112 protein-coding genes (2 of these 112 running past the window's edge) are annotated in these 111,390 nt (G+C 59.7%); 60 read left to right on the forward strand and 52 right to left on the reverse strand.

Annotated features, from left to right (window positions below; translation table 11 throughout):
• The 4 genes in view from AC2FFD_RS14265 to AC2FFD_RS14280 are tightly spaced (each overlapping or abutting the next) and all read right to left on the reverse strand, a layout consistent with a single transcriptional unit that may run on beyond the window.
• Positions 1–358, reverse strand: the 5' portion of a protein-coding gene (locus tag AC2FFD_RS14265) for a DUF3833 domain-containing protein (RefSeq protein ID WP_496873400.1). Its footprint begins 260 nt before the window's first position; only the first 358 of its 618 coding nucleotides appear in the window; it begins with the start codon at positions 356–358; its stop codon lies off the left edge, out of view.
• The gene (locus AC2FFD_RS14270) at positions 355–1,578 is read right to left on the reverse strand and encodes an MFS transporter (RefSeq protein ID WP_496873478.1); all 1,224 of its coding nucleotides are present in this window, start codon (positions 1,576–1,578) and stop codon (positions 355–357) included. Before AC2FFD_RS14270 ends, AC2FFD_RS14265 begins: the two co-directional genes overlap by 4 nt.
• Positions 1,578–2,123, reverse strand: coding sequence for a hypothetical protein (locus tag AC2FFD_RS14275; protein ID WP_496873401.1), 546 nt, complete (start codon positions 2,121–2,123; stop codon positions 1,578–1,580). The genes AC2FFD_RS14270 and AC2FFD_RS14275 overlap by 1 nt, the downstream gene beginning before the upstream one ends.
• The gene (locus AC2FFD_RS14280; protein ID WP_496873402.1) at positions 2,077–3,408 is read right to left on the reverse strand and encodes an NAD(P)/FAD-dependent oxidoreductase; all 1,332 of its coding nucleotides are present in this window, start codon (positions 3,406–3,408) and stop codon (positions 2,077–2,079) included. The genes AC2FFD_RS14275 and AC2FFD_RS14280 overlap by 47 nt, the downstream gene beginning before the upstream one ends.
• A gap of 193 nt (positions 3,409–3,601) precedes the next feature.
• On the opposite strand from AC2FFD_RS14280, the gene AC2FFD_RS14285 reads away from it, so the two are divergent.
• A complete protein-coding gene (locus tag AC2FFD_RS14285; RefSeq protein WP_496873403.1) occupies positions 3,602–4,327 on the forward strand; it encodes an SDR family NAD(P)-dependent oxidoreductase in 726 nt (241 codons plus the stop codon).
• Between the two features lie 3 nt (positions 4,328–4,330).
• Here AC2FFD_RS14285 and AC2FFD_RS14290 read toward each other — a convergent pair whose 3' ends face one another.
• Both AC2FFD_RS14290 and AC2FFD_RS14295 read right to left on the reverse strand, forming a co-directional pair.
• On the reverse strand, positions 4,331–5,983 hold the full coding sequence (locus AC2FFD_RS14290) for a Y-family DNA polymerase (protein WP_496873404.1): 1,653 nt from the start codon (positions 5,981–5,983) through the stop codon (positions 4,331–4,333).
• Between the two features lie 62 nt (positions 5,984–6,045).
• A complete protein-coding gene (locus AC2FFD_RS14295; protein WP_257599580.1) occupies positions 6,046–6,333 on the reverse strand; it encodes an I78 family peptidase inhibitor in 288 nt (95 codons plus the stop codon).
• A gap of 130 nt (positions 6,334–6,463) precedes the next feature.
• On the opposite strand from AC2FFD_RS14295, the gene AC2FFD_RS14300 reads away from it, so the two are divergent.
• Together AC2FFD_RS14300 and AC2FFD_RS14305 are read left to right on the forward strand one after the other, a co-directional pair.
• The gene (locus AC2FFD_RS14300) at positions 6,464–7,576 is read left to right on the forward strand and encodes an S-(hydroxymethyl)glutathione dehydrogenase/class III alcohol dehydrogenase (RefSeq protein ID WP_496873405.1); all 1,113 of its coding nucleotides are present in this window, start codon (positions 6,464–6,466) and stop codon (positions 7,574–7,576) included.
• Positions 7,577–7,758: 182 nt separating this feature from the next.
• Positions 7,759–8,154, forward strand: a complete 396-nt coding sequence (locus tag AC2FFD_RS14305; protein WP_496873406.1) for a hypothetical protein — start codon at positions 7,759–7,761, stop codon at positions 8,152–8,154.
• Here AC2FFD_RS14305 and AC2FFD_RS14310 read toward each other — a convergent pair.
• The 3 genes from AC2FFD_RS14310 to AC2FFD_RS14320 form a co-directional block, all read right to left on the reverse strand.
• Positions 8,149–9,087 carry a DMT family transporter gene (locus tag AC2FFD_RS14310; protein WP_496873407.1) on the reverse strand — a complete coding sequence of 313 codons (939 nt, stop codon included), beginning with the start codon at positions 9,085–9,087 and terminating at the stop codon, positions 8,149–8,151. The genes AC2FFD_RS14305 and AC2FFD_RS14310 overlap by 6 nt on opposite strands.
• Before the next feature lie 135 nt (positions 9,088–9,222).
• Complete coding sequence (locus AC2FFD_RS14315; protein ID WP_496873408.1) at positions 9,223–9,636, reverse strand: group III truncated hemoglobin; 414 nt, start codon at positions 9,634–9,636, stop codon at positions 9,223–9,225.
• A 48-nt stretch (positions 9,637–9,684) separates the two neighbouring features.
• Complete coding sequence (locus tag AC2FFD_RS14320) at positions 9,685–12,603, reverse strand: error-prone DNA polymerase (RefSeq protein ID WP_496873409.1); 2,919 nt, start codon at positions 12,601–12,603, stop codon at positions 9,685–9,687.
• A gap of 110 nt (positions 12,604–12,713) precedes the next feature.
• Here AC2FFD_RS14320 and AC2FFD_RS14325 point away from each other — a divergent pair, with 110 nt between their 5' ends.
• Positions 12,714–13,178 carry a DUF1203 domain-containing protein gene (locus tag AC2FFD_RS14325; protein WP_170346780.1) on the forward strand — a complete coding sequence of 155 codons (465 nt, stop codon included), beginning with the start codon at positions 12,714–12,716 and terminating at the stop codon, positions 13,176–13,178.
• Here AC2FFD_RS14325 and AC2FFD_RS14330 read toward each other — a convergent pair.
• Positions 13,175–14,167 (reverse strand): ABC transporter ATP-binding protein, encoded by a 993-nt coding sequence (locus AC2FFD_RS14330; protein WP_496873479.1) that lies wholly within the window; start codon positions 14,165–14,167, stop codon positions 13,175–13,177. The two genes, AC2FFD_RS14325 and AC2FFD_RS14330, sit on opposite strands and share 4 nt — an antisense overlap.
• 87 nt (positions 14,168–14,254) lie before the next feature.
• Between AC2FFD_RS14330 and AC2FFD_RS14335 the strand changes: the two genes are divergently transcribed.
• The 3 genes from AC2FFD_RS14335 (at position 14,255) to polA (ending at position 17,853) form a co-directional block, all read left to right on the forward strand.
• Positions 14,255–14,431 carry a zinc-finger domain-containing protein gene (locus AC2FFD_RS14335; RefSeq protein WP_170346779.1) on the forward strand — a complete coding sequence of 59 codons (177 nt, stop codon included), beginning with the start codon at positions 14,255–14,257 and terminating at the stop codon, positions 14,429–14,431.
• 82 nt (positions 14,432–14,513) lie between these two features.
• Complete coding sequence (locus AC2FFD_RS14340) at positions 14,514–14,984, forward strand: hypothetical protein (RefSeq protein WP_496873410.1); 471 nt, start codon at positions 14,514–14,516, stop codon at positions 14,982–14,984.
• Positions 14,985–15,054: 70 nt separating this feature from the next.
• Entirely contained in the window at positions 15,055–17,853 is a 2,799-nt protein-coding gene (polA, locus tag AC2FFD_RS14345) for a DNA polymerase I (RefSeq protein ID WP_496873411.1), read from the forward strand.
• Between the two features lie 48 nt (positions 17,854–17,901).
• On the opposite strand, the gene AC2FFD_RS14350 is transcribed toward polA, so the two are convergent.
• Both AC2FFD_RS14350 and AC2FFD_RS14355 read right to left on the reverse strand, forming a co-directional pair.
• Positions 17,902–18,132, reverse strand: coding sequence for a DUF2798 domain-containing protein (locus AC2FFD_RS14350; protein ID WP_496873412.1), 231 nt, complete (start codon positions 18,130–18,132; stop codon positions 17,902–17,904).
• Positions 18,133–18,208: 76 nt separating this feature from the next.
• Positions 18,209–18,961 (reverse strand): hydroxypyruvate isomerase family protein, encoded by a 753-nt coding sequence (locus tag AC2FFD_RS14355; RefSeq protein WP_480685799.1) that lies wholly within the window; start codon positions 18,959–18,961, stop codon positions 18,209–18,211.
• 175 nt (positions 18,962–19,136) lie between these two features.
• Here AC2FFD_RS14355 and AC2FFD_RS14360 point away from each other — a divergent pair, with 175 nt between their 5' ends.
• Positions 19,137–20,087 (forward strand): DMT family transporter, encoded by a 951-nt coding sequence (locus tag AC2FFD_RS14360; protein ID WP_496873413.1) that lies wholly within the window; start codon positions 19,137–19,139, stop codon positions 20,085–20,087.
• Here AC2FFD_RS14360 and AC2FFD_RS14365 read toward each other — a convergent pair.
• Positions 20,070–20,645: a DUF1285 domain-containing protein gene (locus AC2FFD_RS14365; RefSeq protein WP_170346774.1), complete on the reverse strand. Its 576-nt coding sequence runs from the start codon at positions 20,643–20,645 to the stop codon at positions 20,070–20,072. The two genes, AC2FFD_RS14360 and AC2FFD_RS14365, sit on opposite strands and share 18 nt — an antisense overlap.
• Before the next feature lie 64 nt (positions 20,646–20,709).
• Between AC2FFD_RS14365 and AC2FFD_RS14370 the strand changes: the two genes are divergently transcribed.
• From AC2FFD_RS14370 to AC2FFD_RS14385, 4 genes are read left to right on the forward strand one after another with little or no spacing between them, the layout of a single operon-like run.
• Positions 20,710–21,717, forward strand: coding sequence for an AAA family ATPase (locus AC2FFD_RS14370; RefSeq protein WP_425079929.1), 1,008 nt, complete (start codon positions 20,710–20,712; stop codon positions 21,715–21,717).
• A complete protein-coding gene (locus AC2FFD_RS14375) occupies positions 21,714–22,589 on the forward strand; it encodes a DUF58 domain-containing protein (protein WP_170346772.1) in 876 nt (291 codons plus the stop codon). The genes AC2FFD_RS14370 and AC2FFD_RS14375 overlap by 4 nt, the downstream gene beginning before the upstream one ends.
• Positions 22,586–25,348: a DUF4159 domain-containing protein gene (locus AC2FFD_RS14380; protein WP_496873414.1), complete on the forward strand. Its 2,763-nt coding sequence runs from the start codon at positions 22,586–22,588 to the stop codon at positions 25,346–25,348. The genes AC2FFD_RS14375 and AC2FFD_RS14380 overlap by 4 nt, the downstream gene beginning before the upstream one ends.
• Positions 25,345–27,387, forward strand: coding sequence for a hypothetical protein (locus AC2FFD_RS14385; protein WP_496873415.1), 2,043 nt, complete (start codon positions 25,345–25,347; stop codon positions 27,385–27,387). The genes AC2FFD_RS14380 and AC2FFD_RS14385 overlap by 4 nt, the downstream gene beginning before the upstream one ends.
• On the opposite strand, the gene pbpC is transcribed toward AC2FFD_RS14385, so the two are convergent.
• On the reverse strand, positions 27,384–29,420 hold the full coding sequence (gene pbpC / locus AC2FFD_RS14390; RefSeq protein ID WP_496873416.1) for a penicillin-binding protein 1C: 2,037 nt from the start codon (positions 29,418–29,420) through the stop codon (positions 27,384–27,386). The two genes, AC2FFD_RS14385 and pbpC, sit on opposite strands and share 4 nt — an antisense overlap.
• Before the next feature lie 36 nt (positions 29,421–29,456).
• Complete coding sequence (locus AC2FFD_RS14395; RefSeq protein WP_496873417.1) at positions 29,457–34,883, reverse strand: alpha-2-macroglobulin family protein; 5,427 nt, start codon at positions 34,881–34,883, stop codon at positions 29,457–29,459.
• A gap of 116 nt (positions 34,884–34,999) precedes the next feature.
• Here AC2FFD_RS14395 and AC2FFD_RS14400 point away from each other — a divergent pair, with 116 nt between their 5' ends.
• Positions 35,000–37,258, forward strand: coding sequence for a response regulator (locus AC2FFD_RS14400; RefSeq protein ID WP_496873418.1), 2,259 nt, complete (start codon positions 35,000–35,002; stop codon positions 37,256–37,258).
• A gap of 90 nt (positions 37,259–37,348) precedes the next feature.
• On the opposite strand, the gene yaaA is transcribed toward AC2FFD_RS14400, so the two are convergent.
• From yaaA to AC2FFD_RS14415, 3 genes are all read right to left on the reverse strand, one after another.
• On the reverse strand, positions 37,349–38,119 hold the full coding sequence (yaaA, locus tag AC2FFD_RS14405; protein ID WP_496873419.1) for a peroxide stress protein YaaA: 771 nt from the start codon (positions 38,117–38,119) through the stop codon (positions 37,349–37,351).
• A 33-nt stretch (positions 38,120–38,152) separates the two neighbouring features.
• Positions 38,153–40,192 carry a DNA helicase RecQ gene (recQ, locus tag AC2FFD_RS14410; protein ID WP_496873420.1) on the reverse strand — a complete coding sequence of 680 codons (2,040 nt, stop codon included), beginning with the start codon at positions 40,190–40,192 and terminating at the stop codon, positions 38,153–38,155.
• 76 nt (positions 40,193–40,268) lie between these two features.
• Positions 40,269–40,556 (reverse strand): YggT family protein, encoded by a 288-nt coding sequence (locus AC2FFD_RS14415; protein ID WP_005980077.1) that lies wholly within the window; start codon positions 40,554–40,556, stop codon positions 40,269–40,271.
• A gap of 128 nt (positions 40,557–40,684) precedes the next feature.
• Between AC2FFD_RS14415 and AC2FFD_RS14420 the strand changes: the two genes are divergently transcribed.
• From AC2FFD_RS14420 to smpB, 10 genes are all read left to right on the forward strand, one after another.
• A complete protein-coding gene (locus tag AC2FFD_RS14420; RefSeq protein ID WP_496873421.1) occupies positions 40,685–42,052 on the forward strand; it encodes an MFS transporter in 1,368 nt (455 codons plus the stop codon).
• Positions 42,049–42,912, forward strand: coding sequence for a penicillin-insensitive murein endopeptidase (gene mepA / locus AC2FFD_RS14425; RefSeq protein ID WP_170346763.1), 864 nt, complete (start codon positions 42,049–42,051; stop codon positions 42,910–42,912). The genes AC2FFD_RS14420 and mepA overlap by 4 nt, the downstream gene beginning before the upstream one ends.
• Entirely contained in the window at positions 42,885–43,769 is an 885-nt protein-coding gene (locus tag AC2FFD_RS14430; protein ID WP_496873422.1) for an esterase-like activity of phytase family protein, read from the forward strand. Before mepA ends, AC2FFD_RS14430 begins: the two co-directional genes overlap by 28 nt.
• Positions 43,770–43,860: 91 nt before the next feature.
• Positions 43,861–44,508 (forward strand): queuosine precursor transporter, encoded by a 648-nt coding sequence (locus AC2FFD_RS14435; RefSeq protein ID WP_496873423.1) that lies wholly within the window; start codon positions 43,861–43,863, stop codon positions 44,506–44,508.
• Between the two features lie 263 nt (positions 44,509–44,771).
• Positions 44,772–45,191 carry an alternative ribosome rescue aminoacyl-tRNA hydrolase ArfB gene (arfB, locus tag AC2FFD_RS14440; RefSeq protein WP_425079939.1) on the forward strand — a complete coding sequence of 140 codons (420 nt, stop codon included), beginning with the start codon at positions 44,772–44,774 and terminating at the stop codon, positions 45,189–45,191.
• 60 nt (positions 45,192–45,251) lie between these two features.
• Positions 45,252–45,998 carry an SDR family oxidoreductase gene (locus tag AC2FFD_RS14445; protein WP_170346759.1) on the forward strand — a complete coding sequence of 249 codons (747 nt, stop codon included), beginning with the start codon at positions 45,252–45,254 and terminating at the stop codon, positions 45,996–45,998.
• A gap of 82 nt (positions 45,999–46,080) precedes the next feature.
• Complete coding sequence (locus tag AC2FFD_RS14450; protein WP_480685817.1) at positions 46,081–47,097, forward strand: P1 family peptidase; 1,017 nt, start codon at positions 46,081–46,083, stop codon at positions 47,095–47,097.
• A 113-nt stretch (positions 47,098–47,210) separates the two neighbouring features.
• Positions 47,211–47,624 carry a c-type cytochrome gene (locus AC2FFD_RS14455; RefSeq protein WP_170346757.1) on the forward strand — a complete coding sequence of 138 codons (414 nt, stop codon included), beginning with the start codon at positions 47,211–47,213 and terminating at the stop codon, positions 47,622–47,624.
• A gap of 201 nt (positions 47,625–47,825) precedes the next feature.
• The gene (gene idi / locus AC2FFD_RS14460; protein WP_170346756.1) at positions 47,826–48,368 is read left to right on the forward strand and encodes an isopentenyl-diphosphate Delta-isomerase; all 543 of its coding nucleotides are present in this window, start codon (positions 47,826–47,828) and stop codon (positions 48,366–48,368) included.
• Between the two features lie 58 nt (positions 48,369–48,426).
• Entirely contained in the window at positions 48,427–48,903 is a 477-nt protein-coding gene (smpB, locus tag AC2FFD_RS14465; protein ID WP_170346755.1) for an SsrA-binding protein SmpB, read from the forward strand.
• Here smpB and glpK read toward each other — a convergent pair.
• From glpK to panB, 3 genes are all read right to left on the reverse strand, one after another.
• A complete protein-coding gene (gene glpK, locus AC2FFD_RS14470; protein WP_170346754.1) occupies positions 48,900–50,378 on the reverse strand; it encodes a glycerol kinase GlpK in 1,479 nt (492 codons plus the stop codon). The two genes, smpB and glpK, sit on opposite strands and share 4 nt — an antisense overlap.
• A 69-nt stretch (positions 50,379–50,447) precedes the next feature.
• Positions 50,448–51,299: a pantoate--beta-alanine ligase gene (panC, locus tag AC2FFD_RS14475; protein WP_170346753.1), complete on the reverse strand. Its 852-nt coding sequence runs from the start codon at positions 51,297–51,299 to the stop codon at positions 50,448–50,450.
• Complete coding sequence (gene panB, locus AC2FFD_RS14480) at positions 51,296–52,135, reverse strand: 3-methyl-2-oxobutanoate hydroxymethyltransferase (RefSeq protein ID WP_496873424.1); 840 nt, start codon at positions 52,133–52,135, stop codon at positions 51,296–51,298. Before panB ends, panC begins: the two co-directional genes overlap by 4 nt.
• Positions 52,136–52,304: 169 nt before the next feature.
• Here panB and AC2FFD_RS14485 point away from each other — a divergent pair, with 169 nt between their 5' ends.
• From AC2FFD_RS14485 to AC2FFD_RS14510, 6 genes are all read left to right on the forward strand, one after another.
• A complete protein-coding gene (locus AC2FFD_RS14485; RefSeq protein WP_496873425.1) occupies positions 52,305–53,792 on the forward strand; it encodes an ABC transporter substrate-binding protein in 1,488 nt (495 codons plus the stop codon).
• Positions 53,793–53,854: 62 nt separating this feature from the next.
• Complete coding sequence (locus AC2FFD_RS14490) at positions 53,855–54,925, forward strand: ligand-gated ion channel (protein WP_496873426.1); 1,071 nt, start codon at positions 53,855–53,857, stop codon at positions 54,923–54,925.
• A 40-nt stretch (positions 54,926–54,965) separates the two neighbouring features.
• On the forward strand, positions 54,966–55,913 hold the full coding sequence (locus AC2FFD_RS14495; protein ID WP_496873427.1) for an ABC transporter permease: 948 nt from the start codon (positions 54,966–54,968) through the stop codon (positions 55,911–55,913).
• The gene (locus AC2FFD_RS14500) at positions 55,910–56,725 is read left to right on the forward strand and encodes an ABC transporter permease (RefSeq protein WP_496873428.1); all 816 of its coding nucleotides are present in this window, start codon (positions 55,910–55,912) and stop codon (positions 56,723–56,725) included. Before AC2FFD_RS14495 ends, AC2FFD_RS14500 begins: the two co-directional genes overlap by 4 nt.
• Positions 56,722–58,320: an ABC transporter ATP-binding protein gene (locus AC2FFD_RS14505; protein WP_496873429.1), complete on the forward strand. Its 1,599-nt coding sequence runs from the start codon at positions 56,722–56,724 to the stop codon at positions 58,318–58,320. The genes AC2FFD_RS14500 and AC2FFD_RS14505 overlap by 4 nt, the downstream gene beginning before the upstream one ends.
• A 33-nt stretch (positions 58,321–58,353) precedes the next feature.
• Complete coding sequence (locus AC2FFD_RS14510; protein WP_496873430.1) at positions 58,354–59,805, forward strand: aldehyde dehydrogenase family protein; 1,452 nt, start codon at positions 58,354–58,356, stop codon at positions 59,803–59,805.
• A 14-nt stretch (positions 59,806–59,819) separates the two neighbouring features.
• Here AC2FFD_RS14510 and AC2FFD_RS14515 read toward each other — a convergent pair whose 3' ends face one another.
• The 3 genes from AC2FFD_RS14515 to pncB all read right to left on the reverse strand — a co-directional run bounded on the left by AC2FFD_RS14515 (position 59,820) and on the right by pncB (position 62,328).
• Positions 59,820–60,467, reverse strand: coding sequence for a hypothetical protein (locus AC2FFD_RS14515; RefSeq protein ID WP_496873431.1), 648 nt, complete (start codon positions 60,465–60,467; stop codon positions 59,820–59,822).
• Positions 60,464–60,958, reverse strand: a complete 495-nt coding sequence (locus AC2FFD_RS14520; RefSeq protein WP_496873432.1) for a hypothetical protein — start codon at positions 60,956–60,958, stop codon at positions 60,464–60,466. Before AC2FFD_RS14520 ends, AC2FFD_RS14515 begins: the two co-directional genes overlap by 4 nt.
• Before the next feature lie 77 nt (positions 60,959–61,035).
• Positions 61,036–62,328 carry a nicotinate phosphoribosyltransferase gene (pncB, locus tag AC2FFD_RS14525; protein ID WP_496873433.1) on the reverse strand — a complete coding sequence of 431 codons (1,293 nt, stop codon included), beginning with the start codon at positions 62,326–62,328 and terminating at the stop codon, positions 61,036–61,038.
• A gap of 164 nt (positions 62,329–62,492) precedes the next feature.
• On the opposite strand from pncB, the gene AC2FFD_RS14530 reads away from it, so the two are divergent.
• Positions 62,493–63,023 carry a hypothetical protein gene (locus tag AC2FFD_RS14530; protein WP_496873434.1) on the forward strand — a complete coding sequence of 177 codons (531 nt, stop codon included), beginning with the start codon at positions 62,493–62,495 and terminating at the stop codon, positions 63,021–63,023.
• Here the strand turns inward: AC2FFD_RS14530 and pncA are convergent.
• Positions 63,020–63,613, reverse strand: coding sequence for a bifunctional nicotinamidase/pyrazinamidase (gene pncA, locus AC2FFD_RS14535; protein WP_480685825.1), 594 nt, complete (start codon positions 63,611–63,613; stop codon positions 63,020–63,022). The two genes, AC2FFD_RS14530 and pncA, sit on opposite strands and share 4 nt — an antisense overlap.
• Before the next feature lie 96 nt (positions 63,614–63,709).
• Between pncA and trhO the strand changes: the two genes are divergently transcribed.
• A complete protein-coding gene (trhO, locus tag AC2FFD_RS14540; RefSeq protein WP_496873435.1) occupies positions 63,710–64,615 on the forward strand; it encodes an oxygen-dependent tRNA uridine(34) hydroxylase TrhO in 906 nt (301 codons plus the stop codon).
• A 65-nt stretch (positions 64,616–64,680) separates the two neighbouring features.
• Positions 64,681–65,190, forward strand: a complete 510-nt coding sequence (locus tag AC2FFD_RS14545) for a potassium channel family protein (protein ID WP_170346741.1) — start codon at positions 64,681–64,683, stop codon at positions 65,188–65,190.
• Positions 65,191–65,197: 7 nt separating this feature from the next.
• Here the strand turns inward: AC2FFD_RS14545 and AC2FFD_RS14550 are convergent, their stop codons facing one another.
• On the reverse strand, positions 65,198–65,527 hold the full coding sequence (locus AC2FFD_RS14550) for a hypothetical protein (RefSeq protein WP_496873436.1): 330 nt from the start codon (positions 65,525–65,527) through the stop codon (positions 65,198–65,200).
• 187 nt (positions 65,528–65,714) lie between these two features.
• Between AC2FFD_RS14550 and betB the strand changes: the two genes are divergently transcribed.
• Together betB and AC2FFD_RS14560 are read left to right on the forward strand one after the other, a co-directional pair.
• Complete coding sequence (betB, locus tag AC2FFD_RS14555; RefSeq protein WP_496873437.1) at positions 65,715–67,169, forward strand: betaine-aldehyde dehydrogenase; 1,455 nt, start codon at positions 65,715–65,717, stop codon at positions 67,167–67,169.
• A 107-nt stretch (positions 67,170–67,276) separates the two neighbouring features.
• Positions 67,277–67,591, forward strand: coding sequence for a hypothetical protein (locus tag AC2FFD_RS14560; protein ID WP_496873438.1), 315 nt, complete (start codon positions 67,277–67,279; stop codon positions 67,589–67,591).
• A gap of 166 nt (positions 67,592–67,757) precedes the next feature.
• On the opposite strand, the gene AC2FFD_RS14565 is transcribed toward AC2FFD_RS14560, so the two are convergent.
• The 5 genes from AC2FFD_RS14565 to AC2FFD_RS14585 are packed head-to-tail and all read right to left on the reverse strand — an operon-like array spanning position 67,758 to position 72,371.
• Entirely contained in the window at positions 67,758–69,893 is a 2,136-nt protein-coding gene (locus AC2FFD_RS14565) for a hypothetical protein (RefSeq protein ID WP_496873439.1), read from the reverse strand.
• Positions 69,890–70,759 carry a flagellar motor stator protein MotA gene (gene motA, locus AC2FFD_RS14570; RefSeq protein ID WP_170346736.1) on the reverse strand — a complete coding sequence of 290 codons (870 nt, stop codon included), beginning with the start codon at positions 70,757–70,759 and terminating at the stop codon, positions 69,890–69,892. The genes AC2FFD_RS14565 and motA overlap by 4 nt, the downstream gene beginning before the upstream one ends.
• 47 nt (positions 70,760–70,806) lie before the next feature.
• Entirely contained in the window at positions 70,807–71,391 is a 585-nt protein-coding gene (locus tag AC2FFD_RS14575) for a MotE family protein (protein WP_480685832.1), read from the reverse strand.
• Positions 71,388–71,864, reverse strand: a complete 477-nt coding sequence (locus tag AC2FFD_RS14580; RefSeq protein WP_425079959.1) for a hypothetical protein — start codon at positions 71,862–71,864, stop codon at positions 71,388–71,390. Before AC2FFD_RS14580 ends, AC2FFD_RS14575 begins: the two co-directional genes overlap by 4 nt.
• 9 nt (positions 71,865–71,873) lie before the next feature.
• Positions 71,874–72,371, reverse strand: a complete 498-nt coding sequence (locus AC2FFD_RS14585) for a flagellar basal body-associated FliL family protein (RefSeq protein ID WP_496873440.1) — start codon at positions 72,369–72,371, stop codon at positions 71,874–71,876.
• A 119-nt stretch (positions 72,372–72,490) separates the two neighbouring features.
• Between AC2FFD_RS14585 and fliF the strand changes: the two genes are divergently transcribed.
• From fliF to fliP, 4 genes are read left to right on the forward strand one after another with little or no spacing between them, the layout of a single operon-like run.
• Positions 72,491–74,074 (forward strand): flagellar basal-body MS-ring/collar protein FliF, encoded by a 1,584-nt coding sequence (gene fliF / locus AC2FFD_RS14590; RefSeq protein ID WP_496873441.1) that lies wholly within the window; start codon positions 72,491–72,493, stop codon positions 74,072–74,074.
• Positions 74,074–74,670: a FliH/SctL family protein gene (locus AC2FFD_RS14595; protein WP_496873442.1), complete on the forward strand. Its 597-nt coding sequence runs from the start codon at positions 74,074–74,076 to the stop codon at positions 74,668–74,670. Before fliF ends, AC2FFD_RS14595 begins: the two co-directional genes overlap by 1 nt.
• Positions 74,663–74,950 (forward strand): FliM/FliN family flagellar motor switch protein, encoded by a 288-nt coding sequence (locus AC2FFD_RS14600; RefSeq protein WP_170346730.1) that lies wholly within the window; start codon positions 74,663–74,665, stop codon positions 74,948–74,950. The genes AC2FFD_RS14595 and AC2FFD_RS14600 overlap by 8 nt, the downstream gene beginning before the upstream one ends.
• Entirely contained in the window at positions 74,950–75,678 is a 729-nt protein-coding gene (gene fliP / locus AC2FFD_RS14605; RefSeq protein WP_171117115.1) for a flagellar type III secretion system pore protein FliP, read from the forward strand. The genes AC2FFD_RS14600 and fliP overlap by 1 nt, the downstream gene beginning before the upstream one ends.
• 102 nt (positions 75,679–75,780) lie before the next feature.
• Here fliP and AC2FFD_RS14610 read toward each other — a convergent pair whose 3' ends face one another.
• Positions 75,781–76,380 carry an MlaC/ttg2D family ABC transporter substrate-binding protein gene (locus AC2FFD_RS14610; protein WP_480685838.1) on the reverse strand — a complete coding sequence of 200 codons (600 nt, stop codon included), beginning with the start codon at positions 76,378–76,380 and terminating at the stop codon, positions 75,781–75,783.
• Positions 76,370–77,140 carry an MlaA family lipoprotein gene (locus tag AC2FFD_RS14615; protein WP_257600881.1) on the reverse strand — a complete coding sequence of 257 codons (771 nt, stop codon included), beginning with the start codon at positions 77,138–77,140 and terminating at the stop codon, positions 76,370–76,372. Before AC2FFD_RS14615 ends, AC2FFD_RS14610 begins: the two co-directional genes overlap by 11 nt.
• Before the next feature lie 345 nt (positions 77,141–77,485).
• Here AC2FFD_RS14615 and AC2FFD_RS14620 point away from each other — a divergent pair, with 345 nt between their 5' ends.
• The 4 genes from AC2FFD_RS14620 to AC2FFD_RS14635 are packed head-to-tail and all read left to right on the forward strand — an operon-like array spanning position 77,486 to position 80,228.
• Entirely contained in the window at positions 77,486–77,941 is a 456-nt protein-coding gene (locus AC2FFD_RS14620) for a RidA family protein (RefSeq protein WP_496873443.1), read from the forward strand.
• Positions 77,938–78,705 carry a glycerophosphodiester phosphodiesterase family protein gene (locus tag AC2FFD_RS14625; RefSeq protein ID WP_170346727.1) on the forward strand — a complete coding sequence of 256 codons (768 nt, stop codon included), beginning with the start codon at positions 77,938–77,940 and terminating at the stop codon, positions 78,703–78,705. Before AC2FFD_RS14620 ends, AC2FFD_RS14625 begins: the two co-directional genes overlap by 4 nt.
• 45 nt (positions 78,706–78,750) lie before the next feature.
• Positions 78,751–79,938, forward strand: coding sequence for a GNAT family N-acetyltransferase (locus tag AC2FFD_RS14630; protein WP_496873444.1), 1,188 nt, complete (start codon positions 78,751–78,753; stop codon positions 79,936–79,938).
• A complete protein-coding gene (locus AC2FFD_RS14635; RefSeq protein ID WP_152459417.1) occupies positions 79,935–80,228 on the forward strand; it encodes a 4a-hydroxytetrahydrobiopterin dehydratase in 294 nt (97 codons plus the stop codon). The genes AC2FFD_RS14630 and AC2FFD_RS14635 overlap by 4 nt, the downstream gene beginning before the upstream one ends.
• On the opposite strand, the gene AC2FFD_RS14640 is transcribed toward AC2FFD_RS14635, so the two are convergent.
• The 4 genes from AC2FFD_RS14640 to AC2FFD_RS14655 form a co-directional block, all read right to left on the reverse strand.
• Positions 80,225–80,533 carry a hypothetical protein gene (locus AC2FFD_RS14640; protein ID WP_480685842.1) on the reverse strand — a complete coding sequence of 103 codons (309 nt, stop codon included), beginning with the start codon at positions 80,531–80,533 and terminating at the stop codon, positions 80,225–80,227. The genes AC2FFD_RS14635 and AC2FFD_RS14640 overlap by 4 nt on opposite strands.
• Before the next feature lie 21 nt (positions 80,534–80,554).
• A complete protein-coding gene (locus tag AC2FFD_RS14645) occupies positions 80,555–80,902 on the reverse strand; it encodes an EF-hand domain-containing protein (protein WP_496873445.1) in 348 nt (115 codons plus the stop codon).
• Between the two features lie 11 nt (positions 80,903–80,913).
• Positions 80,914–81,159: a YMGG-like glycine zipper-containing protein gene (locus AC2FFD_RS14650; protein ID WP_496873446.1), complete on the reverse strand. Its 246-nt coding sequence runs from the start codon at positions 81,157–81,159 to the stop codon at positions 80,914–80,916.
• Between the two features lie 101 nt (positions 81,160–81,260).
• Complete coding sequence (locus AC2FFD_RS14655) at positions 81,261–81,746, reverse strand: peroxiredoxin (protein ID WP_425079964.1); 486 nt, start codon at positions 81,744–81,746, stop codon at positions 81,261–81,263.
• A 99-nt stretch (positions 81,747–81,845) separates the two neighbouring features.
• Here AC2FFD_RS14655 and AC2FFD_RS14660 point away from each other — a divergent pair, with 99 nt between their 5' ends.
• The 4 genes from AC2FFD_RS14660 to AC2FFD_RS14675 all read left to right on the forward strand — a co-directional run bounded on the left by AC2FFD_RS14660 (position 81,846) and on the right by AC2FFD_RS14675 (position 84,541).
• Entirely contained in the window at positions 81,846–83,057 is a 1,212-nt protein-coding gene (locus AC2FFD_RS14660) for an NAD(P)/FAD-dependent oxidoreductase (protein ID WP_496873447.1), read from the forward strand.
• Positions 83,054–83,611: a 16S rRNA (guanine(966)-N(2))-methyltransferase RsmD gene (gene rsmD / locus AC2FFD_RS14665; RefSeq protein ID WP_170346720.1), complete on the forward strand. Its 558-nt coding sequence runs from the start codon at positions 83,054–83,056 to the stop codon at positions 83,609–83,611. Before AC2FFD_RS14660 ends, rsmD begins: the two co-directional genes overlap by 4 nt.
• 89 nt (positions 83,612–83,700) lie before the next feature.
• The gene (locus AC2FFD_RS14670) at positions 83,701–84,336 is read left to right on the forward strand and encodes an HAD family hydrolase (protein WP_257599528.1); all 636 of its coding nucleotides are present in this window, start codon (positions 83,701–83,703) and stop codon (positions 84,334–84,336) included.
• Between the two features lie 25 nt (positions 84,337–84,361).
• A complete protein-coding gene (locus AC2FFD_RS14675) occupies positions 84,362–84,541 on the forward strand; it encodes a hypothetical protein (protein ID WP_170346718.1) in 180 nt (59 codons plus the stop codon).
• Here AC2FFD_RS14675 and map read toward each other — a convergent pair.
• The 3 genes from map to sfsA form a co-directional block, all read right to left on the reverse strand.
• Positions 84,529–85,341: a type I methionyl aminopeptidase gene (map, locus tag AC2FFD_RS14680; protein WP_171637336.1), complete on the reverse strand. Its 813-nt coding sequence runs from the start codon at positions 85,339–85,341 to the stop codon at positions 84,529–84,531. The two genes, AC2FFD_RS14675 and map, sit on opposite strands and share 13 nt — an antisense overlap.
• An 85-nt stretch (positions 85,342–85,426) precedes the next feature.
• Positions 85,427–85,915 carry a GNAT family N-acetyltransferase gene (locus AC2FFD_RS14685; RefSeq protein WP_425079968.1) on the reverse strand — a complete coding sequence of 163 codons (489 nt, stop codon included), beginning with the start codon at positions 85,913–85,915 and terminating at the stop codon, positions 85,427–85,429.
• Between the two features lie 5 nt (positions 85,916–85,920).
• Positions 85,921–86,628 (reverse strand): DNA/RNA nuclease SfsA, encoded by a 708-nt coding sequence (gene sfsA, locus AC2FFD_RS14690; protein WP_425079969.1) that lies wholly within the window; start codon positions 86,626–86,628, stop codon positions 85,921–85,923.
• A 51-nt stretch (positions 86,629–86,679) separates the two neighbouring features.
• Between sfsA and AC2FFD_RS14695 the strand changes: the two genes are divergently transcribed.
• From AC2FFD_RS14695 to AC2FFD_RS14710, 4 genes are read left to right on the forward strand one after another with little or no spacing between them, the layout of a single operon-like run.
• Entirely contained in the window at positions 86,680–87,402 is a 723-nt protein-coding gene (locus AC2FFD_RS14695) for a competence/damage-inducible protein A (RefSeq protein WP_209835208.1), read from the forward strand.
• Entirely contained in the window at positions 87,399–88,109 is a 711-nt protein-coding gene (locus AC2FFD_RS14700) for a GNAT family N-acetyltransferase (protein WP_496873448.1), read from the forward strand. The genes AC2FFD_RS14695 and AC2FFD_RS14700 overlap by 4 nt, the downstream gene beginning before the upstream one ends.
• Before the next feature lie 30 nt (positions 88,110–88,139).
• A complete protein-coding gene (locus AC2FFD_RS14705) occupies positions 88,140–88,697 on the forward strand; it encodes a peroxidase-related enzyme (protein WP_170346797.1) in 558 nt (185 codons plus the stop codon).
• Positions 88,694–89,596 (forward strand): OmpA family protein, encoded by a 903-nt coding sequence (locus tag AC2FFD_RS14710; protein WP_170346713.1) that lies wholly within the window; start codon positions 88,694–88,696, stop codon positions 89,594–89,596. Before AC2FFD_RS14705 ends, AC2FFD_RS14710 begins: the two co-directional genes overlap by 4 nt.
• Here the strand turns inward: AC2FFD_RS14710 and AC2FFD_RS14715 are convergent.
• Positions 89,589–90,551 carry a sodium-dependent bicarbonate transport family permease gene (locus tag AC2FFD_RS14715; RefSeq protein ID WP_257599519.1) on the reverse strand — a complete coding sequence of 321 codons (963 nt, stop codon included), beginning with the start codon at positions 90,549–90,551 and terminating at the stop codon, positions 89,589–89,591. The genes AC2FFD_RS14710 and AC2FFD_RS14715 overlap by 8 nt on opposite strands.
• 98 nt (positions 90,552–90,649) lie before the next feature.
• Here AC2FFD_RS14715 and AC2FFD_RS14720 point away from each other — a divergent pair, with 98 nt between their 5' ends.
• Complete coding sequence (locus tag AC2FFD_RS14720) at positions 90,650–91,567, forward strand: hydrogen peroxide-inducible genes activator (RefSeq protein WP_257599518.1); 918 nt, start codon at positions 90,650–90,652, stop codon at positions 91,565–91,567.
• Between the two features lie 52 nt (positions 91,568–91,619).
• Here the strand turns inward: AC2FFD_RS14720 and AC2FFD_RS14725 are convergent, their stop codons facing one another.
• Positions 91,620–92,525, reverse strand: a complete 906-nt coding sequence (locus tag AC2FFD_RS14725; protein WP_117871765.1) for a LysR family transcriptional regulator — start codon at positions 92,523–92,525, stop codon at positions 91,620–91,622.
• 227 nt (positions 92,526–92,752) lie between these two features.
• Here AC2FFD_RS14725 and AC2FFD_RS14730 point away from each other — a divergent pair, with 227 nt between their 5' ends.
• Positions 92,753–93,193, forward strand: coding sequence for a DUF4399 domain-containing protein (locus AC2FFD_RS14730; RefSeq protein ID WP_425079973.1), 441 nt, complete (start codon positions 92,753–92,755; stop codon positions 93,191–93,193).
• Positions 93,194–93,292: 99 nt separating this feature from the next.
• Positions 93,293–93,901: a LysE family translocator gene (locus tag AC2FFD_RS14735; protein ID WP_480685854.1), complete on the forward strand. Its 609-nt coding sequence runs from the start codon at positions 93,293–93,295 to the stop codon at positions 93,899–93,901.
• 21 nt (positions 93,902–93,922) lie between these two features.
• Here the strand turns inward: AC2FFD_RS14735 and AC2FFD_RS14740 are convergent, their stop codons facing one another.
• Positions 93,923–95,950, reverse strand: a complete 2,028-nt coding sequence (locus tag AC2FFD_RS14740; RefSeq protein WP_496873449.1) for an FAD-dependent oxidoreductase — start codon at positions 95,948–95,950, stop codon at positions 93,923–93,925.
• Positions 95,951–96,087: 137 nt separating this feature from the next.
• On the opposite strand from AC2FFD_RS14740, the gene AC2FFD_RS14745 reads away from it, so the two are divergent.
• Together AC2FFD_RS14745 and AC2FFD_RS14750 are read left to right on the forward strand one after the other, a co-directional pair.
• The gene (locus tag AC2FFD_RS14745; protein WP_480685857.1) at positions 96,088–96,573 is read left to right on the forward strand and encodes an RNA pyrophosphohydrolase; all 486 of its coding nucleotides are present in this window, start codon (positions 96,088–96,090) and stop codon (positions 96,571–96,573) included.
• Between the two features lie 68 nt (positions 96,574–96,641).
• Entirely contained in the window at positions 96,642–97,346 is a 705-nt protein-coding gene (locus AC2FFD_RS14750) for a hypothetical protein (protein ID WP_496873450.1), read from the forward strand.
• 341 nt (positions 97,347–97,687) lie between these two features.
• On the opposite strand, the gene AC2FFD_RS14755 is transcribed toward AC2FFD_RS14750, so the two are convergent.
• The 3 genes from AC2FFD_RS14755 to nth all read right to left on the reverse strand — a co-directional run bounded on the left by AC2FFD_RS14755 (position 97,688) and on the right by nth (position 99,870).
• Positions 97,688–97,894, reverse strand: coding sequence for a cold-shock protein (locus AC2FFD_RS14755; protein WP_257599512.1), 207 nt, complete (start codon positions 97,892–97,894; stop codon positions 97,688–97,690).
• Positions 97,895–98,239: 345 nt separating this feature from the next.
• A complete protein-coding gene (locus AC2FFD_RS14760; RefSeq protein WP_257599511.1) occupies positions 98,240–99,229 on the reverse strand; it encodes an adenosine kinase in 990 nt (329 codons plus the stop codon).
• Positions 99,226–99,870, reverse strand: a complete 645-nt coding sequence (gene nth / locus AC2FFD_RS14765) for an endonuclease III (protein WP_257599510.1) — start codon at positions 99,868–99,870, stop codon at positions 99,226–99,228. The genes AC2FFD_RS14760 and nth overlap by 4 nt, the downstream gene beginning before the upstream one ends.
• A gap of 116 nt (positions 99,871–99,986) precedes the next feature.
• On the opposite strand from nth, the gene AC2FFD_RS14770 reads away from it, so the two are divergent.
• Together AC2FFD_RS14770 and AC2FFD_RS14775 are read left to right on the forward strand one after the other, a co-directional pair.
• Positions 99,987–100,838, forward strand: a complete 852-nt coding sequence (locus AC2FFD_RS14770) for a methylated-DNA--[protein]-cysteine S-methyltransferase (RefSeq protein ID WP_257599509.1) — start codon at positions 99,987–99,989, stop codon at positions 100,836–100,838.
• A 174-nt stretch (positions 100,839–101,012) separates the two neighbouring features.
• Positions 101,013–101,450, forward strand: coding sequence for a glyoxalase superfamily protein (locus AC2FFD_RS14775; protein ID WP_496873451.1), 438 nt, complete (start codon positions 101,013–101,015; stop codon positions 101,448–101,450).
• A gap of 59 nt (positions 101,451–101,509) precedes the next feature.
• Here the strand turns inward: AC2FFD_RS14775 and AC2FFD_RS14780 are convergent, their stop codons facing one another.
• The gene (locus AC2FFD_RS14780; RefSeq protein WP_496873452.1) at positions 101,510–102,949 is read right to left on the reverse strand and encodes an aldehyde dehydrogenase family protein; all 1,440 of its coding nucleotides are present in this window, start codon (positions 102,947–102,949) and stop codon (positions 101,510–101,512) included.
• Between the two features lie 213 nt (positions 102,950–103,162).
• Between AC2FFD_RS14780 and AC2FFD_RS14785 the strand changes: the two genes are divergently transcribed.
• Entirely contained in the window at positions 103,163–103,813 is a 651-nt protein-coding gene (locus tag AC2FFD_RS14785; RefSeq protein WP_117871788.1) for a peroxiredoxin, read from the forward strand.
• Positions 103,814–104,363: 550 nt separating this feature from the next.
• On the opposite strand, the gene AC2FFD_RS14790 is transcribed toward AC2FFD_RS14785, so the two are convergent.
• The 3 genes from AC2FFD_RS14790 to AC2FFD_RS14800 form a co-directional block, all read right to left on the reverse strand.
• Entirely contained in the window at positions 104,364–104,726 is a 363-nt protein-coding gene (locus tag AC2FFD_RS14790; RefSeq protein ID WP_480685866.1) for a hypothetical protein, read from the reverse strand.
• A gap of 134 nt (positions 104,727–104,860) precedes the next feature.
• Positions 104,861–105,382: a helix-turn-helix transcriptional regulator gene (locus AC2FFD_RS14795; RefSeq protein ID WP_496873453.1), complete on the reverse strand. Its 522-nt coding sequence runs from the start codon at positions 105,380–105,382 to the stop codon at positions 104,861–104,863.
• Between the two features lie 23 nt (positions 105,383–105,405).
• A complete protein-coding gene (locus tag AC2FFD_RS14800; RefSeq protein WP_496873454.1) occupies positions 105,406–105,678 on the reverse strand; it encodes a PepSY domain-containing protein in 273 nt (90 codons plus the stop codon).
• A 235-nt stretch (positions 105,679–105,913) separates the two neighbouring features.
• Between AC2FFD_RS14800 and AC2FFD_RS14805 the strand changes: the two genes are divergently transcribed.
• Positions 105,914–106,549: a DUF1326 domain-containing protein gene (locus AC2FFD_RS14805; RefSeq protein WP_257599504.1), complete on the forward strand. Its 636-nt coding sequence runs from the start codon at positions 105,914–105,916 to the stop codon at positions 106,547–106,549.
• A gap of 7 nt (positions 106,550–106,556) precedes the next feature.
• Here the strand turns inward: AC2FFD_RS14805 and AC2FFD_RS14810 are convergent, their stop codons facing one another.
• Positions 106,557–107,564, reverse strand: a complete 1,008-nt coding sequence (locus AC2FFD_RS14810) for a Hint domain-containing protein (protein ID WP_496873455.1) — start codon at positions 107,562–107,564, stop codon at positions 106,557–106,559.
• A 175-nt stretch (positions 107,565–107,739) separates the two neighbouring features.
• Positions 107,740–109,890, reverse strand: coding sequence for a polyribonucleotide nucleotidyltransferase (pnp, locus tag AC2FFD_RS14815; protein ID WP_425079984.1), 2,151 nt, complete (start codon positions 109,888–109,890; stop codon positions 107,740–107,742).
• A gap of 480 nt (positions 109,891–110,370) precedes the next feature.
• On the opposite strand from pnp, the gene AC2FFD_RS14820 reads away from it, so the two are divergent.
• Positions 110,371–111,390: the 5' portion of a BCCT family transporter gene (locus AC2FFD_RS14820; protein ID WP_170346692.1), read on the forward strand. It continues 582 nt past the right edge of the window; only the first 1,020 of its 1,602 coding nucleotides appear in the window; it begins with the start codon at positions 110,371–110,373; its stop codon lies off the right edge, out of view.

Raw genomic sequence — 111,390 nt, forward strand, 5'->3', positions numbered from 1 at the left:
CCCGACCTTCGCCCACGATATCATCCGCCATTGCCGTGAATGTGTCTCCGGTTCCCAGCGTCAGGTACCATTTGCGGGTCATCTGTTTTCCGTTGGAATACGTGAAGTACTCGGTCAGCGTGCCCGCGTTGCCTTGCCATTCACCGGACATGCGCGCGACAAAGCTGTTCGACATTTTGCCGTTGGGGCCATAGATCAGGCCCTCGGACAAGATCTCTCCGTTCAGGTGTTTTTTCAGCGAAAAACCTGGCCCGGTGCCGCTGTAATCGGACGGCGATTGCGCGCGAAAACTCAGCAGCCTTGCGCGGATGAAGGCAGCGGTCAGAAGGACCAGAAGGATGATGGTGAAAGCGTTCATTTTCTTGTGACCTCGGCAGGCAGGGTCAACACCATCCCGAACGCTCCGACTTTCAGGATGCAGGGCAGCACCGCATAGGCAAGATTGAGTGTGGTCAGTGCCTGTGCGGAATTGGTTTGACCGGGGGTGAAACCGCTGCGTTCCAGCAGTGGCAGAGTGAAAAAGGCAGCCAGGGCGAGGCCCAGTTTGCCAGCGAAGGACCAGATGCCAAACGCGGCTGATGCGTTCAGCCCGGCCCGGGTCAGCACGATCGAGAACATGGCGGGCAACACGACCATATCCGCGCCCAGCGCCGCGCCCGAGGCGAGACAGATGACGGCGAACCCGGTAAGGTTTCCTGCACTCAGTGTGGCCGCGCCGATAAAGCCAGCGATCGAGAGCGGCATGGCGATTATCAGAGTCTGTTTCGGACCAATCCTGTTGCTGAGCTTTGCCCAGAGCGGGACGCTCGCGCCTGCACTCAGGAAGAACAGGATCAACAAGGGACCCGCCTTGCCCGGCAGTTGCAGCCGGTCTTCCACAAAAAACAGAAACAGGGTTGAAGTGATGGCAACCGGAAGGCTGTTTACCAAAGCCAGTGCAAGAAGGCGCAAGCCGCCGGCCTGACCCAGTCCAGAAAAAGACAAACCTGTTCCTGTTATCGGGGTCCGTCGCCAGATCGGGACAGTCAGCACCAGGGTCAGAATGGATAGCAGTCCCAGAAACATTCCGAAAGCGGGGTAGCCTTGGGATTTAGCTCCGAAAGCAACCAACAGGGCTGGTGCGCTGGCTGCGATGACCACGCCGGTCAACTGCCCGCCTTCACGATAGGCGGCCAGTGTCATCAGCTCTTTCGGGTCGGTTCGCTTTGCCAAAGTTGCGCTGCGACCATACAGAATAATGGTTCCCAGGCTGTATGCTGAAAACAGCAAGATCAGGATTGCGACCAGTTCCGGCACGCTGGCACCCTGCGGCAGATTGAAAAGCAGGGGAAACCCGATCGCCAGCCCCAAAGCCGCCATCGCCGCAAATGCAAGCTGGCCGCCGGGCCATCGGTCGATTGCCCAACCAATCAACGGATCCTGCACCAGATCCACCAAACGGATCACCAGCAGAACGGCACCAATGACCCCAAGGCCAATACCCAGGTTCACTGCTGCAAAGCGCGGCAAGTGGATATAAAGAGGAATACCCGCCGCAGCAAGCATCAGCGCATAGAGACTGACCCGGGGATAGAGCATCATCGCCCCTGTAGCCTGCGCGTGAAGGACGCGGACCGCGTGTTGTCCCCCAGGAATACGGACATGAAACTGCGTTTGATGCCCGGATAGGCCATGGTGCAGGTCTTTTGCCCGTTCAGCCAGAAACTGACCTTGTCGGGACCGTCGGAAACCGCCAGATAGCTGTCCCCTTTTGCCACGGCCTTGAAGCACCGGTTCAGTTCGTCGCGAACGGGCGCTGAACGGCCGATGCGGTCCATCTCGTCCAGCGTCGAGTTGACCAGCGCTTTCTTCTTGATGTTCTTGCGATAGGTCAGTTGCAGGGCGATATCTTCGCTCCAACTGAACGGCGCGCCCTTGGGCGTATAAAGTTTGGCGTCATAGATCGGAAAACCCAGATACCGGAACGTCGCGGTTCCGCGCAGTTGGGCATCGTTCAGCTCTTCCGTGACCGGCGATGCGATCAGCCCCTTGGGGATCAGCAAAGAAAGTGCAAGAAACGCCGTGCGCCATATCGCCTTATTCGGCGGCGACAGAAATGGCCGTGTCTTTCCCAGGAATGCCATTGTCAGCTCCGATGGTTTGCGGGGCGCCATTTATTCGAGCAACGACATGCATCGCGCTGGCTATCCCGTCTTCGTGAAATCCGTGCCGGTTGTAAGCGCCGGCAAACCAGGTTCGGTTCTGTCCCTGCATCTCGCGGATTTGCCCTTGCGCCTTCAGGGCGGCCTTGTCGAATACCGGATGGGCAAATTCGACCTGATCATAGATTTTATCCGCGGGAATTTCTGTTGAGGCGTTCAGCGTTACAAACAGCGGGTCACTGTCCGGAATGTTCTGAAGCCGGTTCATCCAGTAGGTCACGCCCACATCTCCGGCTTGCGAACGATAGGTCCAGCTTGACCAGCAGGCGCGCCGCTTTGGCATCTGACCTGGGTCACAATGCAGTATGGCCGTATTCGGCTGGTAGCGGATCGCGCCCAATGCAGCTGCTTCCGCGGGGGTCGCGCCTTCACCCAAAATGCCAAGCGACTGGTCCGAATGGGTGGCCAGGATGATTTCATCGAACTGATCCACGGCCCCTCGGCTGTGGATGGTGACGCCCATCTCGTCACGGGATACATTCTGAACAGGGCTGGCCAGACGTATTTCTGCCCCCCGCGCACGAAGGGCTGCGTCGATTCGGCGAACATACTCTATGCTGCCGCCTTTGACCGTGTACCATTGATGCTGGTTTGCACGACCACTTGCCAGCAAAGCGTGATTGCGGAAGAACTGCACCAAAGAACGTGCGGGGAACTGATCCACGAACTCGACCGGCGTAGACCAGATGGCACCGCACATCGGCATCAGATAATTGTGCCGAAACCAGTGACCCAGCCGCAGTTGGTCCACCAACTCACCAATCGTGGTGTCGTCGTCCTTGGCGGCTTCGGGGGCTTCTTTGCCAAACCGCAGGATATCGGCGATCATTTTATAGTAGGCCGGGCGCGCCAGGTTGCGCTTTTGAGCGGTCAGAGTGCGCAGGTTGTTCAACCCGTATTCAATGCGGCCATTGTCGATGGTCGCGCCAAAGCTCATCTCACTTTCGATCACGGGTACGCCCAGCTCATCAAATAGCCGGGTCAGATAGGGGTAGGTCGCATAGTTGAAGACGATGAAGCCCGTATCGACCGGTTGGTCCCCGTTCTTCCCAGCCATCACCGTGCGGGCATGGCCACCAAGTCGCGGTTCGGCCTCATAGACCGTCACGTCGTTGTTTTCTGAAAGATAGTAAGCGGCGGAGAGACCCGAAATGCCTGCACCTACAATCGCGATCTTCTTCCGTACATCCCGGGTTTCGTCGAACATTCCAGCCTCTTTATGTGACGTTTTACAAGAAGATACGCAGGGTAGGCACAAGTGGATCAATCCGATTGGAAGTTTTTAACAGATGCACTACCTCGTGACTTCTGGTTTGAGCTTCCGTGACTTGCGCCACCGTTTTGATCCAACGCGGATGCGAGGCCGTATTATTGTGACACACAACTGAATCGGCCCACACATGAGCAGCTTTGACGGGAAAACCATTTGGATCATCGGCGCAAGCGAAGGTCTGGGCCGCGCTTTGGCGCAGGCGCTTGGCCGGAAGGGTGCGTCCCTGATCCTGTCGGCGCGCAATTTGGAGCGGTTGTCCGAGATTTGCTCAGAATTGCCGGATGCGCGCGCGATCCGGTGCGATGTAACCGATTTAGACTCTGTTCGTTCGGCTGTTGCCGAGGCGGGGCATGTCGATGGGCTGGTTTACAATGCCGGGGCTTATGACCCCATGCGTTCGGCCGAATGGGACACCGAAGCGTCCCTCAGGATGAGCGATGTGAACTATCTGGGTGCGCTGCGGGTTCTGGGTGAAACCGTTCCGGGCTTTGTCCGGGCTGGCCAGGGAGAGGTTACTTTGATCGGGTCACTGGCCGGGTATCACGGGCTGCCCGCCGCAATCGGGTATGGCGCCAGCAAGGCCGCGCTGATTTCGCTGGCCGAGACGATGCGGCATGATCTGGCGGGTACTGGCGTGACAGTGCGTATCGTCAATCCCGGCTTCATCAAGACCCGACTGACCGAAAAGAACAGCTTCAAGATGCCGATGTTGATGACGCCCGAGGATGCGGCGGATCGCGTGGTCAAGGCAATGTCTCGCCGCCGTTTCCGTGCGGATTTTCCGGCACCGTTTTCCTGGTTCATTCGTCTGATTGACTACCTGCCGGACCTGCTGGTTTATCGTGGGAAATAGACTCTAACAAAACTGTCCCTGACAGAACCAGCCTGCGGACATCGTGCCTCCGTGCCCGTAGAACAACCACAGGCGTTCCCCCTGTTCTGTCACCACCACCCAGTAATCGCGCACCCCGCTGCGCCAGTTGGGGTCATCCAGCCACCATTCCGGCGCGATACGTTCCGGGCCGGTGGCCTGCGCCAGACGCCAGTCGCGCCCACGCCAGCGAAAGGTGCAGGGCAGATTCGGGGTTTCCGGCGCCATCACGGGTTCGGGCTGCCACATCAGCAAAGGCCGGGGGCGCGGCGGGGCAGGCCAGTCGCGCGCGGGTTCCGACCAGGCCGCCGCCAGCGTCTGCGCCGTTTTCTCGGGGATGTGCGAGGCCGCCGGGTGCCGCCGCGTGATCGCATCCAGCCCCACCCGCGCGCCCAGCTTGGCCGTAAGATCATCCACGGCTGTATTGCCCTCAAGCCGGTTGCGGGCCACACGGCGCGCTTCGGCATGACCGGCGATGGTGCGGGCATGGATGGGTTCCGTCTGGATCGCCTCAAGCCGCAGCATGTCGATGCCATAGCCAGCGTCGATCTTGTCAATTTTCATCTCTAACAAAGGGCAAATACGATTTTTGTCATAGGTCGGACGGGCCAGGCCGATCTCGATAACCTCAGCGGCCTGATCGGCCCGGTGGGCTTCCAGACGCAGCGTGCGGACCCCGCGCCCCTTCTCTTCCAGCTTGGTGCAGAGCGTTGGCAGAATCCGATCGACGGCAGCCATCACGTCTTCGACCAAGCCAATCGGGTTGGGCAGAGTCATCCGCACCGCAAAGTGATGTGGCGGACGGGCGGGCGAGACCGGCTCGGGCGCGCTGCCCATCGCCTGATCCAGCCGCAGCACCAGCCCGCGCCCGAACCGGCGGGCCAGCGAGGCGCGCGGTTGGCCCAGCAGGTCGCCGATCCGCCGCAGGCCCAGCCGGTTCAGCTGCGCTACGGTCTGATCGTCCAGCCGCAGCGCCGCGATGGGCAGGGGGCTGAGCGCGCCATAGGCCTGCCCCGGCGCGGCAATCCGCGCGCCACCGCCCAGCGACACGACTTGCGGCGCGGCGCCGCCCCTGGTCCAGTGCCGCCGCTTGCCGGCGCGGGCGCGGGTGGCGCGGGCTTCTTGGGAAATCGCATCGCCGTTGCGGTCGGATGTGGCTTCTTGCCCGGCATAGCGGGCCAGCGCCCAGGCCGCGCCCAACGTGTCGGCGATGCCCATCTGCACGCTCAGGCCCATATCGGCGCAGTCGGTTTCAAGCACGCTCAGCAAGGCCTCTTCACCGCCGAACAGATGGGCGCAACCTGACAGGTCAACGATCAGGCCATCGGGGGCCTCTTCAGCCACCCAGGGGCTGAACTTGCCCGCCCAGCGGCGCAACGCGGTCAGAAACGCGGCCTCGGCCGGGGTGTTGCGGGGGCGGGTGATCAGGCTGGCGCACATGGCATGGGCATCGCGCACCGGCTGGCCCACGCGCAGACCAGCGGCCTGTGCATCAGAGTTCAGCGAGGTGATGACCTGCATGTTCGACTGTTCGGCCACAACGGCCAAAGGCCCGCCATGCAGGCCCCGCGCAGCGCGGATCAGCCGTTCGGCCCCCAGACGGGGGAACCACAGCGAGAGTATTCGGCGTTTGGGCATCGGGCAGACATCAAAATGTTCTTATTTTGTTCTTATCTGAGAATCACCTGCCGAGTCCACGCTTACCCGCAGGTCAGACGCTGAATAACACCGGCGCCGTCCACATAGACGTTCAGCCTGTCGATGCGGTAATCCTGTGTGGCGATGTCATCGGGTCCAAGTACGCGCGACCGCTCGGGCAGGTTCGCCTGAATGGTCGAAATCGGCTGGCCAACGGTATCGGCAAACGGCTCACCCTTGCAAAAGGCCAGATCGACCGGTGCATCTTCTGAGACAACGGCAACATCCTGCGGAATGCTTGTGTCTGCGCAGGCCGCCAGAAGGATAAAGATCGGTAAAAAACGGAGCATTGGCGTTCCTCATTCTGGCAATGTCGTTTCTGCAATATCAAATAATTAGCCGACCTGCCAAGAAAGCACAGTTGAAAACACCCTGCAATTGACGCAGGGTCGGGGCAAAAGTGACAGGGAGACAAATACCATGCGTACCCGTGCTGCCGTCGCCGTACAGGCGGGCAAACCTTTGGAAGTGATGGACGTAAACCTCGAAGGCCCCAAGGCGGGCGAGGTTCTGGTTGAAATCAAGGCCACTGGCATCTGCCATACGGATGAATTCACCCTGTCGGGCGCCGACCCCGAAGGCCTGTTCCCGGCCATTCTGGGCCATGAAGGCGCCGGCGTCGTGGTCGAGGTCGGCCCGGGCGTAACGAGCCTGAAGCCGGGCGATCACGTCATCCCGCTCTACACCCCCGAATGCCGCGAATGCGATTACTGCCTGCATCCCAAGACCAACCTGTGCCAGGCCATCCGCGAGACGCAGGGCAAGGGCCTGATGCCAGATGGCACCTCGCGCTTTTCGACGCTGGATGGAGATCCGATCCTGCATTACATGGGCTGTTCGACCTTTTCGAACCACACGGTCCTGCCGGAAATCGCGCTGGCCAAGGTGCGTCAGGACGCGCCGTTCGACAAGATCTGCTATATCGGCTGCGGTGTGACCACGGGCATCGGCGCGGTGATCAACACCGCCAAGGTCGAGATCGGCAGCCGCGCCATCGTGTTCGGCCTGGGCGGTATCGGTCTGAACGTGATTCAGGGCCTGCGTCTGGCCGGGGCCGATCAGATCGTCGGCGTCGACCTGAACCCCGCCAAGGTCGAGATGGCCGAGAAATTCGGCATGACCGATTTCGTCAACCCGTCCGAGGTCGAGGGCGATCTGGTGCCCTATCTGGTGAACCTGACCAAGGGCGGTGCGGATTACACCTTTGACGCCACCGGCAACGTGCAGGTGATGCGCGCCGCGCTGGAATCGGCGCACAAGGGCTGGGGCGAATCCATCATCATCGGCGTGGCGCCCGCCGGGGCCGAGATCTCGACCCGTCCGTTCCAGCTGGTCACCGGCCGGTCGTGGCGCGGCACCGCCTTCGGCGGCGCGCGCGGTCGCACGGATGTGCCCAAGATCGTCGACTGGTACATGGACGGCAAGATCGAGATCGACCCGATGATCACCCACACCATGGGTCTGGACGACATCAACCACGGCTTTGACCTGATGCATAAGGGCGAAAGCATCCGGTCGGTGGTCGTTTACTAGTGTCAGAGGCCTTCGTCGCTCAAACTAGTTCCGAACTCTATGAAATACTAAGGACATGGGGGGCTTCGGCTCCCCCTCGTTTGGAGCGAAGAGGACGGCAGAAGGAGCTCGAAAGATTTTGTCTTCGGCTCCTCCTGGACTTTCAGAACCAAAGCGGTCAACTCAAATTTCCGCTGGAAGTTGTGGAAAGTGAGAACCCGGATTTCATTCTGACCGGTCAGGGAATCAACATTGGTATTGAGGTTGTCGAAGCTTGCGATCCTCGCGAGCAAGCAGAGTGGACGCGTTTCGCAAAAAATGTACAAGCTTCAGAAGAGCCAATCAGCCGTGACATAGGCTTGATGGACCCACAAAGAAAACCCAAGTTTCGAAACCTGGTTCAAAGAGCAATCTTTTCAAAAGCTAAGAAATCGAGTTCAGACGTAGATCAACTCCTCATCTACTCAAATACGGATTTAGACAACTTTGAAGATCTTGAGTGGAAGTTATCCGCATTGGAGGCGTGCGAAAACCCGGGGTCAAAGTTCTCTAAGATTTGGATCATAAGCGGCAGAGATGTTTTCTGCTTAGCATCATGAGCCCGGCCGTGTCGCACCTGTATCTGATCGAGGCGACCGCACGCGCAGAACCGGAGTGTTGACCGACGTCGTATTCGCCCGGCTTTCGCGCCAGACAACGTAGACACCCGAAGCGATGATGATGCTGGCCCCGACTGCGACCCACATGTCGGGCGTTTCGCCAAAGAACATCATGCCGAACAGCGTCGCCCAGATGATCTGGCTGTACTGGCTGGGGGCAATGACCCCTGCGGGCGCAGCCCGATAGGCCAGAATGATCAGGTGCTGGGCGATCACCGAGAATACGCCAACCAGCGCCATCATCGCCAGATGCAGCAGGGATGGCGGCTGATATACGGCGGGTTGGGCAACGCTCATCACAGCAATAGCCAGCAGCATCGGATACAGGATCAGGACGGCCGAGCGTTCCTCGTTCCCGATCTTGCGCACCAGCACCGATGCAAAGGCGCTGCAGAATGCGGCCATCAGGGCGGCCAGATGGCCGAGCGTGATATCCGTTGCGCCGGGGCGCAGAACGATCAGTACCCCGATCAGACCCACGCCAACCGCAGCCCAGCGCTGGGCCCGGACGACTTCGCCCAGTATCGGAATCGACAGGACCGTGACGATCAGCGGGAAAGAAAACAGCAACGAATAGACCTCGGCCAGGGGCAGGACCGAAAAGGCATAGAACGCGCAGGACATGGCTGTGACCATCAGACCCGAGCGCAGCAACACCAACCAGGGGTGATGCGGCCGGAAGTTGCCCGTGGTCCGGTCCGTCAAGATCGTCACTGCCATCGGGACAAAGGAAAATAGCGTGGCAAAAAAGATGATCTGCATCACCGAGTAGGTCCCGCCCAGCGTCTTGATCAGCGCGTCATGGGTGGCAAAGACCGCAAAGCCCGCGAATGCATAGCCAAGACCCCGGAGGGTGGTGTTCTGAGTGCTCATGGGTCGGCCTCGGGTGATGTGTCGATGTGAAGGGGCAGCACAAAAGGGGCTGTCTTGTCTCTGACTAACCCTATTTTCTCGACCCGCATAGCCCCTAATTTACCGCTAACATCGCAAGGCAGCCATGCCGTGGGTTCAACTCAGGATCGGTGGCGCGTCCTTGGGCTGGCGGGCCGATTGCACCCCGGCCTTCATCCCAACACCGATGCGGCGCGCCAGAGCGACCCATGGTGTGGCGGTTTCCGGAGGCAGGGTCTGGGTGGCGACCTTTTCGAACAGGTCCAGCCAATGGGCGAACATCTCGGGCTTCACGTCCGGTCGTTCGATATGCACCCGCTGCGGGTTGCCGTCATAGCTGCGCTCGAACAGGATGGCGTTGCGCCAGAAGGATGCGATCTTTTCCTCATGCGCGGGCCAGTCTGTGACATGGTTGGCGAATACCGGGCCAAGTACCGCGTCCTGCCGCACACGGGCGTAAAAGGCGCGAACCTGTGCGTTGATCTGCTCGGGCGTCGCGGGAAAGCGCGGCGGAAGGGTTGGTCTGGTCATGGTGGCCTGTTTTCGCCTCTGTTTTTTGGCAGATAGGCGGTTCCGGCGTTATGTGACAGGGGTGGTATTGTCGCGCTGCCCTGGCGTCAGCAGGTGCCGCAGCAGAGCCACGGGATGCGCCCGCAGGCTCAGGCGGGTGGCGACGTAATCCTCGACCACCTGTTCGCCCAGCGACATCCCGGGCAGATGGGCGGCGGGCTCGTCCAGCGCCTCGCCTTCCAGATCCTGCGCGAACAGCGGCAGAGGCCTGGCGGTGGCGATCGCCTTGGCCTGCCACAGCGCCTCGCGCGGGGTCAAGCCGCAGGCGGCAAAGGCATCGGCCTCGGCCAGACGCTCGATCACCGAGGGGCCAAGGCCCGCGCGGCGCCAGACGTCGTCAACCTGATGGTAGCCGTTGCCGCGCGCGGCGGTCAGCCAACTGGCGTCCTCTTCGCTCAGGCCCTTGATCTGGCGGAAGCCCAGCCGCAGGGCCAGCCCGCCATGGCCGTCGGGCTCCATCACGTTGTCCCAGAAGCTGGCATTGATGCAGACCGGGCGCACCTGCACCCCATGCTCGCGCGCATCGCGCACGATCTGGGCGGGGGCATAGAACCCCATCGGCTGCGAGTTCAGCAGCGCGCAGGCGAAAATCCCCGGATGGTGGCACTTGATCCAGGCGCTGGCATAGACCAGCAGCGCAAAGCTGGCCGCGTGGCTTTCGGGGAAGCCGTAGGAGCCGAACCCCTCGATCTGCGAGAAACAGCGCTCGGCAAATTCGGCGTCATAGCCGTTGCGCTGCATCCCGCGCAGGAACAGGGCGCGGAATTCGCTGACATTGCCATGTTTCTTGAAGGTCGCCAGCGAGCGCCGCAGCCGGTCCGCCTGTTCCGGGGTGAAACCCGCGCCGACGATGGCGATCTGCATCGCCTGTTCCTGAAACAGCGGCACGCCCAGCGTCTTGCCCAACACCTCGCCCAGTTCGTCCGAGGGGAAGCTGACCTCCTCCTCGCCGTTTCGGCGGCGGATATAGGGATGCACCATGTCGCCCTGAATGGGGCCGGGGCGGATGATGGCGACCTCGATCACCAGATCATAGAAATTGCGCGGCCGCATCCGGGGCAGAAAGTTCATCTGCGCACGTGATTCCACCTGGAACACGCCGACCGAATCCGCGCGGCACAGCATGTCATAGACCGCCGGGTCCTCGGGCGGCAGGGTGGCGAGCGTATAGCTGGTCTGGTGGTGCTGGCCAATCAGATCAAACGCCTTGCGGATGCAGGTCAGCATGCCAAGGCTCAGGACATCGACCTTGAGGATGCCCAGCGTGTCGATATCGTCCTTGTCCCAGCAGATGACGGTGCGGTCCTCCATCGTGGCGTTCTCGATGGGCACCAGCTCGTCCAGACGGCCCTCGGTGATGATGAATCCGCCCACATGCTGGGACAGGTGGCGGGGGAAGCCGTTGATTTCATAAACCAGTATTAGAGTCTGTTTCAGGCGCCGATCCTCGGGGTCGAGGCCGATCTCGCGCATCCGTTCCGCCTCGAGCCCCGAGGCCGAGAAAAACCCCCACAGCTGCGAGGACAGGGCGGAAATCGTGTCTTCGGTCAGGCCCATGGCGCGGCCCACCTCGCGGATGGCGCGCTTGCCGCGATAGTGGATCACGGTGGCGCAGAGCCCGGCGCGGTGGCGGCCATAGCGTTCATAGATGTGCTGGATCACCTCTTCGCGGCGTTCATGTTCGAAATCCACGTCGATGTCGGGTGGCTCGTCCCGCGCCTCGGAGACGAAGCGTTCAAAGACCATTGTGCCCATCTCGGGGCTGACCTCGGTGATGCCGAGACAGAAACAGACGACGGAGTTCGCCGCCGAGCCGCGCCCCTGGCACAGGATGCCGCGCGAGCGGGCGAACTGCACGATGTCGCGGACGGTCAGGAAATAGGGCTCGTATTTCAGCTTGCCGATCAGCGTCAGCTCATGCGCCAGCATCTTTTTGGCTTTCTCGGACGCCCCGGCGGGATAGCGCCATTTCAACCCTTCATGTGCCAGCCGATGCAGGCGCTGGGTCGGGGTTTCCTGGTCGCTGCCCTCGCTGGGATATTCATAGCGCAGCTCGTCCAGCGAGAATGTGAGTTCCTGGCTGAGCGCATAAGCGCGGGCCACGGCGTCCTCAAAGCCCTTGAAGATGCGCAGCATCTCGGGTTCCGAGCGCAGGCGCTGCTCGCCATTGGCCAGCGCGTGACGGCCCAGGTCGTCCACCTTGCGGCGCAGGCGGATGGCGGTCAGCACATCACCCAGCTTGCGGCGCGAACCGTGATGCATCATCGGTGCGGCGCTGGCGATGGTGGGCAGGCCCAGATGGTCTGATTCAATCTCTAACATTGAGAAAAACGCGGAATCCGCCCCGTCATAGCGGGGATGCATCAGCAGGTGCATGCGCCCGGCAAAGCGGCGCGTCAGCTGTTGCGCCTGTGTCCGCCATCCGCTCGCGCCGCCGGTCGGACGGCCCGCCTGTGGCCAGAGCAGCAGGTGCAGACCGTCGGAGAACTCCAGCAGGTCGGACAGGTGCAGGATGCAGTCGCCCTTGGCCGCGCGCAGCCGCCCGGTGGACAGGAGGCGGCACAGGCTGGCCCAGCCCTGCCGGTTGAGGGGCAGGGCGGTGACGGGCGGGGCATCGGTAAAGAGCAGCCGCGCCGCCGGGATCAGCCGCGGCACCGCATGCACCGGAAACGAGGGCGGTTTCGGGATGTGATCGGGGCAGGGCGGGCCGATGGGCGTGTTCTGCTCGTCCCATGCGCGGCGTTCACGGACCTTGCGGGCGATCTCGCGCGCCTGGGTGTGGGCGCGGACGATCCCGGTCACCGAGTTGTCATCGGCGATGGCGATGGCGGGCAGGTCCAGGGTGACGGCGCGCTCCATGTACTCCTCGGGGTGCGAGGCCCCGGTGAGGAAGGTGAAGTTCGAGGTGATCGACAGTTCGGCATACATGGCGATTCCACATTATATTCACGTTTTGTTCTTTTTCGAGTCCTTTGCGCAGGAAACGGGTCGCCTGGACCTGAACAGGCGCGCATGGTTGCAGAAAAAGGAGACACGAGATGTTCAAAATCACCGCTCTGCCCACTGACGAAGTCCGCGCCCTTCAGGCAGGTCAGCCTGATGCCTATGGCCACACGCCCGAGCGCGCCGTTTCGTCGGGGGCTGGCAATCCCTGTCGCCACTGCCTGAGGAACATCCCCGAAGGCGCAGAGATGCTGATACTGGCGCATCGCCCCTTTTTAGAGCCACATCCCTACGCTGAAACAGGACCGATCTTTCTGTGCGCAACGCCTTGCAAGCGCTATGAAGGCGACGCCCTGCCCGAGATTTTGACCACTGCACCGGACTATCTGATCAAGGGGTATGGACCAGATGACCGGATCGTTTATGGCACCGGGGCAATCACGCCAAAAGATCAGATCGACGCAAAAGTCAGCGCCATCTTTGCCCGCCCGGACGTGGCCTATATTCACGTAAGATCGGCACGGAACAACTGCTACCAAGCGCGGATAGACCGGGTTTAGAGCTTGACCCGGTGCAGGCCCCGGCGTGGCTGGTCCTGATCGTCGGCCGGGGCATCGTCGGCGCGCGAGGAGGTCAGGGCCAGGAACACGTCCTCAAGATCGGCCTCTTCGGTGCGCACGTCGCGGATGCGGATGCCGGCCGCCCGGACGGATTCCAGAACCTGCTCGGCGCTGGTCCGGGCGCTGCGATATTGCAGTATAAGGCTGCCGTCTTCACGTAAGCTGGCCTCGACGCCTTCGGTCACCGGCAGGTCGACCACCGGGGTGTCGGGAACAATGACCATGGTCCGGCTGTCCATGCGGCCCAGCAGGTTTGCGGTACTGTCCTGAGCGATCTTTTCACCGTGGTTGATGATGGCGATTTCGTCACACATCTCCTGCGCTTCTTCCAGATAGTGGGTGGTCAGGATGATGGTCATGCCCTGTTCGTTCAGCTTGCGCACATTGGCCCACAGCATCTGGCGCAGTTCGATGTCCACGCCTGCCGTGGGTTCGTCCAACACCAGGATTTTGGGGTGATGGACCAGCGCCTTGGCCAGCAGCAGCCGCCGCCGCATCCCGCCCGACAGCGTGCGGGCATAGGCCTCGGCCTTGTCGCTGAGGCCGACCAGTTCAAGGATTTCATCGCTGCGTCGCTCGGATTTCGGAACGCCGTACAGGCCTGCCTGAACCTCCAATGCACCCCGAGGGGTGAAGAACGGGTCAAGGTTCAGCTCTTGCGGCATGACACCAATCGCGGCGCGGGATTGTCGCGGATTCTGATCCTGATCGAAACCCCAGATCGATACACGGCCCGAGGACTTCACCACCAACCCGGCGAGAATATTGATCAGGGTCGATTTCCCGGCGCCATTCGGGCCCAGCAGCCCAAAAACCGAACCCCCGGGAACAGTCAAATCAATGCCTTTCAGCGCGTGTTTCTCAGGCTGACCCTTGCCGCCACGATAGGTTTTGCGCAGACCTTCTATCCTGATTGCCGCATCGCTCATGTGGCTCTTGCCCCCGGATTGCTCATCGCTCATAAACGCACCTAATGCATGCCCGCGAGGCCGACAACCGAAGAAGGATCGCCAGCCGTGACCATCGAAGCGCCGGAAACCAAGATCGTTGAAACCGCCCGTGTCGCCTGTGACGGCGGCGAAGGCGCATTGGGCCATCCGCGCGTCTGGCTGCAAATCCCCGAGGATACAGGCTGGGTCGAGTGCCCGTATTGCGACTGCAAATATGTGCTGAAAGGCACCGAACAGGGCTGATTGCCCGACCAACCGGGTTTCGCCCAAATCTTGCCCCGGTTTTCATGATAGTGCTTTGGAGCTACCAAAGCAGGGATACGTGATGACCGTAATTTCGACCACTGACAATGCTGACCCGGTTTTCGGATGGGTTGGGTTCGGCATCGCGTCTTTGGCGTTGATTGCCGCGTTGTTCGTATTCTGGGCGGGGCCTTTTGCACCTCAGCAGACTGCGGGTGTGTCGCTGGGTGAACTGGCAGCCGAGATCGGCAAATCGACCCTGAGGGCCGCCGCGGGGGTGGAACAACCCGAGCCCGTTGCCCGCGCCCGCGATCTGGATGATTTCCTGCGGATCGGTGTTGCCATGCTGGGCGGGCTTGCGATCGTCATCTCTGCCGTTGGCATCCTGCGTCACGAAAAGCGGCGCCCTGCCATCGCCGGAATGGTTATCGGTACGGGGGCAATCCTTTTCCAGTTCTTTGCCCTTGCGTTTTTTGCGTTGCTTGGGGTGTTGGTGATCATGGCTTTGCTGAACAGTTTCTCTGACGTCTTCTCGGGGCTGTTTGGCGGTTAGGCTGCGTTCTTGGCTGGTCACCCGCGCGACCCTGTGGCAGAACCATCCCTGACCGATAGGGAGCGCGCGCATGAGCAAATTCGGAAAAGGGTGTCACCTGCATCTGATCGACGGATCGGCCTTTATTTTCAGGGCCTACCACGCGCTGCCACCGCTGACCCGCAAGTCGGATGGTTTGCCGATTGGGGCCGTTTCGGGCTTTTGCAACATGCTGCAGCGGTACGTGGATGGCGACCACGGCTCTGATGCGCCGACCCATCTGGCAGTGATCTTCGACAAGGGCTCGCACACCTTCCGCAACGACATGTACGACCTCTACAAGGCCAACCGCGAGGCGATGCCCGAGGACCTGCGCCCGCAGATCCCGCTGACCCGGCAGGCGACCGAGGCCTTCAACATCGCCTGCAAAGAGCTGGAGGGGTACGAGGCCGACGACATCATCGCCACGTTGGCCTGCCAGGCGCGCCAGGCCGGGGGGCGGGTGACCATCGTCAGTTCCGACAAGGACCTGATGCAGCTGGTGGGCGACGGTGTCGAGATGCTGGACGCCATGAAGAACAAGCGCATCGACCGCGAGGGGGTGTTCGAGAAATTCGGCGTCTATCCCGAGCGCGTTGTGGATGTTCAGGCGCTGGCCGGCGATTCCGTCGACAACGTGCCGGGCGCGCCGGGCATCGGGGTCAAGACGGCTGCCCTTCTGATAAACGAATACGGTGATCTGGAAACACTGCTGGACCGGGCCGAGGAAATCAAACAGCCCAAGCGCCGGCAAACCCTGATCGACAAGCGCGATCAGATCGAACTGTCGAAGAAACTGGTGCAGTTGGACGAGAACACACCGCTGGATTTCACGCTGGATGATCTCGAAGTGCGGGAGCCCGACGCAGAGACCCTGCTGAGTTTTCTGGCGGATATGGAGTTTCGCACACTGACCAAACGGATTGCTGACAAGTTGGGCGTCGAAGCACCGGCCATCGCCGATGCACCGGCGCCTGCGGCCAAGGAAGTTGAGGCCGAGACGATCCCGTTTGACTCGGCGAAGTATGAATGTGTCCGTGATGCAGTGGCTCTGCAAAAGTGGATTGATCAGGCCCATGAGCGAGGCTGGGTTGCGGTGGATACCGAAACCACCGGTCTGAATGAAATGATCGCCGATCTGGTCGGTATTTCGCTGTGTGTCGAGGCTGGCGAAGCCTGTTACATCCCGCTGACCCACCGCGATGGTGCGGCGGATGATCTGTTCGGCTCAGACGCGCTGGCTGAAGGGCAAATGCCGCTGGATGAGGCGCTGACACTGCTGAAGCCGGTGCTAGAGGACCCTTCGATCCTCAAAATCGGGCAGAACATGAAATACGACGCCAAGATATTCAGGCGTCACGGCATCAATGTGACCCCCATCGATGATACGATGCTGATGTCCTACGCCATGCACGGTGGCGAGCATGGGCACGGGATGGACACCTTGTCCGAGAGATACCTGAGCCACACGCCGATCCCGATCAAACCGCTGCTGGGGTCGGGCAAATCGGCGATCACCTTCGACAAGGTGCCGATCGACGAGGCCACCGCCTATGCCGCCGAGGATGCCGACATCACCCTGCGCTTGTGGAAACTGTTCAAGCCGCAGCTTCACCGGGTGCAGGTGACGACTGTCTACGAGACGCTTGAACGCCCTTTGGTGCCGGTTCTGACGGAAATGGAGATGCACGGCATAAAGGTCGACCGCGATGTGCTGAGCCGCATGTCGAACGCCTTTGCCCAGAAAATGGCCGGGTTAGAGGCTGAAATTCACGAGCTGGCCGGCGAAACCTTCAACGTCGGCTCACCCGCGCAGCTGGGCGAGATCCTGTTCGAGAAGATGGGCTTGGAAGGTGGCAAGAAGGGCAAGACCGGCAAGTACTCGACCGGCGCCGATGTGCTGGAAGATCTGGCGACCGAGCATGAATTGCCGCGCCGGGTGCTGGACTGGCGCCAGCTGTCCAAGCTGAAATCGACCTATACCGACGCGCTTCAGACCCATATCAACCCCGACACGGGCCGGGTGCACACGTCTTACGCCATCACCGGGGCGAATACCGGGCGTCTGGCCTCGACCGACCCCAATTTGCAGAACATCCCCGTGCGCACCGAGGAGGGCCGCCGTATCCGCGAGGCCTTTGTCGCCGAGGCGGGCAATGTTCTGGTCAGCCTCGACTACAGCCAGATCGAGCTGCGCATCCTGGCACATATCGCCGACATTCCGACTCTGAAACAGGCCTTTGCCGATGGGCTGGACATTCACGCGATGACGGCATCCGAGATGTTCGACGTGCCGCTGGATGAGATGACGCCGGATATCCGCCGTCAGGCCAAGGCGATCAACTTTGGTGTGATCTATGGCATCTCGGGCTTCGGCCTGGCGCGCAACCTGCGCATCCCGCGGGCCGAGGCACAGGGTTTCATCGACCGCTATTTCGAACGCTTTCCGGGCATTCGCCAGTATATGGATGACACGGTGGCATTTGCCAAAGAGCACGGCTATGTCCAAACCCTGTTCGGGCGCAAAATCCACACGCCCGAGATCAACGCCAAGGGGCCGCATGCAGGATTCTCGCGCCGGGCGGCGATCAACGCGCCGATTCAGGGCACGGCGGCGGATGTGATCCGGCGCGCGATGGTGCGGATGCCGGGTGCGATCAATGGGCTGCCCGCCAAGATGCTGTTGCAGGTCCATGACGAACTGTTGTTCGAAGTCGCCGAGGATTCCGTGGATCAGACCATCGAGATTGCACGCGACGTTATGGAGAACGCGCCCGACCCGGCGGTGAAGCTGGACGTGAAACTGACGGTGGATGCGGGCAAAGGCGCCAACTGGGCCGAGGCGCATTAGCAAGCGCCATGCCGCTCATCAGGCCCGGCGGGCCATCTTCGCGGCAGGTCAGGCCTCGGGCCTGACCAACAGCGCGACCAACCGGCGGGTCAGCGGGGCCACGAACAGAACCACCGCGAAGGCCACCGGCCAGCTGACGCTCCAGGCACCCATCCAACTGGCGAGTGTCTCGGGGCCCAGCCCGATCTCTTTGAATGTTGCGATGCAGGTCACGATGCAGGACATCAGCCCTGACAGGATGAAGGCAAACAGGACGGGGGCAAAACGTGCGGGAATCATGCGGCTCTTCCTCTGCTGATTTGCCGGTTCATATGCGGCATTCGAAATGTGATTTCCAGTGCGCAGGCGCACAGGCCTATTGCATCCAGTGCAGAGATGCCTCGGTGTGCCGGGTAGAAGGCGCGTATTCGGCGCTGACCCAACCAGTGTAACCAGCATCATCCATTGCCGCGAAAAGCAGCGCGAAATCCGTGGGCCCGCGCCCCGGTTCAGAACGTTCGGGGGCGGCCCCGATCTGGGCGTGGACAACACTGGGGTGAAAACGCTCCCAGACGGCCAGCGCGTCGCCGTGGATCATATGTGCGTGAAAACTGTCATATTGCAGACCGACATTCGGGCGATCCACGCGGCCCAGTACCTCGGCCGCCAGATCATAGTCGTTCAGAAAATAGCCGGGTTGGGACATCGGATTGAGGGGTTCGATCGTGAAAGTCTGCTGCGGTGCGAAATCGGCAGCCCACTGCAAGTTGTGCACGAAGCAGTCCATCGCATCCGTTCCGGCTGCGTATCCGGACATGATATGAATGAAGCCCGGTCGCAGCACCTGAGCGTAGCGCAGAACGCGGCGGATATCAGACTGAAACCGGGACGCACCGCCGGGGATGGCGGCATAACCTGGTGTGCCACCGGTATAATTCGGCGGAGGCGCGTTGATCAGAACCAGTTCGAGCCCGTTGGCCAGCAAGGCCCGCCGGGTTTCTTTTGCCGCAAGTTCATACGGAAACAGGATCTCGACCGCCCGGAACCCGGCGTCTGCCGCTGCCTGAAACCGGTCGAGATACGGAAGTTCGGCAAAGAGCAACGAGATATTCGCGGCGAATTTTGGCATAGGCGGCCCATGGGTTTCAGGTGGCCCGACCTTATCCGCGCGTTGATTTCCGCGAAAGTGACAGAAAACGACAGTTTGTCGAAATTCGACCAGATCGACCCGAGGAAATCGGAAACGTTTCTGGTATCGCGGCGAATCATTTTTCCGGCGCCGTGCCAATAGAAGGTTCGAAACGATGGCGATGAGCCCAGACCCCGTCCGCGGGAACAGCCTTTCTGCGTCCGCGGGGCAGTATTCTGCCTTGTCGGGCAACGGATTGGCCGTGGCCTCGATGCTGACATGGGCGGCCGGGTTTCCGGCGGCCGAAGTGCTGTTGCAAACATGGCCGCCCGTTGCCCTGTTGGCCGCGCGACTGGCGTTGGCCGTATTGGTGATGGTGCCGGTCTGGGTGATTCTGGACGGACCGCGCCGGGTTGTTTCGGCCCGCTGGGGTCATGCAATGACCGTCGGCGGCCTTGGGATCGGGTCGGGAATGTTCCTTTTGATCGTGGCGCAAAAGCTGACCGACCCGGTGACGGTGGCGCTCATCGTCTCGTGTGCGCCCTTGGTGGCCACATTGCTTGAATTGGCTGCTGGCACACGCCGGTTGAAGTGGAGTTTTGCGCTGGGCGTTCTTGTGTCGATTGTCGGCGGGCTGATCGCCACCAGCGCCTTGGCCCCGGCACAGTTGGGCCTGGGCGCGGCCTGTGCGGTTGGATCAACGGTGCTGTTTTGCTGGGCCAGCATGGCAACCGCCCGGGACTTCCCCGAGCTCAGCCAGACCGGGCGCACCACGATCACCTTCGTCGGAGGGCTGGGCATGGCGTCGCTGCTGGTTTTCGGATCGGCGCAGCTTGGCCTGGAAGTGATGCCTGCAACTGCATTCGACGTGCAGCAGGCAGGCATGCTGATGATCTATGCGCTTGTTTCCATGGGCCTCAGCCAGGTCCTTTTCATCACCTCCGTCGGCAAGCTGGGCGTCGCGTTGGCCTCTTTTCACATCAATGTTGCCCCGTTCTACGTGATGCTGATCATGCTGATGCTGGGGGACGAGTGGAACTGGACCCGGGCACTGGGTGCGGGCATTGTTGCAATGGCTGTCGTGCTGGCACAGGATCGCGCGCCCCGGTCAGCTCAGGTCGGCTGAGGGGATCAGGCCAAAGAACTGCCCGCCTGACCAAACACCAAACCAGCCGTCATGATGCGTTCCGATCTCGACGAGGCGGTAGAAGCTTTTGCGGTCTATGCGGGCTTCGAGGTTGTCGCGGATCAATATGTAGGGTGAGGGTTCGTCTGTTTCAGGGTCGATTACAATGCGGATCGGATGGTCAACTCCGGCCACGGCCCTGTCGCCAACATGAGTTGTAAAGGTCAAGGACTGGTCCTTTCCATCCCCGTCCCGGTCGAAATCCACAGCAACAAACGGCGCGTCTTCGACAGTGATTCCCACCTTCTCGACCGGCGTGACGAGGTAGTATTTGCCGTCTTCCTTCTTAAGAATTGAGGAAAAAAGCTTCACAAGCTCGAAACGGGTGATGGGTGAGCCTAAATAACTCCATGTGCCATCTTTTGCGATCTTTATGTCCAGATCGCCGCAAAACGGAGGATTCCAGAGGTGAACGGGCGGTAAACCGTTGGTTTTGGCCGCCTTGACCGATGCCGCCAGACCATCTGGCGACGGTTTCACAGGTTTTTGTCCGCTCATTGCTTTTGCCATTTCCTCTCAGCGCGATACACTTCAATCATAATAGTCCACGGAAGGGAAAGTCATGACCGAACCTGCCGACCTCGTAGCCGAGATCGAAGCGCTGGAAAACAAGCTGCAAGAGGCCAAGGCCTCGATCACCCGCCGCTTCATCGGGCAGGAGAGGGTCGTGGACCTGACGCTGACCGCACTTTTGTGTGGCGGCCATGCCCTTCTGATCGGTCTGCCGGGGCTGGGCAAAACGCGTCTGGTCGAGACCCTGTCAACGGTGATGGGCCTGCATGGCAACCGCATTCAGTTCACGCCCGACCTGATGCCTGCCGATATTCTGGGCTCTGAGGTGTTGGATACTGCCGACGATGGTAGCCGCCATTTCCGTTTCATTCCCGGCCCGATCTTCTGTCAGCTGTTGATGGCGGACGAGATCAACCGGGCAAGTCCGCGGACTCAGTCGGCGCTGTTGCAGGCGATGCAGGAACGTACAGTGACCGTAGCGGGCGAGGATCGTTCATTGGGTACGCCCTTCCACGTGCTGGCAACGCAAAACCCGATTGAACAGGAAGGCACCTACCCGCTGCCCGAAGCGCAGCTTGACCGGTTCCTGGTACAGATCGATGTCGAATACCCCGACCGTCAGACCGAGCGGGATATTCTGCTGGCCACGACAGGGGTTGAAGAAGAGGAAGCGCATCAGATTTTCAGCAAGGAAGAGTTGCTGGCCGCGCAGGTCCTGTTGCGTAGGATGCCGGTCGGAGAATCCGTCGTTGAGCTGATCCTTGATCTGGTGCGGGCCTTCCGCCCCGAAGAATCTGGTGTGTCCGAACGGGTTGCCGAAACCGTGGCCTGGGGCCCGGGCCCTCGTGCAGCGCAGGCGCTGATGATGACGGTGCGGGCGCGTGCCATGTTGCAGGGACGTCTGGCGCCAAATGCCGAGGATGTTCTGGACATGGCGCGCCCGGTGCTCAGCCATCGGATGGCACTGAACTTTGCGGCACGGGCGCGTGGCGACAGCCTTGCTGATCTGATCGACTCGACCGCTGTCGGGCTGATCCGGACCGAGGCCGCGGCGTGAATGCCGCGCTGACCCTTCGCGAAAGATCCGAAGCCGAGGCATCACGGCTGCCGCCCCTGTTGGCGCGGGCCGAGCATTTGGCAGGTACCGTTCTGCTGGGCGACCACGGTCGACGGCGGTCCGGCATGGGGGATGATTTCTGGCAATACCGTCCGGCCCAGATCGGCGACAGCCGTCGCATGATCGATCACCGCCGCTCGGCGCGGGGGGATCAGCAGTTTGTACGTGAGCGGGAATGGCAGATCGCGCAATCCGTGATGCTGTGGGTCGATCAGGGGGCTTCAATGCGGTTTGCATCCGACAAGACCCTGCCGACCAAAGCGGATCGCGCCCGGCTGTTGGGGCTGGCGACATCCATCCTTCTGGTGCGCGGTGGTGAACGTGTCGGCCTGACCGGCACCACCTTGCCGCCCCGGCGCGGCAATGCGCAGATCATCCGGCTGGCGCAGGCCTGGTCCGAGGATGATCAAGCGGATTACGCCCCGCCCGAACACCGCGCCATGATCCCTCATGCCCGCGCCGTGTTCATCTCTGATTTTCTGGGCCCCATGGATGAGGTTGAACTGGCCCTGACCAAAGCCGCCGACCGTGGCGTGCGCGGCGTGGTTCTGCAAGTGCTGGATCCGGGTGAGGAGTCGTTTCCCTATCGCGGGCGCACCATCTTCGAAAGCGTCGGAGGGTCCGTCCGACACGAAACGCTCAAGGCTGCTGAGTTGCGGGATCGTTATCTGGAACGCCTCGCACGCCGCAAGGACGCGCTGACGCAGTTATGCCGAGCGACGGGCTGGCAACTGGGCCTGCATCACACGGGCGACAGCGCGCAGGCGGCTCTGTTGTGGCTTTATCGGGCCTTGGACGGGGGAACGCGATGACGGTTCTGGCGGGCATCGGCTTTACCGCGCCCTGGGTGTTGCTGGGTCTTCTGACCCTGCCGATCCTGTGGCTGATCCTGCGCGCTGTTCCGCCCGCACCGATCCGCCGCTTGTTCCCGGCGGTCACGCTGCTGCTGGGCCTGAAGGATGACGAAAGCGTATCTGACCGCACCCCGTGGTGGCTGCTGCTGCTGCGGATGCTGGCGGCGGCTGCGATCATCATCGGGCTGGCAGGGCCGGTTCTGAACCCGTCACGGGATGAAACCGGAACCGGGCCGCTGCTGCTGGTGCTGGATGCCAGTTGGGCCGGTGCCGCGCGCTGGCCGGCGACACTTGACCAAATCGACACCCAGCTGTCCGAAGCCGGGCGCGCGGGCCGCACGGTTGCGATTTTGCGCCTGACAGAGCCGGAAACACCTGTATTTCAGGCTGCGGAAGCGTGGCGCGGGCGTTTGCCGGGGCTGACCCCGAACCCCTGGCAGCCGAATGCGGATCAGATTGCTCAGACCATTGGCGCGTTGAACGCCGTTGACGGCGGATTTGATACCCATTGGTTCAGTGACAGGCTGGACTATGCAGACCACGCTGAACTGGTGTCCAGCCTTCAGGCGCGCGGAGATGTGACGGTCTATCAGGCGGCCTCCCGGCCCGTTGCGATCCGGCCTGCGGCCTATCAGGACGGGCTGATCCAATTGACGGTCCAGCGCGCGGGCCTCGGACCGGAAGACCGCGTGACGGTATTGGCGCAAGGCCGTGATCCGGCGGGCACGGCCCGGGTGCTGCATTCGGTCGACCTGACCTTTGAAGCCGGCGAAACCACGGCGCAGGCCGATCTGGCGCTGCCGTCGGAATTGCGCGCCCGGATCACGCGGTTTGAAATTCAGGGCCAAAGGTCCGCCGGGGCCGTGACCCTGACCGATGACAGTCTGCGCCGGCGCGAGGTTGCACTGATTGCCGGAACCCGCAACCGTGAAGGGCTGGAGCTGTTGTCGCCTCTGCATTACCTGACGCAGGTCCTGGTCCCGACCGCGGATTTTGTCGATGGCGGCCTGCTTGAGGTTCTGCCCGCCAACCCGGATGTGATCGTCCTGTCGGACGTGGCCCAGATGTCTGAACCGGAAAAGGCTGCTTTGATCGAATGGGTCGAACAGGGTGGGCTGCTGCTGCGTTTTGCCGGTCCGCGCATGGCGGCCAGCGATCTGGGCAGGGACACCGAAGACACCCTGTTGCCGGCGCGGCTGCGCAGCGGTGGGCGATCCGTCGGCGGCGCGATGAGCTGGGGCGAAGCCAAGACGCTGGCTCCATTCCCCGAGAACTCTCCTTTTTACGGCCTGGCTATCCCGGATGACGTGGTTGTCTCGACACAAGTCATGGCCCAACCAGACCCTAACTTGGCGGATCGCGTGATTGCTTCGCTGTCCGACGGCACCCCATTGGTGACGCGCAAGGCACTGGGGCTTGGGCAGGTGGTGCTGTTTCACGTCACTGCGGATGCCGAATGGTCCAGCCTGCCCTTGTCAGGCCTGTTCGTCGAGATGCTGGATCGTTTGGCCGTGGCTTCGGCGGCCAAGTCGCGGCAAGAATCGCAACTGCAAGGCACCACGTGGGAGCCGGTTCAGATTATGGACGGGTTTGGCGCCCTGTCAGATGCCGGAACCCTGGCCGGTGTGGATGGCGTTCAGCTGATCTCGGGCAGGATCGGGCCAGATTTGCGTCCGGGTCTCTATGAAAGCGGAAAGCAGAAGCTGGCATTGAACGTGGTCTCGGAAGAAACCGAGCTGCGCCCGGTGACCTGGCCCGCCAATGTGCCGATCAAAGGGCAGGAGGTCAGCACGGAAACCCCGCTTGGTGGCCTGTTGCTCAGCCTCGCACTGATCTTGCTGACGGTTGACGTAATTGCCTCGCTGGCCTTGTCGGGCAGGCTGGGTCTGGCGCGAACGGCGGCTGCCGCGATGGCCGCTTTTCTGCTGGTGCCGGACGTACAGGCGCAGACGCCCGAAGATACCGAATTTGCCCTTGCCGCAACGCACGAGCTTGTGCTGGCGCATGTGCTGACCGGTGAGGCGCAGGTGGACGATATTGCCGAGGCCGGATTGCGGGGCTTGGCGCAAACCCTGTTCTTTCGCACCTCTGTCGAACCGGCGGACCCAATCGGCGTTGATCTGGAGCGAGACGAACTGGCATTCTTTCCGCTTCTCTACTGGCCCATTACGCCGAACCAGCCGCAACCTTCGGCTGAGGCGTATATCAAACTGAACGCCTATTTGCGTTCGGGTGGGATGATCCTGTTTGATACGCGCGATGCGGATATTGCTGGTTTCGGCGCATCCAGTCCGAATGGCCGTAAGTTGCAGCAACTGGCCGGACCGCTGAATATCCCTGCATTAGAGCCGATTCCCCGCGATCACGTCCTGACCAGAACATTCTATTTGCTCCAGGATTTCCCGGGCCGCTATTCCGGCGCAGAAGTTTGGGTCGAAGCTGCGCCCGGGGATGCAGAACAGATCGAAGGGATGCCTTTCCGAAACCTCAATGACAACGTGACACCGGTGGTTATCGGCGGCAATGACTGGGCCGGGGCCTGGGCCGTGGATCGCAACGGCCAGGCCCTTTTGCCTGTCGGTCGTGGCTATGCCGGGGAACGGCAACGCGAACTGGCAAATCGGTTTGGCGTAAATCTGGTGATGCACGTTCTGACCGGGAACTACAAATCCGATCAGGTCCACGTGCCCGCACTTTTGGACAGGTTGGGACAATGACCGGAACCGTCATATTCGACCCTCTGATCCCGTGGCCGTTTTTGGCTGCTGTGGGGGCGATTGCCGCTGTCGGAGTAGGTCTGGCCTTGTGGCGCGGCTTGTCGGGCTGGGCCCTGCGGGGATTGGCGGCTTTGGTTGTCATCGCGGCACTGTCCGGTCCGGTCTATCAAGTCGAGGACCGCGCGCCGCTGACGGATATCGTTTTGATGATCGAGGATGAAAGCGCCAGCCAGACACTTTCGGACCGGGCCGAACAAACGGCGCAGGCCGCCGAAGATCTGGCCGCCGAGATCGAGGCGCGGGACAATACGGAACTGCGCCGCATTCGGGTCGGCGACGGTGACGGGGATGAGGGCACGCAGGTCATGGCCGCCCTGAATGAAGCCCTGGCCGAAGAACCGCGCGCGCGCATTGCGGGCATTCTGGTGGTATCGGACGGGATCGTGCATGATGCCGATCAGGCCCCGGAATTGCCGGCGCCGATGCATCTGTTGCAAACCGGGCGTGCAGACGACTGGGATCGTAGGCTTATCGTCCGAAACGCGCCGGCCTTTGCCATCATCGGAGAATCAGTGACTTTGACCCTGCGCGTGGAAGACAGCGGTGCAGCCCCCGCGGGTGCCGCGACAGCGCCGCTGGAGATTTCCGTGGATGGTGGCGAGCCGCAGCAGCTGAGTATTCCAATCGGTCGGGACGTCGAACTGCCTGTCACCCTGCCGCATGGCGGGCGCAACGTGATCCAGTTTTCCGTGCCTCAGGCCGAAGGTGAGTTGACTGACCGCAACAACACCGCGCTGATCCAGATGAACGGCGTTCGGGATCGCCTGCGCGTTCTGCTGGTCTCGGGAGAGCCGCATCCCGGCGGGCGCACATGGCGCAACCTGCTGAAATCCGACAGTTCCGTAGACCTCGTGCACTTCACCATCCTGCGTCCGCCCGAGAAACAGGATGGCGTGCCCGTCGACGAGCTTTCACTCATCGCTTTCCCAACGCGTGAACTGTTTCTGGAAAAGATCAACGATTTCGATCTGATCATATTCGACCGCTACAAGCGGCGCGGCATCCTGCCTGCGATCTATCTGGACAACGTCACCAGTTATATCAACGATGGCGGCGCCGTTCTGATTGCGGCCGGTCCCGATTTCGCCGGAGCTGACAGCATTTTCCGGTCGCCGCTGGCACCGATCCTGCCGGCTCAACCCTCTGCGCGTGTCTTCGAGGAACGCTATGTTCCGAAGGTCAGCGACTTGGGTCAGCGCCATCCGGTAACAACAAATCTTGGCGATTCCGAGGATTGGGGGGCCTGGTTGCGCCAGATCGATGTGAACCATCGCTCGGGCGAGGTTCTGATGACAGGCATTGACGAACGCCCCCTGCTGGTTCTGGACCGAGTGGGCGAAGGGCGTGTCGCGATGCTGGCTTCGGACCACGCCTGGCTGTGGAGCCGTGGCTTTGAAGGCGGCGGCCCACAACTGGAGCTTTTGCGCAGGCTGGCCCATTGGATGATGAAGGAACCCGAGCTTGAGGAAGAGGCGCTGTGGGCCGAAGCCAACGGGCAGTCCATGCGCATCATTCGACAGACGCTTGGGGATGATGTGGGTCCGGTGACTGTGACGCGTCCGAACGGCGAAACGCTGGAAATCACTTTGCAAGAGGTCTCTCCGGGGCGGTTCGAAGCGCAATATTTTGGGCCTGAGATTGGTCTTTACCGTTTGCAGGAAGGCGACCATACAGCCGTGATTGGCCTTGGTCCCGCCGCGCCGAAGGAATTTGAACGCACCATTGCAACGGGGGATGTTCTTGAACCGGTTCTGGCCGGCATGCGTGGCGGCGTGATCCGTTTGGAAGATGGATTGCCGTCGATCCGCAACGTGCGCGCCGGGCGTCCGGCGGCTGGTCGGGGCTGGATCGGTCTGACCCCGCGCGATGCCTACGAGACACGGGATGTGACCCAGGCGGGTCTGCTGCCACCTTGGCTGGTTTTGCTGTTGGCAGGAGGTTTCCTGTTGGGCGGTTGGCTGCGCGAAGGGCGGCGCTAATCGATCCTGATTGACGCCCTGTCGGACTGACCTTGCGCATCCACCACGACAAGCGAGGTGAAGCCGGTCCCCGGATTGGGGATTTCAAACTCTCGTCGCCGCTGACCGGTCAGCACCGGTACGCCATCTGCCAGCACGGAAAACGGCCCGACGCCCCCACGCAGTTTGACCGTCAATGGTGCTCCTGACGTCTCTAACACGGCGTTATCTGGCGGGAACAGCAGGTCCGGCGCCGAGGGATCATCCTTGAAAGCTGTCGTGCGGGGGCGAAATCGCTGCAACGGTTGCGGCAATTGGGCCGCGCCGACAAGCAGGGTCGAGGGTGGCGGGGGACGCAGGGGCGTGAGGTCGGGTTTCAACAGGTTGAAAGCCTCGGCCAGAAGCGGCGCGGCAACATCGCCCCCAAATGCACCGGGAACAGGCGTTCCATCGGCGCGGCCCAGCCAGACCCCGATGACGTGCCGCCCGTCAAAGCCGATGGCCCAGGCATCGCGGTGGCCATAAGACGTGCCGGTCTTGTAGGCAAGCGACCCTGTTGCACCGCCTGCCGGTGGCGCGAGCCCGGCCAGAATGTCCGCAACCTGCCAGGCAGAGGTTTCTGACAGAACGCGCGGGGTGCGCTGGGCGTCTGCCAGAACGTTATGATGCAGGATCGGGCCTGTGCCTCCAGCTGCCAGGGTGGCGTAGACCTGTACCAGATCGTGCAGGCTCAACCCCACGCCGCCCAAAGAAATCGCCAATCCGGGTGTGCCGCCCTTCAGACGCGGTTCCGAGCCGGCCAACCGCAATGCCGTCATCACACGAACGGGCCCCAGCTCATTCGTCAGCCGTACAACGGGGACGTTCAGCGACAATTGCAATGCCTCCCGCACCCGGACATCTCCACGGAATGCGCCGTCAAAATTGCGCGGCGCGTACCGACCGAACATGACGGGGCTGTCGCTGATCAGGGTCTCGGGATGGGCCAGCCCCTGATCGAAGGCCAGCCCGTAGACCAGAGGTTTCAGGGTCGATCCGGGCGACCGTACGGCCCGGGTCATATCCACGAACCCCTGACGCGCATCCTGGTACCCGGCAGATCCGACCGATGCCAGAACCTCGCCGCTGCGATGATCGGCCACGATCAGGGCCCCGGAAACGCGTGGTCCGACACGGGTGGCGGCCTGGGCCACCAAGGTTTCCAGCCGGGCCTGCAATCCGGCATCCAGGGTCAGGTCGAAGGCCTGGATTGCGGGTGCTTGCCGCACCACACGGTCAGTCAGATGCGGTGCAAGGCGCGGAAACGGATTCATCCGACCCGGAAGGGGTTCGGTCATGGCCGCGCGCGCCTCAGCACCGGTCAGGACGTTATGGCGTTCAAGCCTGCGCAGCACCCGGTCACGCGCTTCTCGGGCGGCCTGTGGGTTGCGATCCGGACGCCGGGCCTCGGGGGATTGCGGCAGTGCGACCAACAGGGCTGTCTGTGCGGGAGTCAGCCGGGCGGCGTCCTTTCCAAACCACGCGCGGGCACCGGCACGGAGCCCTTCCAGATTGCCTCCATAGGGGGCGTGGGTCAGATAAAGGTTCAGGATTTGCTGTTTGCTCAGACGCCGCTCCAACGCCAATGCGACTCTGATCTGGCGAAATTTCCCGCTCCAGCGCCCGGTCGTGCCATCTTCGATCAACCGTGCCACCTGCATGGTCAGGGTGGACCCGCCCGACACGTTACGCCCGTTCCACAGGCTTTGCCCGGCGGCCCGCAGCATCGCGATGAAGTCCACTCCGGCGTGGGTCCAGAACCGTTTATCCTCGTACCGGATCAGCATGGCGATGAAATTCGGATCGACGGCGCTGGGCCGTAGCCTCCAGATGCCATCCTCGACTGGAAATGCACGCAGAAGGTCGCCGTTCCGGTCTCGCATCTCGACCGAAGTTTCAGCCAGAACGGGAGGCAGGGTTGTGGCGTCGACCCAGCGGTCAACACCATCCCGCGCCAGTGCCGTCAGGTAGAGTGCTCCGGCCAGCGCAAACAAAAGCCGCGACCGCCTAGGCATGACAGCCACCCAAGCAGCGGTATGGCGCAAGGCTGATCACTGGATCTCGACCCGTCCGGTCGACGTACGCGCACGGTTCTGCGGGCGGTACATATCTTCGACCGAGGCCGCAGGATGATGGAACACGCCCGGTGTTACGGCGCGCGCCACATAGGCCAGCGTTACCGTCTCACGACCGGACAAATCAACGGCGGCCAGGAACCTGTCCGAACGGAACTCGGTATGGGTGGCGTCGGACAGGTCCAGCCAGTCGAGTGCCCGCACATCGCCCGAGCGCAGCAGGCTCGGGTTGTCGATCTCGATCCCGGCGGACAGTGGATCGTCCACCATCAACCGCGCACCGCCGCTTTCGAACGGTGTTACTTGCAGTACAGTGACGAACCGGTCACCCACGGCAAAGCTGTTTGCGTCGATCAAATCACCATCCATCGAATAGTACCGGCGTTCGATCGCGTAGCCAGTGCCGCCCGCCTCGGGCGGAACCTCCGGAATGCCCGTGATCGTCAAGGTGATGTCCGTCGCCTGAACGTCGGCGGCCGTGATGTTGATCTCATCCGCCTGCCCGGATTGCAGAACCTTCACGAACGGACCGGAAACCGGCGCGCCGTTGACCATCAAGCCCGATCCCGTTGGGTCAGACACAAGCGCGTGCGCCGCCAGCAATGACCACGTGGCCTCCTGCGTGGACAGCGGCGTGCGGCCCGTGCTCACCCGTTGGATCAAAGCATCGCGGTCAATCGCCTCGCTGCCCGCGCCCGTGGCAAGGGTCAACAGACCGGCCGCATCCCGCAGGTGGGTGCCGTAGTCAGCGCGCCAGATGTTCTGTTGCTGGTTCTGTTGCCGATCCAGCATCCGCGCGGCACGGTTGAACATCGCATCCGCGCGGGTCTGGTCGCCGTAAGAGGCCAGGGCTGCGCCCAATTGTGCCGCCGCCAGAGGGGTGTCGAAGGCATCCCCTTTGACATCCGCGTAATAGCGCAGATCGCCCATCGAGGCCGCACCTTCCCGCGCAAGAACCATCAGAGCATAGGCAATGTCCTGACCGCCTTCGTCAAAATCAGGCGCGTAATTGACCCTGTTCCGAAGGTTGTCCATTGCCTGAGCGAAAGCCCGGTCCGGCACGGGATGTCCCTGAGTGCGGGCACGGGACAGGAAGTCGGTCACATAGGCGTCCAGCCAGAAATCCCCGCTGCCTGCGCGCCACAGACCAAAGGCGCCGTTCGCGGCCTGACGGGTCAGGATGCTGCGGATCGAATCGGCAATGCGCTGATCCACCACCGGACCATCCCCCAGCCCCGAGGCTTGCGCAACGGATGACAGGTACAGCAACGGCAGTGCTTTGCTGGTGATCTGTTCGGTGCAGCCATAGGGATAACGGTTCAGCTGATCCAGCAGTCCGGGTGTGTCGAATTTTGCCAACGCTCCGGCGGACAGGATGGCCTTGGCCGAACCCGGCTGGAACCCGTCAAACACGTCCTGTGAAAACAGGAAGCTGTCGCCTGCGCCCAAGGCAAAACGCCGTGTCAGGGCAATCACCGGATCATTGGCCCGCACGGGCATCCGCAGGGTTTGCGACAGGTCGCGCCCATCAGGAGTGGTGATCGAGACGCTGATTTCAGGATCGCCGACGGCGCTGGCCGTGATCGGGATCTCGAAAACCGCCTTGCCACCGTCTTCCAGCACAAAGCTGGATGGTGCCGCACCCAGCTCCAAACCGTTGGAGGCGCTCAGGCCAAGTGCCATTTCCCCGGGTGTGCCATCCGCATGGACGATCTCAAGACGCATGCGGCTTTGATCGCCTGGGGCAAGGAAGCGCGGAAGGCTGGTGGTGACGACCACAGGGTCGCGGACGATCATTTCAGCTTCGGCCTGGCCGACGGCTTTGTGCGACCACGCGACGGCCATCAGGCGGACGGTTCCGTTGAAAGCGGGAAGGGGAATGTCGATCTCAACCTCACCATCCGCGCCGATCTCGACCGGGCCACTGAACACGGCCATCAGGTCTTGCGTCGGCGGCGGAGACTGGCGACGCATCCCGCTGTCATTGTCGCCGCCCGAGCGCACGGTGCCCATGGCTCCGGTCATGCCGTCGATCAGTCGCCCGTAGACATCCCGCAGATCAACGCCCAGACGGCGCTGCCCGAAATAGTATCCTTGCGGGTCCGGGCTTTCGAACCCGGTGAGGTTCAGAATGCCCACGTCGACAGCGGCCAGCGTCAGCCAGACCGGTTCGTTGTCCACGGTGTTTTCGACCCTGATACGGGCTTTTTGCGTCTGACGTGGTGCGGTGACCTCGGGCACATCGACAGTTACGGAGAGTTTGTGTTCCTCTGGATCGATGCTGGCATGGGCCACGCCCATTGCCCGCGCCGGGTTCTGACCGGCTGCAACATCCATTGGGCGGATCACGGTTGCGGTGACATAAGCCCCTGGGCCCCAATCCTTCGTTACCTCAATGGGGATCAGAGTTTCACCTTCCGGCACTTCCACCATTTGGCGATGGATCAGACGGTTCGAAAGGACTTCGATCTGAGCGACACCGGCCATTCGCGGTACAATCCGCAACTGCGCCGTATCCCCGATGCGATAGCTGTCGCGATCCAATGACATTTCAAGCCGGTCCGGCGTGGTTGACGCATCGGCGGCCTGATACCAGCCCGCATAAAAATCGACGGCGGTTTCGGTATATGTTCCGTCTACGCGTTGCACCACCAGTTCATAGCGCCCCCATTCCACAGGCTGTGTCAGCGTCAGAGGGTCGGAGGAAACGTCCACTTCGCCAGTGGCGACACGGGTGCGGCGCGTTGTCGGTTCCCAATTCCAGTCGCCGTGAAGCTGGTACCATTGATAGCGCGTTTCCATCTTGTTCAGCGTCCAGCGCAGGCGCATCGGAATGGGCGTCAGCTCAGGAGACAGGCCAACGATCTCAAACGCAGCCTCGGTGCTTTCCGGGATGACCTCGTCGAACAGGGGTTTGACACCAATAACAGGGTGCGGCGGCTGGGCGGGCGCGGTCAGGCGTCGCTCGACCGGGCGGCCCGAGCCATCGGCCAGCCGGGCGATGATTTCGACCTCGATCGGCTTTCCCTCAGTCTCTAACACGGGGATTTTGACTGCTACGGTCGCGTGCCCCGTCGCGTCTGTGCGCGTGTCTCCGAAATATGTGCTCTTGATCGAGGTTTCTGCATCATAGCGACCAAAGCGATATCCGTCGTAGCCCGGGACCGTGTCCGCCGGGCGTGCGATGACCTGCCCGTCGATGCTCAGGTCCGACCCCGGCGCTCCAAACAGATAGCGCGCGTCGATCGAGAGCGGTGGGCTGTCGCCGGGGCGCAAGGGTTCGTCGGGCAGAGTCAGTTCGAAATCGATCCGTTCGGGCAGGAAATCCTCGACAAGAACGGTCTGACGCGCCAGCGCATCGCCTTTTGGATCGGATTTGATTTCAATTTTCCATGCGCCGCGCGGTACGTCTGCGGCCACGGGCAGGGCAAAGACATGGCCCCCGGCAACACCGCCATCCGAGACAGACCGGCGGTATTCCACCCCGTCCGGGCGATACAGGATCGCCGTCAGAGGCAGGCCCTCGATGGCCTGCGCCTTGCCATCGCGGGACAGGGCGGTGACATGGATCACTTCGCCGGCCCTATAGGCACCTCGGTCGGTGGTCAGAAAGACATCGACCGGCCCCGCCGGTGCGCGCCCTTCAACGCCGCGATCCGACAGGTCAAAGGCAGGATCGGTCAGCGAGAGAAAGCTGAAATCCCTATCATCGATTGCCGCCGTCACCAGAGCAGGCGCGCTGGCCCCTTTGCCGCGTGTCAGGCCCGGATCGAACCTTGCATAGCCGGTTTCATCGGTCTGTGCCGATGCGATGACAGCATTCGCCCCTGAGACCAGCGAAACTTCGACACCCTCGCGCGGTGCCCCATCGCTTAGCCCGCGCACGGTCACGTGCAGCCCGTCAGTGCCCAAGGCGGTGCTGATCCCCAGATCAGAAAGCACAAACCATTGCGTTGCGCCGGGATCGTCATAGGGATCGGCCCCCGGAACCCGGGCGGTCAATGCATAGATACCCGCAGGTTGATCCGAGATCGCTTGGGCCATGGGAAGACGTGCCGTCATGGTCTGGTTCAACTGGTTTGAAACCTCGGCAGTACCCGTCCAGATGTCCTGGGCAATCTGGTCCGAGAATTCCTCTTCCTGCCATTCGCTGAGCGGGCGGCCGAAAAAACCCTGTTGCACGGCACGCAACAGGTTCCGATCACTGACCCGCCGCAGGGTCAGGTCAAGTTCGGTGACATTGACCGTTTCGACAGGCAAGGCCGCGTCGGCAGATTTCGGAAGGACATAGCTGCGCCCAGGAAACCGAACCGAAGGTGCCCGGTCGCGAACATAATGGGTCAGTTCAATGCTGCGGTTCAGTGCTTCGCCCGAGGCGGCAGGCAAGCCTTCGCGCAATGTCAGGCGATAGCGCTGGCCATGCGCAACCCCATCGACGCAAAGCTGCCTGCCCTCGGCCTGCACGACCAGCCCGTCAGCGTCACGCTGAACGAAGGGATCATAATCAACCCCGGCCTTGACCAGCGATTCCGAGAATTCGATACAAATCCTGGGGGCAGCCGCATCGCTTTCGACCGAGCTGTCGACCACGCGGAAGCCATATTTACCGATGGCGTTGTCCAAGGCGGCCAATACGTCTTCCCGCGGTTGCACCTGCTCGGCCAGCCGAAGAACAGGGATCATGTCGCGCCCGCGCTCAACCTCTTCCAGGACCTCCGCAAGGGTCATCAGCGCAGCGATCTGGGAGCCGGGACCATTGGCGCGCAGATAGCCATTGATCGCCGCATTCAGCGCGCGGTTGCGCAGGTCGCGCCGCTCGTTCCAACCCGAAGGGTTCATGGCCAGCAGCAGGCGCGCATATTCCACCCAAAGATCCGCGCGGTCGCTTAGCGATACGGCGACGCCGGTCCACTGCATCGCTTGCGTGACACTGCCCGCGTCGCGCGCGGCATCCAGAACGGCTTGCAGATCATACCCTCCTGCCGGGTGCAGGAACCCCAGATCGCGGGCTTGTTTTCTTGCGTGACCCAGATCGTCAGAACTCAGGACGCTGAGTGCTTGCTCGCGCGTTTTTCCCAAGGTTAGGGTCTGTTCAGCGCTTGGCACCTTTTGCGCGGACAATGCGCCTTGATACGCCTCTTGCCGGTTCACGCCACTTTTGGGAAAGCAGGCATCGGACCGGGTGTTGTAGGTGAACGCCGTACATTGCGCGTTTGCCGAGCAGGCCTGAATGCAGGACTTCAGATCGGTGTCGAACAGAGCATCCAAATCCGAGCCATAAAAATCCGTGTCCCGAGAGGTGACATAGCGGAACTCAGGCACCGCGCCCTGCGCCAGAACGGCAGCGGGAAGGATCAGAAGGAAAATTATGTAAGTCATTGAAATAAAAACAAAGCGACGCATAGTGCCCTCCTATTTGGGCTCAGCCTTGCATGGCGCGCGCCTGTAACGCAACGGCTTAAACAGTTTTTCATTCTCTGTCGCGATGCTGAATTCCGAACGTCCCGGAATCGATCAAAATGAGTCTTGCAAACAAACTGGCACAGGAACGGCGTGCGCGTCTGGCAGCCGAACGAATGCTTGCCTTGAAACAGGCCGAACTTTCGGCCGCCAATCGCAAACTGGGCCAACACGCCATGGCGTTGACCAGGCGCATTGGTGAAACTCAGGCCGAAGTCGAAACCGTTCGTGGCGAAAACGAAAAGGTCAAATCCGATCTCACCGTCGCTCATGCCAAGATCGAGATTGCCGAACGCCGCCTCTGGCATTCGATCCAGACGATTCAGGACGGGTTTGCATTCTTTGACGGCGACAGCAGGCTCATCAGCGCAAACGCTGCGTATCTCAGCGTGTTTGAAGGGCTGGATGAGGTGGCGCCAGGGATTTCCTACCAGCGCATTCTGCAATTGCTGACCACCGAAGGAATTGTCGATACCGGTGACGAAACTGCCGAGGAATGGCAGGCCAGAATGCAGGCACGCTGGAACCGGGCCAATCCACCTCCGATCGTCATGCAACTGTGGAACGGTCACTACATCCGCCTGATCGATCAGCGTGGCAGCGGCGGTGACGTGGTCAGCCTGGCGCTCAACATCACCGCGTCGGTCCGGCACGAATCAGAACTGAAGGCTGCCCGCGAACGGGCGGAAGCGGCCAACAGGGCTAAATCAGCCTTTCTCGCCAATATGAGCCATGAAATCCGCACGCCGATGAATGGTATCGTGGGTATGGCCGAACTGCTTGATGAATCTCCGCTGGACGAAGAACAGCGGCTCTATGTCAACACCATCCGCAATTCGGGTGAGGCATTGTTGGTTATCATCAACGACGTGCTTGATTACTCCAAGATCGAGGCGGACAAATTGGTTTTGCACCCTGAACCCTTCGATCTGGAGCGCTGCATTCTTGAAGTCGCAATGCTGTTGCAGCCAAGCGTGCGCGACAAGGGGCTCACGTTGCTTGTGGATTACGACCTGTTCCTGCCCACCCTTTTCGTGGGCGATCCGGGCCGAATACGGCAGGTTCTGACCAATCTGGTCGGCAACGCAGTCAAATTCACCACGGAAGGGCATGTCCTGGTCCGTGTGACAGGCGTTCCGCATGCCCAGGCTCAGACATGCGATATCCATGTTGCCATCGAAGATACCGGCATCGGTATCGACGCGGACAAGATCAACCACGTTTTTGGTGAGTTCAATCAGGTCGAAGACGAACGCAATCGCCAATTTGAAGGTACCGGATTGGGTCTTGCCATCAGCAGGCGCCTGATCACCATGATGGGCGGTTCGGTCTGGGTCGAAAGCGAACCGGGTCAGGGGTCCTGTTTCGGGTTCAGGGTGTCGCTGCCCACGGCAGAAGGCCCACAGCCCGAACCTCCGAAACTGGCGGATTGCGTGAAACACGTCATGGTGGTCGAGGATCTGGCCGTAAACCGTGCCATTTTGGCGAAACAACTTGGCCGTTTAGGAGCCGAAGTGACGGTTTGCGCGTCAGGGGCCGAGGCGCTGGCAGAAATGCATGACGCGATTGAACTTGTCCTGTGCGACCATGATCTGCCGGATATGGATGGCTTGGATCTTGCCGTCACCCTCAAAGACCGTGGGTGGGGCGACGCCTCGGTCATCGTGATGTCTGCAAATCCATCCCTGATCCACACGCACCCAGCCCGTGAACTGATCGACGGTGTGTTGCAGAAGCCGATCCCCAGGGCCGAGTTGTATTCCAGGCTCGTGGCTCTCAAGGACACTCCGCCGCCGGAACGTCGCTCGCCGCAGCGAAATTCCGCCCCTGACAACAAAGAAACCAAAGTCTTGGAAACAAGGCGCATGAAGGTACTTGCGGCCGAGGACAATCTTACCAACCAGCTGATCCTGAAAAAGATGGTCAAAGACCTGCATATAGACCTGCGATTTGCGTCCAATGGAATTGAAGCCGTTGAGATCTTTCAGGAGTTTGACCCGGACTTGATCTTCATGGATATTTCCATGCCGAAGATGGATGGCAAACAGGCCACTGCTGAAATCCGCAGGCTTGAGGTCGAAACAGGGCGTCATGTACCGATCGTGGCCTTGACGGCTCATGCAATGGCCGGTGACGATCAGGGTATCCTGTCCGCGGGGTTGGATCACTACATGACGAAACCGCTGCGCAAAAACCATATTCATCAAATGATCCGGCAACACCAACCGGATGGCGTAAGCGAAGTCATGGACAATCACCTCGCCCAGGAACATGCACCCATGTGTGACCACAACCAGGATCCCGCTTCATCTGGCTGAAAATATCCCGGGGAGCGCGAGGGGCTGGCCCCTCGCTCGGACCCACGGCCCGAAACCGTGGAAGGAAACATCAATCAGGCTGTCAGCGTCTCAGGCCGAGTAAGGTCGAACAAAGACAGGTTTGTCCTTTTCCGACAGGTCAGCACGATACGCGTAACCGCCCGTATCGAAATCCAGCAGGGCATCGGGGTCGGACAGGCGGTGCTGAATGACATATCGCGCCATTGCGCCACGCGCCTTTTTGGCAAAGAAACTCACGGTTTTCGGAGTGCCGTTTTTGTCTTCCATGAAAACCGGCGAGATGACGCGCAATTTCAGAGCGTTCGGGTCCACGGCGCCGAAATACTCCTGACTGGCGCAGTTGATCAGAACGTCGCTGCCGATCACGTTGCCTTGTGCGTTCAGAGCTTTGCTCAGCTGGTCGCGCCAATACTCATACAGGTTCTTGCCGCGCCGTGTTTTCAGCTTGCTGCCCATCTCCAGCCTGTAGGGCTGTATCGCATCGAGTGGCCGCAAGACACCATAGAGACCTGAGAGGATGCGCAGATGATCCTGCGCCCATGCCAGTTCGTCAGGGTCGAGCGAAGCTGCTTCCAGACCCTGATAGGTGTCGCCTGCAAAGGCCAGCGCGGCCGGGCGCGTCGCATCGGCGTCTGGCATGTCGGAAAAAGCACGATAACGATCGCGATTCAGTCGCGCCAGATCATCGCTCAGATCCATCAGCTTCTTCAGATCGCCAAGGGTCAGATTGCGTGCGGTTTTGGACAGTCTGATCGCATCATCCTGAAAATCCGGCTGTGTGACTTGAACGTCCCGCTCTGCCCAGTCCAGCCGCTTGGCCGGAGAAATCACTACCAGCATACCTGCCCTCTTTTCTTGCCTGCTCTGACGTATCTAGCCCGCCCCACGCAACACGTCCAGAAAGGCAGTGCCAAACCTTTCGTGACGCCGGTCGCCCAGCACCTGTTCAAGTCCACGCAGGTCGTCAGGGCGCATCTGCGCCACCTTTGCCAGTTGCGAGGCCGAGCAGGTCAGGGGTTTGTCTATCCCGTCGGGACCCCGGGACAATTGAGATTGTACTTCCAGCAAGCGGTCATAGATGTCGCCCTGATCGCGACCGGCCAGCTTGCGGCGCGCCGGGTGCAACGCCTGGACCTCGCCCGCGATCACTTCAAGGAAGGTGTCGCCATAGCGTTCCAGCTTCTTGGCGCCGACGCCGCCGATCCGGGCCATCTCGTCCAGCGTCATGGGGCGCTTTTCCGCCATTTCGATCAGGGTGCGATCCGGGAAAATGACATAGGCCGGGACCCGGGCGGATTCTGCCAAAGCGCGTCTTTTGGCCTTGAGAGCCGACAGCAAGGGCGCATCTTCATCGGACACCATGGCTTTCACGGCGGGGCGACGGGTTGCCTTGCGCAGGGCGTCCTTGCGCAGGTTGATCTTTGCCTCGCCCTTGAGAATTGGTTTGGCGGCCTCGGTCATCCGCAAGGCCCCGTGGCGTTCGGGGTCGGGGCGCACCAGATCGTGCCCCATCATCTGGCGGAATATCGCCTGCCATTGCGCGCGCGACCATTCCTTGCCGATGCCCCAGGTGGACAGACCATCATGACGGCGCGCGCGGATCTTGTCGGTCTCGTTCCCCAGAAGAATGTCGATCAGGTGACCGCTGCCAAACCACTCATCGGTACGAAGAATCGCGGACAAGGCCATTCGGACGGGTGTTGTGCCATCAAACACTTCGGGCGGTGTATCGCACAGGTCGCATTTGCCACAGGGTGCCGCCTGTTCCCCGAAATAGCCCAGCAGGGTCTGGCGGCGGCATTCCAGCGCCTCGGCCAACCCCAACAGCGCGTTCAGCCGCGCATGATCCGCCATGCGGCGCTCGGGCGGAGCAAGACCTTCGTCAATCTGAGAGCGGCGCAGGCGGATATCGTCGGGGCCGAACAGGGTCAGGGTCTCGGCCGGCCCGCCGTCGCGGCCAGCGCGGCCGATCTCCTGGTAATAGGCCTCGATGGATTTCGGCAGGTCCGCATGGGCGACCCAGCGAATGTCGGGCTTGTCGATGCCCATGCCGAAGGCCACGGTCGCCACCACGATCAGCCCGTCCTCGCGCGCGAAGCGGGTTTCGACGATGCGGCGGTCCTCGGCCTCCATCCCGCCGTGATAGTGGCAGGCGCTGTGGCCCTGTTCGCGCAGCGCCTGCGCCAGCACTTCGGTCTTGTTGCGGGTGCCGCAATAGACAATACCCGACTGGCCCCGGCGCGCATCGGCGAAATCCAGGATCTGCTTGCGCGGGCTGTCCTTGGCGGCAAAGGCCAGGTGGATGTTCGGGCGGTCGAAGCCGCGCAGGAACTTGCGCGGAGGCGTGCCGTCGAACAGTTTCTCGACGATCTCGTCCTGTGTTTCGGCGTCGGCGGTCGCGGTGAAGGCGGCCAGAGGCACGTTCAGGGCGCGCCGCAACTCTCCGATCCGTAAATAATCAGGCCGGAAATCATGGCCCCATTGGCTGACGCAATGGGCCTCGTCCACCGCGATCAGGCTGACATTGATCCGCCGCAACATGCCCAGCGCCGAGCCCGCCGCCAGCCGCTCGGGCGCCATATACAGCAGTTTCAGCCGCCCGGCCTCGAGTGCCTCCCACACGGCGTCGGTTTCCTCGGGGGTGTTGCCCGAGGTCAGCGCACCGGCCTCGACCCCGGCCTCCTGCAACCCGCGCACCTGGTCGCGCATCAGCGCGATCAGCGGCGAGATCACCACCGTCACCCCGTCACGCAGCAGGGCAGGCAGTTGAAAACACAGGGATTTGCCGCCACCCGTGGGCATGATCGCCAGCACGTTCTGGCTGGCAGTTACGGCATCGACAATCTCTTCCTGCCCGGGGCGGAATTCATCGAATCCAAAGACATCTCGCAGCAAAGGCGCGGCGTCGAACATGTGCGGGGGTGCCCTGTTTCAAGATTTGACTGCTCTTGAACGGACAATCACACAGTCGGAATCGGGGAACAAGAGGTCAGTAGAAATAGACCGCGTTGTTGATCAGGATGATCCGCAGCGCATAGACACCGATCAGCACCACCAGCGGCGTCAGGTCCAGACCGCCCATATTGGGCAGGATGCGCCGGATCGGGCCATAAATAGGCTCTAACAGGCGGTTCAGCCCGTACCAGATTTGCGCGACCAGCTGTTGGTGCAGGTTGAGCACCTGAAAGTTGATCAGCCAGCTCATGATCACATGGGCCAGGATGATGAACCAGACAATATCCAGGATCAGCAGCAGGATTTGGATCAGCGACAGCATGGGTTCTCCGTATTCTTGTTGGCCGAGACCTAAGCACCATAGCGACAAAGAGCAAGTGCCTGGCACTCAACGCTTGCGATTTGAATTAAAGCCCAGTCATATAATCGCAACGATAAACAGGGGCAGAGATGGCAGAGATTTCCAAGCGCAGGCGCATCTGGGGCTGGTGGTTCTTTGACTGGGCCAGCCAGCCTTATCACACCCTTCTGGTCACCTTTGTCTTTGGCCCCTACTTCGCTGGCGTCGCCGCCGGGTATTTCACCACTGAAGGGCTGGATGCGCAGGCGGCAGCGGCGCGTGCACAGACCGTTTGGGCCAACTGTCTGACGATCACCGGGTTGATCATCGCTTTTGGCGCGCCGCTGCTGGGGGCGATGGCGGATGTCTCGGGGCGGCGCATCCCGTGGATATTTGCCTTTTCGGTCATGTATGCGGTCGGGTCTGCGGCGCTTTGGTACACGATGCCCGATGGCTCGAACATGTGGCTGATGCTGTCGGCTTTCGGTTTTGGCTTCGTAGGTGCGGAATATGCGCTGATCTTCATCAACTCGCAGCTACCCGATCTGGGCGATGACAGCGAAGTGGGCGAGATATCGGGCTCGGGCTTTGCCTTTGGCTATTTTGGCGGGCTGATCTCGCTGGCGATCATGCTGGCGCTGTTTGTGGAACAGCCAAACGGCAAAACCCTGATCGGGATGACGCCCGCCTTTGGTCTGGATGCCGCCACACGGGAAGGCACGCGTTTTGTCGGCCCCTTTACGGCAACGTGGTTCATTCTGTTCATGGTGCCGTACTTTCTGTGGGTCCGCGACGATGCGGCGACGGACAAGACGGGAAGCGTGGGTGAGGCGCTGCGCCTGTTGTCGAAATCAGTGTCTAACTTGCGCTATCGCGTCAGTCTGGCCAGTTACCTCGGTTCGTCCATGTTCTATCGCGACGCACTGAACGGGCTGTACAGTTTTGGTGGTGTCTACGCGCGGCTGGTATTGGAATGGGATCTGATCAAGATCGGAGTATTCGGGATCGTCAGCGTTCTCGCCTCGGCCGTTTTTGCGTGGCTTGGGGGCAAGGCAGACAAGAAATACGGCCCGAAACCGGTGATATTGGTGGCGATCTGGGTATTGATTTTCGTCTGTGTCACAGTGGTGTCGATGGACCGGACGCAGATCTACGGCATCGGCCTGCCTGACGGATCCAACCTGCCTGATCTGGTCTTCTTTGGCTGTGGTGTGCTGATCGGTGGCATGGGAGGCATTCTGCAATCGGCCAGCCGTTCGATGATGGTGCGCCACACCGACCCTGAAACTCCGGTCGAAAGCTTTGGTCTTTATGGTCTGTCGGGGCGCGCGACCGCTTTTGCGGCACCGTTGTTGATCGGGATTGCAACAACCGCAACCGGCAGTGCGCGTCTGGGGGTGTCACCAATCATTCTGTTGTTTATTCTGGGTCTATTCCTGATGCGCTGGGTCAGACCTGAAGGGGATCAGAGCAGATGATTTTATTACGTTTTTTTGCACTACTGGTAATAGCCGCGCTGGCACATACGGCATCGGCACAGCCCTTGGCAAAGCAGTTGTTCGGAGCACAGAAGGTAAGCTCGCAACAAAAAGCAGCGGCGTTCGGCAGTTATTCGCGCGGATGTGCGGCCGGATCGGTGCAATTGCCCGAAACCGGGCCCACGTGGCAGGCAATGCGGCTGTCGCGCAATCGCAACTGGGGACATCCCGAGGCAATCGATTACGTGCAGGACCTCAGCCGGTTCGCGGCGAAACAGCCGGGTTGGAATGGTCTCTATATCGGGGATATCAGCCAGCCGCGGGGTGGGCCAATGACTTCGGGCCACCGCTCGCACCAGCTGGGGCTGGATATCGATATCTGGATGCTTCCGGGTGACAACATGCGCCTGTCGCGCAAGGCGCGCGAGAATATTTCGTCCGTATCGCTGCGCCGCTCGAACGGTGCCTATGTCAACAGCAACTGGACCAAACAGCACCACGCGGTGCTGCGCGAAGCCGCCAAGGACAAGCGCGTGGCACGTATCTTCGTGTTCCCCGGGGCGAAGGTTCAGATGTGCAATGATGAAAAAGGCAACCGGGCCTACCTGCGCAAGATCAGGCCCTGGTGGGGGCATCACTACCACTTCCATGTGCGCCTGAAATGCCCAAGAGGATCAAAGGGATGCGTCAACCAGGACGCACCTCCCAAGGGCGATGGCTGTGCCGAGGCGCAACAATGGGTGCGTAACATCCTGAACCCGCCGCCGCCCGACCCGAACGCGCCGCCGCCCAAGAAACGCCGGGAATATGTGCTGGCCGATTTGCCGAAACAATGCGCCTCAGTCTTGCAATCCAAGTAGGTGCGGCACTGTTTCTGGCCACGGCGGCCCTTGGAGTGGATGAAAAAACAGCCACACATCAAAGCAGTTTTGCATGGCGTGACACGGCGGATTGGTTCGGTGGATTCTCGGCGCTGCACATTTCCGACAATGGGCAGCAGATGATGGCGCTGAGTGACCGGGCGCGGTTGGTGACGGCGCGCATTGAGCGTCTTGATGGAGAGATCACCGGCCTTCGCATTCTGGGGCAATGGCCGGTTCTGTCCAGCAATGGTCATATCATGTCAGGCGGCGTTGGCGATTCCGAAGGGATTGCGGCGGCTCCTGACGGTGGGTTCTATATCTCATTCGAAGGGGTGCACCGCGTCGCCCATTACCCCGCACCGGGCACGAAGGCGCGTGTATTGCCACGCCCGCAGGCATTTCAGCATCTCGCCGACAACGGGTCCTTTGAAGGTTTGGCCATCGATGGGCGCGGGCGGCTGTATACGTTGCCGGAAACAAACCGCACCTCGGTCGGAGATATTCCCGTCTATCGCTGGAATGGCCAAACCTGGTCGACCCCTTTTGTTCTGCCCCAGCGCGGTTGGTTCAAGCCGGTTGCCGCTGATTTCGGTCCTGATGGGCGGTTTTATGTGTTGGAGCGAAGCCTCTCGGCAATCGGGTTTCGCTCGCGCCTGCGGCGGTGGGATCTGGCAGGCGACATGCCAAACGCCGAGGAAACCCTGTTCGAAACCGGAACGGGCGCGCATGACAACCTCGAAGGCTTGTCGATCTGGCGGGATGATCAGGGACGTTTGCGGGCCACGATGATCTCGGACGACAACTTTCTGGCGCTGCAACGGACCGAGTTGGTCGAGTATCTGCTGCCCGATTGACACGCGGCAGATGAAGGTCTAAACGCACAGCCTGCCTCGGGACGGTCCCTTGGCCAAGTCGCCGCTACCTTGTCAAAACGGGCATCAAAATATGCAACGCAACTTTATTCCCGGCATCATTGCCATGGCCGCCATCGTCGTGGCCTCGAACATCCTGGTCCAGTTCCTGATCCTTGACGGGCTGTTGACCTGGGGTGCTTTCACCTATCCGCTGGCCTTTCTGGTCACTGACATCATGAACCGCGTCTATGGTGTGGGCCCGGCCCGCAAGGTTGTTTTCGCGGGCTTCGTCACCGGGGTGATCTGCTCGCTGATCGGCAGCCAGATCATGCTTCAGGGCGACGGCTTCACCTATGCCGCCGTGCCGCTGCGCATCGCCGTGGCCTCGGGCACCGCCTTCCTGATTGCGCAACTGACCGACCTCACCGTGTTCAACGCCATGCGTGGCGGTCAATGGTGGCGTGCGCCGCTGGTATCGACTCTGGTAGGTTCAGCGCTGGATACCGCTTTGTTCTTCACCATCGCCTTCTCGGCCTCGGTCACCTTCTTTGGCGCCGATGCGGATGCTGCCATCAACTGGGCGTGGGAGCCCGTGCCCTTCATGCTGTCTGGTCCCGAGGCACCGCTGTGGGTGACGCTGGCCTTTGCCGACTGGTTGGTGAAACTGTCGCTGGCCCTGATCGCTCTGATCCCGTTCAAGGTGATCGTTGCGCGACTGACCGCTGCACAGCCTGCGTAAAAAAGTGCTTTGAGAATGGCGCATCTTGTGTCACGCTTCTTTTCAACCGCAACAGATAGAAAAGGAGGTGATCCAGTGTCAAGAAAGAGATTGGAGAGAGGTGTCGGAACAACCGGGGGGACCGCCTGCTAGGGCAGCCCTTGGCCGAGCGTGCGCTCCGGCTGGTCGATTGATCTAACCGACCCGACCTCCTGAACTTTCGAAGGGCCGTCCCGCCGGGGCGGCCCTTTCTGTTTTCAGCCGCGCCAGTTATGGTCTCACCCATGTTGCGCATCTCTGACGATATCACTCTGCAAGACTGGGAATTGACCGAGAGCTTCGTGCGTTCCTCCGGCCCTGGTGGGCAGAATGTGAACAAGGTCTCAACCGCCGTTGAGCTGAGGTTCGAGGCCGCGCGCTCCCCTTCTTTGCCCGATCCGGTCAAGAACAGGCTGAAACGGCTGGCCGGGCGGCGCTGGACCAAGGATGGCGCGATCATCATCCAGTGCGAAGAAACACGTTCCCAAGCCCGCAACCGGGAAATCGCACGTACAAGACTGGCGGAACTGATCGGTAAGGCGCTGGTCAAACCCAAGCGGCGCATCGCGACGAAACCCACCTATGGTTCGGTCAAACGCAGGCTTGCGGCGAAAAAGGCGCGGGGCGACGTCAAGGCGCTGCGCGGCAAGGTGTCCGAAGAATGATCTGGCATCTCGTCCGGGCGTTGATAGTCTGGCCATCAATAGGTGCAGGAGAGTAACGCCATGAGGCTGGAGGGAAAAACCGCAATCGTCACTGGCGGTGCATCCGGGTTTGGTGCGGGGATCGCAAGGAAGTTCCTGGCCGAAGGCGCGCGCGTCATGATTGCTGACATCAATGGCGATGCCGCCCATGAGCTTGCAACCCAGCTTGGGTCCGAAGCGGTTGCTCAGCAGGTTGATGTAGGCGAGGGCGCTTCGGTTCAAAAGATGGCGGATGCGGCTTTCTCAACCTTCGGCCATCTGGACATCCTTGTGAACAATGCCGGTGTGACCCACCTGCCGACGCCGTTGGAGGAGGTCAGCGAAGCGGATTTCGACCGTGTTTTCAACGTGAACATGAAATCCGTCTATCTGACCGCCCGCGCATTGGTTCCACCTATGAAGGCACGCGGGGCGGGTTCAGTGCTGAACGTGGCTTCAACCGCGGGCCTGTCACCGCGCCCGAACCTGAACTGGTACAACGCCTCCAAGGGCTGGATGATCACCGCAACCAAAACGATGGCAGTCGAGCTCGCCCCTTCCGGGCTGCGGGTGAACGCGATCTGCCCGGTCGCCGGGGAAACGCCATTGCTGAAGTCTTTCATGGGTGAAGACACACCCGAAATCCGTGCCAAATTCCTGTCGACCATCCCGTTGGGCCGCTTTTCAACCCCTGAAGACATGGCCAATGCCGCCTGTTTCCTGTGTTCGGACGAGGCCAGCATGATCACCGGCGCCGCGCTCGAGGTGGACGGAGGCCGATGCATCTGATCCGTTCTTCATCTGGCCAAAAATATCCCCGCCGGAGGCAGCGCGCGCCAGCGCGCTTTCCCGCTCGACCACCGAGGTATGCATGATCCCCGGACCCAGAAACCTGATCACGGATGTCGCCGGCCTGATGGTCGGCAACGCACAGAACGCAGCTTTGAAATCAGGCGTCACGGTTCTGACCGGCGCGCAACCACTCCGAGCCTCGGTGCACGTGATGGGCGGCGCACCCGGCACGCGCGAGACAGATTTGCTGGCCGCCGACAAGACCGTTGACCAGGTGGATGCGATCGTGCTTTCGGGCGGGTCGGCCTTTGGGCTGGATGCCTGTTCGGGCGTGATGGACGCGCTGCATGCGCAGGGTCGTGGGTTTCAGGTGGGTTCCGCCGTGGTGCCGATCGTGCCCGGGGCGATTCTGTTCGACCTGCTGAATGGCGGCGACAAGGCGTGGCACCAGAATCCCTATCGCTCCTTGGGCCGTGCGGCGTTCGAATCCGCGTCGGACCGGTTCGAACTCGGAACCGCAGGTGCAGGAACCGGGGCTCTGACGGCGATGCACAAAGGCGGGTTGGGTTCCGCCTCGCTTGTTCTGGACAGCGGTGCCACCGTAGGCGCATTGGTTGCGGTCAATCCGCTGGGCAGTGTCACCACGCCGGGTGACAGGCATTTCTGGGCCGCCCCATTTGAAGTGGACGGCGAATTCGGTGGATTGGGACCTGATCCCAATGCCGGGCTTGGCCAACCAATGGTCAGTCGCAAAGCGCAGGTGATGCGGTCGGCGAACCCGGACAAGGCCAATACCACGATTGCCATCGTTGCGACGGATGCGGCCCTGAGCAAACCGCAATGTCAAAGGTTGGCCGTTGCCGCCCATGACGGTATTGCCCGCGCCATTGTACCCGCCCACACGCCGGGGGATGGCGATCTGGTATTCGGGGTCAGCACGGGCGCGCGAGGTGTCGCCACCGATACCGAACCTGGTGTCATCGGGCATGCGGCCTCGCTTTGCCTGGCGCGGGCCATCGCGCGCGCCGTGTATCTGGCGACTCCGGCAGCAGGCGATCTGTTGCCTTGCTGGTCCGGGGTACATGACAAAAGTTAAGGACAGCCTATTTGTCGCAGTGGCACAGTGAACGCGCGCGGCAATCTGCGCGTTGACTCTTTTTTGCGCCGACGGTCCATTCGGTGCAGCCAATTTGTATCGGAGCAAAAGCTATGAATCGCATCCTCGCTACTGCAATCGTCGGCCTTCTGGCCCTTCCTGCCTATGCTGAAGGCGACGCTGAGGCGGGCAAGAAAACCTTCAACAAGTGCAAGTCCTGCCACATGATCGCTGACCCGGCAGGCGAAGTGATCGTCAAGGGTGGCAAAACCGGCCCCAACCTCTATGGAATCGCTGGCCGCACCGCCGGTACCGTTGAGGGTTTCAAGTACGGAGACAGCATCGTTGCCGCCGGTGAGAAGGGTCTGGTCTGGGACGAGACTACTTTTGTCGAGTATGCTCAGGACCCCAAGGCATTTTTGAAATCCTATCTGGATGACACGTCTGCCAAATCGAAAATGACCTTCAAGCTGAAAAAGGGTGGTGAAGACGTCTATGCCTATATCGCAAGCGTGTCGGGTGAATAACACCTGATACTGTGCACCAATGCACAAGGACCAAAGGCCGCAGCCCCTGCGGCCTTTGGTGCGATTGATAACAGTGTGGAACAGCGACACTTTGGTATATGACGGCGGATCGCGAAAAAACGCCGCAACGCCAAGCCCGTCCGGCAACAGCTATAATCAAAATCAGGGCTCGTCAGGCGGATTGGCAGCAGGAGAGGACAGATGGGTATCATGATCCCAGCTTGGGTCAATGGTGAGTTGACCCCTGTAGACAAGCTTGAAGTTCACGAAAAAGGACTCAAGCACAAGGCTGTGTCGGTTTTTGTCGTTCGGGGGACCGAGATCCTGTTGCAGCGCCGGGCGCTGGGCAAGTACCACACGCCCGGCCTTTGGGCGAACACCTGCTGTACGCATCCAGATTGGGATGAAAGCTCTTCCACCTGTGCCGTGCGCCGCCTGCGTGAAGAGCTTGGGATCGCAGGTCTGTATCCCGAATACCGGCACCGGTTGGAATACCACGCCGATGTGGGCAACAGCATGGTGGAAAACGAGGTTGTCGACGTCTTTCTGGCCCATGTCCGCGGCCCGCTGAAAATCGCGCCCAACCCGGATGAAGTCATGGATATCCGTTGGATCGACTATCACGATCTGTTGGCCGAGGTGAAACGCCACCCGGACCGGTTTACGCCCTGGTTGAAGATATACCTTCACAACCATGCAGACACGATTTTTGGCCCGGATCTGATCATTTCGGCCAAATCCTGACCCCGGCTGGAAATCCGTGCCTTGCAAGGGCGGCGCAAGCCGCCTAAATCAACGCGTTATGGCCAAGCAGAAGACAGACCCGAATTACAAGGTAATTGCCGAAAACCGGCGCGCCCGCTTCGATTATGCAATCGAAGAGGACATCGAATGCGGTATCGTTCTGCAAGGGTCCGAAGTCAAATCCCTGCGCGCGGGTGGTTCCAACATTGCCGAAAGCTATGCCACCGTCGATGACGGCGAGCTGTGGCTGGTCAACAGCTATATCGCGCCATACGAGCAGGCCAAAGTGTTCAAGCATGAAGAGCGCCGCCGTCGCAAGTTGCTGGTGTCCCGCAAACAGATGTCCGATTTGTGGAATGCAACCCAGCGCAAGGGCATGACGCTGGTGCCGCTGGTTTTGTATTTCAACCACAAGGGTTTGGCCAAGATCAAGATCGGCATCGCCAAGGGTAAGAAAACCCATGACAAGCGCGAAACCCAGGCCAAGCGCGATTGGTCACGGCAGAAACAACGCTTGTTGAAAGACCACAGCTAGAACGCCATCGCCGCCTGTACCGCGCGTTGCCAACGGTCATAGGCCGCATCGCGGTCGGCTTGGTCCATCGTTGGCTCGAACCGGCGATCCAGCGCCCATGTTTCCGCAAACCCGGCCTGATCCGGATAAATTCCGGCTTTCATGCCTGCCAGCCATGCGGCGCCCAGGGCTGTCGTTTCTTGCATGACCGGGCGATCCACAGGCGCGCCAAGACAGTTCGACAGGCCTTGCATGGTCCAGTCAGACGCGGCCATCCCGCCATCGACGCGCAGGATGACATCGGCATCGGCCCCCCAGTCGCCCTGCATGGCGTGCCACAGGTCGCGGGTCTGGAAGGCGATGCTTTCCAGCGTGGCGCGGGCGATCTCGGCCCGGCCGGAATTGCGCGTCAGCCCGAACAGCGCTCCGCGACAGTCAGGTTTCCAATAAGGCGCCCCGAGGCCGGTGAAGGCGGGCACAAGCACCACATGCTGGTTCGGGTCAGCCCGAGCCGCCAGTTCGCCGCTTTGTGGCGCCGCATCAATGATCTGCAACGCGTCGCGCAGCCATTGCACTGCGGCCCCCGCGATAAAGATCGATCCCTCCAGCGCATAGGTTCGCCGGCCGTCCAGTTGATAAGCGATCGTCGTCAGCAGGCGGTTTTTCGACTGAACCGGCTGTGCGCCTGTGTTCAGCAGCGCAAAGCAGCCCGTGCCATAGGTTGATTTCATCATACCGGGCTGGAAACAGGCCTGCCCGATGGTGGCGGCTTGCTGGTCGCCTGCAACGCCCAGAATGGGAATGTCGCCCCCGAACAAAGTGGTGGTTCCGAAATCCGCGGCGCAATCCTTTACTTCGGGCAAAAGGTTCAGGGGCACGTCCAGCAGGTCGCAAATCTCGGCGCTCCACGTGCCTGAGTGAATGTCGAACAGCAGGGTACGGGCGGCGTTGGTGGCATCGGTTGCATGAACACGGCCTTCGGTCAGCCGCCAGATCAGGAAACTGTCGATCGTGCCGAACAGCAGGTCTCCGGCTTCTGCCCGCGCGCGGGCACCCGAAACGGTATCCAGCAGCCATTTGACCTTGGTGCCCGAGAAATAGGGATCCAGCAGCAGACCGGTCTGAGCGGTAACGTCATCCTCGCACCCGGCCTGTTTGTAGCGGGCGCAGATATCGGCGGTGCGGCGGTCCTGCCAGACGATGGCATTGTGGATGGCCTTGCCGGTCTGTTTGTCCCAGACGACCGTCGTTTCGCGCTGGTTGGTGATGCCGATACCGGCAATCTGGTCCGCTGAAATGCCGGTGGTTTCCATCACCTCACGGCACACATGCAGAACGCTGGACCAGATATCCTCGGGGTCGTGTTCAACCCAGCCTTCCTGCGGGAAGTGCTGGGGAAACTCCTGCTGGGCAGTGCCGACAGGCCGCATCTGCGCGTCAAACAGAATGGCGCGCGAAGACGTAGTGCCTTGATCGATTGCCAGAATATGGGTCATTTCCGCTCTCCCCCGGTATCGTTTTGCCGGACTTTAGCGCAAACAATGGCGCAGGGGCCAGTGCAGAAATCAGGCCGGGTTGACAGGGATATTGTCGATCAGGCGGACGCCGTCGGCCCAGGCCGTGACGAACAGGCGGGCGGGCTGGGTGGCGCTGGACAGGCTTTCCAGTGTCTCGGCACAGCGCAGGTCGACATACTCGACTTCGGAAAACCCGACCTTCAGCAGGGTTTCCTTTGCATCCTGCGCCAGTTTGGCAAAGTCTGCGCCCTTGGCCAGATCGTCAGCCACCTGTTGCATGACGCCGTTCATTTGTTCTGCGACCTTCAACCCTTGGGGGGAAAGAAGAAGATTGCGCGACGACATCGCCAGGCCCGAGGGTTCACGCACGGTCGGGCAGCCGATCACCTCGATGGGGATATTCAGATCACGCGCCATCCGGCGGACAACCAGCAGCTGTTGATAGTCTTTTTCCCCGAAATAGGCTCGATCCGCCTGTGTTTGCAGGAACAGCTTGGCGACCACCGTGGCCACGCCTTCGAAATGCCCGGGGCGGAAGGGGCCTTCCATCACGTCGGTCAGACCGGCGACCGATACCGTCGTCGAAAACCCTTCCGGATAGATTTCCTGCGGGTCCGGCACATAGATCGCATCCACACCATACGGGGCCAGCTTTTGGGCGTCTTCATGCTCGGTGCGGGGGTAATTTGCCAGGTCTTCGGGATTGTTGAACTGCTTGGGGTTCACAAAAATCGTCACGATCACCCGGTCGCAGCCCTGTTTCGCCGCCTGTGCCAGTGACAAATGCCCCTCGTGCAGCGCACCCATGGTCGGAACCACGCCGATGGTCTCACCGTTTCGATGCCAAGTGGTGGTTTTGGCACGCAGCTCGGCCAGAGAGCGCAGAATCGGTGCGGTCATGTGTTTTGTCCTCTGGCCGGAGCCTGATCGGCAAAGACGTGTTCATCCGCCGGGAAGGTCCGCGCGCGGACTTCAGCGGCGTATTCCGCAATGGCCGCTTCGGCCAACGGACCCAGCTCGGCATAGCGTTTGACGAATTTGGGTTTGAAGGCGGTGAAAAAGCCCACCATGTCGTCCACGACCAAAATCTGCCCGTCACAGCCCGCAGATGCACCGATGCCGATGGTCGGGATCGCAATCTCTTCGGTGATCTGGTTCGCCAGACCTTGGGGCACTTTCTCCAGAACGACCGAGAACGCGCCAGCCTCGGTTACGGCGCGGGCGTCTGCCATGACGGCTTCGGCCTGCTCGTCACGGCCCTGCACCTTATAGCCGCCCAGCGTGTTGATTGATTGCGGCGTCAGTCCGATATGAGCCATCACCGGGATGCCTCGTTTCACCAGAAAGCGGATGGTTTCAGCCATTTCGACCCCGCCTTCCAGTTTGACCGCGCCCGCACGTGTGTCCGCCATCAGGCGTGCGGCGTTCCGAAAGGCTTGTGCCGGGCTTTCCTCATAGCTTCCGAAAGGCATGTCGATGACCATCATCGCCCTGTCCAGGCCGCGAGACACGGCTTGACCGTGCAGGATCATCATTTCCATCGTGACCCCCAGCGTAGAGTCCAGCCCGTGCAGAACCATGCCGACGCTGTCTCCGACCAGCACGAAATCGCAATGCGCGTCCATCAGGCGCGCCATTGGCGTGGTATAGGCGGTCAAAGAGACCAGAGGTTCGCCACCTTTTCGGGCGCGAATATCCTCGGCGTTCGGGGCTTTCTTGCGGGCGGTGGCGCTCATGGATCGCTCCTGCAGTATTATGTTGCAGTGCGGCATAGCAGATCGGGAGGGGCCGAAGAAACCCCGGTTGCGCGAACATTCCCTTGATTGACCTGAGGTTTACAGGAAGACTGTCGGTAAAACGGCCCTGAAAACAAGGGCGCAACCCGTTTCAGTAGGGAGAGTTCACATGACGAAATTCCTGTTCCGGACATTTGCATCGACCCTGGCCGTAGGGGCCAGCCTGCTTGCCACGCAGGCTTTGGCCAAGTCGGACATCACCATAGCGATGCAGCTTGAGCCTCCGCATCTGGATCCGACAAGCGCCGCGGCGCAAGCCATCGACTCGGTGGTTTACACCAATATCTTCGAAGGTCTGACACGTTTCATGGGCGATGGTTCAGTCGTACCCGGCTTGGCGGAAAGCTGGGAGATTTCCGAAGGCGGGACGGTCTATACCTTCAAACTGCACGACGGGGTGACCTTCCATGATGGCACCACCATGGACGCCGAGGATGTCAAATTCAGCCTTGACCGCGCAACCGCGGAAGACAGCGCCAACGCGCAAAAGGCCCTGTTTGCCGGTATCGAAACCGTCGAGGTCGTCGACCCGCTTACGGTCAAAGTCACCCTGTCAGAGCCGAACGGAAATTTCCTGTTCAACCTGGCCTGGGGGGACGCAGTCATCGTCGCGCCGGAAAGCATAGACAACATCAAGACCAATCCAGTTGGCACTGGCGCCTATACCTTTGGCAACTGGGTGCAGGGTGACAGTATCACACTGAACCGCAATCCCGATTATTGGGGTGATCAGCCTGCATTAGAGACTGCAACATTCAAGTTCATCTCGGACCCGACTGCCGCTTTTGCCGCCATGATGGCCGAGGATGTCGACGTATTTGACAACTTCCCCGCGCCGGAAAACCTGCCTCAGTTCGAGGCCGATCCGCGCTTTCAGGTTTTGGTCGGCTCGACCGAAGGTGAGACGATCCTGTCCACCAACAACAAACAACCTCCGTTTGACAGTATTCTGGTCCGGCAGGCACTGGCCCATGCCATCGACCGGCAGGCCATCATCGACGGCGCGATGTTCGGCTATGGCACCCCGATCGGAACCCATTTTGCGCCGCATCATCCGGCGTATGTCGATCTGACGGGCAATTCGGCTTACGACCCTGAAAAAGCAAGGGCGTTGCTGGCAGAGGCAGGGTTCGAAAACGGGTTTGAGACCACGTTGCATCTACCGCCGCCGTCTTATGCCCGCCGCGGGGGCGAAATCATAGCGGCGCAGCTGGCCGAGGTCGGCATCACGGCCGAGATCATCAATGTGGAATGGGCGCAATGGTTGGAAACGGTGTTCAAGGGCAAGGAGTTCGGCCTGACCATTGTCAGCCACACGGAGCCGATGGATATCGGCATTTATGCGCGGCCTGATTATTACTTCCAGTATGACAGCACGGATTTTCAGGCGCTGATGGACACGCTGAACACCACCACCGACCCCGAAGAACGCACCCGTTTGCTGGGTCAGGCGCAGCGCCTGATCGCAAGCGACTATGTCAATGGGTACCTGTTCCAGTTGGCCAAGCTGGGCGTTGCGAAAGTCGGAGTTCAGGGCCTTTGGAAGAACGCGCCCACCGCCGCAATCGATCTGACTCAGATCAGCTGGTCCGAGTAATAGTACTGCCCAGGCCGCGCTGGGCGGCCCGGGCCTTTCATTGTGTCAGGGTGTTCTCACGCATGTTCTTGCTCCGCGCCGTTCCCGTCTTGGTTTTAGGTGTTTTCCTGGTGTTCGGTTCTTCGGTCGTGGCCACGGCTCAGAACGTGTTGGGTGGGCGGCTGGATGCCCTGCCCGGAACGCCCGAGAACCCGTTGGATGTTGGCGTCGGCATTCGCATCGACCAGATCACCGGCGTTGATCAAAAGGCTGAAAACTACGGCGCGGTTGTGGTCTTGCGGGTGGAATGGACCGATCCTGCGCTGGCGTTTGATCCCGAGGAACTGGGAAGGGATATCAGGGTTTTCAACCCGCCCGATCTTGCCGATCATGCGGCAAGTATAGGTTCCGTTCTGCCGGCTTTTGTCATTCACAATCAGCAGTCCAACAAGTGGATCCACGAATCCGCCGCATCCCTGCGGTACGACGGACGGGTGCTGTATGTCGAAAAATCGTCTCTTACACTCCAGGCGCCTCATTTCGATTTCCGAAAATACCCGTTCGACACGCAGGAGTTCCATTTCGAAGTCGTATCGGTCTTTCCGTCCGAATATGTCAATTACCATCCGCTGGATGAATTTTCTGGCCTCGGAGATCAACTGGGCGAAGAAGAATGGATTCTGAACAATGCACGGTTGGAAACGTCCAGGGTTCTGGGGCTATCCGGCAAAGAAAGCGATCAGGTCGCGCTTGTTTTCGAGGGCAAACGACATCTGACATACTACGTCATACGGGTTTTCCTGCCGATGCTTGTCTTGATTTCGGTCGGCTGGGCGCTGTTTTTTCTGGATGAATACCGCCGGAGGATCGAGATCGCGGGCGGCAACCTGCTGGTGTTTGTCGCGTTCAACTGGGCGATATCCGCAGATCTGCCCAAGCTGGGTTATCTGACTTTTCTGGATTTTGTCCTTCAGTGCATGTTCCTGATGACCGGGGCGCTGATCGTGTTCAACGTCGCGCTGCGACGATTGAAAGTGTCCGGCAAGGAGGGGGCGGCGCGCATCCTGGACAATTATGCGATCAAGTGGATCTATCCACTGGGCTATGCCGCGATCGTTGCCTATGCGGTTTCTGCTTTCCTTCTGGTGCCTTAGACGCTGGACCCGCGCCTGATGTGACCCTAACGTGGTGCCAATGCTCCGCTACGTCCTCAAACGACTGATTTCCTTGCTTGTCAGCCTGGCCGTCGCCTCGGTGGTCATCTTCGCCGTGATCGAGGTTGCTCCGGGTGATCCGGCCTCGTTCATGCTGGGCGTCAACGCGCAGGAGGACACGCTGGCCGCGCTGCGGGCCGAGCTGGGCCTGGATGCGTCCAGGATACAGCGGTACTTCAATTGGGTGGGCGGCATGCTGGAGGGCGATTTCGGCACCTCGTACACCTACCGCACACCAGTGTCGCAGATGATCGCGGACCGGCTGTGGGTGTCGTTGCCCCTGGCGCTTTACGCGCTGACACTGTCCACATTGATCGCCTTTCCCGCCGGAATCTATGCCGCTGCGCGTCGGGGCAAGCCGGGGGACCTTGCAGTGATGGGGGCGACGCAGCTTGGGATTGCTGTGCCCAATTTCTGGTTCGCGATGATGCTTGTGCTGATCTTCGCCATCAACCTGCGCTGGTTCAATGCGGGCGGGTTTGCCGGTTGGAACGACGGTCTGTGGGCCGGCCTGCGATCCCTGACCCTGCCTGCCGTGGCGCTTGCCCTGCCACAGGCGGCGATTCTGGCGCGGGTCATGCGGTCGGCCTTGCTGGACATTCTAGGTGAGGATTTCATGCGCACGGCTCGGGCCAAGGGCCTGTCCGGCCGTCAGGCCCTTTGGCGGCACGGGGTGCGAAATGCGCTGATTCCGGTGCTGACCATCATAGGCTTGCAGTTTTCCTTCCTGCTGGCGGGGTCGATCATCATCGAACAGGTGTTCTATCTGCCGGGTCTCGGGCGGCTGGTGTTTCAGGCCATTTCTGCCCGTGACCTCATCGTCGTGGAATCGGTCGTGATGCTGCTGGTCTTTGCCGTGATAACGGTCAATTTCCTTGTCGATCTTGCTTATGCGGCCGTGGACCCGCGACTCAGGAGCAGGACATGAACCGGAACCTGATCCTTGGGGCTTTGTTGTCGTCGCTGGTGGTTCTGGCCGCGTTGGTGTCGTTCGTCTGGACCCCCTACGACCATGCTGCGTTGGACATTCCCGATAAATTACAGCCACCAAACGGGCAGCATTGGTTTGGAACCGATCATTTCGGACGCGACATGTTCTCGATGATCATGGTTGGTGCACGTACGTCGATTGCGGTGGCGCTGGTGGCCGTCGGCATCGGCATGGCACTTGGCGTTCCTCTTGGCCTGGCAGCGGCCGCGCGCAAAGGCTCATGGCTGGATGAGGTCATCATGCGTGGCAACGATCTGGTCTTCGCTTTCCCTTCGCTGGTGATCGCCATCTTGATCACGGCCGTCTATGGTGCCGGCGCGATCAACGCCATTGTTGCGATCGGCATTTTCAACATCCCCGTCTTTGCCCGTATCACCCGCGGCGCTGCTTTGTCGCTTTGGGAGAGAGAGTTCATCCTTGCCGCCCGTGTGTCGGGCAAAGGGGTGGCGCGGATATCGGCTGAACATATTCTGCCCAACGTGGCCAATCTGCTGATCGTGCAGGGGACCATCCAGTTCAGCCTTGGCATTCTGGCCGAAGCGGGCCTGTCATATGTCGGTCTGGGCGCTCAACCTCCGACGCCCAGCTGGGGCCGGATGCTGGCAGACGCGCAGACGATGGTCAGTTTTGCCCCGCATTTGGCTCTGATTCCGGGTCTGTCGATTATCGTCACGGTGCTGGGTCTGAACTTGCTGGGCGATGGTCTGCGCGACTGGCTGGATCCCCGGATCAGGGTGGCGCGGGTATGAGCTTGTTGCAGATTGAAAACCTGTCGCTGACGATCCACGGGATACCGATCCTGAAACAGGTCAGCCTGTCCATCGACCCCAGCCAGATCGTGGCGGTGACGGGTGAAAGCGGCTCGGGCAAATCGATGACCGCATTGGCGGCGATGCAGTTGCTGCCGCATGGGGCCAGCGTGAAAGGTGCGATCCGGCTGGACGGTCAGGATCTGTTGACACGGTCAGAATCCGATATGTGCACCTTGCGCGGCGCGTCCATGGGGATGGTGTTTCAGGAACCGATGACAGCGCTCAATCCGGTGAAAACCATCGGTGATCAGGTGATGGAGACGATCCTGATCCACAAGGCGATGCCCCCGACCCAGGCCCGAACACGTGCCGCAGAAGTTCTGACCCGGGTCGGCCTGCCACCTGATCGGTTCCCCCTTTCCCGCTATCCGCACGAACTGTCCGGCGGACAACGGCAACGCGTGGTCATTGCCATGGCCATCGCTCTGCGCCCCAGGCTGCTGATCGCGGACGAGCCGACGACAGCGCTGGACGTCACGACACAGGCGCAGATCCTCGACCTGCTCAAGGGGCTGGTGCGCGAATACGACATGGGGCTGCTGATGATCACCCATGATCTGGCCGTTGTCTCTGATATGGCGGACCAGATCATCGTCATGCGCCACGGAGAAGTGGTTGAAAGCGGGGCCACACAGCACCTGCTGCGTCACATGCAACACCCTTATACCCGAATGCTGTTCGAGGCGTCTGGCCATCAGGTCACTTTGCCGGAACCCGCGCAACCGCAAACGTTGCTGGAGGTAACCCAGGTTGTCCGGGACTACCGATTGCCCCGAAAAGGCCTGTTGGACGCGCCGCGCCATCACCGGGCAGTGGATGGTGTCAGTTTTTCACTCAACCGAGGCGAGCGGTTGGGTTTGGTCGGGGAATCCGGATGCGGAAAATCGACCCTAACACGGGCAATTTTGGGCTTGGAGGAGGTTCAGTCCGGTCAAATCCGGCTGGGTGGTCAGCCGGTTTTCACTGGGCACAAACCCAACCTTGCCGTGCGCCGGAAGATGCAGGTGGTGTTTCAGGACCCATATGGCAGCTTCAACCCCCGTCATCGTGTCGCGCGCCTGATCACCGAGCCTTTCCATTTGCTGGACGACCCGCCCACCGGATCAGACCGGCGGGATCGGATCTCGGAAATACTGACGGCCGTCGGCCTCAGCCCCGGCGACGCGGGCAAGTACATCCACGAATTCTCGGGCGGGCAACGACAACGGATCGCTATTGCACGCGCCCTGATCATACGGCCCGAACTGATCCTGTTCGACGAGGCGGTTTCGGCGCTTGACGTTTCGGTCCGTGCTCAGATCCTCGATCTGCTCGCTGACCTGTGCGAAGCCTATGACCTGACCTATCTGTTCATCAGCCATGACCTGAGCGTTGTCCGCACGATCACCGACCGTGTGCTTGTGATGCAGTCCGGTCGGATCGTCGAACAGGGTCAGACAAAGCAGGTCTTCGAAGATCCGCAACATCCCTACACGCAAACCTTGATTGCCGCTGCGCCCCGGTTGCCCGAGATAAGGCCGCTGACGGCGTAAAGTTCCTTGTTAGAGCCTGATTGGAGGCCCAAAATGACCCAGAACATTTGGTTTGATCCCACCTTGTGCCTGATCGGCGGGCGCTGGAGCCAGGCGGCTGCGGGCGACAGCCTGCCCTTGATCAACCCTTCGGACGGGACCCAGATCTGCCGGATCGCCCGAGGGTCCGAGGCGGATATCGACGCGGCGGTACAAGCCGCCCGTTCTGCGTTGAATGGTGATTGGGGGCGAAAGACGGCGTTGGAACGCGGCCGCATCCTGACACGGTTGGGCCAGCTGGTGCTGGACCGGGTGGACGATCTGGCGCGGCTCGAGGCGATGGATGTCGGCAAACCGCTGACACAGGCCCGGGCAGACGCGGTCGCCCTGGCGCGCTATTGCGAGTTCTATGGCGGCGCGGCCGACAAGGTGATGGGCGAGACCATTCCCTATCTCGATGGCTACACCGTCTACACCCTGCGCGAACCGCATGGGGTGACGGGTCATATCGTGCCCTGGAACTATCCGATGCAGATTATCGGGCGTTCCGTCGGGGCGGCGTTGGCCATGGGCAACGCCTGTGTTCTGAAACCTGCGGAAGAGGCCTGCCTGACCGCGCTGGCCTTTGCCCATCTTGCGCAACAGGCCGGGCTGCCAGCCGGAGCATTGAACGTCGTGCCCGGTCTGGGGGCCGAGGCGGGTGCAGCGCTGTCGGGGCATCGGGGAGTCAACCATATCTCGTTCACCGGTTCGGTTGCCACCGGGGCCCTTGTGCAGCAGGCGGCGGGACGCAATGTGGTGCCCGTGACGCTGGAACTGGGCGGGAAATCCCCGCAATTGGTTTTTGACGATGCCGATCTGGATGCAGCGCTGCCGTTTCTGGTGAATGCGGGGATCCAAAATGCGGGCCAGACCTGTTCGGCCTCGTCCCGCATCCTGGTGCAGCGGGGCGTCTATGAGCAGGTCAGATCGCGCATGGCCAAGGCCTATGAAGAACTGACGGTCGGACCGGCGATGCAGGATCTGCGCGTTGGACCGTTGATCTCGGACCGGCAGAGACAGATTGTCAGCGGCTTTCTGAAAACAGCCACGGACCTGACGATCGCTGCGCAGGGACAGATTGTCGATGACGCGCCAGAAACCGGAGCCTATGTCCGGCCCACTTTGTTCGCAGACGTGCCGCCAGATCATCAGTTGGCACAGGACGAGATTTTCGGCCCGGTTCAGGTTCTGATCCCGTTTGACACCGAAGAACAGGCTCTGACCATAGCGAATAGTACGGAATACGGCCTGGTCGCCAGCGTCTGGACGCGGGATGGTGCGCGACAGATGCGGTTGGCGAAAGCATTGCACTCGGGTCAGGTTTTCATAAACAACTACGGTGCTGGTGGCGGCGTTGAACTGCCATTTGGCGGGGTGGGAAAATCCGGACACGGCCGCGAAAAAGGGTTCGAAGCTTTGTACGGCTTTTCACAGTTGAAGACAGTTGCCGCGTTTCACGGTTAGCGTTTTAAGGTCTTTCAAGTCAGCATGTTCTCAATCTGGTCACTTTGCCAGGTTTCTGACTTGCGTGTGTCCGAGTGGCTGCCAAAAAAGCTTCCGACTCGCCGTTGTTCCACCAAGTTTGCAGAACTCGGGAACTTCTGCGCGCCCCAATCAGCTAATACGACGAAGTCAAACCTGACTCGCGCCGCGTAAGCTTGGGTGATGTTTCCATGTAGTAGGTTGTACTTGTCCCAATGCACCGGACAGCTCAGAAACAGGACCCGGCGCAGTTTCAAGCCAGATTCTGCAGCTTTCATGACGACATTACCCCCATGGCTGTGAGTGACGACATCGCAACCTTCAAGACCTTGGTACCGTACCCATGTCGAAAAATTTTTTGCTGCAATATCACGACCACGATCCGACCAACGCCCTTCCCATTCGAAGAAGTCAGCTCCAGAGAAAATGTCGCTGCGATGTGGCGCAATATACGTGTGAAGGTCTCCGGTTCCGGGATAATACCAGTCTGGATCTGAGTTGATGTCAAAATGAGTACCGTGGACCAGTGTGAGCCCAATATCGCCCCTGATGCCCGGCTCAGGCGGCTGCGGAAACCTCATCGGCAGCGCGGACGGCTCTGATCCGAGGCTTAGAAAGAGAGTCGAGTAAACTTCGCGTGTCAAATCTGACAGTTGTCGAACCTCTGTGCAAACCACTCGAACCGAGTCAACGGGGTCAACGAAGGCAGCTGAAATAATTTCATACCTGAACTGAGTGCCGCCACTCTGACAATGTCGCTTGGGGCAGAAAGACCATATTTGACTGCAGTCAGAACGTCTGGAACTGTACCTGACTCTTCGGCCCGTTCGATAAACTCCGCTAGCTGATCGTAGTAGCTGATTGGCGCGGAAACGGCTTGTTCATTGGCGGAATCCTCGTCTGGACCAGGTACAGAAGGCAGGGGCACTCGTCCGTCCAATTGTTGAAAGGTTGCAACATCTCTGAAGCCAAGTTCAGCAGTGTCCTCTTCTGGCAAAGTATATTCGAAGGCATCCTTCGGGGTAGTCAGTGCTGACGCTCGGCTGATCAAGTACGCAGCAACTGTATGCAGCCCAAGTTCGTCACGCTCGATTAATGCAGTTTCAAGTGAAACGGGATTCTCAATGCCTGCCATCTTCGTACTCCAAATATTAGTAGCTATTTGGGTATTTTAGCACACGATAGACTTTTTTTGCTAAAGGGTTATAGGGGCTAAACCACAACCTTTATGGCTTCTTGCGCACCGACACCAAACACCCGCTTGTAGCGTTCGATCTGGTCTTTCGGACCCATCGCCTTTTCCGGGTTGTCCGACAGTTTCACCGTCGGGCGGCCATTGGCCGATACCGCTTTGCAGACCAATGAGAACGGCGCCAGCGCGTCATTGGGAACAAGCCCGCGAAAATCGTTGGTCAGCAAGGTTCCCCAGCCGAAGGAAATATTGGCGCGGCCCGCGAATTGGGCATGCAATTCCTGGATTTTCTCGACATCCAGACCGTCAGAGAAAATGATCCGTTTCTCTGTCGGGTCTTCGCCGCGCGCGTTCCACCAGTCTATGGCGACCTCGGCCGCCGCTGCCGGGTCGCCGCTGTCGATGCGAATACCGGTCCATCCCGCCAACCAGTCAGGAGCATTGTCCAGAAACCCCTTGGTGCCATAGGTGTCGGGCAGGATGATGCGCAGGTTGCCGTCATGCTCGTCATGCCAGTCGCTGAGCACGTCATAAGGGGCCTGCGCCAACGCTTCATCCGTGTCGGCCAGCGCGGAATAGACCATGGGCAGTTCGTGCGCATTGGTGCCGATGGCCTCGACCTCGCGTCGCATGGCGATCAGGCAGTTCGAAGTTCCGGTAAAGGATGCGCCCAGCCCTTCGATCATCGCCTGCACGCACCAATCCTGCCACAGAAAGGAATGCCTTCGTCTGGTGCCGAAATCCGCGATCCCAAGCCCGTTGATCGCGCTCAGCTTTTCGATCTTTTCCCAAACCCGGGTCATCGCGCGGGCGTACAGCACCTGCAATTCGAACCGGCGCATATCGTTCAGCACAGCGCGCGAGCGCAACTCCATCAACACCGCCAGCGCGGGGATTTCCCACAACATGACCTCGTGCCACTTGCCTTCAAAGGTCAGTTCGTATTGATCACCGTTGCGTTCAAGGTGATAGGGCGGCAGGCGCAAATTCTCGAACCACTCCATGAAGTCAGAGCGGAACATCTGCCGTTTCCCATAGAACATGTTGCCGCGCAGCCAGGTGCTTTCCCCCCGGCTGAGGCTGAGGGACCGGATGTGGTCCAGCTGTTCCCGCAGCTCGCCTTCATCGATCAAACGCGCCAGAGGTACGTGATTCGACCGGTTGATCAGCGAGAATACAACGTCTGTTTGGGGCTTGTTTCGAAACACTGACTGGCACATCAGCAGTTTGTAGAAGTCAGTATCGATCAAAGACCGCACAATCGGGTCAATCTTCCATTTGTGATTGTAGACGCGGGTCGCGATGTCGACCATGGGGAACTCCTGCGATTTCCGTAGTTAGATCAATCGACTCCGGAAATGGCAAGAGTCGCTGATTTGGTGACAATGCCAGTTTGAGGTCACAATACCGGCATATTGTGCATTGTTTTCACCGGTTAGTGAGAAGAGGGGATGGAAAGTCGAAACTGAGTTAATGAATGGGTATCGAGTACGATTTTGATATTGTTGACGTAGCGCTGGAAGATCTGGAGCCTGAAAAGCTGGGGTCTGCCTCTGATACGAAACGCCAGGTATGTGCGGTGTTCCGCGATATCAGAGCCGCGGACGCGTTGCGTGGAACATCGCCGAAAATCCGCAAGATTTTCATGGATGCCGGGTTCAGCCTCGAGTCGCGCAACAGCGGCATCGTGCCTGGTGTGTTTCCAGCCGAAGATCAGGCGGATCGGGTGCGAATTCTGCGGTCGCTGTTTGAAAACATCAGGGCGCGTGGAATTCAGGGTGAATATTGCGGCGATTTCAACCTTTGGGATTTCCTGCACTACGTGCGAACGGCGCAACCCATGGCGGGGATCGTACGCAGCCGGCCGATGCGCGTTCCGTCACCACCGTCAAGCCAGACCAACCCGGAACGTCGCACGATACCAGGGCGCATTGGGTTCGCGCTGGGTCTGGCGGTTGTTCTGTTCGTGATGATCAAGCTTTTGGCCGCCGCAGGGGCCACACCTTAGGTCAAAGCGACTCCGGCGTCCCGCATCGCCTGCTCGGCGGCTGCCAGCGAACCGTCCATGTCAATCGCGCGACAGGCACCCATCCGAACCGTGACGTCGAAACCCAACCTGGCGGCATCTACCGCAGAATAACGCACGCAGAAATCGGTGGCCAATCCCACAAGGGTCAAACGGTCGATGCCTCGTGTATCCAAATAGCCTTTAAGGCCTGTCGGTGTCTGGTGGTCATTCTCGAAGAACGCGGAATAGCTGTCGATGGCACTGCGGAATCCCTTGCGAAGGATCAAGTCGCCATCCGTGCGCAATTCGGGATGAAAACCGGCGCCGCGTGTGCCTTTCACGCAGTGGTCGGGCCACAGAACCTGTGGGCCATAGGGCATGTCGACCAGGTCGAACGGGTTTTTGCCATCGTGGGAACTGGCAAACGAAGAATGCCCCGCCGGATGCCAGTCCTGAGTCAGGATCACGGCATCGAATTCACCCATCATGGCGTTTATCGGTGCGACGATTTCGTCCCCCTCTGCCACGGCCAGTGCCCCACCGGGGCAAAAGTCGTTCTGGACATCGATCACGAGCAGGGCATGGGTCATGGCGGCCTCCTTTTACCGCTCTATCGGTAGGCGGCGGCGCGCGGGGCGTCAATGCAATCCCTTGCGACTCTGGGTCTGCAAAGGTAGATCGCGCGTATGTACACAATCGCTGCCCTCTATCACTTTACCCGTTTCGCGGATCCAGCCGCGTTGCGTGACCCTTTGCTGGACCTGTGCCGCACGCAGTCCGTCACCGGTACGCTGCTGCTTGCGCAGGAAGGGATCAACGGCACGATCGCCGGCCCGCGTGCCGGAATCGACGCCGTGCTGTCACATGTCCGATCCTTGCCCGGTTGCGCTGATCTGGAGTGGAAGGAAGCGACCTCGGAGCATCCGCCTTTCGGCAAGATGAAGGTGCGGCTGAAGAAAGAGATCGTGACCATGGGCCAGCCCGATGTCGACCCCCGCGCCCGTGTCGGCAACTATGTCGACCCGCAGGAGTGGAATGACCTGATCCGTTCTGACGATGTGGTGCTGATCGACACGCGCAACGATTACGAAGTGGCAATCGGGACGTTTGAAGGCTCAATAGACCCTGAAACAGCCAGTTTCCGCGATTTCCCGGCATGGTGGGAACAGAACAAGGACCGCTTTCACAACAAGCGGGTCGCCATGTTCTGCACGGGCGGTATCCGTTGCGAGAAATCCACCAATTACCTGCTGGGTCAGGGGGTCGAGGATGTCTATCACCTCAAAGGCGGTATCCTGCGGTATCTTGAGGCAATCCCTGCTGAAGACAGTTCCTGGCAGGGCGAATGCTTTGTGTTCGACAATCGTGTTTCGGTTGGTCACGGGCTTGTTGAAGGGCCGCACAAGCTCTGTCATGGCTGCCGGCGTCCAATCCTGCCCGAGGATGTGAAGCGCCCGGAATACGAGCATGGCGTTTCATGCCATCAATGCATCGATGAGACGTCCGATGCTGACAAAATGCGCTTTCGCGAGCGGCAAAAGCAGATCCTGCTGGCGCGCGAGCGGGGTGAGGCGCATCTGCGCCAGGACTGAATTCGGGTTGCGGGCGATGCCTTTAGGTCGGATGATTGCGCGAAGACCGGATTGAAGGGGCGTTCATGCACCGCAAACCCACGACTTTGGATGAATGGAAATCAACCCTGATTGCAGCGTTGGGGCTGGTTCTGGCGAGCTTTCTTGCCTGGTATGGTCTTTCACGCCTGAACGAGGCAGCTGCGGGCGACACGATTGGCACAATCGCTTCGGTTGGCCTGTTGATCTGGCTGGTGTCGCAGTCCTGGTATTACATGACCCAGGTAAAGTCGCCCCGAAGGCTTTTGTTTCTGATGGGGGTGTCGTTCATTCAGGTTGTCCCCTTCCTGTTCGCCGCGGTTTACGGCGCCTTTGGGTATAACGACCACTGTGTCATCGGTGCGCAGGGTCCGGGGGATATCCTGTATTTTTCCTATGTCACCTTTACCACAGTCGGGTATGGCGACATGTCCCCGACCGGTCTGTGCCGTGGGCTCGCCGTGTCCGAGGCCGTAACGGGCTATATCCTGCTGGGGATGTTTGTTGCCGCAGCAGTTTCGCTTTACGCCCGCAATCACACTCAGGAAAGACCCTAATAAGGGTCTATTTGTTCTGATCGATCCAGCGAGACATCATTTTCTTGTCGCGGAAACACTCGGACGGGATCGGGCGGCGCTTGCTGCGTGAAATCCGCTCGGCAAACGCAACTTGTTTTCCCGTCGGGTAATTGTCGAACTGCGAGGTCCCGCGTGGTTTGTGGGCTGAAATCCAGTCAGACAAAAGCCGCCGGTCGCGCTGTGCCTCAACAGGGATCTCAAGGGCTGACTTCTCGGCAATCGCACGCGCATACCGCATCTGCCGGTCGGTGACTGGAAGCAGGTGATAGTCGTTGTTCGGCCCGTTCAGGGCTGAGGGGCGTGTTTGCTGGGTCATCGGTTTGTCCTCTGACTATGTAGAACATAAATAGAACATTAACCAAAAATTTCAAGGATTATGGGGTTTGACAGGCGTGAAACCGCCCCTTCGATGATTTTATTGACTGGTCAATCAATAACCGATAGGCCGATTTTCGACTGACCATTTGTCCCGTCCTGACGGGTGCGAAAGAAAAGGACACGGTATGAAGTTTCAGCCCAGGGCCAGCCATTTCATTGATGGCGAATATGTCGAAGATACAAACGGTACGGCCATTGAAGTGATCTATCCCGCTACAGGCGAAGTGATTGCACGTTTGCATTCGGCGACGCCGGTGATTGTGGAACAGGCTCTAAATAGTGCAAAAAACGCTCAGGCGGCTTGGGCGGCCCTGTCCGGAACGGAACGTGGCCGCATCCTGCGCCGCGCCTCTGATATCATGCGCGAACGCAATTACGACCTGTCCGTTCTGGAAACCCATGATACCGGCAAACCGATTCAGGAAACCACTGTGGCCGATGCCACCTCGGGGGCCGATGCGCTGGAGTATTTTGGTGGATTGGCCGCCTCTCTGACTGGCGAGCATATTCCGCTGGGCGGGGGTGATTTCGTCTATACCATCCGCGAGGCGCTGGGTGTTTGCGTCGGGATCGGCGCCTGGAACTATCCGACGCAGATCGTCTGCTGGAAAGGTGCCCCGGCGCTTGCTTGTGGCAATACGATGGTGTTCAAACCTTCGGAAACCACACCCCTTTCGGCATTGAAAGTGGCTGAAATTCTTGTCGAGGCCGGCGCGCCCAAGGGTGTCTACAACGTGATCCAGGGTTACGGCGATGTCGGTGCTTCGCTGGTCACCGATCCGCGTGTGGCCAAAGTCTCTTTGACGGGTTCTGTGCCGACGGGCCGCAAGGTTTATGCTGCTGCGGCGGATGGCATGAAGCATGTGACCATGGAACTTGGCGGCAAATCCCCGATGATCGTCTTTGACGATGCCGACATCGAAAACGCTGTTTCAGGTGCGATCCTGGGCAATTTCTATTCTTCGGGTCAGGTTTGTTCCAACGGCACCCGCGTCTTTGTTCAGAAAAGTATCAAAGAGGCCTTCCTGAAACGTCTGTCAGAACGTCTGGATCACGCGAAAATCGGCGATCCAATGGACGAGAACGTCAGCTTTGGCCCGATGGTCAGCGAGAACCAGATGAACATCGCCCTGGGCTATATCGAAAAGGGAAAAGCCGAAGGCGCAAGATTGATTTATGGCGGTGAACGGATCGACCGGGACGGCTATTTTTTGCAGCCCACGGTTTTTGCTGACGTCACGGACAACATGACCATCGCGCGCGAGGAAATCTTTGGCCCCGTCATGTCGGTGCTGGATTTCGAGACCGAGGAAGAGGTGATGGCCCGCGCCAATGACACCGAGTTCGGTCTGGCCGCAGGTGTCTTCACGAATGATCTGACCCGGGCGCATCGAATCGTGGCCGGATTCGAAGCAGGCACTTGCTATATCAACACCTACAACCTTGCCCCGGTCGAAGCGCCGTTTGGCGGATCGAAAATGTCCGGTGTCGGGCGCGAGAACTCGAAACTGGCGATCAACCATTTCTCGGAAATGAAAACCGTCTATGTCTCGATGAATGACGTTGAGGCTCCGTACTGAATCAAGGACGGTTGTCCGCTTTTCTTGATGTCTCTGCTCCCCGTGTTCGGCGCCGGGAGCAGAGGAAACGCCAGCCAGTGGCGGGCAATACTACACTGACAACATCGATGCCTGCCAGCGTGCCGGAAAAGGTAGGTATTGCGGAATTCGTGTTCAAAGACGTTGCCATCCTCGGCCGATTGGCCCGGTTTGATGAGGAGACTCGTCCGCAATTTCTCTGGCCACTGAACTCATTGAAGACGCGGAACCATTACCGCCGTATATCGCTGATCAGGTGTCTCGTTTTCACGCATCTGCCGCAAATGCCACGGTACCGGTTGCTTCGCGGGCGGTCAGCTGTCGTGACCTTATTGGTTGAGGAACGCGGCCTGAAATTCGGCGGCCTGTTCTTCGGCGTCATGTCTGGAACCCAACATCCTTGAAAGAAGTTGGAGCCATATTTGCATCCCCGCCTGATCGGGTGTTCTGATTGGATTCGGTTTGAAGCAACGCGCCGGGCTCCCAGCGGTTGAAACGCATTGCAGGGTATACCGGGATCGGGACCTGCCTTCACTTTGCCGGGTGCGGGCGGAACAGTCGCGATATACGTCATTTTACACCAACTGCGTTCAACATTTCATCGATCCGCTGGCGGGCGGACTGGCTGTCCTTCAACAGGTTTTCAGCATCCGCCAGCGGTTTTTCCGCCAATCGTTCCGGCAGGTCAGACAAGGCTTGGGTCGTTTGGTTCAACGCCGCGTATTTCCCGCCCGCAGGTTCCAGCCTTTCATCCGACACCCCGGCCAGCCAGAAATAGCGGTTTGCCGCTTCGTTTTGCTCGAGATCTCGGAGCATATCGCCGGCGGCTGCAAAATCTTCTGTTGAGACCATCGCCTGCGCGCGCAAGGCATTCGCCTCCTCGGAATTGTCATCAGCCAGCTCCAGCAGGGCTTGATGAGGGCGCCCTGACAGCAAAGCGGCCCGAGCCCGCAATCGAGCCCGATCCAAGCGCCGCGACTGGTCTTCCGATCTGTTCGCCAGAGCGAATGTCTGCTGAGCAAAGCCCAGATCAGCAAGACGGCTGGCCAATGCAACTGCAGTATCGGTTGTCAGCACTGCCGCCATGTCCGGCTGCATTGCCTCCATCGTCTGGCGTAGAAAGGTTGCGTCATCCGATCTTTCGGCAAGCAATTGCAGATGCCGATTGATCGCGCCGCCACTATCGGGGCCGGGTGGCTGCGCTTTGATCACGTCAAATGCGCGGTCGAATTCCTGGCTCAGGCTCAGAGCGATCGCATAGGTGCGGTTCATCATCGGGCCCAGTTCCGATCGCCTGAACTCGACCGCATAAGATGCCGCCAGTTCAAGCTCCTGAGAAGAAACAGCTTTACGTTCAGACCAACGTTTTTCCACCAGGCGCGCCAAAGCCAGCGGTGATTCAGTGGCGGCGTTGGTTGAGGTTATAACCTCGGTCAACAATTCTTCTTCGCGGTCACTGTTCCCTTCCGCCTTGGCAACGCTGGCTTTGGCCTGAGCGACACCGGATGTCGTTTCCGGTTCAATCCGGTCAACCGAGCGAAGGATCCTGCGGGCAGCCTCCAGTTGTTGTGCGTTCACCAGTATTTCTGATAACCGCGGCCCCAGCTGGCGGCGAAGATGATCCGGCAGTCTTGAATACGTGTGTTCGATTGCTTCCACATTCGCGTCAGGTGCCAGCTCGCTTTCGGACAACACAGCCCAAAGTGCAGCATCACCGTCACATCGTTGCAGGTCGTTGAATGGATTCCTGGGCAGCGGCGGCCGGTTATCTACAACCCGGGCAATTGCTGCAACTGGTTCGAAGCCCTCTGGCGGCGTCTCCAACAGCCTCAAGACACTCAACGCTTCGGCTCCGAAACCGAAAGAGGCGTAGAGCTTGGCCAGTTTCATGGCCTTTTCGCCGTCAAGTTTGTCAAACTCTTTGTACAGCCCTGAACGGAGAGCTGACACTTGATCTGGAAAAGGCGAGTCCCCAGACCAGGACGCAAAACTCAGCTCAGCAGTCGAGATGCAGGCCGGTCTTTGGTCAATTGGTTGCAGTTCTGCGTTCAAAACATTCTGTAAATCGTCCAAAACCGTGGTCAGACGTAAGTTCGAACTCAATTGGGGCGCCACTACGCTTGTACCGGACGGGGCGGTATTGCGTGGCCCGACAGGAGCAAGCTTCAAGTCCAGCAACTTGCGATCGGCCCCTTGCAGAAGACGAGTCGACAGCTGGTCTTTTATCCCCTGCTCAGTCATGGTGAGAAGCGGCAGATGCAACCCTGTCTCAACCGATGGCGGTTTGTCTTGGGCTGTTTTTCCGATCAAGGGTGGCGGTATATCCTCAAGAAGCGGCGGCAACAATTCCCCTGGCGCGATGTCCAGTACGATCATCGAGTTTCTGTACAGAAACGCCGACGCCACGCAGTTGCATCCGAACTCCAGCTCCAACGCGCTGCCGGGGTTCTTCTGCGATAAAGAAGCCAGGCGGTTCGTGGTCAAACGCCCAAAAACCGAGCCGGTTTTGAATGTCACGTCGTCCAGGGCAATGGTAAGGCTTGCGCCGTTCTTCCGTTGCGCCAGCACCCAGCGGGTGTCCGGTGGCACGTCGAAAACCAGACGTGTGAATCCGTCATGCTCTCCGGATCGCACCACCACGTCCTTTGCGGTCACGGCAGACGCAGCCGTGACCAAAACCGCAATCAGAAACCCGATGCGCTTCATGCCGCCGCCTGCTTGAGCTCTTTTAATGCGTCTTCCAACTCGGAAAAGCCCGGGCGGTTATGGGTTGGGGTGTTCTGGCGTCCGACCTCAATGCACATGGCGGCATTGTGATTGTGCAGATTGGCCACCAGTACTTCTTTGATCAGCTGATAAAAGTGGTTGTCTTCTTCAACCACGGCTTTCAGTTTGCCTGCGAAGGGGCCGACCAGACCATAGGCCAGAAAAACGCCCAGGAACGTGCCTACGAGGGCGCCCCCAATCAACTTCCCCAGCACTTCGGGCGGCTGATCGATTGATCCCATCGTCTTGATCACGCCCAGAACCGCGGCAACGATCCCCAGCGCGGGCAGGCCGTCTGCTACTGTTTGAAGTGCATGGCTTGAGTGCATGGCATGATGAAAATTCGCTTCCATGCGCTTCTCCAGAACCTCTTCAACCTGATGCGGATCGTCATAATTCATCGCCGCCGACCGCATGGTGTCACAAATCAGGTCGACGACCTCCTTGTCTGATTGGATCTTGGGATATGCGGAAAACAAGCTGGAGTTTTCGGGGTCTTCAATATGCTGCTCGACCTCAACCGGATTGGCGCGGGCAATGCGGATCAACGAAAACAGAAGACACAGAAGGTCACGATAGTCTTCGGGCTTCCATTTCGGGCCTTTGAACACCTTGCCCATGTCTTTGATCGTATGTTTCACGCCGCCCATGTCATTGCTGATCAGAAAGGCGCCTACGGCGGCACCGCCGATCATCATCATTTCGAAGGGAAGAGATTTCATGATGATGGTCATCTTGCCACCTGCCGCGAGATAGCCGCCGAAGACCATTACGAAGATGACAACAATTCCAACAATTCCAATCATTTGAGATCTCCAGATGAGTTCTGTGCGATACCGGGCAACACCGGCGACTATTCCTGCGGGGCCGAGGCGTTGCGTCCGGCCATGACAACGCTGATCGTATAGGCCGCTTCGGGGCTCAGGCCCGCCAGTACGCCAGCCGCTGCGTCCGCCGGCATGCGGGACAAGAACCCTGCGGCAAAGGTCGGGTCCATGGTTTCAAACAATGCGGCTGCGTCCTTTGGTTTCATGTTCTGGTAAACATCCGTCAGGCGCGCCAGATCGTTCTCTGCCGCCTTGTCCGCAACCGCCAACGTGGCACGCAGGGCATCTTCTGCTTCCTTCAGGGCCGTCAGACGCGTTTCAACGGCTTGGGTTGCGATCTCGAGTGCTTTTTCCTGATCGCGTAATTCATCCTCTCGCCGTTTGACGCGTTCCTCCCGGCGCAAAAGCTCTGCCAACACAACCTGAACATCGCGTGTTTCGGATGCGGCGGGCTTGTTTTTCACGGCTTCGGGCATCGCCGGTTTGGCGAGCGCAGGTCCCGCCTCCAAGCCAACGCGAATCGCAGCCGAACCGATCATCAGCAATGAGATGACAGCAAGCACACCGCCGCGCGGGCGCGTATCGTGTTTGGCGTTGCGCGCAAGGCTCATACCTGCGCCCCGCTCTGCTTGCGGTCATGCCGGAAGAACATCAGGCCCTCTGGCGCTTTGGGTTGCTCTTCACTCGCACCAGTTTCGACCGGTTCCGCTGTTTTCTCGTGCTTGGTGCCCTGTTGCTCTTCAGGCTGAGGCTCGTCTTGGACAGGCTTTGCTTTTTCCGGAGCGGCAGTTTCTTCTTCGGGGATGACATCATGCAGAGATGCCATCATCAGCTCCAGGCGCTGAGCCACGGTTTCAGCCCTTTGCGTCAGCGCCTTAAGCTGATCCCCCGATTGATCAGAGGCATTTCGCGCGCTGTCGAGGGATTTCTTCAGCTCTTCTGCCTGGGTCGACAACACGGCCACCGCGCCACCGACGCCTTTTTCAAGATCGGTGAACCGCCTGAGGCGGCGCGACAGCACAAAGCAATAAAGTCCCGCGCCCAACGCACCGGCGACCAGCAAAATATCCGCAATCAGCTCCAATTCCGCCTCCTAATTCAGCACAAATTCCATCACCAGCACATCGCGAACGCGCCCTTCGCCAACGACAATTCCAATGCGTCGCAGCAGGTGACCTCGGATGCGCGTCAATGCCAACGAATCCTCCAGGTCCTTCAATTCAACGGCTCGCAGGTACCCGTTCAGGACATCCATGATTCGTGGCTGCATTTTTTTCACATCATCCATGTACGGCGCGTTAACTTCGAGCTGAGCGTGGAACTTCAAATGTCGCGACTTGCCGGAATTCACCGATACAACAACCGGCGGCAGATCAATGAAACCGACATCCGCCAGCGCTTTGGCAGGTTCCTCTTTCGCCTTGTCCTTGCCGGCTTCAACCGCGGCCTTGCCACCCAGCGGAATCAATCCGGAGGACGTCAGGAAATACCCGCCCGCAGCTCCGGCGATGGCAAGAAGCATCCCGATCAGCATTCCCTTTTTCCCTTTTTTTCCGGTGGGTTCCGCCAGTTCGTCGGTTGCGTCGGTCATGACGTCCTCATTCATCCGTTCCGACCCCGTCATAACCGCGCAGGGACTAACCGATTGTTAAGAGCAATCGTCCAAACAGAGGGTGCGTCGGGCAGAATGCCGGCGAGTCGGAGGTGAGCGTGCAGCAGATCGGAACTGTCTGGGCTAATTTGGACAGGCGTAAACAAATCATCGTCGCCGGTGCGGTTGCGCTGGTGTTTCTGGGAATCCTTGGCTTGTCGCGCCTCGTGACGGCTCCGTCCATGACGCTGCTTTATGCGGGTCTGGAAAGCGGTGCCGCCGGGGAAATAGTACGCGCGCTGGACCAGCGCGGCGTCACATATGAAATCCGGGGCGGATCGATCTACGTATCCGGCGCGCAGCGCGACGAGCTGCGAATGACCCTGGCCAGCGAAGGCCTGCCCGCAAACGGCAACAAAGGGTACGAACTGCTTGATTCGCTAAGCGGGTTTGGCACCACCTCTCAGATGTTCGATGCTGCCTATTGGCGCGCGAAAGAGGGTGAACTGGCGCGGACGATTGTCGGAAGCCCGCATATAACTCAGGCGCGCGTCCATATTGCCAACGGGACGGCAAACCCGTTTCAGCGCAGCGTGTCACCAACGGCTTCGGTCTACCTGGTGCCATCCGGGACCGAAATTACCGGGCATCAGGCCAAGGCCATCCGGTTCCTCGTTGCCTCGGCCGTCAGCGGCCTGACGCCCGAGAACGTTACGGTGGTTGATTCGCACGGGGCCGTGATTGGCGGGCAGGATACCGCAGCGCCTGCGGACACTGCGGACGACAAGTCGCGCCAGTTGCGGGAACGTGTTCTGCGTCTGGTCGAGGCGCGTGTCGGTACAGGCAATGCCGTGGTCGAGGTCAGTGTGGACACCGAAACCAAGACGGAATCCATTCGCGAGCGGCGCTTTGACCCCAAAGGCCGCGTGGCGATCAGCACGGATGTCGAAGAACGTTCGGACAGCGCCCGAAACCAGTCATCGGATGTCACCGTGGCGTCGAACCTGCCGGATGGTGATGCGGCGGGTGGGGACGAATCGAACTCGACGGCTACCCAGACTCGAGAGCGGGTGAACTACGAAGTCTCCGAGACAGAACTGGAAGTTCACAAGGCCCCCGGCGCGATCAAGCGTCTGACGGTTGCAGTTCTGGTCAACGGGAAAAGATCGGTGGACGCCTCCGGTACCGAAGTCTTCACGCCCTTGCCTCAGGAAGAGCTGGCCGCTCTGGAAGAGCTCGTGGCGTCGGCAGTCGGGTACGATGCGGCGCGCGGGGACGTTATAACACTGAAATCCATGGATTTGCCGTCGGTCGAACCGCAGGGCACTCTGGTTTCGTCGTCGCTCTGGCAGAACATCCATCTGGATGTCATGTCCTTGATACAGATGGCTGTGCTGGCTTTGGTTTCGCTCGTGCTGGCCCTGTTCGTGATCCGCCCGATCCTGACGAAAGCATCACCGACACCGGCGCTGCTGACGGCGGCAGGAGGGGCGGATTCGGATTCCCTGGCGCTGACTGGTGAGATCGCACCGGAGGATCCGGCAGAGTTCTCGACCCTGCCGGCAGAGCGCGGTGTTCCGGCCCTCGGCTCGAACGCCACGGAGGATCCTGTCGATCGGCTGCGCGCCATGATCGGTGACAAGCAGGAAGAGACTGTCGAGATCCTGCGCAGTTGGCTTGAAGAAGGCGAGGAGCGGGTGTGATGTCGATTGCCCATCTTCTTGAGGATTTCACCACCCAGACCGGTACGGGGCCAGTTCTGATCTTGAATGAGGACACGCTGGAAGAACAACGGCTCGCTGCCTTCGAAGACGGGTATGGGGCCGGTTGGGAAGATGCCTCGCGGGCGCAGGAGCAAAGTCGCGGCCAGATTTCGGCTGAATTGGCAAGGTCGCTTGAGGATATGTCTTTCACCTATCACGAAGCCATCGCCCGCATGACCCTGTCGTTGGAGCCCATGTTCACCAGCCTGGTTCAGACCGTACTGCCTGAGATGGCAGAGCGCGGCCTGGCAGCCCGCATCGTGGAACAACTCTGTGAAATGGCGCGTTCGCGGGTAGAGCAGCCGATGCAGATTTTGGTGTCGCCGGGATGTGCCGAGAGTGTCGCAGCGCTGTTGCCGCAAGATCTGCATTCCACTCCTCAGGTGATCGAACACTCCGAGCTGGAGCCGGGTCAGGCCCGCCTTCAGGTCGGCACGAGTCGGCGTGAGGTTGATTGCACCGCTTTGCTCACCGCCATCGAACAGACCTTTGACGCTTATGTCTTTGAGACAAGAGAGGCTTTGTCCAATGAATGACACCCAGATCCCGAAATCTGAAAAACCCAACCCGTTCGAATCGGTCCCGATTGAAGTGACCGTTTCCGTTGGTCGTGCGCGTCCATTGATCAAGGACCTGTTGAACATGGGAGAGAATGCCGTGCTGACCCTGGACAAACGGATCGAAGATCCGGTTGACCTCTATGTTGGGGATCAGTTGGTGGCGCGCGGGCTGTTGGAAGAAATGGAAGGCGATCAGGCGGGGCAACTTGCAGTGCGCTTGACCGAGATTGCGGATCTGCACAACGGAATCGGTTGATGCGCTATGTAATCTGCCTGGCTTTGGTGGCCGTGTTGACGCCCTCACTGGCCGCTGCCCAGGATTTGACTTTGTCTTTGGGCGAGGGCGGGTCGATTTCCGCCCGGACGATCCAGCTGATTCTGCTGATCACAGTACTGAGCATCGCTCCGGGGCTGGCGATCATGATCACCTGCTTTCCCTTCCTGATCACCGTTCTGTCGATCCTGCGGCAAGGGATCGGCCTGCAACAATCTCCACCCAATATGCTGTTGGTCAGCCTGGCGTTGTTCCTGACCTATTTCATCATGGATCCGGTATTTTCAGAAGCATGGGCGACGGGGATACGACCGATGATGGAAGAGACGATGGAAGTGGAGCCAGCCTTGGAGCGCGCGTTAGAGCCGTTCCGCGCCTTCATGGCGGCCCGACTGGATGCGGACACGTTCTATGCCATGGCGGCTTTGCGCCCCGGTGGTGAGGCTATGGAGCTGTCCGCACAAGCGCCGTTGTCGGTCTTGATGCCGTCCTTCATGCTGTCGGAAATCGCGCGGGCGTTTCAGATCGGGTTTCTGATTTTCCTGCCGTTTCTGATCATCGATCTTGTCGTGGCTGCGGTATTGATGTCGATGGGCATGATGATGGTGCCTCCGGCAATCGTATCCTTGCCATTCAAGCTGGCCTTTTTCGTGATTGCCGACGGGTGGGCTTTGATTGCGGGCGCGTTGGTGCGCAGTTACATGCCGTGACCTCAACATTTAGCCCCGGTGTGCAGAAAAAAAGGTGGTCAGATGCCTCTGGTCCACTGTTGTCTAAGGCGTATTTCAACACCCAACCGCAAGTGAACCGGATCAGCCCGTCTTTTTCAGGTCTTTGATCAACTGGTTCAGGTTGCCTTTGCGGGCATCCAGCATCGCGCCGATTTCGGTGCGTTCGGTCAGCAACAGATTCACGCCTTCGATGAACATGTTGTAGAATTTTTCACGCCCCGACTTGTCCGAAACAAGGAACGTCACATCAAACGGAGCCGAGCCGCGCAGTTTGACCAATGTGCGAACTTCATATCCGGCCTTGATCTTGCGGGCATTGCGCACGCTGACCTCACCGCCGATGAACTCGCGGAAGCGGCGACCATATTTGCGCGAGATATAGCCCTGAAACGCCTTGGTGAATTGCTTCAGCTGGGATGGGGTGGCCGTGCGGGCATCGGCACCGAGGGCATAACGCGCCATGATCGGGACGTCGGCATATTGCACGAAAATCTTCTCGAAATCACGCAGCATCGCAGTCTCGGACTTGCCGGATTCGATAACCCTGTTGATGTCGTTGACCACGCTGCTGACCAGTGCCTTGGCTGTTGCTTCGGTCTGGGCAAGCGCGGATTTGGGCAGGACCGCCAAGGCCAGACCAGCTGCGACAAAGTTACGGCGGTTCAACTCGTTATTCAGCATAGGGGTCCTCGTAGGGGTCTAGATAGGGGTCCCTGACCGGGTCTGTCCCGGTTTCGGCATAGGGGTCAGAATACAGATCCAGATAGGCGTCTTCGTCATCTCTTGTCAGTTCGAAACGGCGGTTTTGCAGATAGATCAGGCGGGCCTGTGCATAACTGTCGGCGCTTTCATACAGAATCGAATCCACGGTATCCGAGAACCGTCCACGATCACCCATGCGGCGAACGACTTCGGCATAGACGCCCAGATTGTCGGCGGGCCGGACCGGGGTAAAATTGATCGGATTCGAGAACAGGTTGATCACGACGCCGATGGCATCCCTTTGCGTCGACGGGCCATAGAAAGGCAGTTCAACATAAGCCCCTTCACCGACCCCCCAGACGTGCAGGGTCTCGCCGAAATCAGTATCGACGGGCGGCAGGTTCAGCTCATCTGCGGGCGCGGACAGGCCAAAGCCGCCCACGGTCATGTTGATCACGAAGCGCAGCAGCGCATTGCCCATCTGTTTCGGGTTGCCCTGAAGCAGGTAGTCGACCGCCTGCCCGGGCAGCGAAATGTTTTCGGCGAATGTGCTGAAACTGGTGACCATGGGATCGGGAACGATCTTCACGTACCCTTTGGACGCAGGGCGAAACAGAAACCGGTCAACGCCCAGATTGAACTTGTGAATTCCCCGGTTCGTGTTTTCGTAAGGGTCAAACACGTCGCTGCGTGAGGCACCCTCGGGAGGTGTCGTTGCACAGGCGGACAGAATGGCCATGAGCGACAGGACAACCAGGTGTTTCAGGCGAAATCTGCTCGACACGATCTTTGCTTCTCCCAAATGCCCGGCGTACGTTCTGTCGGGCAAACAATCACAATTTACCAATACTTACTCGCCGGTATGGCACAAGTTCTTGTCACATAGTCGTTTCAGGTCTCAAATGAAACACCTAGCGTGTAACCTGTCCGTCAGGTCCGGGTAAAGCAATTGAGTATCTAAAAGTCATAATAAGTAAAGATATGCTCAGATCGCATGCAAGCCGGAATTTGCCGCATTCCGTCTTTCCACGGCTGTGCTTCCCGGTTAGCGTCCGGCTGAGTCAATCAGGGAAGGACCCTTTCAATGAGCATCGCTGCAAAACTGGAAAGCCTCGGTGTCACGCTGGGCGACGCACCCGCTCCAGCGGCAAACTATGTGCCGTATGTACGTGTGGGCAATATCGTGTACGTGTCCGGCCAGATATCGAAAACGGATGAGCTGATCACCGGCAAGCTGGGCGATGATATTGATGTCGAAGCCGGAGCCGCAGCGGCGCGGGTCTGCGCGATCAATCTGTTGGCACAGGTCAAGGCGGCCTGTGGCGGAGATATCGACAAACTGGTGCGTGTCATCAAACTGACCGGTTTCGTGAACTCGACCGCAGATTTCACGGCGCAGCCGCAAGTGATCAACGGCGCATCCGACTTCCTGGTCGAAGCGCTGGGCGACGCCGGTCGCCACTCGCGTTCCGCCGTGAGTGCTGCGTCGCTGCCTTTGGGCGTGGCGGTCGAGATCGAAGGCATATTCGAGATCGAATGATACCGCCCCTGCCAACTGCGTTTTTGCAGGCCCCGATTGCTCATCGGGCGCTGCATGACGTCTCGAACAACCGCCCGGAAAACAGTCGGGCGGCCATTCGTGCCGCCATTGATGCCGGTTACGGGATCGAGATCGACCTTCAACTGACAGCTGACGATCGTGCCGTCGTGTTCCATGACTACGATATGGGGCGTCTGACCGGCCAGCCCGGGCCGATCCGGCAGGTGTCGGCGGCGGCGGCGTCCGAATTGACCCTTCTGTATGGTGATGACGGCATTCCAACGCTGGATGAGGTGCTGGATATGGTGGCAGGCCAGGTGCCGCTGCTGATCGAGCTGAAGGACCAGGACGGCGTTATGGGTATGAATATCGGTGCCCTCGAGCACGACACCGTGCGCGCATTGCAGGGGTACGAAGGTCCGGTGGCCCTGATGTCCTTCAATCCCAACTCGGTCGCGGAACTGGCGCGGCTGGCTCCGCATCTGCCGCGCGGCATCACGACCTGCGCCTATGAGCCCAGTGTCGAGCTTCTTCCGCAAGCCGTCTGCGACACCCTGCGCGATGTTCCTGATTTTGACCGTGTCGGGGCCGGTTTCATCAGCCATGAGGCGGAAGACCTTTCCCGCCCGCGTGTGGCCGAACTGAAGGCGCAGGGCGTGCCGATCCTGTGCTGGACCGTTCGGACGCCCGAACAAGAGGCAGAGGCCCGCATGGTTGCCGACAATGTGACCTTCGAAGGGTATCTGGCTGCGCATTCGGCTTGAACCTTGGCGCCTCGGTCACAGATAAAGGGCTGGCGCGGAGGATACATGGATCAGGCTCAAATCGAAGTTCAGGCACTTGGGTCTCTGTCGCAGATTTCAGCGGCAGAGTGGGATGCCTGTGCCTGCCCCGAGGCCGCCGATGGTGGGCGGCCCCTTGATCCCTTCACCACGCATCGCTTTTTGCTGGCGCTTGAAGAAAGCGGCTCGGTCGGGCGCGGTACGGGGTGGCAGCCGCAATACCTGACAGCCTTTCTTGACGGGATCCTGATCGCAGCGGCCCCGATGTATGCCAAATCGCACAGCCAGGGCGAGTACATCTTTGACCACAGCTGGGCCCATGCCTATGAAAGCGCAGGCGGGCGGTATTATCCCAAACTGCAAATTGCGGTGCCGTTCACACCCGCCACCGGGCGGCGGTTTCTGGTGCGTCCGGGCTATGACAGGATCGGAATGTCGGCTTTGGTGCAGGGTGCCGTTCAACTGGCGGTCGACAATCAGGTTTCTTCGGTTCACGTGACCTTCTGTACGGAAGCCGAGGCATTGGCCGGTGAGCAGATGGGGCTTATGCCACGCAGCTCGCAACAGTTTCACTGGCTGAATGATGGCTATGCTGATTTCGACGAATTCCTCACCGCGTTGTCGTCACGCAAGCGCAAGAACATCCGCAAGGAACGGGCGCAGGCCAACGGTTTTGGCGGCGAAATCCATACATTTACAGGCGATGACCTGCGCCCGGAACACTGGGATGCGTTTTGGCGGTTCTATCAGGATACCGGTGCACGAAAATGGGGGTCACCCTATCTGACACGCCAGTTTTTTGACATCGTACAAGAGACGATGGCGAATGACATGGCCCTGGTTTTGGCGGAACGGGATGGTCACGCCATCGCGGGTGCGCTGAACTTCATAGGCCGCGAAACGCTTTTTGGGCGGTACTGGGGCTGCATTGAACATCATGCCTGCCTGCATTTCGAACTGTGCTACTATAGGGCGATAGATTTTGCCATTGCCCACGGTCTGGCCCGGGTGGAAGCGGGCGCTCAGGGCGAGCACAAGCTGGCGCGTGGCTATTTGCCGACGCGCACGCATAGCTTGCACTGGGTCGGTGATCCGGGTTTTGCCGATGCCGTCAAAAAATATCTGGACGCCGAAGGCCGCGCAGTGGGAGAAGAGATCGAGATTCTGACGGATTACGGCCCGTTCAGGAAATCGAACCCGGAGGAACAGCAATGACTGAACTTTTGTCCGCCGAGACCCGTGGCCCGCTGCTGGATCCGCTGTTCAAAAACGGCTGGACCATGGTCGAAGGCCGCGATGCGATCACCAAGACCTTCATATTCGACAACTTCGTGCACGCTTTTGGCTGGATGACGCAAGTGGCGATCTGGGCCGAGAAATGGAACCACCACCCAGAATGGTCCAACGTCTACCGCACGGTCGAGGTGGTTCTGTCCACCCATGACGTAGGTGGCCTGTCGTCACTGGACGCCAAGCTGGCCCGAAAGATGGACAGTCTGTGCTAACGGTCGTTGCCTGACCCCTGGCCACCGGCCAGCGACGCAGCCGTGCCCATCTGCTTGAATTCAGCAGGTGTGACGGTGCCGTCGCTGACATCGATGGATCTTGGGATACCCGTGGTCTTGTTCCCGATCTGGCGCACGCTGCGCGCCGCTGGGTTGATATCCAGACACCGGTTTTCATAGCAGGTCAGGCCAGACAGATTGATCTGGATGCGGGCCTGTCCGTCCGGCCCCGTCACCACCGGAGCTTGCGGAACGTCACAGGCCGCGGCCAGTGCCAAAGCACCCATTCCGATCCATTTTTTCATAGCAAGCTCCTTCAAACGGGCTTAGTCCAGTTGACCATTGCCATTCTGATCTGCCGCGCCGAAATCTTCATTCATCTGTGCATCATATTCCGATCTTGAGATAAAGCTGTCCTTGTTGCGGTCAACCTTCTGGAACTGCTTTATGTCCAGAAACGGCTTGGCCTCGGCCTGACCCAGTGTGCCGTTCTTGTCTTCGTCCATGGCCTGAAACGCATAGTCCGAAAAAGCGTCGAATTCGTCTTTGGACAGGAATCCGTCATTGTTCGCGTCGATGGCGTTCAATTCTTTTTCATGCAGTTCAGCCACGGTTTCGGCATTGGTCGCCGAGGCCAGGAAGGCAGCCGTGAATACAAAAATCGCCCGTTTCATGTCCAATCTCCTCAGCATGCAAATCTTTGGCCTTCAATGCCACCTGCGGCAGCGCCGGCTGCGGTCAGGATCGTCTTGCCCGACCCACCGCCGAACTGGTTGCCGATTGCACCGCCGATCAAGGCGCCGCCCAATGTGCCGCTAAGGCAGGCAATCTCGTGCTGTCGTGCGGCTTGCTGTTGCGGGGTTGGGGCCGGACCGCAGGCTGCCAGAAGGGCCGCGCCGGTCAGGAAGGAAAAAATCAACTTAAGTTTCATAAAAATCTCCCCAAATTATGCGACGAGTATTCGCGCATTGGGGCGCTGCTTCAAGTTAAATTGGGCTCACGCGGCCCCGGACAAACCGGGGCCGGCCAAATTCAGATCGCCTCCAACAGGCCTTCACCCGCCGAGATCCCGCAGGCACCGGGGTTATCTTCCAGGTTCAGGGCCGTGACTTTGCCGTCCTCGACCAGCATCGCATAGCGTTTGGAGCGTGCGAACAAACCAACCGGCGGGGCGTCGAAATCCATGCCGATGGCCTTGGTGAATTCTGAAGCCGCGTCTGAAACCATGGTCAATCCGGCCGCGGTCGCCCCGGTGGATTCACCCCAGGCGTGCATGACGAACGGGTCATTGACCGACAGGCACATGATCTCGTCCACGCCTTTGTCGTCGAACTGTTTTTTTGTACGAATGAAGCTTGGCACATGTGCGGTGGTGCATGTGCCGGTATAGGCGCCGGGCACGGCGAAAATGACAACCTTGCGCCCTTTGGTCTTGTCTGAAATCCGAACTTCCTCCGGCCCGTCGGCCCCCATCTGGATCAGTGTGGCCTCGGGCAAGGTGTCTCCTGTTGAAATCATTTTTCAGCTCCTGTCGTTTGGATTTGCAGAATTGGGTTAAGCCGCAATATAGGTTGTCCAACCAGAGAGACCACGGGGAAACTGCGGGGTGGGCAAAACATGAGCCATATTGTTGTGATTGGCGCGGGTCAGGCAGGAGCGTCCTTGGTGGCGCGGCTGCGCAAGGACGGGTTCGACGGAGAGATTACTCTGATCGGGGCCGAGCCGCATCTGCCATATCAGCGCCCGCCTTTGTCCAAGGCCTACCTTCTTGGAGAGATGGAGCTGGAGCGCCTGTTCCTGCGACCCGAAAGCTTCTATGCGGAAAACAACATCACTCTGCGGCTTGGCCAGCGCGTGACCGGCATCGACCCCAAGGCCAAAACCGTCACTGTTGGGGATGAGGTCATCCCGTATGACGAACTGGCGCTGACCACCGGGTCAGATCCGCGCCGTCTGCCTGCTGCCATCGGAGGTGATCTGGACGGTGTGCACGTGGTGCGCGACCTGGCCCATATTGATCAGATGGAACCCAAAGTGACCGAAGGCGCCCGCGCGCTGATCGTGGGCGGCGGTTACATCGGGCTCGAGGCGGCCGCCGTCTGCGCGAAACGCGGCGTCAAGGTCACCTTGGTCGAGATGGCTGACCGCATCCTGCAACGGGTCGCTGCGCCCGAAACCAGCGACTATTTCCGCGCGTTGCACAGCGAATATGGTGCCGACATTCGCGAAGGCGTCGGGCTGGATCGTCTGATCGGCGAAAATCGCAGGGTTGTGGGGGCCGTATTGACGGACGGCACGAAGCTGGACGTGGATTTCGTCGTGGTCGGAGTGGGCATCACCCCCTCTACCCAACTGGCCGAGATGGCAGGGCTCGAACTGGACAACGGCATCAAAACCGACGCCCATGGCCGGACCTCTGATCCATCGATCTGGGCGGCGGGCGATTGCGCCTCTTTCCCCCATGGCGAAGGGCGTATCCGTCTGGAAAGCGTCCCCAACGCCATCGACCAGGCCGAAATCGTGGCGCAGAACATGCTGGGTGCGGCCAAGGAGTATGTGGCGACCCCCTGGTTCTGGTCGGACCAGTACGACGTCAAGCTTCAGATCGCGGGCCTGAACACCGGATATGACCGCGTGGTGACCCGCAAGGGAGAGGGTCAGACCGTGTCCTTCTGGTATTACAAGGGCGACAGGCTGATTGCTGTGGATGCGATGAATGATCCGCGGGCATACATGGTCGGCAAAAGACTGATCGAAATGGGCAAGACCGCTGATCCCGAAGTCGTGGCCGACCCGAGCGCGGACCTGAAACCGCTGCTCAAGGCGTGAGGATCATTGCCGGAGAATTCCGGGGCCGGGCGCTGGCCTCGGTCGGCAAGGGTGATGCGGGCGCGCATCTGCGCCCCACCACCGACCGTGTGCGTGAAAGCCTGTTCAATGTGCTCAGCCACCAGATCGAATTTGACGGTTTGCGGGTGCTGGATCTGTTCGCGGGAACCGGGGCGCTGGGGCTCGAGGCGCTGTCGCGGGGGGCGTCGCATGTCACCTTCGTCGATGACGGGCGAGTGGCCCAGGGGTTGATACGCAAGAACATCGACCTGACCCGCAGCGCCGACCGTACGGATTTGATCCGCCGCGACGCGACCCGGTTGGGCGACAATCCCGGTGCGCCTTATGATCTGGTTTTTCTGGACCCGCCCTACGGGAAATCCATGGGGCAGAAGGCCGTCGCCGCCTTGGCCAATGGCTGGATCGCGGATGATGCCTTGTTGGTTTGGGAAGAAAACGCCCCGATGCAGGCGCCGGCCGGATTTAAATTGCATGACAGCCGCAAATATGGCGACACGCATATTTCCTTGATGTGGAAAGGCGTTCCAGATTGAAACGCGCTGCGCGGTTTGGTGCGGAACATGGGTGGACGATGACGGGAAAGCCTTGATAGGCCGAGCGTGAGGCAAAGCAGGAATCCCATATGCACGATCTTGTCATTTTCGATTGCGACGGCGTTCTGGTGGACAGCGAGGTGGTCTCGAACCAGGTGCTGGTGGACAATCTGGCGCAACATGGCCTGCATCTGGCGCTGCATGAATGTATGTCCCTGTTTGTGGGCGGAACCATGGTGGGTGTGCGGGACAAGGCCCGCGCGATGGGTGCCGTTCTGCCCGAAGACTGGATAGATCAGGTCTATGCCGAAACCTATGACCGCCTGCGTGCAGGTGTGCCATTGGTGCCCGGTATCGCAGACCTGCTTGAGGGGCTGGATCAAAAAGGTATCCCCTGTTGCGTCGCGTCGAATGGCAGCCCGGACAAGATGAAGATCACTCTGGGTCAGAACGGGCTTTGGGACCGGTTCAAAGACGTGATGTTCTCGGCCCATGTGCTGGGCACCGGAAAGCCGGACCCAAAGATGTTCCAACTGGCCGCCGAGCACTTTGGCGCGACGGCTCCGGTGGTGATCGAAGACAGTCATAGCGGTGTCACGGCGGCAATCCGCGCCGGTATGCGTTGCCTTGCTTATGCGCCTCAGGGAGGCGGTGAAAAGCTGGCGGATCTGGGGGCCGAAGTGATCACGGACATGTCACAGGCGCATGGGGTGTTGGGACTTTGACCCGCGGTCGTGCTAATGTGCACGCATGGACCGCACCCTGACACCTTTTGCCTGGACCTTTTCCAGCGATGCAGAAGTTTCCACCAGCCCAGAGCGCAAACCCTTGCGCGCGCCGGTCTTCATCCACGACGCGGTCACGCCGTGGAGGGATGAAACGATGCTGTTGAAACTTCTCCGCGCACAGGCCGCGGATCAAGAGGAATAGGTCGGGTGAAATTTGCCAGCGGGTGACAGGGTAAAGATATCGACCCCATCCGAGGTGACGCCCACCGAATGTTCGAACTGTGCCGACAGCGATTTGTCGCGGGTCACGGCTGTCCAGTCGTCGGCCAGAGTCTTGGTTTCGGGGCGACCCAGATTGACCATGGGTTCGATGGTAAAGAACATACCCTCTTCCAGAACCGCACCGGTGCCCGGGCGGCCATAGTGCAACACGTTCGGTGGTGCGTGGAACACCCGGCCCAGACCATGACCACAGAAATCGCGTACAACGCTCATCCGATGCGCTTCGACATAGGACTGAATAGCGTGGCCGATGTCACCAAAGGTATTGCCGGGCTTGACCATCTCGATGCCCTTGAACAGCGCGTCATGGGTCACCTGGATCAGCCGTTCCGCCTTGCGCGGCAGTTTGCCCGCCACATACATGCGCGAGGTGTCGCCGAACCAGCCATCGACGATGACGGTCACGTCGATATTCAGAATGTCGCCATCCTTCAGTTTCTTCTCACCGGGAATCCCGTGGCAGACCACGTGGTTCACGCTGATGCAGCTGGCGTGCTGATAGCCTTTGTAACCTATAGTGGCCGAGGTCGCGCCGGCGTCTTCGACCATCTGCGTGATCAGCCCGTCAATGGCGCCGGTGGTTTGACCGGGAAACACATGTTCGGCAATGTCATCCAGAATTCGCGCAGCCAAAGCCCCTGCCGCATGCATCCCGGCAAAGTCACCTTGTTCATAGATGCGGATGCCGTCCTTGGTCAGGCGGCCACGATGCTCTTTCATCGACGCTAAGCTCCAAATGTTGCGCGCAGCATTCCTTTTACGCTGCTTGTGCAGAAAGTACCAGAGGGTGCGGGATCGCGGGTCTTCAATTCAGATGTTTTTCAAACCGCCAGATTTCAAGCGGGTAATCTCCGGTTTGTGTTTCAAACCTCAGAACCTCGGTTCGCGTATTTACCCAATCGCATTTTTCATAGAAGCGGGCCGCGCGCCTGTTTCCTATGGCGCAAGCGAGCCAGCCGGTCGCGTGTCCGTTGGCCAGAATTTTCTGTTCGCCGTCTCGTAGGAGGGCAGCTGCCAGCCCTGTCCCGCGCCCTTGCGGCGAGACATACATCTGGTTGATCTCATCCCGCAATATGATGCATAGGCCCAAAACTACACCGTCCTGAACTGCGACGCGTGTCATGTCGGCGTATTTGTGCAGCCGCTCTGCGAAGCTGTCCAATGTGCGCTGGCTGGTCAAATCGTCGGGCAAGATAGCCGCGTGCGCATCGTGCCACCCCGAATGCCAGAGTTCGGATGCCTGCGGGATGATACCCGATTTCAAATTTATGATCTCAAAATCCGCAACAGACATGCTGATCACTCTGGTAACACGCTTCGGGACATGTCCAAGATAACACCTTCGGGTGTGATACACGTCCCATAAACCAACCGCTCGACCCCCTGTGCCTGCGCCGCCTCAAATGCCGCCGCGTAGGCTGGATCAATATCGGTCGCCAAAGCAAACCGGTCGCAATCGGTTCGCTGAACCAGATACAGCATGATCGCCCGGTGCCCTTGCGCGGCCATCGCGGCCAACTCGCCCAGATGCTTGGTGCCACGGGCTGTGACGCTGTCGGGAAACTCGGCCAGTCCGGGCTGGCGTGACAGTGTCACGCTTTTCACCTCGACATAGGCATCCGGCAGGCCCGGCCCGGTCAGCAGGAAGTCGATGCGGCTGTTGTCGCCGTATTTCACCTCGGGCCGGACGGTGTCATAGGCGGCCAGTTCGGGAATCTCACCGGCTTCCAAAGCAGTGCGCAGCGCCCGGTTCGGAACCGAGGTATCGACCCCGGTAAAATGCCCGTTCTCGTGGTCCACCAGCCGCCAACCGAATTTCAGCTTTTTCTTCGGGTCGTCGTTGGGTTCCAGCCAAATCTTCTCGCCGGGCTCGGCCAGCCCCATCATCGACCCCGGATTGGCGCAATGGGCCGTTACCTCACTTCCATCCTCAAGCCTGCAATCGGCCAGAAAGCGTTTGTAGCGGCGGATCAGGCGGGCGGGAACAAGAGGGGTTTCAAATCGCATGGTTCAGGGCCTATACCTGCCCCCAAGGACGATCAAGAGGGGGACAGCGCCATGGCCAATCCAACCGCAGCGATGCTGGTGATCGGGGATGAAATCCTGTCGGGTCGCACCCGCGATGCGAATATGCATTTTCTGGCGCAGGAGCTGACAAAACACGGCATCGACCTGAAAGAGGTCCGCATTGTCAGCGACGACGCCCCTGCCATCGAAGCGGCCGTCAAAGCGCTGTCCGACGCCTATGACACTGTCTTCACCAGCGGCGGCATCGGCCCGACCCATGACGATATCACGGCCGATTGCATTGCCCGCGCTTTCGATACACCCATTGATGTGCGCGATGACGCGCGTGCGCTCTTGCAGGCCCATTACGACAAATCCGGGCTGGAACTGAATGCCGCCCGCTTGCGCATGGCGCGTATTCCGGACGGTGCGACGCTGATCGAAAACCCGGTTTCCACGGCGCCCGGGTTCACGCTTGCGAACGTGCATGTCATGGCAGGTGTGCCGTCGGTTTTTCAGGCGATGGTGGCAAGCGTTTTGCCAACATTGACCGGAGGCAGACCTTTGTTGTCGCAAACTCTGCGTGTGGACCGCGGAGAAGGTGATATCGCCGCAACCCTGGCGGCCCTGGCCGAAGATTTCAGCGACCTGTCCATCGGGTGCTACCCGTTTCAGATCAACGGTGCCTTCGGGGCCAACGTGGTTGTGCGCGGCACCGACGGAGGCCGGATCGACGCGGCCACAACCCGTTTGGCGAAAGAGCTTGAGCTTTGAGCGGCACCTGGGCGGACATAGTTGATGGCACATGGCCCGCCGCACGCTATCAGCGGGTTGGCCCGTTTCTGCTGCGTGAGGGGCAGGGCGGAGGGTCGCGGGTGTCTGCGGCCAGTGCATTGGGCCCGGCCAATGAAGAGGATATCAACGCCGCCGAGGCCGCGATGCTGGCCATGGGGCAAAAGCGCATCTTCTGTCTGCGGCCCGGAGATGAGGCCCTGGATGCAATGCTGGCCCGGAGGGGCTATGATATTCTTGACCCGGTGAACATCTACGTCTGCCCCGTCTCCAGACTGACCGATCAGCCAATCCCCCCGGTCATGGTGTTTTCGATCTGGGAACCGCTTGAGATCATGCGCGACATCTGGGCCTCGGGCGGGATCGGACCCGAGCGGATTGCGGTGATGGAACGCGCCAAGGGCCCCAAGACAGGATTTTTGCTGCGTCACAACGACAAACCCAGCGGCGTGGCTTTTGTGGCGATGCATGCAGATACTGCAATGGTCCACGCGCTTGAAATCCTTCCTGAACATCGCCGTCAGGGGCTGGGCCACTGGACCATGCGCGCAGCGGCATTCTGGGCGCGGGATCATGGTGCGCAGAACCTCAGCGTGATCTGCACCAAGGCCAATGAAGGCGCCAACGGTCTTTATCGCGCCCTCGGGATGGAGATCGCAGGCGAATACCATTACCGTCATCTTGTCTGAACTGAAGAGGTCGCCGTGACACAAAAAGACATGCCTACCGCGCTGAACCTGCCCATGGTCGATCCGCTACCGCCGGAAACGCAGAAATACTTTGATATCTGTGTCGAAAAACTGGGCATGGTGCCGAATGTGCTGAAAGCCAACGCATTTGACATAGACAAGCTGAACACATTCACCGCGATGTATAACGACCTGATGCTGGCTGACAGCGGGTTGACCAAGCTGGAACGCGAGATGATCGCGGTCGTCGTCTCGTCGATCAACAAATGCTTCTACTGTCTGGTCGCGCATGGGGCGGCAGTGCGTCAGCTTTCGGGCAATCCGCAACTGGGCGAAATGCTGGTGATGAACTACCGCGTCGCGCCGCTTGAGCCGCGTCAACGGGCGATGCTGGACTTCGCAGCAAAGATGACCACCGCCAGTGCCGAGATCGAAGAGCCCGACCGACAGAAATTGCGAGACGCCGGATTCACTGACCGGGACATCTGGGACATCGCCAATGTCGCCGGGTTTTTCAACATGTCAAACCGGGTGGCCAGCGCGACGGCGATGGTGCCCAACGAAGAATACCACGCACAGTTTCGATGATCCGCACCGCCGCCCTTGTTGCCCTGCTGATGACAGGATCTGTTGCCGCGCAGGACCTGACCCTGCCGGCCAGTGCCCGACAGATCAGCGACCGGACGTCGCCACTGGACAGCTATGACCTGCCGACGGGGCCTTATGCAAATGGCTCTGTTCCCGCAGAAACGTTAGAAGGGCGTGTGGAACGCTTTACGTGGCGGCTTCAGGCGGGGTCGAGCACGACATTGCAGCTTCTCGCCCCGCTGCGGGAACAGATCGAGGCGCAGGGCTACAAGATCCTGTTCGAATGCGACGCGCGGGTTTGTGGTGGTTTCGACTTTCGCTTTGGCACCGAGGTCGTGCCAACCCCGGACATGTATGTCGCCATTCAGGATTACCGTTTTCTGTCGGCCACCAAGGGGCCGGTTGCCCTTAGTTTGCTGGTCAGCCGCAATCCCCCGGATGGCTATGTTCAGATGATCCGGGTGACGCCTCAAGATGCACCGGACCCGGACCCTGTGGTGGTCGAGCAAGCCGCAGAGGGTTCGGTCGGGGTGCTGGAGGCCTTGGCGGCAACGGGCCACGTGATTCTGGATGATCTGCATTTTCCGACGGGCGAGGTTGCCCTGGGCGAGGGTCCGTTTGACTCACTGACCTTGTTGGCCGGATATTTGACCGACAACCCGGAAACGCGTCTGGCGTTGGTGGGGCACACAGACGATACCGGTGCCTTGCAGGCGAATATTGCGGTCAGCAAAAGCCGGGCCGAGGCGGTGCGAACCCGCCTGATTGATGCACATGGCGTGGCACCCGACCGGATCGAAGCGCAGGGTGTCGGCTATCTGTCTCCGCTTACATCGAATGCAACCCCGGAAGGGCGCGATCTGAACCGTCGGGTCGAAGCCGTATTGCTCGTCAACTGATCCACCACAGGTACAGCGGCAACCCGACGGTGATGTTGAACGGAAACGACACCCCCAGCGACAAGGTCAGATAGATCCCGGCCTCGGCCTTCGGAAGGGCGATCTTCATCGCGGCGGGAACCGCGATATACGATGCCGAGGCTGACAGCACCATGAACAGGAACAAGCTGCCTTGTGGCAATCCGATCACGGCACCTACCGCCCAGGCCATCAGTGCGCCAATCAGGGGCATCAAGACACCAAAGGCGAACAGGCCAACCGACAGCTTGTCTCGGTTGCCGATCAGGCTGCGCCCTGCCGACAGGCCCATATCCAGCAGAAACAGGCACAGAATACCGGTGAACGGCGTCACGATGAAGGGCGCGATCATCTGCATACCTTCGCCGCCGGTGATGGCTCCGATCAGGAAAGCGCCGGTGAGCAGAACGATCGAGCCATTGGCCAGCAGATCACGCCACAGCTTGTCATCCTTGACGCCATTGCTTCCGGTCTTGTGTGCCAGCCAAAGTGCCGACAGGATTGCAGGAACCTCCATCGCAGCCGCAACGGCCACCATGAACCCGTCATGGGACAGCCCCACCAGATCCAGCAGGCTGGTGGCGGTGACAAAGGTGACGATCGAGATCGAACCATAGTGCCCTGCAACCGCCGCCGCGTTCAGCGCATCCAGCTTTGTCATCACCCTGAGCAGGCCAAAGGCCACGAAGGGGATGGCAAAGGACAAGGCAACACCGCCCAGCAGAGTCAGGAACAGTTGCAGGTGAATGCCATGCGCGGCCAGACTGGCACCGCCCTTGAACCCGATGGCCAGCAACAGATAGAGCGACATGAACTTGGCCGCGCCGGCCGGAATGGACAGGTCGCTGCGTACAAAGGCCGCCAGAAGCCCAAGAGCAAAAAACAATATGGTCGGCACCAGCAGATTGCTGGACAGTGTTTCGATCACTCCGGGCATAATTGACTCCTGATCCCTCGTTTTCGGGTTGGGTGCCTTGCAAAATGGAATTCGCCAAATACTATCTTTCTAAGTTATAAATAGTTTTAGGCTATGAAATGCGCCCGACACTGCGACAGTTGGAATACATCGTTACGGTCAGTCGCCTTGGGCGATTCAGTTTGGCTGCCGAGGTTTTGAATGTCAGCCAGCCCAGCCTGTCGACGCAGATTGCGACCGTAGAACAAGAGCTTGGCGTTCGAATCTTTGACCGTAACCGCGGTGGAATCCAGGTGACGACGAAGGGGGAAGAGTTCATCTTGCGCGCGCAGAAGATCCTGGCAGAGGTCAAGGACCTGCGCCACGCCATGTCGAACGATATGCCCGTCGGAGGAAGGTTGCGACTGGGGGTTTTGCCTTCGATCGGGCCTTATCTGTTGCCGCAAGCCATCAAACAGGTGCACCGGCTGCGCCCCGGATTGCGCATCGTGGTGCGCGAGGAAAACACATTGGATCTGGAACAAGGTCTGAAATCCGGTCGATTCGATCTGATTCTGTCCACGCCCGAGGACCATCCGAATACCGTGCAACACCGGTTGTTCAACGAACCTCTTTGGGTCGCGGTTGCCGTTGATGACGTTCTTGCGCGGGATTTGCAGGGTGTCAGTGCCGCAGATCTTCAGAACCGGATTTTCCTGACCCTCGATCAAAGCCACCGCCTGTCGCGCATCGTCTATGCATTGGCGGCAGAATGCGGTGGGGTGGTTTCGGATGAGTATGAAGGCACGACACTTGATTCCATTGTCCTGATGGCGGCTTCGGGTGTTGGTGTTGCGGTACTGCCTGATCTTTATGCTCGCAGACAGGGGATCTACCGCGACGAAGTGCGCTTGCGACCACTGTCCATCGCCAATGCAAATCGCGATATCGCCCTGTTGGCACGCCGTTCCGAGACCCCGCCGCCGGGTCAGAATGTGCTGACGGACAGCCTGCGCTCTTCCGCCCGGTCCATGGGGCTGTCGGTGATCGACCCATAAAAAATGGCCCGCACTTTCACATGCGGGCCAAAAGTTGGTCTTCAGGGAGAAATTACCAGTCCATCGGACCCTTCTCGTGAAAAGAGTCGACGAGGAAATCGATGAAGGCCCGTACTTTGGGTTGCGTAAAGCGGCCCGGCGGGTAGACGGCGTAAACGCCTTGAACTTCGTCGGGCAGGGACGGCATGGCATCGACGACCAGCCCAGCCTTCAGGGCTTCTGCATAAAGATAGCTGGGCAGATACGCGATACCCAGGCCGGAAACCGCCGCGTTCAACAGGGATTGGCCATCGTTCACGCTCAACCATCCGGCCGTTCGAACCTGACGCTTTTCGCCGGATGGCGCGGTCAGTTTCCAGACATTGCCCGACGACTGGCTGGAATAATGCAGCAGCTTGTGTTCGTTCAGATCGTCGATTTTCTGTGGCCGGCCGAATCTTTCGACATAGCTGGGCGCGGCGACCATGCGTTTGACGGTTTCGGTCAGTTTGCGGGCGCGCAGCGTGCTGTCTTCCAGCTCACCAATGCGGACGGCCACGTCAAATCCTTCGGAAATCAGCTCGACATAGCGGTTGTTCAAAACCATGTTCACGGTGATGTCGGGGTAGGCTGCAAGGAACTCGGACAGCACGGGCGACAGGTGATTGACGCCGAAATCCGTGGCAACGCTGATGCGCAAAAGACCGGACGGGGCTGATTGCATAGACGTGACCAGTGAATCCGCTTCTCCGGCATCATTCAGCACGCGCCGCGCGCGATCATAATAGGCCAGCCCGATTTCCGTTGGTGACACCCGGCGCGTGGTGCGGTTCAACAGTCGCGCTCCCAGACGCGCCTCAAGGCTTGATACGTGTTTGGACACGGCTGATTTGGAGATGCCCATCTTTTTGGCCGCATCGGTGAAGCCACCCTGGTCCACCACATTGGCGAAGGCTTCCATTTCGGTCAGTCGGTCCATACTCGTTCCCCAGATCTTGATTTCCGTCCTGACTATGGCGCTGAATCTGGGCGGAAACGGGGCAGACATGGGATAATATCAGGGATTTGAATCGGATCGTTTGCGTATGGGAAACGCAGAAACAGTGGTTTCCAATCTCGCCTCAGGCATTGTGATGCTGTGTTTTTCAGGCAATCGCGCTAAGATCTCACATTGAGAATGGCATTTTTGTGACCAGGGAGGAGATCATGAAACCCTTTTTCGCCATTGCTGCGCTTTGCCTTTCGGTGGGCATTGCACACGCCGGAGGAGAGACCCCATCGAATCCCGATGCAAAGGTCTATTTCGTCAACCTGTCGGATGGCGATACCGTTCAATCACCGGTCACGGTTGTCTTTGGTCTCAGCGGCATGGGCGTCGCACCCGCCGGAACCGAGAAAGAAAACACCGGGCACCACCACCTGTTGCTTGACCGTCCCCCGCTGGGTGAGGGCGAGGATGGCGCGGATGAGTTGGCCAATGGTCTGCCCGCCGACGAACATCACATGCACTTCGGGGGCGGTCAGACCGAAGTAACACTGGATCTGTCGCCGGGCCAACACACTCTGCAATTGGTTCTGGGCGACGCCGGGCATGTGCCGCATTCCCCGCCGATTGTATCCGAGGTGATTACGATCACCGTGGAATAGCCGCAGGTCGTTGAAACCGTCCGTTCGGTTCATGTGATGGAGAGGCATTTACATTTTCGGCGCACTTAGTGAATCTGCCTGCATTTGCAGGGGGTAATAATGTCGCTGGAATTCTTCATTACATCATTGATTGTTGTTTTGCTGCCGGGTACCGGCGTCATCTATACTTTGGCTGTCGGTCTTGGGCGCGGGTTTCGCGCAAGTCTTGCCGCAGCCGTCGGATGCACACTTGGGATCGTTCCGGCGGCCTTGGCCAGCATCATCGGACTTGCAGCATTGCTGCACACCAGTGCCGTCGCGTTTCAACTCATCAAATATCTTGGCGTCTTGTACTTGTTCTACATGGCATGGGGTATCCTGAAGGACGGCGGTGCCATGGACGTCGCGGCGGAGAAATCCGCAAGAAGCGACTTTGGAGTTGCCGTTACAGGAACGCTGATCAACGTTTTGAACCCAAAGTTGTCGTTATTCTTCCTGGCCTTTCTGCCTCAATTCCTGCCAGCGAATTCAGCAAATGCAGGAATGGAACTGACCAAACTGGCGCTGGCCTTCATGGCCATGACACTTGTTGTTTTTGTCGGGTATGGCGCATGCGCCGCACTGGCGCGGGACTATGTAATCCGGCGCCCTGCTGTGATGGCGTGGATAAAGCGGTGTTTCGCAACCGCTTTTGGTGCCTTGGGTGCAAAACTCGCGCTGTCGGAGTGAAGACACTCTGAACGAGTGGTTTCAGAACTCTGCGGCAAGGCGTGTGCCCTGATTGATCGCGCGTTTGGCGTCCAGTTCCGCCGCCACATCCGCGCCGCCGATTACATGCGGGGTGATGCCGCGTTCGATAAGCGCGTCGGCCAGCGACCGTTCGGGCACCTGACCGGCACACAGCACGATCGTATCGGCCTTGATCACGGTCGGGTCGGCGCGCTCTTCGCCGAACGAGACATGCAGCCCTTCGTCGTCGATGCGTTCATAGTTCACGCCGCCGACGAAGTTCACGTTCTTCATCTTCAGCGTGGCGCGGTGGATCCAGCCGGTGGTCTTGCCCAGCCCCTTGCCATGCGCCTGTTTCTTGCGTTGCAGCAGCGTGACCTGACGCTTGGGCGCCTCGGGCTGCGGGCCTTCGGGCGCCAGTCCCGCGCGGTGCTGCTCGGGGTCGGCGACGCCCCATTCCTTCATCCACAGGGGCAGGTCGGTGGTGGGCGAGTGGCCTTCCTCGAGCAGGTATTCCGACACGTCGAACCCGATGCCGCCCGCGCCGATCACGGCTACCGATTTGCCCACCGGGGCCTTGTTGCGCAGCACGTCGATATAGTTCACGACATTGTCACGGTCCTCGCCGGGGATCTGCGGGTCGCGCGGATTGACGCCGGTGGCGATCACCACCTCGTCGAACCCGGTCAGATCATCGGCGCCGACCGCGCGGCCCAGTTCCACCTTGACGCCCAGCGTGTCGAGCATGGTGCGATACCAGTCCACCAGCCCCCAGAACTCTTCCTTGCCCGGCACCTGCTTGGCCATGTTCAGCTGGCCGCCGATCTCGTCGGCCTTGTCGAACACGGTCACGTCATGGCCCCGCTGGGCGGCGGTCATCGCGGTGGACAGGCCCGCCGGGCCCGCGCCCACGATGGCCACGCGCTTGGGCGTTGCGGCCTCTTCGATCACCAGCTCGGTCTCGTGGCAGGCGCGCGGGTTCACCAGGCAGGAGGTCAGCTTGCCGCTGAACGTGTGATCCAGGCAGGCCTGGTTGCAGGCGATGCAAGGCGCGATCCTGGCCGACTCGCCGACCATGGCCTTGGCCACGAAATCCGCATCCGCCAGCATCGGCCGCGCCAGCGACACCATGTCGGCGCAGCCCTCGGCCAGCACCTGCTCGGCCACTTCCGGCGTGTTGATCCGGTTCGAGGTGATGACGGGGATCCCAACCTTGCCCATCAGTTTCTTCGTCACCCAGGCAAAGGCCGCGCGCGGCACCGATGTGGCGATGGTCGGAATCCGCGCCTCGTGCCAGCCTATGCCGGTGTTGATGATCGTCGCCCCGGCCTGTTCGATCCGCTGCGCCAGTTGCACCACCTCGTCAAAGGTCGAGCCGTTGGGCACCAGGTCGATCATCGACAGTCGGTAGATGATGATGAAATCGGTCCCCACCGCCTCGCGGGTGCGGCGCACCACTTCCAGAGGCAGGCGCATCCGGTTCTCATAGGACCCGCCCCAGCGGTCGGTACGCTTGTTGGTGTGGGTCACCAGGAACTGGTTCAGGAAATACCCCTCGGACCCCATGATCTCGACCCCGTCATAGCCCGCCTTCTGCGCCAGCACGGCGGCGTTGACGATGTCGCCGATCTGTTTCTCGATCCCTTCTTCATCCAGCTCGGTCGGCGGAAAGGGCGAGATCGGAGACTTGATCGGGCTGGGCGCCACGCATTTCGGGCCATAGGCATAGCGGCCCGCATGCAGGATCTGCATGGCGATCTTGCCGCCTGCCTGATGCACCCGGTCGGTGACGATGGAATGGTTGGCCACATCCTTGTCGCTGGTCATCATCGCAGCGCCGGGCAGGACCGAGCCTTCCAGGTTCGGCCCGATGCCCCCCGTCACCATCAGCGCCACTCCACCGCGCGCGCGGGCGGCATAGAACTCGGCCACCCGGTTCCAGTCGCCGGTTTCTTCCAGCCCGGTATGCATCGAGCCCATCAGGACCCGGTTCTTCAACGTGGTAAAGCCCAGATCCAGTGGTGCCAGCATGTTTGGGTACACAGTCATGGCAAAACTCTCCCTCCTGAATTTGCGTGATAGATTGACGTTCGCGTAAACTTTGTCACGCGAAACCCCACGTCACCCTCTTTGCTGTTGCGCCGGTGATTGCTAGAGGTGGGCGAAACAACACGATGAGGCCGCGCATGACCCCCGAAGAAATTGCCAAACTGCCCTATCGCCCCTGCGTTGGGCTGATGCTGATGAACGACAAGGGCCAGATCTTCGTCGGCCAGCGCAACGACCGGTTCGAGGACGCCTGGCAGATGCCCCAGGGCGGTGTGGACAAGGGCGAAGACCCTCGTGATGCGGCCTTGCGTGAGCTGTGGGAGGAAACCGGCGTAACCGGTGATCTTGTGGAAATCGTCGCCGAGACCGAGGGCTGGCTGCCCTATGACCTGCCGCATGACATCGTGCCCCACATCTGGAAGGGCCGCTTTCGCGGGCAGGAGCAGAAGTGGTTCCTGATGCGCTTTCTGGGGACCGACGATCAGATCGACATCGAAACCGACCACCCCGAGTTCACCCGCTGGAAATGGCAGGACCCCGAGCGGTTGATCGAAGAAATCGTGCCCTTCAAGCGGGCGGTCTACGAGCGGGTGATGACGGCGTTTGGGGGGTATTTGGGGTGAAGGGTAGTTGGTTGTATTGATCCCATTGCCTGTATTCCTTCCACCAACAAACTTGCTGTGTTTCAGTTATGGACACCATTGAACAGAACCTTGCAAACTGGCGCGAAACGCTCATGAAAAGCATCCCGATTGGAGGTCTGCTCTCTCGCAACCCAATCGCTTACAAGTGGAAGGCCCCCTTTCGGTGCTGGCTACTACGCGAGGTGGCATTATGGCGAGTTACCGACCTGCTAACTCAGTCGAAGTTGTTGCACCAGCAAGGCCATTCTCTTGGCGCTCGCATATTGTTACGCAGTGGTTTAGAGACGCTTGCCGCACTCATCCACCTTAACCAACTCATTCAGCAGGTTTTGGACGGCAAGCTGGACTTTCACCTGTTCGACCAGAAAACCAGCGTTCTACTGCTCGGCTCCCGCGATGGTTCAACAAATCACAAGTCGCTCAACATTGTTACCATCCTTAACAAGTGTGAAAAGCGGTATCCCGGTTTCAAAAATCTGTATGACAATCTGTCGGAAAGTGCCCACCCGAACTATGAGGGCATGATGGTCGGCTACTCCAAGTTCGACCATGACGAGTACGAAACGCACTTCTCGAACCGCTGGGCGCAGCTCTATGGGGCGTCGCACCTCGGTTCAATGGAGCTTTGTATGATGGTGTTTCATCACGAATACAACGACATGTGGACAGACTTGATGGACAAGTTTGAAAACTGGATCGTTGAAAACGACGCTGAGTTGGAAGCGACCAAAAATTCTCCGCTGCCGGGCTGACAATTGCGCCTCAAGAGCAAGTGCTCTGTCGTAGGAATGAACGTCCGCTTCGCCCACTAAACCCCCTCAAACTAACCCTTCCTCCCGCAACAATTCCGGTATGGTCACCTCCGGCCGCGGGCCGATACGGCCGATCACCTCGTGGGCGCAGGTGGCCAGATCATAGGCCAGTCGCCAAACCGAGCTGCCGATCATCGCGGCTAGCGCATCGCAGGGGTGAGGAATGCCGACAGTGCGCTTGAACCTACCCCGTCAGGAACGACAGGCGCGCGACCGAAAACATCGTGCCACAACGAAAAAGGGCGCCCAAAGGCGCCCCGTTCCCATCTTGGATCGTCCACTCAGACGAGCTGCAGGTTTTCCGCCGACTCGCGGCCATCGCGGCCGGATTGGACGTCGTAGGTAACCTTCTGGTTGTCGGCCAGACCGGTCAGGCCGGAACGCTCGACGGCGGAAATATGGACGAAAACGTCCTTGCCGCCTGTTTCGGGTGCAATGAAGCCGAAGCCTTTGGTGGTGTTGAACCATTTCACGGTGCCATTGGCCATCGTGAGATCTCCTGTATTTTTCAACCTGTTCGCGGAATTGCAACAGCGTGGTGCAGTCGGCCTATATCGAGTTCGCTGAAGTCCGGTAGGGAACGCAGGGGATCGAAAGCAGTAACGTAGCCCGCCCCTTCTGACCGATCGCAGACGCCCTGACCATCCTTATTCGTGTTTTACCCTACGTCACTCTGAACAGGTCGGGGCCGACCGGTTGGCCGAGATCACCCTGAACCCGGCCCCATCCGGAACGGGCCACCAGACGGACAGGGCGGAGTGTTTGCTCTGCTCGGCATGGCACGATGCATGATTACGGCAGCCTCAGGTTGGCGTGCTGGGGCCGATCATGGCTTAAACCAACCCCTCTTCCCGCAGCAATTCCAGCATGTTCGCTTCAGGGCGGGGGCCGATATGGCTGATCACTTCGCGAGCGCAGGCATTGCCAATCTTGGCGCAGGTCTCGTAATCGCGGCCCGTCGCCATGCCGAACAGGAAGCCGGCGGCAAACTGGTCGCCTGCGCCTGTTGCATCAACGGGGACAACCTTTTCAACCGGTACGTCAATGCGGGTGTCGCCGTTCAGAACGGTCACACCGTCGCCCGAGCGGGTGCAGACCACCAGCGGACAGATCGCGGCCGTCTTGGCCAATGCGTCTTCCAGATCGTCAGTTTCGAACAGGGATTTGATCTCGGCCTCATTGCCGATCACGAAATCCAGCTCATTTTCGATCAGCAGCAGGAAATCGACCCGGTGACGTTCCACGCAGAACGGGTCGGAAATGGCGATGCCGGCCTTGCCGCCACCCTTGTGGCAGGCGCGCGCGGCCTCAAGGAATGCCGCCTTGCCTTTTTCCTTGTCGAACAGATACCCCTCGAGGAACATGATCTGGCTGTTTCCAGCGACCTCTTGCGAGACGTCCTGAGACGACAGTTCCGAGGAAATGCCCAGATAGGTGTTCATCGACCGCTCACCATCGGGCGAGACAAAGATCATCGAGCGTGACGTGGGCAATTCACCACCCGGAACTGGTGGGTTCACGAAATCGACGCCATCCTCGTTCATCGCATCTGCATAGAACCGGCCCAGTGCGTCATCGTGAACCCGGCCGATGAAGGCCGCATCCAGCCCAAGCGCGCCTGCGCCCGCAATGGTATTGGCCACCGAGCCGCCCGGCGTTTGAACACGGCTTTCCATCGAGGCGTACAACACCTCGCCGCGTTCCTGTTCGATCAACTGCATGATGCCTTTTTCGATGCCCATCAGCTCCAGAAAGCTGTCATCGGCCTGGGAAATCACGTCCACAACGGCATTTCCGATGCCGGTCAGTTGATAAGTCTTCATTGGGTTTTGTCCTCGAATTGGCAGAGATCACGGATGATGCAGGTCGGGCATTGCGGCTTGCGCGCCTTGCAGTGGTACCGGCCATGCAGGATCAGCCAGTGATGCGCATGGAGTTGAAAGTCAGCAGGAATATTGTCTTCGATGGCGCGTTCGACCGTGTCCACATCCTTGCCCGGGCAAATGCCGGTGCGGTTGCCGACGCGAAAGATATGGGTGTCCACCGCCTGCGCCGGTTGTCGCCACCACATGTTCAGAACCACGTTGGCCGTCTTGCGGCCCACACCCGGAAGGGATTGCAGGGCAGCCCGGGAATTGGGAACCTCGCCGCCATATTCGTCAACCAGGATACGGCTGAGCTTGATGACGTTCTTGGCCTTCTGGCGGAACAAGCCAATGGTTTTTATGTGCTCGATCAGGCCTTCCTCGCCCAGATCCAGCATCTTTTGCGGCGTGTCGGCGATCTTGAACAGGTCGCGCGTCGCCTTGTTGACGCCCGCATCCGTGGCTTGCGCCGAAAGGGCCACGGCGACGACCAGAGTATAGACGTTCACATGCTCCAGCTCGCCCTTGGGTTCCGGGTCGGCCTCCTGAAAGCGCGTGAAAATCTCGCGGATCGTATGATAGTCGAGTTGCTTTGCCATCCGGGTCTTAATGCCGTCCACCGGGCTCTGACACAAGCCCAAAGCCAATGCGCAAGTTCCGGGTCGCGGCAGCGTGGCCTGCGCGCTATGGTTTTGTCAGAAGATGAGGTGGAACCATGAACGTCCAGACCCCGGAAAGCGGATACCATTACAACGTCATGCGCCGCGCAATCGAGTTGATTGATCAGGGCGGCGAGGGCCTGAGCCTTGATGAGCTGGCACGCCAGATGGATATGAGCCCGGCCCATTTCCAGCGCCTGTTCTCGCGTTGGACCGGAGTGTCGCCAAAACGGTACCAACAATACCTGACACTGGGCCATGCGAAGGCATTGCTGCGCGAACGGTTCACAACACTGGAAACTGCACACAATGTGGGCCTGTCCGGTAGCGGACGTTTGCATGATCTGTTCCTGAAGTGGGAATCCATGAGCCCCGGCGAATATGCCCGCAAGGGCGAAGGTCTGACGATCTATTGGGGGTGGTTCGAATGCCCCTTTGGCCCCGCGCTGGTCATGGGTACCGACAAGGGCATCTGCGGCATGGCCTTCGGGGCCGAGACCGGCGAAGAGGCCGCGATGGAAGATATGATCTCGCGCTGGCCCAAGGCGACGTTCGTCGAAGATCCGATGCGCCTGCGTCCTTGGGCGCTGAGTGCTTTTGGCGCTGCCAGCGACCGGTTGGAGCCAACACCGGTTTTCCTGATCGGATCACCTTTGCAAATCAAGGTGTGGGAAGCGCTGATGCATATCCCGTCCGGGCAGGTCACGACCTATTCCGAGATCGCCCAGCGGGTCGGCTCTCCGCAAGCTGTTCGCGCCGTGGGAACGGCAGTTGGCCGCAACCCGGTCAGTTGGCTGATCCCCTGTCACCGTGCCTTGCGCAAATCAGGTGGCCTGGGAGGCTATCACTGGGGCTTGCCGGTCAAGCGTGCCATGCTGGCCTACGAGGCGGCGCAGGCAGACGCCTGATTGACAGACGGCCTGACCGCTGCCAAAAGGCACCTCAGGTTCGGGTCCCCTGCCGTTCGCGGCCATAGGCTTTGGTGAAACCCGGTTTGAAAAGCATCTGTTGCCCTTTCCCGGCGCGCGGATGGAAATGCGAGCCCCGTCCTGATTTCGCGCCCGTTCAAGGAAACGAGGCACATGATGACACGATCCCGAACCGTTGCTCCGGTTGAAGAGCTGAAAGCGCAGGCGAAACGCCTGCGGGAAGAATTGAAGACGAAGGGCGTTTCGCTGTCGCACAGCGCGGCATTGGAACTGCTGGCCCATCAGCATGGTGCTCGAGACTGGAACACCTTGCATGCAATGGCCGGAAACCGGATGCATCTGCGCGTGGGTGATCGGGTCGAAGGGCGCTATCTGGGTCAGGCGTTCACGGCCGAAATTCGCGGTATGACCATGCTGGGCGATGGCGCGCGCCGCCGAGTGACCCTGCATTTCGACACGCCGGTAGATGTGGTGCGCTTTGACAGTTTCTCTGCATTTCGGCAACGCGTCACCGGAGAGATCGGGTGGGACGGTCGGTCCCTACGCCACACGTCCGATGGCGAACCCCAGCTTGTGGTGCGGCCCGTATAAAGCGTTATGGGCGAGGCAACCGCGTTGCCCCGCCCAATCTGTCTGCTTCGCGGATTAAGTTACTCTGCGGCCCAGCCGCTGACGGCTTTGACTTCAAGGAAGTCCTCGAGACCGAAGACGCCGCCTTCCCGCCCGTTGCCGGATTGCTTCATGCCGCCGAATGGTGAGCCCGCGCTGCGCGATTGTCCGTTCATTTCGACCATGCCCGACCGCAGAGCCCGCGCCATGCGGTTGGCTCGCGCACCATCCTGTGTCTGAACATAATTCGTCAGGCCATAGGGCGTATCATTGGCGATTTCGACAGCTTCCTCTTCGGTGTCGAAGGGGATCATGGTCAGAACGGGGCCAAAGATTTCTTCGCGGGCGATGGTCATCTGGTTGTTTGCATCGGCAAAGACCGTGGGGCGGACATAGTAACCCTTGTTCAGCCCCTCAGGTCGTCCGGTGCCGCCTGCAACCAGCCGCGCCCCTTCATCGATGCCCTTCTGGATCAGGTCCTGAATTTTGCTCCACTGAACGTCATTCACAACCGGACCGATGTGGCGACCTTCCTCTGAGGCAGGGCCAACCTTGACCATGTTTGCAACTTCGGCCGCGGTTTCCACAGCCTTGTCATAGATCGGGCGCTGCACCAGCATCCGGCTGGGGGCATTGCAGCTCTGGCCGGTGTTTTGCATCATGTGCAGCACCCCGCGCTTGACCGCTTTTTCATCCGCATCCTCAAAGATGACGTTGGCCCCTTTGCCTCCCAGTTCCAGATGTACTTTCTTGAGGGTATCAGCCGCGTTTTTGGAAATCGCGGTGCCTGCGCGGGTCGAACCGGTGAAGCTGACCATGTCCACATCCGGATGAGCCGAAAGCTGCGAACCAACACCCGCCCCGTCGCCGTTGACCAGATTGAACACACCGGGCGGGAAGCCTGCCTCGTCCATCATCTCGGCAAAGATCATCGCGTTCAGCGGGCTTTGTTCCGACGGTTTCAGAACCATCGTGCAACCCGCAATCGAGGCAGCACCCACCTTGAGCGTGATCTGGTTCATCGGCCAGTTCCACGGCGTGATCAGAGCGGCAACGCCAACCGCCTCGTAGATGATGCGATCATTCGGTGCATGATCCCCCAGCGGGCGTTCAAATTGAAACCCTCTGGCGGCGCGGATGAAGTTCTTCAGATGATAGATGCCGGCACCAGCCTGCGCCGAGCGCGCCAGATCGATCGGGGCGCCCATTTCAAGTGACATCGCCTGCGCCAGATCCTCTGACCGGCTTGCAAAGAGTTCGGCCAGTTTTTCCACCAGCGCGATGCGGGTTTCCACTGGCGTGGCCATCCAGCCTGGCAAGGCGGCCTTGGCTGCGGCAACGGCTGCATTCGTGTCGGCTTCGGCCCCAAGCGAGATTACTGCGCAGGGCTCTTCGGTCGAGGGGTTGATGACCTCGAAGTCATTGGGCTGCGACGGGGCGACCCACTGACCGTTAATGTAGAAATCCCGCTTTTCGATCATCCTGAGCCCTCCTGAAGGTTCGCCTGAAGCCAGCTGTTCGGGGCCACTCTGTCACCCATGCACAGGCTGAGCAATAGTGAATTTGATCAAATTTTTTTCCGGTCAGGCTCACGAAATCCGTATCTCTGGATACGATGGCTGGTTTAACCTGCGCGCAAAGTGATTAGGTTCCAGACGACCGACTCAGGTTTTTCACAGAAAAGGAGATGCCCCATGGGTTTGCGTATCAACGACACCGTTCCGAATTTCACGGCAGAAACGGATCAGGGCACTATTCAGTTCCACGACTGGATTGGCGACAGCTGGGCCATTCTGTTCTCGCACCCAAAGGATTTCACACCTGTTTGCACCACCGAGTTTTCGGCCGTTGCGCAGTTGAATGACGAATGGGCCGCGCGCAACACCAAGGTGATCGGCGTTTCAGTCGATGGTGTCGAAGACCACAAGAAGTGGAAGAAGGACATCGAGGAATACGGCAAGGCCAACCCCGGTTTTCCGATCATCGCCGATGAAGGTCTGGCCGTGTCCAAGGCTTTCGACATGCTGCCCGCCGAAGCATATCTGCCTGATGGCCGTACACCGGCTGACAGTGCCACGGTGCGTTCGGTCTTCATCATCGGCCCGGACAAGCAGCTGAAGCTGTCGATGACGTACCCGATGACCGTGGGCCGGAACTTTGCCGAAATCCTGCGCGCGCTTGACGGGTTGCAGATGTCGGCCAAGGGGGTCGCGACACCTGCCAATTGGGTGCCGGGCGAAGACGTGATCATTCCGCCGACCGTGTCGAACGAAGACGCCAAGGCCAAGTTTGGTGAGTTCGAAACGATCTTCCCCTATCTGCGCAAGACCAAAGCGCCGTCGTAAGCCGGTTGCCGGGTCAGGGGGGCTGTCTGCCCCCCATCGTGCCTGCCGGCACGATTCCCCCCGAGGATATTTTTAGCCAGATGAAGCGGGCGGTTGTTGCAGGCCGGGCGACTGCCGGCATGTCCAGCGCGTGCTGCGTTTTTCGGGTTTTCCGGGTGCCCCCGCACCTGAGGCGCGAGGGCAAAAAGGGGCAGGAAACCGGAGAAAAACCTGACACCCGAAGCAATCAGAAATTATGGCGAAGTCCGAAACTGACGCTGAATGTATCCAGATCGTCCTCTACGTTGCCGGTCAAAGCTCCGTTGGGGCCAGGCGCTGCGACAGTACACAAAGGCACGGGCGTAACGGGCGTCAATCGTGAGCGTTGTCGACGCGTTGATGTCATATGCCACACCGGCGATCGGCTGGGCGGCCAAAGTGGTGTCGGTATCGTCCAGCGCCACACCCGGTCCATAAGAAAAACCCAAATACGACCAGGTGGTACCCAGACCAAACCCGGCAAACGGTGTCAGCGCACCGGTCTGTCTGAAATCGAACAGCAGATTGGCAATTACGAGGTCTGCGTGACGTCGCCCGAGCTATTGCCCCCGGGCCCCGGACCATTGCAGGTAAAGCTCACACCATCCACGTCACTGTCGCGATAAGACCCTTCCAACTCGATCCGCGTTCCGATGATGTCATTGGACCATTGCGGGATTTCCTTGCCTGTCGCGTGGCCCGGTCCGAAACCTGCGTCGAAATCGGTATCGACCGATTGCGTCGCGCCACCGATCGTTCCGGTGAAATCGCTGTCCTGTAGCAGGCTGTGGCCGATGAAGCCGTGAACATAGGTGCCGTCGCCCAGGCTCGGCGCGGCAAGCGCCGTTGCGCTGATCACCGGAGCCGTAGACGCGAGAATGAGGCGCGTGAACATAACCATCTCCAGTGTTCCGAAATCCGCATGCCGCGGGTGTGGGCGCGGCTGGCCAAAAGTGAAAGGCGCCGGGGCTTCACTTCACGTGTCTTTAGGAATGTGTGAGTGAATAGGCACGAGGGTATGCCACTGTTTCAGGGCAGACTGGCTGGTGGGTTTGGCACTACTCTGACCAACGGTTCTGACAGGAGTTCGTCGACAAAAAAACTGAGCAACTGAACCCTGCTGGAAACGCCCGCCTTTCGATAGACCGCAGCGCTTTGGGCCTTGATCGTCCCTTCTTTCGTCTGTCGCATTCCGGCGATTTCCGCGATGGAAAGACCCTTGATCGTCAGCATGGCAACGTCACGCTCAGCATCACTCAGCTGCCACTCGCTGAACTGGGTTTCGATGACCTGGGCAAAGGCCCCTTGCGCCACTTGCAGTTGCCGCTGCATGTCGCGCACCCGTCTGGACTGGGTACGGATCAGGGCGATCGTGGCGCTCAGGCCGCCGACAAGCGCCAGAGACAGAAACAGCTCGAACGAATGAAGGTGACGAAAGCCCGCGCCGTCGCCGCCCGTCCAATCCAGCAGCGCATCCGTCATGAAAAAGGCGGCGCAGAGGGCCTGCACCACCAGAAGGAGCCAGAGCAAAGACGTTTGAGGTACTTCCATGCGGCCCCTTGGACGTTGCAGGTTCAGTCGTCGTCGTCTTCGAGCTCGATGGCTGTCACCACCCCGTCCGTGTCAGACAGAACCAGTTCAGTTTCCACGCCATCCTTGGTGAGTTCAACCTCGATCTTCCCACCTTCGAATTCGATCTCTTCGATCTGGTACCCTTGGGCTTCCAGCGCCGCGCGGATATCGGCTTCGCTTGTGCCCAGTTTGTCACCCAGTCCGACATTGGCCAAAGCAAGAACCGGTGCGGTTGCGATCAATCCCGTCAGTGTCAGCAGTTTCAAGGTTTCCATATCGCATCTCCTTTTTGCGTTGTGGCGATGCGGTCGAACTGGGGATGGCAGAGGAGACCTGCGATTGGCTTTTGGTTGAAACGGGGCGAATTGAACCAAGGTTTATGCCATTTGCGGCCGTTTCCGCCCGTCAGGTTCAGGTTGCAATCAAATTGTGATAGTTTGTGTTGCGGATACATACGGGCATGTGACCAACGATGTCGGGCTTTCTGACTGTCTTGAACAGGAGAAGACCATGGCTTTTACAGATTGGTACGTCGAAGGGGAAAGCTTCGGAAACTGCAACTGCGGTTATGCTTGCCCCTGCCAGTTCGAGGAATTGCCGACGCATGGCGATTGCCGCGGCTTCGAGGTGCTTGAAATATCCAACGGATATTTTGGCGAAACGGATCTGAGTGGAACCAGGGCCGCCCTGATCTATGCATGGCCCGGGCCAATATTCGAGGGTGGCGGCGAAATGCAGGTGATCGTCGACCCCGGGGCCACAGCGGCGCAGCGCGATGCGCTGGAAAAAGTCTTTCACGGCGAAGAAACCGAAGAGATGGCAACGCATTGGTACGTGTTCCGGGCCATGTGTGAGACGGTACATGACACGTTGTACCTGCCGATTGAGCTTGCGATGGATATCGAAGGGCGAACGGCCAGCGTCGCCGTTGGTGACGTTCTAAAGTCGACCGGGCGCCCGATTCAGGCCCCGCATGGCGGCGGGGAACATCGCGTACGCATCGATATTCCCGGCGGGATCGAATTCACCATTGCCGAGATCGGCAGCGCCTCGACCCGAGCCGATGCGGCGATCAAACTGGATCTGAAAGACAGCTACGGCCAGTGGCATGTTTTGAAACATGGCCCCGGTGGTGTCGCGCACTGACCTGCGGTCAGGCGGCTTTCGCGGATTCATTGGGGCGGATCTTCCAGCCCGGAACCGCCAGATCCGCCGACAGCACCCGGACTTCGAAGGGTTTGAGGACCGGCAATACGGTTGAACCATAACCGCCTTCACCATTGGCCAGTTCCGGGAACAGTTCGAACAGTTCGCTTCGGGTGGCGGGTGACATTGCCTCAAGACTTGTGTCACCGGGGTAAAAGGACTCGGACCAGAGTCCTTCGACATTCACCAACTCATGCTGATCAAAGAGGATATGAATGTACTCCACCCCATGTGCAGGCGTTTCCTGAACGATGGTGTGCCCATTGATCAGCCCTTTTGCGGGGGCCAGCATGGCCGCTTCGCAATGCATCAGCTCCATCATGGCCGAGGTCACGGCAATCCGGTGCTGTGGGGAAATGACAAGATCGCGGGAAGGGCCGTTCGGCCCGAAACAGCCCGCCTTGATCCGTACAGGGGACAGGTGCGTGTTTCGCCGCAACTCGGACACGGACAACCGGCGCTTGCCGATCCAGCGGACCGGGCGGGCATGGCCGCCGGCGGTGATGACCGGGTCGCCGGGCTCCAGCGCCTCGACCCGGCGCAGTCCTGTCGGTGTCTGGATCAGAGATCCTGTGGTAAAACACACGAAAGAAGGCAAAGTGCTATAGGTAGAGGGCGGCGCGATGCCGGAAAAACTGGTGTCTGAAATCGTGTCATTCAGTTCGGCATGACCCGAAGTGACTATGATGTAACGCGGGTTTGAAAACTGGATCAGGATAAACGTGACCGGCGCGCCATCGACCGTGCCCGTATAGTTTTCGAAAGTACTGAAATTCTGGGTCGAGCCGGAAAAGCCGGGCAGAGACCCAAGGTCGAGTTGCGAGCTGCCATCCGGGTCGGGATCTTGCAGCAGGGCGTCATTATCCGTGACGTCGACAGAATACGCAGCAGTAATATCAACACTGCGGTTGCTGAACGGGTCTGCGCTGATTTCGTAAACAGTAATCGATGCCACGGTCGAACAGCTTCCTTGAAAACGGCAATATCCCCCTTAAGGTTGATCTAATACACGCAATAAGTGTTAATAATTGATTTACCAAAATTGCGCCGCAGTTAACCGTCCCGCTGCCGCGCAAACAAAAAGGCCCCGGTTGAAACCGGGGCCTTCCGCTGTCTGTCAGAGGGGCAGATTACTCTGCGTTTTCCTCTTTCTTTTCTTTCTTCTCAGGCACGATCTCTTCGCCGGTTTCCTGATCGACGCATTTCATCGATAGGCGCACCTTGCCGCGATCGTCAAAGCCCAGCAGTTTGACTTTGACTTCCTGACCTTCTTTCAGAACATCCGACGGATGGTTCAGGCGGCGGTTTTCGATCTGCGACACGTGGACCAGACCGTCACGCTTGCCGAAGAAGTTCACGAAGGCGCCGAAATCGACGATCTTGACGACTTTGCCTGTATAGATCTGACCTTCTTCAGGTTCTGCCACGATCGAATGGATCATGTCATAGGCCTTCTGGATCGACTCACCATCGGGCGAGGCGATCTTGATGACGCCATCGTCGTTGATGTCGACCTTGGCGCCCGAAACCTCGACGATCTCGCGGATGACCTTGCCGCCCGAACCGATCACTTCACGGATCTTGTCGGTCGGAATGTTCATGGTTTCGATGCGCGGGGCGTGGACCGAGAAATCGTTGGTCTCGGACAGGGCTTTGCCCATCTCGCCCAGAATGTGCATCCGGCCTTCCTTGGCCTGTGCCAGGGCGGTTTCCATGATCTGCGGTGTGATGCCGGCAACCTTGATGTCCATCTGGAGCGAGGTGATGCCGTTCTCGGTGCCCGCAACCTTGAAGTCCATGTCGCCCAGGTGGTCTTCGTCACCCAGGATGTCGGTCAGAACAGCGTACTCACCGTCATCTTCCAGGATCAGACCCATGGCCACACCGGCCACCGGCGCTTTCAGCGGAACACCCGCATCCATCATCGACAGCGAACCGCCGCAGACAGAGGCCATCGAGCTTGATCCGTTGGATTCAGTGATCTCCGACACCACGCGGATGGTGTAGGGGAAATCGGTCGGCGCAGGCAGAACCGCCTGAAGCGCGCGCCAGGCCAGTTTGCCGTGGCCCACTTCGCGACGGCCCGGAGGGCCAACACGGCCAACTTCACCCACCGAATACGGGGGGAAGTTGTAGTGCAACAGGAAGTTCGATTTGAAGTTGCCGTGCAGCGCGTCGACGAACTGCTCGTCGTCGCCGGTGCCCAGCGTGGTCACGGCCAGCGCCTGTGTTTCACCGCGGGTGAACAGGGCAGAACCGTGGGTCCGGGGCAGAATCGAGGTTTCTGCAACGATCGGACGGATATCGGTGGTCGAGCGACCGTCGATCCGCTTGCCGCCCCTGACGACGTCGCCGCGCAGAATGCCGGCTTCCAGCTTTTTCATCGCGGAACCGAGGTTGCCGTCTTCCAGCTGCTCTTCGGTCAGCGCCTCTTTGATCGCTTCGCGGGCAGCGGCAACAGCGGCGGTGCGTTCTTGCTTGTCGGTGATCGCGAAGGCGGCGCGCATCTGCTCTTCACCGGCAGCCTTGACGGCGGCATAAAGCTCGGAATAATCCGGCGCCTGGAAGTCAAACGGTTCTTTCGCGGCTTCTTCCGCCAGCGAGATGATCAGGTCGATGACCGGTTGGATCTGCTCATGCGCAAAGTTCACCGCACCCAGCATTTCCGCTTCGGACAGTTCGTACGCTTCGGATTCCACCATCATCACGGCGTCTTTGGTGCCGGCCACAACCAGGTCCAGACGCTGTTCGGGGTTCAGGCGCAGGTCCTGCATGTCGTCCACGGTCGGGTTCAGGACGTATTCGCCATCCACGAAACCAACACGGGCACCGGCAATCGGGCCCATGAACGGCGCGCCGGAAATGGTCAGAGCAGCCGAAGCAGCAATCATCGCAACGATGTCGGGATCGTTGACCAGATCGTGGCTCAGCACGGTACACATCACCAGAACTTCGTTTTTGAAGCCGTCAACGAACAACGGGCGGATCGGACGGTCGATCAGACGCGCGGTCAGCGTCTCTTTCTCGGTCGGGCGCGCTTCGCGCTTGAAGAAGCCACCCGGCACCTTGCCGGCGGCATAGTATTTTTCCTGATAGTGCACGGTCAGCGGGAAAAAGTCCTGACCGGGCTTCTGTTCCCTGGCGAAGGTCACGTTGGCCATGACGCTGGTTTCGCCCAGTGTGGCAATCACGCTGCCGTCGGCCTGACGGGCAACCTTGCCGGTTTCCAGTGTCAGCGTCTCTTCGCCCCACTGAATTGATTTTTTCGTTACATCAAACATATGCGTATCCTAGATGGGAGCACTCCCGCCCCTGCGGGTCTCCCGTTTTGCGTGGCGGCCCCATTGCCGCCGACCCCAATTTATCTTCCATTCGAGTGCCGGGGTCAGGGCACAACGTCTCAGATACCGCGCGCATACATGAGAATGCGTTGGAAGGAAAGCGAAACTGCATCGGATGGCTGGTTCATGCCGGGGCTGGCTTCTGCTGTGTCCGGTGCAAAAGATTCAAGCCTGAACAACGATCAACCTGTAAAGTCGCTGTTATTTTTCGGATACGGGGCCACGGAAATCCGGAATTGACTGTAGCGCTAACATATTGGCAATCGAATGCATTTTGTAAAAATATGAAGGCAGTATAAGCTTTTATCATGAAGCCCGCGGTCGAAATGACGGAAACGCGCCAAGGGGGTTAACAAACTCATTCCCGTCCGCCGACCGAGTACCTTGGCGTTTGCAGTCAGCGAACAGAAGGGCAATCGAATGGCACAGACAAAGAAGATGCTGGATCCGGATCCCCGGATTTACGACTTCGAAACGGAATACGAACTGGGGCAGGACAATGTCCGGCCGTTTGGCTTGGACATCCACAACCCGGTCTTTCTGATCTCGAGTATTATGATCTTTGCGTTCGTTCTGATCGCATTGGCCAACCAAGAGGCGGCGGCCTCGTTCTTCGGATGGCTCCGGCCCTGGCTGACCAGCACGTTCGATTGGTTTCTGGTCCTTTCGGTTGATGCAATCACCCTGTTTTGCCTGGTTTTGATCATCCTGCCCGTCGGCAGTGTGCGGATCGGCGGCAAGGACGCCAAGCCTGATTATTCCTACGCCGGATGGATCGCGATGATGTTCGCCGCCGGTATTGGTATCGGTCTTTTGTTTTTCGGAGTGATGGAGCCGGTCTATTACAATTTTGCCGAGGGCGGAAACGCGGCACCGCTGGGCATTGATATCGCGGTGCCTGGAAATGAATATGCCGGTGTCGTCGGAACCATTCACCATTGGGGGCTGGAAGGCTGGGCGGTTTACGCCGCAGTCGGCCTGAGCCTAGCAATCTTCAGCTACAACCTGAACCTGCCCCTGACCTTGCGTTCGGCATTCTATCCGATCCTTGGAGAACGGGTCTGGGGCTGGTGGGGCCATATCATCGACACGTTGGCGGTTTTTGCCACGTTGTTCGGATTGACCACATCGCTCGGTCTGGGTGCTCAGCAGGTTGCGGCTGGCCTTTACGAGGTCTTCGGCATCGAACCCAGCCCCACTGTGGTTGTCTTGCTGATCATCGGCATTACGTTGATTGCGCTGGGCTCGGTTCTGCTGGGCATGGATGCGGGCGTCAAACGGCTGAGTGAGATCAATATGGTCATGGCCGTGGGGCTGTTCCTTTTCGTCATCGCTGTAACGGGCATCGGCACGGCCATTGCACGATACTTCAGCGTGATGACCGACTACGTGCTGCACCTGCCCGCGCTGTCGAACCCGTTCGGACGAGAAGACACCAGC

The organism is Ruegeria sp. YTSC002, assembly GCF_059609845.1.

Excerpts from the sequence above, each read along its gene's own strand:
- map (WP_171637336.1), bottom strand. The coding sequence starts at position 85,341 with ATGAAAGAGCATCGTGGCCGCCTGACCAAGGACGGCATCCGCATCTAT.
- AC2FFD_RS14650 (WP_496873446.1), bottom strand. The coding sequence starts at position 81,159 with ATGAAACTTAAGTTGATTTTTTCCTTCCTGACCGGCGCGGCCCTTCTG.
- AC2FFD_RS14645 (WP_496873445.1), bottom strand. The coding sequence starts at position 80,902 with ATGAAACGGGCGATTTTTGTATTCACGGCTGCCTTCCTGGCCTCGGCG.
- AC2FFD_RS14530 (WP_496873434.1), top strand. The coding sequence starts at position 62,493 with ATGGGTATCGAGTACGATTTTGATATTGTTGACGTAGCGCTGGAAGAT.
- AC2FFD_RS14675 (WP_170346718.1), top strand. The coding sequence starts at position 84,362 with ATGGACCGCACCCTGACACCTTTTGCCTGGACCTTTTCCAGCGATGCA.
- smpB (WP_170346755.1), top strand. The coding sequence starts at position 48,427 with ATGGCCAAGCAGAAGACAGACCCGAATTACAAGGTAATTGCCGAAAAC.
- AC2FFD_RS14610 (WP_480685838.1), bottom strand. The coding sequence starts at position 76,380 with ATGCTGAATAACGAGTTGAACCGCCGTAACTTTGTCGCAGCTGGTCTG.
- AC2FFD_RS14615 (WP_257600881.1), bottom strand. The coding sequence starts at position 77,140 with ATGGCCATTCTGTCCGCCTGTGCAACGACACCTCCCGAGGGTGCCTCA.
- recQ (WP_496873420.1), bottom strand. The coding sequence starts at position 40,192 with ATGTTCGACGCCGCGCCTTTGCTGCGAGATGTCTTTGGATTCGATGAA.
- pnp (WP_425079984.1), bottom strand. The coding sequence starts at position 109,890 with ATGTTTGATGTAACGAAAAAATCAATTCAGTGGGGCGAAGAGACGCTG.
- AC2FFD_RS14545 (WP_170346741.1), top strand. The coding sequence starts at position 64,681 with ATGCACCGCAAACCCACGACTTTGGATGAATGGAAATCAACCCTGATT.
- AC2FFD_RS14340 (WP_496873410.1), top strand. The coding sequence starts at position 14,514 with ATGACCGTAATTTCGACCACTGACAATGCTGACCCGGTTTTCGGATGG.
- AC2FFD_RS14655 (WP_425079964.1), bottom strand. The coding sequence starts at position 81,746 with ATGATTTCAACAGGAGACACCTTGCCCGAGGCCACACTGATCCAGATG.
- AC2FFD_RS14785 (WP_117871788.1), top strand. The coding sequence starts at position 103,163 with ATGGGTTTGCGTATCAACGACACCGTTCCGAATTTCACGGCAGAAACG.
- panC (WP_170346753.1), bottom strand. The coding sequence starts at position 51,299 with ATGACCGCACCGATTCTGCGCTCTCTGGCCGAGCTGCGTGCCAAAACC.
- AC2FFD_RS14660 (WP_496873447.1), top strand. The coding sequence starts at position 81,846 with ATGAGCCATATTGTTGTGATTGGCGCGGGTCAGGCAGGAGCGTCCTTG.
- AC2FFD_RS14565 (WP_496873439.1), bottom strand. The coding sequence starts at position 69,893 with ATGAAGCGCATCGGGTTTCTGATTGCGGTTTTGGTCACGGCTGCGTCT.
- AC2FFD_RS14550 (WP_496873436.1), bottom strand. The coding sequence starts at position 65,527 with ATGACCCAGCAAACACGCCCCTCAGCCCTGAACGGGCCGAACAACGAC.
- AC2FFD_RS14275 (WP_496873401.1), bottom strand. The coding sequence starts at position 2,123 with ATGGCATTCCTGGGAAAGACACGGCCATTTCTGTCGCCGCCGAATAAG.
- yaaA (WP_496873419.1), bottom strand. The coding sequence starts at position 38,119 with ATGCTGGTAGTGATTTCTCCGGCCAAGCGGCTGGACTGGGCAGAGCGG.
- nth (WP_257599510.1), bottom strand. The coding sequence starts at position 99,870 with ATGGCAAAGCAACTCGACTATCATACGATCCGCGAGATTTTCACGCGC.
- AC2FFD_RS14435 (WP_496873423.1), top strand. The coding sequence starts at position 43,861 with ATGCAACGCAACTTTATTCCCGGCATCATTGCCATGGCCGCCATCGTC.
- AC2FFD_RS14595 (WP_496873442.1), top strand. The coding sequence starts at position 74,074 with ATGTCGATTGCCCATCTTCTTGAGGATTTCACCACCCAGACCGGTACG.
- AC2FFD_RS14450 (WP_480685817.1), top strand. The coding sequence starts at position 46,081 with ATGATCCCCGGACCCAGAAACCTGATCACGGATGTCGCCGGCCTGATG.
- AC2FFD_RS14315 (WP_496873408.1), bottom strand. The coding sequence starts at position 9,636 with ATGACCAGACCAACCCTTCCGCCGCGCTTTCCCGCGACGCCCGAGCAG.
- AC2FFD_RS14490 (WP_496873426.1), top strand. The coding sequence starts at position 53,855 with ATGTTCTTGCTCCGCGCCGTTCCCGTCTTGGTTTTAGGTGTTTTCCTG.
- AC2FFD_RS14770 (WP_257599509.1), top strand. The coding sequence starts at position 99,987 with ATGAACGTCCAGACCCCGGAAAGCGGATACCATTACAACGTCATGCGC.
- AC2FFD_RS14485 (WP_496873425.1), top strand. The coding sequence starts at position 52,305 with ATGACGAAATTCCTGTTCCGGACATTTGCATCGACCCTGGCCGTAGGG.
- AC2FFD_RS14510 (WP_496873430.1), top strand. The coding sequence starts at position 58,354 with ATGACCCAGAACATTTGGTTTGATCCCACCTTGTGCCTGATCGGCGGG.
- AC2FFD_RS14445 (WP_170346759.1), top strand. The coding sequence starts at position 45,252 with ATGAGGCTGGAGGGAAAAACCGCAATCGTCACTGGCGGTGCATCCGGG.
- AC2FFD_RS14395 (WP_496873417.1), bottom strand. The coding sequence starts at position 34,883 with ATGCGTCGCTTTGTTTTTATTTCAATGACTTACATAATTTTCCTTCTG.
- AC2FFD_RS14290 (WP_496873404.1), bottom strand. The coding sequence starts at position 5,983 with ATGCCCAAACGCCGAATACTCTCGCTGTGGTTCCCCCGTCTGGGGGCC.
- AC2FFD_RS14695 (WP_209835208.1), top strand. The coding sequence starts at position 86,680 with ATGGCCAATCCAACCGCAGCGATGCTGGTGATCGGGGATGAAATCCTG.
- AC2FFD_RS14270 (WP_496873478.1), bottom strand. The coding sequence starts at position 1,578 with ATGCTCTATCCCCGGGTCAGTCTCTATGCGCTGATGCTTGCTGCGGCG.
- AC2FFD_RS14325 (WP_170346780.1), top strand. The coding sequence starts at position 12,714 with ATGTTCAAAATCACCGCTCTGCCCACTGACGAAGTCCGCGCCCTTCAG.
- AC2FFD_RS14310 (WP_496873407.1), bottom strand. The coding sequence starts at position 9,087 with ATGAGCACTCAGAACACCACCCTCCGGGGTCTTGGCTATGCATTCGCG.
- mepA (WP_170346763.1), top strand. The coding sequence starts at position 42,049 with ATGATTTTATTACGTTTTTTTGCACTACTGGTAATAGCCGCGCTGGCA.
- AC2FFD_RS14775 (WP_496873451.1), top strand. The coding sequence starts at position 101,013 with ATGATGACACGATCCCGAACCGTTGCTCCGGTTGAAGAGCTGAAAGCG.
- AC2FFD_RS14705 (WP_170346797.1), top strand. The coding sequence starts at position 88,140 with ATGCCTACCGCGCTGAACCTGCCCATGGTCGATCCGCTACCGCCGGAA.
- AC2FFD_RS14505 (WP_496873429.1), top strand. The coding sequence starts at position 56,722 with ATGAGCTTGTTGCAGATTGAAAACCTGTCGCTGACGATCCACGGGATA.
- AC2FFD_RS14740 (WP_496873449.1), bottom strand. The coding sequence starts at position 95,950 with ATGACTGTGTACCCAAACATGCTGGCACCACTGGATCTGGGCTTTACC.
- AC2FFD_RS14730 (WP_425079973.1), top strand. The coding sequence starts at position 92,753 with ATGAAACCCTTTTTCGCCATTGCTGCGCTTTGCCTTTCGGTGGGCATT.
- AC2FFD_RS14620 (WP_496873443.1), top strand. The coding sequence starts at position 77,486 with ATGAGCATCGCTGCAAAACTGGAAAGCCTCGGTGTCACGCTGGGCGAC.
- AC2FFD_RS14520 (WP_496873432.1), bottom strand. The coding sequence starts at position 60,958 with ATGGCAGGCATTGAGAATCCCGTTTCACTTGAAACTGCATTAATCGAG.
- AC2FFD_RS14330 (WP_496873479.1), bottom strand. The coding sequence starts at position 14,167 with ATGAGCGATGCGGCAATCAGGATAGAAGGTCTGCGCAAAACCTATCGT.
- trhO (WP_496873435.1), top strand. The coding sequence starts at position 63,710 with ATGTACACAATCGCTGCCCTCTATCACTTTACCCGTTTCGCGGATCCA.
- AC2FFD_RS14355 (WP_480685799.1), bottom strand. The coding sequence starts at position 18,961 with ATGCCAAAATTCGCCGCGAATATCTCGTTGCTCTTTGCCGAACTTCCG.
- betB (WP_496873437.1), top strand. The coding sequence starts at position 65,715 with ATGAAGTTTCAGCCCAGGGCCAGCCATTTCATTGATGGCGAATATGTC.
- pbpC (WP_496873416.1), bottom strand. The coding sequence starts at position 29,420 with ATGCCTAGGCGGTCGCGGCTTTTGTTTGCGCTGGCCGGAGCACTCTAC.
- AC2FFD_RS14715 (WP_257599519.1), bottom strand. The coding sequence starts at position 90,551 with ATGCCCGGAGTGATCGAAACACTGTCCAGCAATCTGCTGGTGCCGACC.
- arfB (WP_425079939.1), top strand. The coding sequence starts at position 44,772 with ATGTTGCGCATCTCTGACGATATCACTCTGCAAGACTGGGAATTGACC.
- AC2FFD_RS14280 (WP_496873402.1), bottom strand. The coding sequence starts at position 3,408 with ATGTTCGACGAAACCCGGGATGTACGGAAGAAGATCGCGATTGTAGGT.
- AC2FFD_RS14795 (WP_496873453.1), bottom strand. The coding sequence starts at position 105,382 with ATGGAAGTACCTCAAACGTCTTTGCTCTGGCTCCTTCTGGTGGTGCAG.
- AC2FFD_RS14360 (WP_496873413.1), top strand. The coding sequence starts at position 19,137 with ATGGCGATGAGCCCAGACCCCGTCCGCGGGAACAGCCTTTCTGCGTCC.
- AC2FFD_RS14285 (WP_496873403.1), top strand. The coding sequence starts at position 3,602 with ATGAGCAGCTTTGACGGGAAAACCATTTGGATCATCGGCGCAAGCGAA.
- panB (WP_496873424.1), bottom strand. The coding sequence starts at position 52,135 with ATGAGCGCCACCGCCCGCAAGAAAGCCCCGAACGCCGAGGATATTCGC.
- fliP (WP_171117115.1), top strand. The coding sequence starts at position 74,950 with ATGCGCTATGTAATCTGCCTGGCTTTGGTGGCCGTGTTGACGCCCTCA.
- sfsA (WP_425079969.1), bottom strand. The coding sequence starts at position 86,628 with ATGCGATTTGAAACCCCTCTTGTTCCCGCCCGCCTGATCCGCCGCTAC.
- AC2FFD_RS14300 (WP_496873405.1), top strand. The coding sequence starts at position 6,464 with ATGCGTACCCGTGCTGCCGTCGCCGTACAGGCGGGCAAACCTTTGGAA.
- AC2FFD_RS14760 (WP_257599511.1), bottom strand. The coding sequence starts at position 99,229 with ATGAAGACTTATCAACTGACCGGCATCGGAAATGCCGTTGTGGACGTG.
- AC2FFD_RS14630 (WP_496873444.1), top strand. The coding sequence starts at position 78,751 with ATGGATCAGGCTCAAATCGAAGTTCAGGCACTTGGGTCTCTGTCGCAG.
- polA (WP_496873411.1), top strand. The coding sequence starts at position 15,055 with ATGAGCAAATTCGGAAAAGGGTGTCACCTGCATCTGATCGACGGATCG.
- idi (WP_170346756.1), top strand. The coding sequence starts at position 47,826 with ATGGGTATCATGATCCCAGCTTGGGTCAATGGTGAGTTGACCCCTGTA.
- AC2FFD_RS14560 (WP_496873438.1), top strand. The coding sequence starts at position 67,277 with ATGCCTGCCAGCGTGCCGGAAAAGGTAGGTATTGCGGAATTCGTGTTC.
- AC2FFD_RS14800 (WP_496873454.1), bottom strand. The coding sequence starts at position 105,678 with ATGGAAACCTTGAAACTGCTGACACTGACGGGATTGATCGCAACCGCA.
- AC2FFD_RS14350 (WP_496873412.1), bottom strand. The coding sequence starts at position 18,132 with ATGATTCCCGCACGTTTTGCCCCCGTCCTGTTTGCCTTCATCCTGTCA.
- AC2FFD_RS14805 (WP_257599504.1), top strand. The coding sequence starts at position 105,914 with ATGGCTTTTACAGATTGGTACGTCGAAGGGGAAAGCTTCGGAAACTGC.
- AC2FFD_RS14455 (WP_170346757.1), top strand. The coding sequence starts at position 47,211 with ATGAATCGCATCCTCGCTACTGCAATCGTCGGCCTTCTGGCCCTTCCT.
- pncB (WP_496873433.1), bottom strand. The coding sequence starts at position 62,328 with ATGGTCGACATCGCGACCCGCGTCTACAATCACAAATGGAAGATTGAC.
- AC2FFD_RS14725 (WP_117871765.1), bottom strand. The coding sequence starts at position 92,525 with ATGGACCGACTGACCGAAATGGAAGCCTTCGCCAATGTGGTGGACCAG.
- AC2FFD_RS14635 (WP_152459417.1), top strand. The coding sequence starts at position 79,935 with ATGACTGAACTTTTGTCCGCCGAGACCCGTGGCCCGCTGCTGGATCCG.
- AC2FFD_RS14625 (WP_170346727.1), top strand. The coding sequence starts at position 77,938 with ATGATACCGCCCCTGCCAACTGCGTTTTTGCAGGCCCCGATTGCTCAT.
- AC2FFD_RS14295 (WP_257599580.1), bottom strand. The coding sequence starts at position 6,333 with ATGCTCCGTTTTTTACCGATCTTTATCCTTCTGGCGGCCTGCGCAGAC.
- pncA (WP_480685825.1), bottom strand. The coding sequence starts at position 63,613 with ATGACCCATGCCCTGCTCGTGATCGATGTCCAGAACGACTTTTGCCCC.
- AC2FFD_RS14420 (WP_496873421.1), top strand. The coding sequence starts at position 40,685 with ATGGCAGAGATTTCCAAGCGCAGGCGCATCTGGGGCTGGTGGTTCTTT.
- AC2FFD_RS14710 (WP_170346713.1), top strand. The coding sequence starts at position 88,694 with ATGATCCGCACCGCCGCCCTTGTTGCCCTGCTGATGACAGGATCTGTT.
- AC2FFD_RS14385 (WP_496873415.1), top strand. The coding sequence starts at position 25,345 with ATGACCGGAACCGTCATATTCGACCCTCTGATCCCGTGGCCGTTTTTG.
- AC2FFD_RS14780 (WP_496873452.1), bottom strand. The coding sequence starts at position 102,949 with ATGATCGAAAAGCGGGATTTCTACATTAACGGTCAGTGGGTCGCCCCG.
- AC2FFD_RS14415 (WP_005980077.1), bottom strand. The coding sequence starts at position 40,556 with ATGCTGTCGCTGATCCAAATCCTGCTGCTGATCCTGGATATTGTCTGG.
- AC2FFD_RS14735 (WP_480685854.1), top strand. The coding sequence starts at position 93,293 with ATGTCGCTGGAATTCTTCATTACATCATTGATTGTTGTTTTGCTGCCG.
- AC2FFD_RS14320 (WP_496873409.1), bottom strand. The coding sequence starts at position 12,603 with ATGTATGCCGAACTGTCGATCACCTCGAACTTCACCTTCCTCACCGGG.
- AC2FFD_RS14685 (WP_425079968.1), bottom strand. The coding sequence starts at position 85,915 with ATGTCTGTTGCGGATTTTGAGATCATAAATTTGAAATCGGGTATCATC.
- AC2FFD_RS14600 (WP_170346730.1), top strand. The coding sequence starts at position 74,663 with ATGAATGACACCCAGATCCCGAAATCTGAAAAACCCAACCCGTTCGAA.
- AC2FFD_RS14500 (WP_496873428.1), top strand. The coding sequence starts at position 55,910 with ATGAACCGGAACCTGATCCTTGGGGCTTTGTTGTCGTCGCTGGTGGTT.
- AC2FFD_RS14750 (WP_496873450.1), top strand. The coding sequence starts at position 96,642 with ATGGACACCATTGAACAGAACCTTGCAAACTGGCGCGAAACGCTCATG.
- AC2FFD_RS14365 (WP_170346774.1), bottom strand. The coding sequence starts at position 20,645 with ATGAGCGGACAAAAACCTGTGAAACCGTCGCCAGATGGTCTGGCGGCA.
- AC2FFD_RS14370 (WP_425079929.1), top strand. The coding sequence starts at position 20,710 with ATGACCGAACCTGCCGACCTCGTAGCCGAGATCGAAGCGCTGGAAAAC.
- AC2FFD_RS14575 (WP_480685832.1), bottom strand. The coding sequence starts at position 71,391 with ATGAGCCTTGCGCGCAACGCCAAACACGATACGCGCCCGCGCGGCGGT.
- AC2FFD_RS14640 (WP_480685842.1), bottom strand. The coding sequence starts at position 80,533 with ATGAAAAAATGGATCGGAATGGGTGCTTTGGCACTGGCCGCGGCCTGT.
- AC2FFD_RS14720 (WP_257599518.1), top strand. The coding sequence starts at position 90,650 with ATGCGCCCGACACTGCGACAGTTGGAATACATCGTTACGGTCAGTCGC.
- AC2FFD_RS14755 (WP_257599512.1), bottom strand. The coding sequence starts at position 97,894 with ATGGCCAATGGCACCGTGAAATGGTTCAACACCACCAAAGGCTTCGGC.
- AC2FFD_RS14745 (WP_480685857.1), top strand. The coding sequence starts at position 96,088 with ATGACCCCCGAAGAAATTGCCAAACTGCCCTATCGCCCCTGCGTTGGG.
- AC2FFD_RS14495 (WP_496873427.1), top strand. The coding sequence starts at position 54,966 with ATGCTCCGCTACGTCCTCAAACGACTGATTTCCTTGCTTGTCAGCCTG.
- AC2FFD_RS14790 (WP_480685866.1), bottom strand. The coding sequence starts at position 104,726 with ATGTTCACGCGCCTCATTCTCGCGTCTACGGCTCCGGTGATCAGCGCA.
- AC2FFD_RS14380 (WP_496873414.1), top strand. The coding sequence starts at position 22,586 with ATGACGGTTCTGGCGGGCATCGGCTTTACCGCGCCCTGGGTGTTGCTG.
- AC2FFD_RS14400 (WP_496873418.1), top strand. The coding sequence starts at position 35,000 with ATGAGTCTTGCAAACAAACTGGCACAGGAACGGCGTGCGCGTCTGGCA.
- motA (WP_170346736.1), bottom strand. The coding sequence starts at position 70,759 with ATGATTGGAATTGTTGGAATTGTTGTCATCTTCGTAATGGTCTTCGGC.
- AC2FFD_RS14670 (WP_257599528.1), top strand. The coding sequence starts at position 83,701 with ATGCACGATCTTGTCATTTTCGATTGCGACGGCGTTCTGGTGGACAGC.
- AC2FFD_RS14585 (WP_496873440.1), bottom strand. The coding sequence starts at position 72,371 with ATGACCGACGCAACCGACGAACTGGCGGAACCCACCGGAAAAAAAGGG.
- AC2FFD_RS14430 (WP_496873422.1), top strand. The coding sequence starts at position 42,885 with ATGCGCCTCAGTCTTGCAATCCAAGTAGGTGCGGCACTGTTTCTGGCC.
- glpK (WP_170346754.1), bottom strand. The coding sequence starts at position 50,378 with ATGACCCATATTCTGGCAATCGATCAAGGCACTACGTCTTCGCGCGCC.